General features: G+C 55.2%; 99 protein-coding genes (2 of these 99 cut by a window edge). 33 read left to right on the top strand and 66 right to left on the bottom strand.

Features of this window, described 5'->3' with window-relative positions; translation table 11 throughout:
• The 7 genes in view from trpA to VHE34_RS11640 are tightly spaced (at most 21 nt apart) and all read right to left on the bottom strand, a layout consistent with a single transcriptional unit that may run on beyond the window.
• Window positions 1-557: the 5' portion of a tryptophan synthase subunit alpha gene (gene trpA, locus VHE34_RS11670; RefSeq protein WP_325587993.1), read on the bottom strand. The gene continues 211 nt to the left of window position 1, outside the view; the window shows 557 of its 768 coding nt (coding positions 1-557); its start codon is at window positions 555-557; its stop codon lies beyond the left edge, outside the window.
• On the bottom strand, window positions 554-1,759 hold the full coding sequence (trpB, locus tag VHE34_RS11665; protein WP_325587989.1) for a tryptophan synthase subunit beta: 1,206 nt from the start codon (window positions 1,757-1,759) through the stop codon (window positions 554-556). Before trpB ends, trpA begins: the two co-directional genes overlap by 4 nt.
• A gap of 10 nt (window positions 1,760-1,769) precedes the next feature.
• On the bottom strand, window positions 1,770-2,414 hold the full coding sequence (locus VHE34_RS11660; protein WP_325587987.1) for a phosphoribosylanthranilate isomerase: 645 nt from the start codon (window positions 2,412-2,414) through the stop codon (window positions 1,770-1,772).
• Complete coding sequence (gene trpC / locus VHE34_RS11655; protein ID WP_325587985.1) at window positions 2,414-3,202, bottom strand: indole-3-glycerol phosphate synthase TrpC; 789 nt, start codon at window positions 3,200-3,202, stop codon at window positions 2,414-2,416. The genes VHE34_RS11660 and trpC overlap by 1 nt, the downstream gene beginning before the upstream one ends.
• Window positions 3,199-4,191: an anthranilate phosphoribosyltransferase gene (gene trpD, locus VHE34_RS11650; RefSeq protein ID WP_325587983.1), complete on the bottom strand. Its 993-nt coding sequence runs from the start codon at window positions 4,189-4,191 to the stop codon at window positions 3,199-3,201. The genes trpC and trpD overlap by 4 nt, the downstream gene beginning before the upstream one ends.
• On the bottom strand, window positions 4,188-4,760 hold the full coding sequence (locus VHE34_RS11645; protein WP_325587981.1) for an aminodeoxychorismate/anthranilate synthase component II: 573 nt from the start codon (window positions 4,758-4,760) through the stop codon (window positions 4,188-4,190). Before VHE34_RS11645 ends, trpD begins: the two co-directional genes overlap by 4 nt.
• A gap of 21 nt (window positions 4,761-4,781) precedes the next feature.
• Complete coding sequence (locus VHE34_RS11640; RefSeq protein ID WP_325587979.1) at window positions 4,782-6,194, bottom strand: anthranilate synthase component I family protein; 1,413 nt, start codon at window positions 6,192-6,194, stop codon at window positions 4,782-4,784.
• A 220-nt stretch (window positions 6,195-6,414) separates the two neighbouring features.
• Here VHE34_RS11640 and VHE34_RS11635 point away from each other — a divergent pair, with 220 nt between their 5' ends.
• Window positions 6,415-7,524, top strand: a complete 1,110-nt coding sequence (locus tag VHE34_RS11635; RefSeq protein ID WP_325587977.1) for a DUF5009 domain-containing protein — start codon at window positions 6,415-6,417, stop codon at window positions 7,522-7,524.
• A gap of 18 nt (window positions 7,525-7,542) precedes the next feature.
• Here VHE34_RS11635 and hisB read toward each other — a convergent pair whose 3' ends face one another.
• The 11 genes from hisB to VHE34_RS11580 all read right to left on the bottom strand — a co-directional run bounded on the left by hisB (window position 7,543) and on the right by VHE34_RS11580 (window position 18,746).
• Window positions 7,543-8,682 carry a bifunctional histidinol-phosphatase/imidazoleglycerol-phosphate dehydratase HisB gene (hisB, locus tag VHE34_RS11630; RefSeq protein WP_325587975.1) on the bottom strand — a complete coding sequence of 380 codons (1,140 nt, stop codon included), beginning with the start codon at window positions 8,680-8,682 and terminating at the stop codon, window positions 7,543-7,545.
• A 16-nt stretch (window positions 8,683-8,698) separates the two neighbouring features.
• Window positions 8,699-9,142 (bottom strand): cytochrome c, encoded by a 444-nt coding sequence (locus VHE34_RS11625; RefSeq protein ID WP_325587973.1) that lies wholly within the window; start codon window positions 9,140-9,142, stop codon window positions 8,699-8,701.
• 4 nt (window positions 9,143-9,146) lie between these two features.
• Window positions 9,147-10,421: a PQQ-dependent sugar dehydrogenase gene (locus tag VHE34_RS11620; protein ID WP_325587971.1), complete on the bottom strand. Its 1,275-nt coding sequence runs from the start codon at window positions 10,419-10,421 to the stop codon at window positions 9,147-9,149.
• A gap of 149 nt (window positions 10,422-10,570) precedes the next feature.
• The gene (hisC, locus tag VHE34_RS11615) at window positions 10,571-11,626 is read right to left on the bottom strand and encodes a histidinol-phosphate transaminase (protein WP_325587969.1); all 1,056 of its coding nucleotides are present in this window, start codon (window positions 11,624-11,626) and stop codon (window positions 10,571-10,573) included.
• 3 nt (window positions 11,627-11,629) lie between these two features.
• Complete coding sequence (gene hisD, locus VHE34_RS11610; protein ID WP_325587966.1) at window positions 11,630-12,907, bottom strand: histidinol dehydrogenase; 1,278 nt, start codon at window positions 12,905-12,907, stop codon at window positions 11,630-11,632.
• Entirely contained in the window at window positions 12,904-13,761 is an 858-nt protein-coding gene (gene hisG / locus VHE34_RS11605; protein ID WP_325587965.1) for an ATP phosphoribosyltransferase, read from the bottom strand. Before hisG ends, hisD begins: the two co-directional genes overlap by 4 nt.
• 218 nt (window positions 13,762-13,979) lie before the next feature.
• Window positions 13,980-14,402: a hypothetical protein gene (locus tag VHE34_RS11600; RefSeq protein WP_325587963.1), complete on the bottom strand. Its 423-nt coding sequence runs from the start codon at window positions 14,400-14,402 to the stop codon at window positions 13,980-13,982.
• Window positions 14,399-14,905 (bottom strand): hypothetical protein, encoded by a 507-nt coding sequence (locus VHE34_RS11595; protein ID WP_325587961.1) that lies wholly within the window; start codon window positions 14,903-14,905, stop codon window positions 14,399-14,401. Before VHE34_RS11595 ends, VHE34_RS11600 begins: the two co-directional genes overlap by 4 nt.
• A gap of 17 nt (window positions 14,906-14,922) precedes the next feature.
• Window positions 14,923-16,236, bottom strand: coding sequence for a gluconate:H+ symporter (locus VHE34_RS11590; protein WP_325587959.1), 1,314 nt, complete (start codon window positions 16,234-16,236; stop codon window positions 14,923-14,925).
• 51 nt (window positions 16,237-16,287) lie between these two features.
• Window positions 16,288-18,006, bottom strand: coding sequence for an IlvD/Edd family dehydratase (locus tag VHE34_RS11585; RefSeq protein ID WP_325587957.1), 1,719 nt, complete (start codon window positions 18,004-18,006; stop codon window positions 16,288-16,290).
• Between the two features lie 44 nt (window positions 18,007-18,050).
• Window positions 18,051-18,746 (bottom strand): hypothetical protein, encoded by a 696-nt coding sequence (locus VHE34_RS11580; RefSeq protein ID WP_325587955.1) that lies wholly within the window; start codon window positions 18,744-18,746, stop codon window positions 18,051-18,053.
• A 163-nt stretch (window positions 18,747-18,909) separates the two neighbouring features.
• Here VHE34_RS11580 and VHE34_RS11575 point away from each other — a divergent pair, with 163 nt between their 5' ends.
• Both VHE34_RS11575 and VHE34_RS11570 read left to right on the top strand, forming a co-directional pair.
• Complete coding sequence (locus VHE34_RS11575) at window positions 18,910-19,695, top strand: NIPSNAP family protein (RefSeq protein WP_325587953.1); 786 nt, start codon at window positions 18,910-18,912, stop codon at window positions 19,693-19,695.
• Between the two features lie 183 nt (window positions 19,696-19,878).
• Window positions 19,879-20,472: a hypothetical protein gene (locus VHE34_RS11570; protein ID WP_325587951.1), complete on the top strand. Its 594-nt coding sequence runs from the start codon at window positions 19,879-19,881 to the stop codon at window positions 20,470-20,472.
• Window positions 20,473-20,782: 310 nt separating this feature from the next.
• Here VHE34_RS11570 and VHE34_RS11565 read toward each other — a convergent pair whose 3' ends face one another.
• The 4 genes from VHE34_RS11565 to VHE34_RS11550 form a co-directional block, all read right to left on the bottom strand.
• Window positions 20,783-21,403, bottom strand: a complete 621-nt coding sequence (locus VHE34_RS11565) for a SprT-like domain-containing protein (protein WP_325587949.1) — start codon at window positions 21,401-21,403, stop codon at window positions 20,783-20,785.
• Entirely contained in the window at window positions 21,396-21,803 is a 408-nt protein-coding gene (locus VHE34_RS11560) for a hypothetical protein (RefSeq protein WP_325587947.1), read from the bottom strand. The genes VHE34_RS11565 and VHE34_RS11560 overlap by 8 nt, the downstream gene beginning before the upstream one ends.
• 230 nt (window positions 21,804-22,033) lie before the next feature.
• Entirely contained in the window at window positions 22,034-22,498 is a 465-nt protein-coding gene (locus tag VHE34_RS11555; protein WP_325587945.1) for a polymer-forming cytoskeletal protein, read from the bottom strand.
• An 11-nt stretch (window positions 22,499-22,509) separates the two neighbouring features.
• Window positions 22,510-22,905 carry a hypothetical protein gene (locus VHE34_RS11550; protein WP_325587943.1) on the bottom strand — a complete coding sequence of 132 codons (396 nt, stop codon included), beginning with the start codon at window positions 22,903-22,905 and terminating at the stop codon, window positions 22,510-22,512.
• Window positions 22,906-23,028: 123 nt separating this feature from the next.
• On the opposite strand from VHE34_RS11550, the gene VHE34_RS11545 reads away from it, so the two are divergent.
• Window positions 23,029-26,217 carry a tetratricopeptide repeat protein gene (locus VHE34_RS11545; RefSeq protein WP_325587941.1) on the top strand — a complete coding sequence of 1,063 codons (3,189 nt, stop codon included), beginning with the start codon at window positions 23,029-23,031 and terminating at the stop codon, window positions 26,215-26,217.
• A gap of 58 nt (window positions 26,218-26,275) precedes the next feature.
• Window positions 26,276-28,693: a penicillin-binding protein 1A gene (locus VHE34_RS11540; protein WP_325587939.1), complete on the top strand. Its 2,418-nt coding sequence runs from the start codon at window positions 26,276-26,278 to the stop codon at window positions 28,691-28,693.
• A 39-nt stretch (window positions 28,694-28,732) separates the two neighbouring features.
• On the opposite strand, the gene VHE34_RS11535 is transcribed toward VHE34_RS11540, so the two are convergent.
• Entirely contained in the window at window positions 28,733-29,215 is a 483-nt protein-coding gene (locus VHE34_RS11535; protein ID WP_325587937.1) for a DNA starvation/stationary phase protection protein, read from the bottom strand.
• Window positions 29,216-29,435: 220 nt separating this feature from the next.
• Between VHE34_RS11535 and VHE34_RS11530 the strand changes: the two genes are divergently transcribed.
• Window positions 29,436-29,933, top strand: coding sequence for a hypothetical protein (locus VHE34_RS11530; RefSeq protein WP_325587935.1), 498 nt, complete (start codon window positions 29,436-29,438; stop codon window positions 29,931-29,933).
• Between the two features lies 1 nt (window position 29,934).
• On the opposite strand, the gene VHE34_RS11525 is transcribed toward VHE34_RS11530, so the two are convergent.
• From VHE34_RS11525 to VHE34_RS11455, 15 genes are all read right to left on the bottom strand, one after another.
• The gene (locus VHE34_RS11525) at window positions 29,935-30,408 is read right to left on the bottom strand and encodes a septal ring lytic transglycosylase RlpA family protein (RefSeq protein ID WP_325587933.1); all 474 of its coding nucleotides are present in this window, start codon (window positions 30,406-30,408) and stop codon (window positions 29,935-29,937) included.
• 45 nt (window positions 30,409-30,453) lie between these two features.
• Window positions 30,454-32,136 (bottom strand): L,D-transpeptidase family protein, encoded by a 1,683-nt coding sequence (locus VHE34_RS11520; protein ID WP_325587931.1) that lies wholly within the window; start codon window positions 32,134-32,136, stop codon window positions 30,454-30,456.
• Window positions 32,137-32,184: 48 nt separating this feature from the next.
• A complete protein-coding gene (locus VHE34_RS11515; RefSeq protein ID WP_325587929.1) occupies window positions 32,185-33,204 on the bottom strand; it encodes a chorismate synthase in 1,020 nt (339 codons plus the stop codon).
• Complete coding sequence (gene aroA, locus VHE34_RS11510; protein ID WP_325587927.1) at window positions 33,201-34,484, bottom strand: 3-phosphoshikimate 1-carboxyvinyltransferase; 1,284 nt, start codon at window positions 34,482-34,484, stop codon at window positions 33,201-33,203. Before aroA ends, VHE34_RS11515 begins: the two co-directional genes overlap by 4 nt.
• Window positions 34,481-35,515 (bottom strand): 3-dehydroquinate synthase, encoded by a 1,035-nt coding sequence (gene aroB / locus VHE34_RS11505; RefSeq protein ID WP_325587926.1) that lies wholly within the window; start codon window positions 35,513-35,515, stop codon window positions 34,481-34,483. The genes aroA and aroB overlap by 4 nt, the downstream gene beginning before the upstream one ends.
• Window positions 35,512-35,922 carry a transposase gene (locus VHE34_RS11500; RefSeq protein WP_325587925.1) on the bottom strand — a complete coding sequence of 137 codons (411 nt, stop codon included), beginning with the start codon at window positions 35,920-35,922 and terminating at the stop codon, window positions 35,512-35,514. Before VHE34_RS11500 ends, aroB begins: the two co-directional genes overlap by 4 nt.
• 9 nt (window positions 35,923-35,931) lie before the next feature.
• Window positions 35,932-37,023: a chorismate mutase gene (locus tag VHE34_RS11495; protein WP_325587924.1), complete on the bottom strand. Its 1,092-nt coding sequence runs from the start codon at window positions 37,021-37,023 to the stop codon at window positions 35,932-35,934.
• 20 nt (window positions 37,024-37,043) lie between these two features.
• Window positions 37,044-38,705 (bottom strand): DEAD/DEAH box helicase, encoded by a 1,662-nt coding sequence (locus tag VHE34_RS11490; RefSeq protein WP_325587922.1) that lies wholly within the window; start codon window positions 38,703-38,705, stop codon window positions 37,044-37,046.
• A 46-nt stretch (window positions 38,706-38,751) separates the two neighbouring features.
• Window positions 38,752-39,603: a prephenate dehydrogenase gene (locus VHE34_RS11485; protein WP_325587920.1), complete on the bottom strand. Its 852-nt coding sequence runs from the start codon at window positions 39,601-39,603 to the stop codon at window positions 38,752-38,754.
• Complete coding sequence (locus VHE34_RS11480; RefSeq protein WP_325587918.1) at window positions 39,600-40,766, bottom strand: pyridoxal phosphate-dependent aminotransferase; 1,167 nt, start codon at window positions 40,764-40,766, stop codon at window positions 39,600-39,602. Before VHE34_RS11480 ends, VHE34_RS11485 begins: the two co-directional genes overlap by 4 nt.
• Window positions 40,763-41,596, bottom strand: coding sequence for a prephenate dehydratase (locus tag VHE34_RS11475; RefSeq protein WP_325587916.1), 834 nt, complete (start codon window positions 41,594-41,596; stop codon window positions 40,763-40,765). The genes VHE34_RS11480 and VHE34_RS11475 overlap by 4 nt, the downstream gene beginning before the upstream one ends.
• 221 nt (window positions 41,597-41,817) lie before the next feature.
• On the bottom strand, window positions 41,818-42,714 hold the full coding sequence (locus VHE34_RS11470) for a hypothetical protein (protein WP_325587914.1): 897 nt from the start codon (window positions 42,712-42,714) through the stop codon (window positions 41,818-41,820).
• 152 nt (window positions 42,715-42,866) lie between these two features.
• Entirely contained in the window at window positions 42,867-43,430 is a 564-nt protein-coding gene (locus tag VHE34_RS11465) for a hypothetical protein (protein ID WP_325587912.1), read from the bottom strand.
• A gap of 10 nt (window positions 43,431-43,440) precedes the next feature.
• Window positions 43,441-44,253, bottom strand: coding sequence for an N-acetylmuramic acid 6-phosphate etherase (murQ, locus tag VHE34_RS11460; protein ID WP_325587910.1), 813 nt, complete (start codon window positions 44,251-44,253; stop codon window positions 43,441-43,443).
• A 10-nt stretch (window positions 44,254-44,263) separates the two neighbouring features.
• Entirely contained in the window at window positions 44,264-45,115 is an 852-nt protein-coding gene (locus VHE34_RS11455; protein ID WP_325587908.1) for an N-acetylglucosamine kinase, read from the bottom strand.
• Between the two features lie 181 nt (window positions 45,116-45,296).
• Between VHE34_RS11455 and VHE34_RS11450 the strand changes: the two genes are divergently transcribed.
• On the top strand, window positions 45,297-46,889 hold the full coding sequence (locus VHE34_RS11450) for a S41 family peptidase (RefSeq protein ID WP_325587906.1): 1,593 nt from the start codon (window positions 45,297-45,299) through the stop codon (window positions 46,887-46,889).
• A 52-nt stretch (window positions 46,890-46,941) separates the two neighbouring features.
• Here the strand turns inward: VHE34_RS11450 and VHE34_RS11445 are convergent, their stop codons facing one another.
• Window positions 46,942-47,355: a DUF6249 domain-containing protein gene (locus VHE34_RS11445; RefSeq protein ID WP_325587904.1), complete on the bottom strand. Its 414-nt coding sequence runs from the start codon at window positions 47,353-47,355 to the stop codon at window positions 46,942-46,944.
• 153 nt (window positions 47,356-47,508) lie between these two features.
• On the opposite strand from VHE34_RS11445, the gene VHE34_RS11440 reads away from it, so the two are divergent.
• The gene (locus tag VHE34_RS11440) at window positions 47,509-48,096 is read left to right on the top strand and encodes an RNA polymerase sigma factor (protein WP_325587902.1); all 588 of its coding nucleotides are present in this window, start codon (window positions 47,509-47,511) and stop codon (window positions 48,094-48,096) included.
• Between the two features lie 37 nt (window positions 48,097-48,133).
• Window positions 48,134-48,667 carry a hypothetical protein gene (locus VHE34_RS11435; protein WP_325587900.1) on the top strand — a complete coding sequence of 178 codons (534 nt, stop codon included), beginning with the start codon at window positions 48,134-48,136 and terminating at the stop codon, window positions 48,665-48,667.
• 11 nt (window positions 48,668-48,678) lie between these two features.
• Here VHE34_RS11435 and VHE34_RS11430 read toward each other — a convergent pair whose 3' ends face one another.
• Window positions 48,679-50,925 (bottom strand): Tex family protein, encoded by a 2,247-nt coding sequence (locus VHE34_RS11430; protein ID WP_325587898.1) that lies wholly within the window; start codon window positions 50,923-50,925, stop codon window positions 48,679-48,681.
• A 51-nt stretch (window positions 50,926-50,976) separates the two neighbouring features.
• Here VHE34_RS11430 and VHE34_RS11425 point away from each other — a divergent pair, with 51 nt between their 5' ends.
• The 5 genes from VHE34_RS11425 (at window position 50,977) to VHE34_RS11405 (ending at window position 57,460) form a co-directional block, all read left to right on the top strand.
• Window positions 50,977-52,338 carry a pyridoxal-phosphate dependent enzyme gene (locus tag VHE34_RS11425; RefSeq protein WP_325587896.1) on the top strand — a complete coding sequence of 454 codons (1,362 nt, stop codon included), beginning with the start codon at window positions 50,977-50,979 and terminating at the stop codon, window positions 52,336-52,338.
• Window positions 52,339-52,793: 455 nt separating this feature from the next.
• A complete protein-coding gene (locus VHE34_RS11420) occupies window positions 52,794-53,897 on the top strand; it encodes a hypothetical protein (protein ID WP_325587894.1) in 1,104 nt (367 codons plus the stop codon).
• Window positions 53,898-53,961: 64 nt separating this feature from the next.
• The gene (gene fbaA / locus VHE34_RS11415; RefSeq protein ID WP_325587892.1) at window positions 53,962-55,029 is read left to right on the top strand and encodes a class II fructose-bisphosphate aldolase; all 1,068 of its coding nucleotides are present in this window, start codon (window positions 53,962-53,964) and stop codon (window positions 55,027-55,029) included.
• 105 nt (window positions 55,030-55,134) lie between these two features.
• The gene (locus VHE34_RS11410) at window positions 55,135-56,199 is read left to right on the top strand and encodes a class I fructose-bisphosphate aldolase (protein WP_325587890.1); all 1,065 of its coding nucleotides are present in this window, start codon (window positions 55,135-55,137) and stop codon (window positions 56,197-56,199) included.
• 157 nt (window positions 56,200-56,356) lie between these two features.
• A complete protein-coding gene (locus VHE34_RS11405) occupies window positions 56,357-57,460 on the top strand; it encodes a zinc-dependent alcohol dehydrogenase family protein (RefSeq protein ID WP_325587888.1) in 1,104 nt (367 codons plus the stop codon).
• Between the two features lie 152 nt (window positions 57,461-57,612).
• Here the strand turns inward: VHE34_RS11405 and VHE34_RS11400 are convergent, their stop codons facing one another.
• Window positions 57,613-57,783 (bottom strand): hypothetical protein, encoded by a 171-nt coding sequence (locus VHE34_RS11400; protein WP_325587885.1) that lies wholly within the window; start codon window positions 57,781-57,783, stop codon window positions 57,613-57,615.
• 42 nt (window positions 57,784-57,825) lie between these two features.
• Between VHE34_RS11400 and VHE34_RS11395 the strand changes: the two genes are divergently transcribed.
• Window positions 57,826-58,014: a hypothetical protein gene (locus VHE34_RS11395; RefSeq protein ID WP_325587881.1), complete on the top strand. Its 189-nt coding sequence runs from the start codon at window positions 57,826-57,828 to the stop codon at window positions 58,012-58,014.
• 223 nt (window positions 58,015-58,237) lie between these two features.
• On the opposite strand, the gene VHE34_RS11390 is transcribed toward VHE34_RS11395, so the two are convergent.
• Window positions 58,238-58,954 (bottom strand): DUF1080 domain-containing protein, encoded by a 717-nt coding sequence (locus VHE34_RS11390; protein WP_325587879.1) that lies wholly within the window; start codon window positions 58,952-58,954, stop codon window positions 58,238-58,240.
• Window positions 58,955-58,989: 35 nt separating this feature from the next.
• Here VHE34_RS11390 and VHE34_RS11385 point away from each other — a divergent pair, with 35 nt between their 5' ends.
• Complete coding sequence (locus VHE34_RS11385) at window positions 58,990-59,910, top strand: helix-turn-helix transcriptional regulator (protein WP_325587877.1); 921 nt, start codon at window positions 58,990-58,992, stop codon at window positions 59,908-59,910.
• Between the two features lie 79 nt (window positions 59,911-59,989).
• Entirely contained in the window at window positions 59,990-61,009 is a 1,020-nt protein-coding gene (locus VHE34_RS11380) for an aldo/keto reductase (RefSeq protein WP_325587875.1), read from the top strand.
• On the opposite strand, the gene VHE34_RS11375 is transcribed toward VHE34_RS11380, so the two are convergent.
• The gene (locus VHE34_RS11375) at window positions 61,006-62,244 is read right to left on the bottom strand and encodes a BamA/TamA family outer membrane protein (RefSeq protein WP_325587873.1); all 1,239 of its coding nucleotides are present in this window, start codon (window positions 62,242-62,244) and stop codon (window positions 61,006-61,008) included. The two genes, VHE34_RS11380 and VHE34_RS11375, sit on opposite strands and share 4 nt — an antisense overlap.
• A gap of 36 nt (window positions 62,245-62,280) precedes the next feature.
• Here VHE34_RS11375 and VHE34_RS11370 point away from each other — a divergent pair, with 36 nt between their 5' ends.
• The gene (locus VHE34_RS11370; RefSeq protein ID WP_325587871.1) at window positions 62,281-63,333 is read left to right on the top strand and encodes an oxidoreductase; all 1,053 of its coding nucleotides are present in this window, start codon (window positions 62,281-62,283) and stop codon (window positions 63,331-63,333) included.
• An 11-nt stretch (window positions 63,334-63,344) separates the two neighbouring features.
• Here the strand turns inward: VHE34_RS11370 and VHE34_RS11365 are convergent, their stop codons facing one another.
• Together VHE34_RS11365 and smc are read right to left on the bottom strand one after the other, a co-directional pair.
• Window positions 63,345-63,674, bottom strand: coding sequence for a DMT family protein (locus VHE34_RS11365; protein WP_325587869.1), 330 nt, complete (start codon window positions 63,672-63,674; stop codon window positions 63,345-63,347).
• Window positions 63,675-63,676: 2 nt separating this feature from the next.
• On the bottom strand, window positions 63,677-67,198 hold the full coding sequence (gene smc / locus VHE34_RS11360; RefSeq protein WP_325587867.1) for a chromosome segregation protein SMC: 3,522 nt from the start codon (window positions 67,196-67,198) through the stop codon (window positions 63,677-63,679).
• Between the two features lie 130 nt (window positions 67,199-67,328).
• Between smc and VHE34_RS11355 the strand changes: the two genes are divergently transcribed.
• Together VHE34_RS11355 and VHE34_RS11350 are read left to right on the top strand one after the other, a co-directional pair.
• Window positions 67,329-68,165, top strand: a complete 837-nt coding sequence (locus VHE34_RS11355) for a universal stress protein (RefSeq protein WP_325587865.1) — start codon at window positions 67,329-67,331, stop codon at window positions 68,163-68,165.
• A complete protein-coding gene (locus VHE34_RS11350; RefSeq protein ID WP_325587863.1) occupies window positions 68,158-68,793 on the top strand; it encodes a methyltransferase domain-containing protein in 636 nt (211 codons plus the stop codon). Before VHE34_RS11355 ends, VHE34_RS11350 begins: the two co-directional genes overlap by 8 nt.
• Here VHE34_RS11350 and VHE34_RS11345 read toward each other — a convergent pair.
• Together VHE34_RS11345 and VHE34_RS11340 are read right to left on the bottom strand one after the other, a co-directional pair.
• A complete protein-coding gene (locus VHE34_RS11345; protein ID WP_325587859.1) occupies window positions 68,738-69,775 on the bottom strand; it encodes an agmatine deiminase family protein in 1,038 nt (345 codons plus the stop codon). The two genes, VHE34_RS11350 and VHE34_RS11345, sit on opposite strands and share 56 nt — an antisense overlap.
• 13 nt (window positions 69,776-69,788) lie before the next feature.
• On the bottom strand, window positions 69,789-70,664 hold the full coding sequence (locus VHE34_RS11340; protein ID WP_325587857.1) for a carbon-nitrogen hydrolase: 876 nt from the start codon (window positions 70,662-70,664) through the stop codon (window positions 69,789-69,791).
• A gap of 77 nt (window positions 70,665-70,741) precedes the next feature.
• Here VHE34_RS11340 and VHE34_RS11335 point away from each other — a divergent pair, with 77 nt between their 5' ends.
• A complete protein-coding gene (locus VHE34_RS11335; RefSeq protein WP_325587855.1) occupies window positions 70,742-72,610 on the top strand; it encodes an LIC_10190 family membrane protein in 1,869 nt (622 codons plus the stop codon).
• Window positions 72,611-72,625: 15 nt separating this feature from the next.
• Here VHE34_RS11335 and VHE34_RS11330 read toward each other — a convergent pair whose 3' ends face one another.
• Entirely contained in the window at window positions 72,626-73,693 is a 1,068-nt protein-coding gene (locus tag VHE34_RS11330; RefSeq protein WP_325587853.1) for an acyl-CoA desaturase, read from the bottom strand.
• A 109-nt stretch (window positions 73,694-73,802) separates the two neighbouring features.
• Entirely contained in the window at window positions 73,803-74,552 is a 750-nt protein-coding gene (gene bshB1 / locus VHE34_RS11325; RefSeq protein ID WP_325587851.1) for a bacillithiol biosynthesis deacetylase BshB1, read from the bottom strand.
• A gap of 140 nt (window positions 74,553-74,692) precedes the next feature.
• Here bshB1 and lpdA point away from each other — a divergent pair, with 140 nt between their 5' ends.
• The 4 genes from lpdA (at window position 74,693) to VHE34_RS11305 (ending at window position 79,524) form a co-directional block, all read left to right on the top strand.
• Complete coding sequence (lpdA, locus tag VHE34_RS11320; RefSeq protein WP_325587849.1) at window positions 74,693-76,096, top strand: dihydrolipoyl dehydrogenase; 1,404 nt, start codon at window positions 74,693-74,695, stop codon at window positions 76,094-76,096.
• A gap of 103 nt (window positions 76,097-76,199) precedes the next feature.
• Complete coding sequence (locus tag VHE34_RS11315) at window positions 76,200-76,838, top strand: RNA polymerase sigma-70 factor (RefSeq protein ID WP_325587847.1); 639 nt, start codon at window positions 76,200-76,202, stop codon at window positions 76,836-76,838.
• A 10-nt stretch (window positions 76,839-76,848) separates the two neighbouring features.
• Window positions 76,849-77,823 (top strand): FecR domain-containing protein, encoded by a 975-nt coding sequence (locus VHE34_RS11310; protein ID WP_325587845.1) that lies wholly within the window; start codon window positions 76,849-76,851, stop codon window positions 77,821-77,823.
• 6 nt (window positions 77,824-77,829) lie between these two features.
• Window positions 77,830-79,524 (top strand): LA_2272 family surface repeat-containing protein, encoded by a 1,695-nt coding sequence (locus tag VHE34_RS11305; protein WP_325587843.1) that lies wholly within the window; start codon window positions 77,830-77,832, stop codon window positions 79,522-79,524.
• A 12-nt stretch (window positions 79,525-79,536) separates the two neighbouring features.
• Here VHE34_RS11305 and VHE34_RS11300 read toward each other — a convergent pair whose 3' ends face one another.
• Window positions 79,537-80,319, bottom strand: coding sequence for an arylamine N-acetyltransferase family protein (locus VHE34_RS11300; RefSeq protein ID WP_325587841.1), 783 nt, complete (start codon window positions 80,317-80,319; stop codon window positions 79,537-79,539).
• A 161-nt stretch (window positions 80,320-80,480) separates the two neighbouring features.
• Window positions 80,481-81,161, bottom strand: a complete 681-nt coding sequence (locus VHE34_RS11295) for a metal-dependent hydrolase (protein WP_325587839.1) — start codon at window positions 81,159-81,161, stop codon at window positions 80,481-80,483.
• A 71-nt stretch (window positions 81,162-81,232) separates the two neighbouring features.
• Here VHE34_RS11295 and VHE34_RS11290 point away from each other — a divergent pair, with 71 nt between their 5' ends.
• The gene (locus tag VHE34_RS11290; protein ID WP_325587837.1) at window positions 81,233-81,790 is read left to right on the top strand and encodes a DinB family protein; all 558 of its coding nucleotides are present in this window, start codon (window positions 81,233-81,235) and stop codon (window positions 81,788-81,790) included.
• 73 nt (window positions 81,791-81,863) lie between these two features.
• On the opposite strand, the gene namA is transcribed toward VHE34_RS11290, so the two are convergent.
• The gene (namA, locus tag VHE34_RS11285; RefSeq protein ID WP_325587835.1) at window positions 81,864-82,934 is read right to left on the bottom strand and encodes an NADPH dehydrogenase NamA; all 1,071 of its coding nucleotides are present in this window, start codon (window positions 82,932-82,934) and stop codon (window positions 81,864-81,866) included.
• A gap of 42 nt (window positions 82,935-82,976) precedes the next feature.
• Between namA and modA the strand changes: the two genes are divergently transcribed.
• The 3 genes from modA to VHE34_RS11270 are packed head-to-tail and all read left to right on the top strand — an operon-like array spanning window position 82,977 to window position 85,386.
• Window positions 82,977-83,750: a molybdate ABC transporter substrate-binding protein gene (gene modA / locus VHE34_RS11280; protein WP_325587833.1), complete on the top strand. Its 774-nt coding sequence runs from the start codon at window positions 82,977-82,979 to the stop codon at window positions 83,748-83,750.
• Window positions 83,747-84,439 carry a molybdate ABC transporter permease subunit gene (modB, locus tag VHE34_RS11275; RefSeq protein WP_325587831.1) on the top strand — a complete coding sequence of 231 codons (693 nt, stop codon included), beginning with the start codon at window positions 83,747-83,749 and terminating at the stop codon, window positions 84,437-84,439. The genes modA and modB overlap by 4 nt, the downstream gene beginning before the upstream one ends.
• A complete protein-coding gene (locus VHE34_RS11270) occupies window positions 84,439-85,386 on the top strand; it encodes an ATP-binding cassette domain-containing protein (protein ID WP_325587829.1) in 948 nt (315 codons plus the stop codon). Before modB ends, VHE34_RS11270 begins: the two co-directional genes overlap by 1 nt.
• Window positions 85,387-85,799: 413 nt before the next feature.
• Here the strand turns inward: VHE34_RS11270 and VHE34_RS11265 are convergent, their stop codons facing one another.
• The 3 genes from VHE34_RS11265 to VHE34_RS11255 form a co-directional block, all read right to left on the bottom strand.
• Complete coding sequence (locus VHE34_RS11265) at window positions 85,800-86,084, bottom strand: YrhB domain-containing protein (RefSeq protein WP_325587827.1); 285 nt, start codon at window positions 86,082-86,084, stop codon at window positions 85,800-85,802.
• 2 nt (window positions 86,085-86,086) lie between these two features.
• Window positions 86,087-86,563: a toxin glutamine deamidase domain-containing protein gene (locus VHE34_RS11260; protein ID WP_325587825.1), complete on the bottom strand. Its 477-nt coding sequence runs from the start codon at window positions 86,561-86,563 to the stop codon at window positions 86,087-86,089.
• A gap of 172 nt (window positions 86,564-86,735) precedes the next feature.
• Window positions 86,736-87,461 carry a hypothetical protein gene (locus VHE34_RS11255; protein ID WP_325587823.1) on the bottom strand — a complete coding sequence of 242 codons (726 nt, stop codon included), beginning with the start codon at window positions 87,459-87,461 and terminating at the stop codon, window positions 86,736-86,738.
• 567 nt (window positions 87,462-88,028) lie between these two features.
• Here VHE34_RS11255 and VHE34_RS11250 point away from each other — a divergent pair.
• On the top strand, window positions 88,029-88,871 hold the full coding sequence (locus VHE34_RS11250) for an alpha/beta hydrolase (protein WP_325587821.1): 843 nt from the start codon (window positions 88,029-88,031) through the stop codon (window positions 88,869-88,871).
• A gap of 11 nt (window positions 88,872-88,882) precedes the next feature.
• Here the strand turns inward: VHE34_RS11250 and VHE34_RS11245 are convergent, their stop codons facing one another.
• Together VHE34_RS11245 and VHE34_RS11240 are read right to left on the bottom strand one after the other, a co-directional pair.
• Window positions 88,883-89,539, bottom strand: coding sequence for a siderophore-interacting protein (locus VHE34_RS11245; protein ID WP_325587819.1), 657 nt, complete (start codon window positions 89,537-89,539; stop codon window positions 88,883-88,885).
• A 132-nt stretch (window positions 89,540-89,671) separates the two neighbouring features.
• Window positions 89,672-90,553 carry a helix-turn-helix transcriptional regulator gene (locus VHE34_RS11240; protein ID WP_325587817.1) on the bottom strand — a complete coding sequence of 294 codons (882 nt, stop codon included), beginning with the start codon at window positions 90,551-90,553 and terminating at the stop codon, window positions 89,672-89,674.
• 71 nt (window positions 90,554-90,624) lie between these two features.
• On the opposite strand from VHE34_RS11240, the gene VHE34_RS11235 reads away from it, so the two are divergent.
• Window positions 90,625-91,752 carry an FAD-dependent oxidoreductase gene (locus tag VHE34_RS11235; RefSeq protein WP_325587815.1) on the top strand — a complete coding sequence of 376 codons (1,128 nt, stop codon included), beginning with the start codon at window positions 90,625-90,627 and terminating at the stop codon, window positions 91,750-91,752.
• Window positions 91,753-91,805: 53 nt separating this feature from the next.
• On the opposite strand, the gene VHE34_RS11230 is transcribed toward VHE34_RS11235, so the two are convergent.
• The 5 genes from VHE34_RS11230 to VHE34_RS11210 form a co-directional block, all read right to left on the bottom strand.
• Window positions 91,806-100,079, bottom strand: a complete 8,274-nt coding sequence (locus VHE34_RS11230; RefSeq protein ID WP_325587813.1) for a GH92 family glycosyl hydrolase — start codon at window positions 100,077-100,079, stop codon at window positions 91,806-91,808.
• Between the two features lie 7 nt (window positions 100,080-100,086).
• Entirely contained in the window at window positions 100,087-101,682 is a 1,596-nt protein-coding gene (locus VHE34_RS11225) for a RagB/SusD family nutrient uptake outer membrane protein (protein WP_325587811.1), read from the bottom strand.
• 2 nt (window positions 101,683-101,684) lie between these two features.
• A complete protein-coding gene (locus VHE34_RS11220) occupies window positions 101,685-105,104 on the bottom strand; it encodes a TonB-dependent receptor (RefSeq protein WP_325587809.1) in 3,420 nt (1,139 codons plus the stop codon).
• A gap of 49 nt (window positions 105,105-105,153) precedes the next feature.
• A complete protein-coding gene (locus VHE34_RS11215) occupies window positions 105,154-106,335 on the bottom strand; it encodes a FecR family protein (RefSeq protein WP_325587808.1) in 1,182 nt (393 codons plus the stop codon).
• Between the two features lie 65 nt (window positions 106,336-106,400).
• Complete coding sequence (locus VHE34_RS11210; protein WP_325587806.1) at window positions 106,401-106,997, bottom strand: sigma-70 family RNA polymerase sigma factor; 597 nt, start codon at window positions 106,995-106,997, stop codon at window positions 106,401-106,403.
• Between the two features lie 42 nt (window positions 106,998-107,039).
• Between VHE34_RS11210 and VHE34_RS11205 the strand changes: the two genes are divergently transcribed.
• Window positions 107,040-110,375, top strand: coding sequence for a VCBS repeat-containing protein (locus VHE34_RS11205; protein WP_325587804.1), 3,336 nt, complete (start codon window positions 107,040-107,042; stop codon window positions 110,373-110,375).
• 1 nt (window position 110,376) lies between these two features.
• On the opposite strand, the gene VHE34_RS11200 is transcribed toward VHE34_RS11205, so the two are convergent.
• Window positions 110,377-111,657, bottom strand: coding sequence for a M43 family zinc metalloprotease (locus VHE34_RS11200; protein WP_325587802.1), 1,281 nt, complete (start codon window positions 111,655-111,657; stop codon window positions 110,377-110,379).
• A 397-nt stretch (window positions 111,658-112,054) separates the two neighbouring features.
• Here VHE34_RS11200 and VHE34_RS11195 point away from each other — a divergent pair, with 397 nt between their 5' ends.
• The gene (locus VHE34_RS11195) at window positions 112,055-112,885 is read left to right on the top strand and encodes a glutaminyl-peptide cyclotransferase (protein WP_325587800.1); all 831 of its coding nucleotides are present in this window, start codon (window positions 112,055-112,057) and stop codon (window positions 112,883-112,885) included.
• Here the strand turns inward: VHE34_RS11195 and VHE34_RS11190 are convergent.
• The 3 genes from VHE34_RS11190 to VHE34_RS11180 all read right to left on the bottom strand — a co-directional run.
• A complete protein-coding gene (locus tag VHE34_RS11190) occupies window positions 112,878-113,774 on the bottom strand; it encodes a methyltransferase domain-containing protein (protein ID WP_325587798.1) in 897 nt (298 codons plus the stop codon). The genes VHE34_RS11195 and VHE34_RS11190 overlap by 8 nt on opposite strands.
• Before the next feature lie 15 nt (window positions 113,775-113,789).
• Window positions 113,790-114,392: a hypothetical protein gene (locus VHE34_RS11185; protein ID WP_325587796.1), complete on the bottom strand. Its 603-nt coding sequence runs from the start codon at window positions 114,390-114,392 to the stop codon at window positions 113,790-113,792.
• A gap of 109 nt (window positions 114,393-114,501) precedes the next feature.
• Window positions 114,502-115,343, bottom strand: partial view of a hypothetical protein gene (locus VHE34_RS11180; RefSeq protein WP_325587794.1) — the 3' portion only. Its footprint extends 829 nt past the window's final position; 842 of the gene's 1,671 nt are visible here — the last part of the coding sequence; its start codon lies off the right edge, out of view; its stop codon occupies window positions 114,502-114,504.

The following is a 115,343-nucleotide window of genomic DNA, read 5'->3' as shown; positions in this document are numbered from 1 at the left end:
AAATCCTTGTCCTTCCCCGTCGTCGAGGAAGAAGACACCGCATATAAGAACCCGGAGCTCAACGAGTCCACCTTTCGTATCCGCTCCGATGTGGTCTCCGGCGTCACCAGGAATACAAAGTCGAGTCCGTACCGCTTCATCACCGGCCCATATTCCGTCTCGAATTCATAGATCGGCAGGTCCGGCAGGATCAACCCGTCGACACCCGCGGCAGCCGCAGCTTCACAAAACTTTTCAAACCCATATTGCAGTACCGGGTTCATATACCCCATCAACAGCACCGGTACGGTTACCGTCTGCCGCATCGTAGCCAGTTGCTCAAAAAGCCTTGCGATCGTCATTCCATTCGACAAGGCAACCGAGCTGCTGGCCTGGATCACCGGGCCATCCGCCAATGGATCACTGTAAGGCATCCCCAGCTCGATCAGGTCCGCGCCACCTTCCTGCAGCGCCCGCATGACCTCCAGCGTACTGTCCAGCCGCGGAAAACCCGCCGTGCAATAGACATTCAGCACGCGCTCACGTTTCCGCCTAAACAATTCCGTTATTCTGCTCATAATGTTCCGTTTTCCATGACGCGCATATAAGTGGCCATATCTTTATCGCCCCGCCCGCTCAGGCAAAGCACCACTGTATCCCGCTCATTGAATTGTAGTTGATCCAACGCCGCCAGCGCATGCGCCGACTCCAGCGCGGGAATGATCCCCTCCAACCGGGTCAGCTCGAAAGCCGCCCGCACCGCTTCCTCATCCGTAGCGCTTAAAAAAGTCCCCCGGCCGCTGTCAAAAAGAAACGCATGCAAAGGCCCGATGCCCGGGTAGTCCAATCCGGCTGAAATGCTGTGCGGCTCCACTACCTGCCCGTCTTCCGTTTGCATCACATAGCTCCGGCTGCCATGCAGGATACCCGGCTTACCCAACTGGGTGGTCGCCGCACTCATCCCGCTATGGATACCATGCCCCGCCGCTTCCACCGCGATCAACTCGACCTCCGGTTCCTCTAAAAAATGATAAAAGGTCCCTGCGGCGTTACTCCCCCCACCCACACAGGCAATCACATGGGTAGGCAGCTCACTCCCTGTCTTTTCCTTCAGCTGGACCCGGATCTCCTCGCTGATGACACTCTGGAACCTCGCCACCATATCCGGGTAAGGATGCGGCCCGACAACGCTCCCGATGATATAATGCGTGTCGACAGGATTGTTGATCCAGTCGCGGATGGCCTCATTGGTCGCGTCCTTCAGCGTCTTGCTGCCGCTTGTCGCCGGAATGACCTTCGCCCCAAGCATCTTCATCCGCGCCACATTCGGCGCCTGCCGCTCGATATCCTTCTCGCCCATATACACGATGCACTCGATCCCCTTCAGAGCGCAGACGGTCGCCGTAGCAACCCCATGCTGCCCCGCACCCGTCTCCGCGATGATCCGCCGCTTTCCCAACCGCTGCGCCAGCAGGATCTGCCCGATCGTATTATTGATCTTATGCGCCCCGGTATGATTAAGATCTTCCCTCTTCAGGTAAATAGGCGCGTTATACTTGGCACTCAGCCGCTCCGCCAGGTACAAAGGCGAAGGCCGGCCGACATAGTCCCGCAGCAGCCCCTGGTACTCCTTTTGGAAGGCCGCCTCATGCATGATCTCGAGATAGCGCTTCCGCAACTCCTCCACATTGGGATAAAGCATCTCCGGGATGAACGCCCCCCCGAATTTTCCGTAATATCCCCGCTCATCCGGCGACTTGCTGATTCTTTCCTTTATCATGATCAATTCATTATTTATTGGTCGTCTTCACTCCATCGAGCATCGCCCGCACCTTCTTCAGGTCCTTCACCCCGGGACTCGCCTCGAACTTACTATTGATGTCTATGGCAAACAGCTTCCTGGCCACCGGTTCCCGTTCAAAGGCCTTCAGCCGCTCCACATCCCCCTGTTCGATCCCTCCGCTCAAAAAGAAAAGCTTGTCGATATGCGCAGGCTTCAGCGTTTCCCAGTTGAACTTCTTGCCCGTTCCGCCATAACCCACCCCTTCGGTGTCGAAAAGGAACATATCGCAGGCGTCCTGGTAGGGCTTGATGATCCAATCCACCGGGTCGTCCTCGCCAAGCCGGAAGACCTTGATGACCGTGATGTAGTTGGCCAGCTGCTCGCAAAGCCTCGGCGTCTCATCCCCATGCAGCTGGATCATGTCCAGCCCGAAGCTGTCCACCTGCTTCATCACCTCGTCATAGCTGGCGTTCACAAAGACGCCCACCTTTCCCAGCCTCAGCCTGGCTTTCTTCACCTGCTCGCCGGCCAGGTGACGCAGCACATAACGGGGGGATTTGGGATAGAAGATAAAACCGGCGAAGTCGACGCCCATGGCATCCAACTGCCTGACCTGGTCTATCTCGGTCATTCCACAGACTTTTACTCTCATCAACGCATTTTGAGTTGTTGAACAAATGCGGCAAAAGCAATCCCTGGATCCTGTTCTTTCATAAAGCGCTCCCCGATAAGGAACCCGTGGAAACCTGCATCCTTCATCTGCCAGATGGTCTCCACTTTGTCGATCCCACTCTCGGCGATCAGCAATCTATTGTTCGGGATCCGGTCGATCAACCGGATACTCCGTTCGATATCCACCGTAAATGTCTTCAAGTCCCGGTTGTTCACTCCTACCACCTGCGTGGCCCCGCAGATATGCCCCAGCTCATCCTCCCCATGTATCTCCAGCAACGTCTCCAATCCCAGCGACCGGGCGAATTTCGCAAGCCGGCAAACTTCCTCCCGCGACAAACAGGCCGCGATCAACAATATAACATCCGCCCCGATAGCCTTCGCTTCTACGATCTGGTATTCGTCCACAACGAAATCCTTCCGCAATATCGGCACCGCATTCGCCCGCGCCGCCACCAGGTCCGAGGAACTGCCCCCGAAAGAAGGTCCATCCGTCAGCACTGAAAGACAGGAAGCCCCCGCCGCCGCATACGCCGACGTCACCGCCTCCACCGTCGACCGGTCATTGATCACCCCCTTCGAAGGGCTCCGCCGCTTGAACTCGGCAATGATCCCCGTCCTGCCGGGGTCCGTCAGGAAAGCCCGTAATGACAAAGGCTCCCGTTCAAACCCCACCATCCGCTCCAGCTTCGCCACCGGCATCGCCGCCTTCCGTTCCGCCACTTCAACCCGCTTATACTCGATGATCTTATCCAGGATATTCTTCATTGCAATGCTATTAACTTTTCCAAAGCCCCATAAGCTCTCCCGCTCTCCAAACTCTCCACTGCAGCCGTATACGCGTCATCATAACCCGCATACCCGCCCGCGGAATAAAGAGCCATCGCGGAATTAGCCAGCACCACCGCGGATTGCGCCCAGCTGCCCTCTCCCTTCAGAATGCGCACGAATAGCTTCGCCGCCTCCTCCACCGTGTTGCCGCCATAAATATCGGTAGCATTTACCATTCTCTTTCCTAATTCTTCGGGCGTGGCGATCCGCTCCCCCGTATTCGTGATCACCTTCGTATCCCCCGTCAGCGAGATCTCGTCATACCCGTCAAGCCCGTGAATGATCGTAAACCTCTGGCCCGCCTGCTGCAACAGGTAGTTGTAGATGCGCGCCATCTCCAGGTTATACACCCCAACCAGCTGCGTTGCAGGGAACGCCGGATTCACCATCGGCCCTAGCATATTGAAGAAAGTGCGGATACCCAACGCCTTGCGAATCGGTCCTACCGTCTTCAACGCGGGGTGGAACAGCGGCGCATGCAAAAAACAGATCCCCGCCTCGTCGATCTCCTTCCTCAGCCGGCCCGGTTCATTTTTATGCTTGTACCCCAGCTGCTCCATCACGTTCGATGCCCCGCTGATCGTCGAAGCGCCATAATTCCCATGCTTGGCCACCTTGCGCCCGGCCCCGGCCACGATAAAGCAGGAGAGGGTCGAGATATTGAAGGTATTCTTGCCATCCCCACCCGTACCGACGATATCGATGGTCTCCTGTCCCTCTAGTTCAACCCGGATACAAAGCTCGAGCAGGGCGTCCCGGAACCCCTGCAGCTCTTCGATCGTGACGCTACGCATAAGATAGACGGTAATAAAGGCAGCCAACTCGCTGTCATTGAACTCTCCCCGGGCGATACGCGTCAGCACATCTTTCGCCTGCTCCCGCGGCAGCGCCTTATGCTCAAATAAAAACTGTAATATTTTTTTCATAACGCCAACCAGTTTTTCATTAATTTTTCCCCCGCCGGCGTCAACACGCTCTCCGGATGGAATTGAACACCCTGCACATCCAGCCGCTTGTGACGCAACCCCATGATATAGTTGTTGTCATCCCTCGCCGTCACCTCCAGCTCTCCGGGAAACCCCTCATCACTCACCACCCAGCTATGATACCGCCCCACTTCCAGCACGGCATCCATCCCCTCAAAAACCCCGGACCGGTCCAACACCCTCACCGGCGTCGCCACCCCATGATAAACATTGCTCAGGTTGACCAGCTTCCCGCCAAAGGCCTCGCCGATCGCCTGGTGACCCAAACAAACCCCCAGGATCGACTTCGAAGAAGCATACTCCTTGATCAGCGGCAACAACAGCCCCGCCTCGGATGGAATGCCCGGCCCCGGCGACAGAATGATCTTATCATAATCCTTCACTTTCTCCAGCGGAATGGCGTCATTGCGCACCACATCCACCTTCTGCTGCAACAGCTTCTCGACCAAATGGACCAGGTTGTACGTAAAGGAATCGTAATTATCAAAAACAAGAATACGTGCTGCCATAGTTTTTATAGTTGCGTCGGCTCAAAGTGTCGCCGCATACCGGATAGCCGACTTCAATGCGCCAAGTTTATTATTTACCTCCTGTAACTCACTCTCTGGGTTGCTCGCCGCAACGATCCCCGCCCCCGCCTGGTAGGTCAGGGTATTGTTCCGGCTCAGCAGGCTGCGGATCATGATGGCATGCACACAGCTGCCGTCAAAACCCATGAACCCGATACATCCGCCATAATAGCTCCTCGCCGTGGGCTCATAACCGTCGATCAGTTCCATCGCCTTGAATTTCGGGGCTCCACTCAGCGTCCCCGCAGGAAAGGTCGTCGCCAGCAAAGCAAAGGGATTATACCCGTTCCTGAGTTTTCCCCTTACCTCACTCACCAGGTGGATCACATGCGAGTAATATTGAACACTCCGATACTGCTCCACATGTACGTCGTCGCAGTTCCGGCTCAGATCGTTCCGCGCAAGGTCCACAAGCATGACATGCTCGGCATTCTCCTTGGCGTCCTTCAACAACCTGTCCGCCTCCTTCCTGTCGATGGCGTCGTCCCCGCTCCGCTTAAAGGTCCCTGCAATAGGATGGACAATAGCCTCGCCATTCTGCAAGAGTATTTGCGATTCCGGTGACGAACCCATCAGTTTGTAATCGCCATAATCGAAGAAGAACAGGTACGGCGAAGGATTGATATTCCGCAAAGCCCGGTAGACATTGAACTCGTCCCCACGAAATCCCTGCTGGAACCGCCTGCTCAGCACTATCTGAAATACATCCCCCCGGTGACAGCTCTTGATCCCCTTCCGGACCATCTGCCGGTAATCCTCGTCCGTCATATTCGACACCTCTTCTCCCACCGGCTCAAAGGGATACACCGGCACGTCCTTGCTCCGGATCAGCGACTCCACCACCGCAAGCTCCGACTCGACTCCCGCAATTACATTCTCACAGATGAACAGCTCATCCTTGAAATGATTGATGGCGATCACATACTGGTAGAGCCGGTAACGCATCAGCGGGATCGCTCCCCGTTCCCCCCGGTCCCTGAATTTGACCGTATCAAACAACTGCACGGCATCGAATGTGGTATACCCAAACAACCCCTGCACCGCCCGTACCGCCTTTTCCTTTGCCGGTTCCACGTCGAATCGCTGCATAAACTCCCAGATCAACCCCGGCGTCGCCGCCAGATCACCCAGGGGCTGCCGCTCCGGCGACTGTCCCGGCAGCTTGAACTCGATACTCTTCTTGTCCGTGATCTCGATCCCGCCGATGGCGTTGATGCAAATGAAGGAATAGCTGTTGTCCGCCGCATGATAATCCGTGCTTTCCAGCAGGATCGTATCCCGGAACCGGTCCCTCAGCCGCAGGTAGATACCCACCGGCGTATAGATGTCCGAAAGCAGCTTCTTACTATGGGTCTTGATGACGATTTTTTTCATGAGTCTGATGTTTGGCCTTCGGCCGTGGGAACCCCGTTCCCAAAATGAAAAAGGCCCCGATACTCGGGGCCCAATATGATGATAAAACTATAGTAATAGCCTTACTTGCCCCTCATGAGACTCGTATGCCACCACCACTGTTGAATATTGATCGAAATTTTCATTGCACAGCAAATATGGCAGGTAAAAATGATTTCGCCAAATTTTTTTATTTTTAGACATGACCCCAACAACCGAAACACCTCGCCCCCAACGCCTGCTCTCCCTGGACTTCATGCGCGGCCTCATCATGGTCCTCTTGGCTCTTGAGGCCGCTGGCCTCTATGAACATCTGATAAAAGACACCGAAAACACCCCCTTACACGGCCTCTTCATCCAATTCACCCACCACCCCTGGCACGGCCTCCGCGCCTGGGACCTCGTACAACCCGCCTTCATGTTCATGGCCGGCGCCGCCATGGCCTTCTCACTGCACCGCCAGCAACAACAAGGATATAGTTGGAACCACACGTTCAAAAAGGCGCTGAAACGCTCCGGCTGGCTCTTCTTCTGGGGCGTCCTCGACTACGCCGTTCGCCCCGGCGGGCTCTCCTTCGAACTCTGGGACGTCCTTACCCAGCTGTCCTTCACCTCATTGATAGCCTTTCTCATCTTCCGCTGGTCCTATGCCGCCCAGCTGGCCGCGTGCGCAGGCCTGCTCCTCCTCACCGAAGCCCTGTATCGGTTCACCCATATCCCCGGCTTCGACCTTCCATTCACCGACCAGCACAACTTCGGTAACTACGTCGATCTCCTGCTGATGAACAAAACGAATGACGGCGGCTGGGTCGCCATCAACTGCATCCCGACCGCAGTCCACACCATCGCCGGCGCCCTCGCAGGCAAACTCCTCCTCGGCCCCTCCGCAAAAAAAGTACAGCCCCTTCTCGGCTGGGGCGTCGCCCTACTGATCCTCGGCTACGGTATCGACTCCCTCGGCATCACCCCGATCATCAAACGCATCGCCACCTCCAGCTTCACCATCGTTTCGCTCGGCTGGTGCCTGCTGGTCCTCGCAACCTGCTATTGGTGGATCGACATAAAAGATCACAAAAAGCGGCTGCTGTTTTTCACCGTCATCGGCATGAACTCCCTCTTCATCTATCTTTTCTTTGAAATAGTAGGCGATCGCTGGTTCACCGGCTATGTCGGCGCCGTCACCAACGGCCTGATGGGCATCATCCACATCCCCATCCCCATCGCCGCGATCATCACATCCCTATGCGTCTTCGGCCTGGAATGGGGGCTCTGTTACTTCCTGTATAAAAAGAAGATATTCTTCAAGCTATAGGGTTTTGCGCCGTGGCCCCTATAACACTCCCTTCGTACTCGGCAGGGACATCCCCAGAGGATCCCGCCGCACCGCCATCCGGATCGCCTTCGCAAAGGCCTTGAAGATGGCCTCGATCTTATGATGCTCGTTCTCACCACGGCAGGCAATATTCAGATTGCACCGCGCCGCATCCGAAAACGATTTAAAGAAATGGAAGAACATCTCCGTAGGCATCTCCCCGATCCGCTCCCGCCGGAACTCGGCATTCCACACGATCCACGGCCGGCCGCCAAAATCGATCAGCACCTGCGCCTCGGCCTCATCCATCGGCAAAGCAAACCCATACCGCTCCATCCCCCGCTTGTCGGCCAATGCCTTCGCAAATGCCTCCCCCAACGCAATACCCGTATCCTCGATCGTATGATGCTCGTCGATATGCAGGTCTCCATCGGCCCGGATCGTCAGGTCCATCTTGCCATGCCGGGCGATCTGCTCGAGCATGTGATCAAAGAATCCCATCCCCGTAAAGATAGCCGCCTTCCCACTCCCGTCGATGTTCAGATCGATCTTGATCCGCGTCTCGTTGGTATTGCGTTCATGCACGACATGCCTCAACCCAAGCTTCAAAAATTCATAGATCTTACTCCATTCCGAGGTCTCGAGTGCGATCGCGGCCGATAGGTCACCCCGCGAATCACTCACTTCCGCCCCACCGAGATCGGGATCGTTGTTCAGCCATACGGCCTTACAACCAAGATTCTTCGCCAACTGCACATCCGTGATCCGGTCGCCGAGGACAAAGGAGTTCGCGAGGTCGTATTCGGGATTCCCGATGTACTTCGTCAGCATCCCCGTCCCCGGCTTGCGCGTCGGCGCCTGCTCCAATGCAAAAGTTTTGTCGATATACACCGCGGAAAACCGGATACCCTCTCCCTCCAATGCCTTGATCACAAAATTCTGCACCGGCCAGAAGTCATCCTCCGGAAAGCTCTTCGTACCCAACCCGTCCTGGTTGGTCACCATCAATAATTCATAGTCGAATTCCCGCGCGATCCGCCCCATATATTCAAACATGCCAGGATAGAATTCCAGCTTCTCGAACGAATCGATCTGGTAGCTTGGTGGCGCCTCCTTTATCAGCGTCCCATCCCGGTCGATAAATAAGATCCTCTTCATAAATGTTGTAGATCGTTTATTGCGCCGCCGGTTTGTTCGTCGCTCTCACCGTCTTCACCTGCGCCGCCGTCACCGCACTCGCCTTATTCCCAAAGCTGTTGCGCACATAGGTCAACACATCCGCGATCTGCTGGTCCGTCAGATCGGGGTGCGGCGCCATCACACCATTGTAACTCTCATCCCCGATATCCACCCCCTGCATCCCGTTCAGCACGATCTTGATCAACGCCGCTTTATCACCCAACACCTGCTTGGTCTTGATCAAGGGTGGATTCATCCCCGACACACCACCCGCATCCACCTGGTGACAGGCTAAACATTGCTCGAGATACACCTGCTTACCCCTTGTCATCTGAGCCGCCAGCCCACCCTGGGCAGGCTTCTTGGTCTGGGACATCAAAGCCGTCGCCAGCACGAAGAGCCCTCCGCCCAGCACGAATAGAATACCGAATCTTCGCATGTTGTTATTTATTGTAAGATATTTTCCAGATCACCCCCTTCGTATCATCGGTCACATAAAGCGCCCCATCCGGACCCTGCGCAAGCCCGCAGGGACGATAATCCACCCGGCCCGAAGCGGTCTTGTCGGCTCCGCCGGAGAAATTGTCGGCAAAAACTTCCCAGTTCCCACTCGGCTTCCCGTCCTTGAAGGGCACAAAGACCACAAAGAACCCAGCCTGCGGCTCAGGCGCCCGGTTCCACGATCCATGGAAGGCGACAAAAGCGCCATTCTTATATTTCTCCGGGAATTGGTTGCCCGTGTAGAACAACAGTCCATCGGGCGCCAAATGACCGGGGAACGCTACCACCGGGTCCTGGAACTCCTTCTCCGGTCCCTTCTTCCCATCCCCGCCATATTCCGGGGCAAGCACCTGCTTATGCTGGATCTGATCATAGTAGATATAAGGCCAGCCGCAGTTGGAGCCCTTATGCAATTCATACATACACTCCGAAGGCAGCTCGGCGCTTTGCTTGGTGTTAAAGTATTGCGGCCAGTTGTCGCTCAGCTGGTCCCGCCCATGCTGCATCACAAAAAGACTATTCGTCTGGGTATTCCAGTCCAGCCCCACTACATTCCGTAACCCCGACGCATAATGCACACCTGTACCATAGGTCTGATCCGGCCTGTCGGCCTTGAACTGCCAGATTCCGCCGGCGGAATCGAGTATCGGACACGGCATCCGACCGGGTGACCCCTTGGTCCTGTCCTGCACCTGGCAGGAATTTGCATATGCACCTATGTTGACATAAATATTTCCGCTATTGTCGAGCGCGATGGATTTCGAATTATGCTGATGGCGGTCCAGCAACCCCGAAACGATCTTTTCGGGTTTATCAGGGTTGACCACATTATTCGAGCCATCCAGCTTGTAGCGGTAAACATCCGTATTCGAAGAAGCATAAAGGTAACCGTCCCTGACCGCCATCCCCGTACCGACATAATCTCCAAATCCGGTGATCTTATCGGGCTTTCCGTCGCCGTTCGTATCCTCGAGCCGGTAGATCCCCTTGCCGTCCTTCAACTTCTCCAACTTTACAAAGATCACACCGTTGGGAGTCACCGCCAGGTGACGGGTTCTGCCAAAATTCTCTATCACCGTTTCAGCCTTGAAGCCCGCCGGCAACTTCAACTGGCCGGCCGCATCCGCCGGCTTTTTCCCTTTTCCGCCATCTCCGGCAAAGACGGCAAGACCCGCAAGGCAAAACGCCGTCGCAAACGATAAAGATTTAAATTTCATAGTTGATTTGATTAACAGGCTGTAATTTAATCGAAAAAACCACCGGAGCGATCACTAATTTTTACCTTAGGCTTTCCAAGTGTTTCGCCCCTTCGGCTGCTCCGCAAAATAGCCTACGGCGCGAAACCACGTTGTCTGGCCTTCGGCCGTCAGGCCTGTGGCCTGAATGTGGTCAACGATTTTAGCAACTCCGCATTCTCCCCCTCCGTCCCCACAGTTATCCGCAGACAACCCTCGCAAAGCTCGACCTTGCTGCGATCGCGAACGACGATACCCGCCTGCAGCAAATGCGCATACGCACCCCGCGGATCATCCACCTTCACCAACAGGAAATTGGCATCGCTCGGATACACCCGCCGAACCATCGGCAACTCCGCCAGGTCATGACTCAGCTGCTCCCGCATCGTTACCAGGCTGCGGATCATATCGTTGACCTGCCCTACCTCTTCCAGCGCCTTCAGGGCCAGCTCCTGCGTAGCCTGGCTGATATTATAAGGCGGCTTCACCTTATTATAAATATCGATAATAGCTTCGGATGCAAAGGCCATACCCAATCGCAATCCTGCCAGCCCCCAGGCCTTGCTCATCGTCTGCAGCACGACGAGGTTGGGATAGTCGCTCAACTCCTGGATAAAGGACTTGTGCCGCGAGAAATTGATATACGCCTCGTCGATCACCACTAACCCCGGAAAATTATTCAGGACGATCTCGATGTCCTGCCGGTTAATGGAATTGGCCGTCGGATTGTTAGGGCTGCAGATCCAGATGATCTTCGTATGCTCATCCACCAGCGTCTCGAGATGCACCAGGTCCAACTGAAAATCGTCCAGCAACACCGCCCGCCGGACCTCCACATCGTTGATATGCGCGCTCACCTCGTACATGCCGTAGGTGGGCGGATTGATGATCACATTGTCCTTCCCCGGCACACAAAAAGCCCGGTACAACAGGTCGATACACTCGTCGCTCCCATTGCCCAAAAAGATATGCTGCGGCAGCATCCCCTTGACCTTGCTGATCGCCTCTTTGACTTTCCATTGATGCGGATCCGGATACCGGTTATACCACTTCGTCAGCGGCGACCCAAGACTGTTCTCGTTGGCGTCGATAAAGACCCTGGCCTCTCCCTTGAATTCATCCCGTGCCGAAGAATAAGGCACCAGCTGCCGGATGTTGTCGCGTAATAGTTTATCTAAATTGAACATAATCTATAGTCTTATTTTTACAGCGTTCGCATGCGCCTCCAATCCCTCGGCCGACGCCATCGACATCACCGTACTGCCGATCGCCTCCAATCCCTCGCGGCTCAGCTGCTGAAAAGTGATCTTCTTCACAAAGCTATCCAGGCTCACCCCACTAAAGGCCCGCGCCGCCCCATTCGTCGGCAGCACATGATTCGTCCCACTCGCATAATCACCCACGCTCTCCGGCGAATAGTTCCCAAGGAACACAGACCCCGCATTTACCACACTCCCGGCCAGCCGCCCGGCGTCATCGCAAGACAAGATCAAATGCTCCGGCGCATATTCATTCAGCAACTCCATCGCCTGATCGCTATCCTTCACAACAAAAGCCCGGCTGTTCGCCAACGCCTTCCGCGCCATTTCCGCCCTCGGCAACAACGCCGCCTGCCGCTCCACCTCCACCAACACCCGCTCGACAAGGGAGCCCGAAGGACTCACCAACACGACCTGGCTGTCCGCGCCATGCTCCGCCTGCGACAGCAGGTCGGCCGCGACAAAGTCAGGCGATGCCGTTTCATCCGCATATACCGCTACTTCGCTCGGCCCCGCCGGCATATCTATCGCAATTCCCTCGCGTTGCACCAGCTGCTTTGCACAGGTGACGTATTGGTTGCCCGGTCCAAAGATTTTATAAACCGCCGGAACAGATTCGGTCCCATACGCCATCGCCGCAATCGCCTGCACACCGCCCGCCCGGAACACCCGAATCCCCCCGATCAGCTCCGCGGCATACAACAGCGCGGGATGAAGCCGCCCCTCCGCATCCGGCGGCGAACAAAGGATTATCTCCCGGCAACCCGCGATCCTCGCCGGAATGGCCAGCATCAACAGCGTCGAGAACAACGGCGCCGTCCCCCCGGGAATATAAAGCCCGACCTTTTCGATCGCCACCGAACGCCGCCAGCAACGGACTCCCGGCATCGTCTCCACAACCTCTTCCACCCGCACCTGCCGCCGGTGGAATGCCTCGATATTGGCCGCCGCCATCCGGATCGCCGCCCGAAGGGTATCCCCCACACCCGCCGCTCCCGCCGCGATCTCGGCTGTACTACACTCTATCGGCTCCGGCGCCACCTTGTCGAACTGCAGCGAGAACTTCCGCACCGCCGCATCTCCTCCTGCCCGCACCTCACCCAAAATCCCCCCGACGGTCGCTTCCAGTCTCGAAACATCGATCACCGGCCGCCTCAACAACTCCCGCGCCGCGGCCACAGAACCCCTGCTTATATCCGTAATTTTCATATCACCATTTTTTCGATCGGTACGACCAGGATGCCCTGCGCACCCGCATCCTTCAATCGCTCGATAATATCCCAGAAATCATTTTCGCTGATCACGCTGTGCACGCTGCTCCAACCCTCCTCGGCCAACGGCAGCACAGTGGGACTCTTCATCCCCGGCAAAAGCCGGATGATCTCCTGAAGCCGGTCGTTAGGCGCATTCAGCAGCACATACTTATTGTTCCTCGCCTTCTTCACCGACCGGATACGGAAAAGGAACTTCTCCAGCAGCTGCTGCTGCGCCTCGCCAAGCCGCTCATTACGGATCAGCACCGCCTGGCTCTTCAGCACTGTCTCCACCTCCTTCAGCCCGTTCATGAACAGGGTGCTCCCACTGCTCACCAGGTCGACGATCGCCTCCGCCAGTCCGATCCCCGGGGCGATCTCCACCGATCCGCTGATCTCCTGGATCTCCGCCTGCACGCCATTCTTGTCAAGCCACTGTTGCACCAATACCGGATAGCTCGTCGCGATCCGCTTCCCACTCAGAAAACCCGCCCCCGAATAGTGATCGGCCTTGCCGATGGCCACCGCCAACCGGCACTTTCCAAACCCCAGCTGCTCGACGATATCGGCCCGCTTGTTCTTCTCATAGAAGACATTCTCCCCCACAATACCGACATCGGCGACCGCATCCTCCACATACTGCGGGATATCGTCATCCCGCAAAAAATAGATCTCCATCGGGAAATTGTCACACTCGGCCTTCAGCTTGTTGACCCCGTTCTTCAGGTCAATTCCGCAGTCCTTCAACAGTTTGACACTGTCGTCATAAAGCCTGCCGGACTTCTGGATCGCGATTTTCAGTTTGGTCATAGTAATAAATGTTTGGCCTTCGGCCGGCGGACACGTGTCCCGCAAAATAAAAAAGGGCCTACCATTTGGTAAGCCCCTGAATAAGTTTATGTTTGGACAAAACATCACCGGCCTACCCACCGGACTTTAGATTCGGTAAGAGAAAATGGCGGTGATGATGATGTCTGCTGTTATTCATTGCGGCCCAAAATTAATGGCCAAACCCCAATGTCCAAAATTTATTTTTGCGCCGCATGCCGGTATTGAATAAAATAATAAATGGCCAGGATCAAAAATATCTTCGCCAGCACAAAGACGACAAGGAACAAGGTACGCCAAATCCTATGCACCCGGATATATTCCGAAGTCTCCTTCGCCGCAACAAACTCGGTCCGGTCCCCACGGCCCACCCGTCGCCGGGACTCGGGAATAGCCGGCAATTCCCGCAGCCGGTCCTCGATCCGCTTGCGGACCTCCGCCGGCGGCGGCACCTCATGATCTATCGAGAACAACTCTAAATGATATTCAAAATCCCGTAACGCCTCCTTCAATTCGGGGTAATGCGGCAACAACTCCTCGAATTCGTCCACCTCCCGCTGCGTGGCCAAACCCAAGGCATAACTCTCGACAATGCCGCTCTGAAGATATAGTTCGATATTCACCCCAAGCTTTTTCTGATCATTCCGAGACACTCCCGAAGCAATTGGCTGACATAAGCCAGATCCTTACCGGACCGTTGCGCTAATTCCTCCTTGCTCCGCCCATAAAGGAACACCTCCCGGAACACCCATTGATGCTCGGGCGGCGCGTCCTCCAGCAACGAAAAATAGGAAACCGCCGTCCCGGGGCCTCTGCCAATAATAGCCCCGGTCGTCGTCTTACCGGCCACATCCCCCCTTTTTCGGAGATGCTCCAGGATCATCTTCCTGGACTCGATCTGCAACCAGCAATACACGCTGAGTGAACTGTCGAACGCCTCGTTCAACTGAGGCGTCAGCCGGACGAAGATATCCACCAGCAATGTCCCCGCTTCCGCTTCGGGCACAAACTGCAGGATATAGCTGTACAACATCCCGCTATACCGTGAATACAACATTTCACCCGCCGGCCGCCCGTCGCTATAAAGCTCGTTCCTGAGCAGGTCCTTCGTGATCGTTTTCTCCAAAAATGCCGGTTTTACTACTAAATTAAACAATTTAATAATAAAACCCCGGCCAGCCCCACCAACGCAACAATGGTCTCCATCAGCGACCAGCTTCGTATCGTATCCTTTATCGACAGGTTGAAGTATTCCTTGAACATCCAAAAACCACCGTCATTGACATGCGAGAAGAACAGGCTCCCGGCCCCGATGGACAGGACCATCAGGTTGGGATCGACATGCAACCTCGTCATCAACGGCAGGATGATCCCCGCCGCAGTCAACCCCGCCACCGTAGCCGATCCCAGGCATACCCGGATGATGGCCGCGATCAGCCACCCAAGCACCAGCGGATGTACCGGCCATGTTTGCAGGATGGTCGCGATCTCCTTGCTGACCCCGCTGGCGGAGAACACTTCCTTCAGGGCGCCCGCACCCGCAATGATGAGCAGGATCATCGCGATATCCTTCACCGCTCCCTCATAGATCCGCATTACGGCCGTCAGCTTCATCCCCCGGCGAACGCCCAGCAACCAGGTGGCCAGCCCGACAGCCATCAGCAGGATCACCGAGGCATCATTGAAAAAGCCCAACACCGCCTGCCCGCCCGCCGGCAAGTCCGTCTTTTGAGAAAGCACGGTCGTCAGCATCAGCAGGGCCACCGGCAACAAGGCGCAAAGCAGGCTATGCCCGATCCCCGGCAATTGATCCTCCGGCTTCTCGGTGGCCACCAGCCCCTCCAATGGCCGGGCCACGATATGCTTCAAGGTCCGCGAATAGAAAAGCCCCGCCACGATGATCGCCGGCACCGCAATCACCATCCCGAACATCAACGTCTTTCCCATATTGGCATGGAACATTCCCACCAACGCCGATGGCGCGGGATGCGGCGGCAAAAATCCATGCGTCACCGACAACGACGCCAGCATCGGCAACCCGATGTAAATGGCAGGAAGCTTGTACTTATACACGACCGAAAAGATCAACGGCACCATCAGCACGAACCCGACATTGTAGAACAGCGGGATGCCGATAATAAAACCCGTCACCATCAACGCCCACTGGATATATTTCTCGCCAAATGCATTCATCATCGTCGTGGCGATCCGCTGCGCCGCACCGCTCTCCGCCACCATCTTCCCCAACATGGCGCCCAGCACGATGACGATCGCCAGCTGACCCAGCGTATCCCCAATCCCCTTGTACACAGCACCCGTGATCTTATCAAAAGGAATACCCAGCAACAATCCCGTAAGAATAGAAACCACCAAAAAGCTTAAAAAAGCGTTGACCTTCCCCCACGTAATCAGCAAGACCAAAAGGAGAATACCAAAAAGAACAAGCAGTAAATGCATAAGCGAGTTTTATGATGGGCCTTCGGCCGGCGGACCCTTGGTCCGCCATGGTTAATGACTATCCCGGCTCACCTCCGAGCCCGAACCGCCGCGCAGAAAATCCAGGTCGGCCCCCTCATGGGCCTGTAAAACATGCTTGTGATAAAGTTGGACATACCCCCGCCCCGTCCCCGGCACCGCAGGCGCCACCCATCCCCGGCGCCGCCGCTCCAGCTCGTCATCAGACACATCGAGATGCAGCCGCCTGCCCTCCACATCCAGCTCGATCCAATCCCCATTCTCCACAAGCGCCAGCACCCCGCCGATAGCGGATTCCGGCGAAACATGCAACACCACGGTCCCATACGCGGTCCCGCTCATTCGCCCGTCCGATATCCGCACCATATCGGTCACGCCCTGCTCGAGCAGCTTCTTCGGCAACGCCATATTTCCCACCTCCGGCATCCCCGGATACCCCACCGGCCCCACATTCTTCAACACCATGACCGAACTGGCGTCTATCTCCAGCGCAGCATCGTCGATCCTTCGATGATAGTCCTCGATATTTTCGAACACGACGGCTCTCCCCCGGTGCTGCATCAACGCCGGCGTCGCCGCCGAAGGCTTGATCACCGCACCATTGAGGGCAAGATTCCCGCGAACCACCGCGATCCCCGCATGATCGATCAGCGGCTCGTCATACGCCGCAATCACCTCCCGGTTATAACAGGTCTCCCGACCCTTCACATTCTCCCCATGCGTCCGGCCATTCACGGTCAGGGCGCCCATATCCAACTGTTCCCGCAACTCGTTCAGGATCACCGGCAGCCCCCCCGCATAATAGAAATCCTCCATGAGGAACTTACCGGAAGGCATCAGGTTCAACAACAAAGGAATGCCGCTGCCCAGCCGGTCGAAGTCCGCCAGCTCCAGCGGCACCCCGATACGGCCCGCAATAGCCGTGAGATGGATGATCAGGTTCGTACTACCCCCCACAGCCGCATTCACCTTGATGGCATTCTCAAAAGCCGTCCGGGTCAGTATCTTGCTAAGCCGAAGATCCTCCTTTACCATCTCCACGATCCGCCGCCCCGATAAATGGGCCAGCACCTTCTTCCGGCTGTCTACGGCAGGGATCGCCGCCGCCCCCGGCAGGGTCAGCCCCAGCGACTCGACCATGCACGCCATCGTCGACGCCGTGCCCATTGTCATGCAATGGCCCGCACTGCGCGACATACAGCTCTCCGCAAAAAGATAATCGGCGTCCGAAAGCTCTCCCCGCTTCCGCTCCTCGTCGAACTTCCAGACATGGGTCCCCGACCCGATATCGGTTCCCCGGAACTTCCCGTTCAACATCGGTCCGCCCGGCACGACCAGCGTCGGCAGATCGACACTCGCAGCGCCCATCAGCGTGGACGGCGTGGTTTTATCACAACCGGTCAGCAACACAACGCCGTCGACCGGGTTACCCCGGATCGATTCTTCGGCATCCATGCTCGCGAGATTACGGAACAGCATGGCCGTCGGCTTGAGTAAAGTCTCCCCAAGCGACATAATAGGAAACTCCAATGGAAATCCCCCGGCCTCATAGACGCCGCGCTTGACCACCTCGGCAATATCCCGTAAATGCGCGTTGCACGGAGTAAGTTCTGACCAGGTATTGCAAATGCCGATCACCGGCCGGCCATCAAAAAGGTCTTCGGGAAACCCCTGGTTCTTCATCCAGCTCCGGTAGATAAAGCCCATCTTATCGGTTTTCCCAAACCAATTCCGGCTTCTGAGTTCTTTCATGTGATAAATATAGGCCAAACCCGGAACAGTCCGGTCGCCCAAAGTCAATTATCAGCTTTCATATACTGTTTGTAACTGTCGTTGATGTAAACGAGGATGTCCACATTCGCCGCCTTCCGGCAGTACTCATACGAAGGCCGATACCTCCGCATGAAATCAGCCAACGAATCACCCTTCAGCTTCGTGATCTTGGTGACGTAATCTTTATTATAACGGCTGTCGACATAATAGTCCTCCTCCTCTTTCTCCAGCCGTTTCGATAACTTGATGCGCTGCTTGGCCGCGGCGGAGCTGTTCCGGAAGATATTCAACGTTACCCCAACCCCATCGGCTCCCTGGCGGTCCCTGGCCAAATGCGGGGTATTCTCATGATCATAGACCCAGGCATATTCCTTCCGTCGATCCATCGAATCCAACTGATAATTGCTGAATTCCCCGACCCGGATGGCCCTCAGCGTTTGCGCCCGTATATCCAGGTACACCGGGTAGGCCGCCGTCAGCATCGACGCCGTGATCGTGATCGTATCCGCCTTGTATCCCACCGACGAAAAGGAAACATGATCCCCCGGCAGAACCTGGATCCGGTAGCTGCCGTCCTCTTCAGACAGATCATACCGTTGCTGGGTAATATTGTGGATACTCACCGAAACAAGATACTCGGTGCTGTTCGCCTTGTAAATTTTGCCCGTAAGGAATTGTTGCCCACTCACACGCAGAAAACCCAGTACACACAGTGCCAATAGTAACGTTATATATCGCATAGGTCAGTAAGGAGTTCGCCAAGATAGGTTTATTTCCAATATTTACCCCTCCGGCCCGCTCAAGTTTTTGTTAAAGTGCCTCCCCTATTCTACATTTATGGTCGTTAAAAGGTTGACAACTAAAATATTAAATATTTCGATAATGAAAAACCTCCTAATCATCATAGCCCTGCTGCCCTTTCTTCGGGCAACCGCAACCTCCGTGCCGGCCGCCGCCAAACAGGAATTCTATTCCATCCGCATTTATTCGTTGAAGAACGCGGAACAGGAAGCAAGGGTCGATAAATACCTGCAATCCGCCCTCCTGCCGGCCCTCCACCGCCAGGGTATCGCCGATATCGGCGTATTCAAGCCCGTCGGCAACGATACCGCAGCCGTCCGCCGCATCTATGTCCTCATCCCCCTGAAAACCCTCGAACAATATACCGGCCTCCCCGCCACGCTGAATAAAGACGCACGCTACCTCTCCGATGGCGCCGACTATGTAAATGCCCCGCACGACAACCCGCCCTATATCCGCATCGAATCCATCCTCCTGCAGGCCTTCCCCGATATGCCGCACCACGCCGCGCCCGGCTCCCTGAAAGGCGCACCCGCCAACCGCATCTATGAGCTTCGCAGCTATGAAGGCCCGACCGAGAAATATTTCGAGAACAAGGTGCAGATGTTCAATGCCGGTGGTGAGATCCCGCTCTTCGACCGCCTCGGCTTCCATGCGGTCTTTTATGCCAGCGTTCTATCGGGCGCCCACATGCCCAACCTCATGTACATGACCAGCTTCGAGGATATGCCCTCCCGCGAACAACACTGGAAGGACTTCGGCGCAGACTCCGTTTGGAAGAAATTGGTGGCCGACCCGCAATACCAACACAATGTCTCGCATATCGATATTGTCTTCCTCCACCCGGCGTCCTACTCTGATCTATAGGTCCAGTTACAGGTTAACCCTTATATTTTATTACAATTTATTCAACAGGAGGCGCGTTTAATCGCGTGTTATTTTTCCGTCATATCAAATTATGCCCATCTTCGCGCTACTTACTTATTCCACTTCCTCTTCTGGTTAAGACTTAGTCCATCTTTAAGGCCCCGATGCGTAGCCCACATCGCCATGCTGTCCATCACCTCATCTCTGATCAGGGGAGACCTTATCCTCCGGCCCGTCTGCAAAGACACGGACAGGAGCATTATTCGCGAACTCTTCCGCCACGAATTCTATGGCGCCCGCGCCCAGTTGTATCCCGATGAAGGATTATGGGAGATTTATGACAGTATGGAGACACACGAGGCCTTTGGCGCCTATCTGGTATTTTATCACGATCGCCTCCTCTTCCTGCTCGAAGTACACCCGCCCGTCCAAATGGACCTCGCCCCCGATTGCCTTTCCCAACCCGGCACCATCGGCATCTATTGCTTCTACGCCTCCCCCGACGATCACCTCAATAGCATGGCCCTGCGGACCGTCATCGCCGCCCTGCTCGGCTACCGGTCCATCCGCCGCATCATCACCCGGATCAACTACGTAACACCCGCCGACCCCAGGGCACTACTCCTGGAAAAAGCCGGCTTCCGGCGCCTGGCCAAAACCCCCGACAAAGCGGCGATCTATTACTGCCTGAAACGGACCGGAGGTCCGTTGGCCGAAGGCCAGACATTAGCGCATCCCGATGGCCTTGGGCATCGCTCGCACAATATGTTTGGATAGACACACTATTGCCCCTACCACCCGCGTTATCCCCAGAGGGCCGCAGGCCCGATTACCCTACCAGAAAAGTTTTGATCATGAAGAACGCAGACAAGCCGTTTATCGGCATCATCATCGTCACCATCGCCCTGTTCTATGGTGCCGTCGCCCTGTTGAGCTAGTATAGCAAATCCGCAAAAAGTGAACGCTCGCCAGGCATATTTGCCAGGCAAGGTTCCACCTTTAGCCACGGATGACCTGTAATTCATGGGATTGAATCAAAAACGGGCATTGACCAGGGGCTCAGGGGAAAGTTTCGAACCGCAGAATCCTAAGAGGCCGGTTTGACCTCATAGATTGGACTGAAAAGATACAATTTTCCCGTGGATAGCTCGGTGCATTGATATCTTTTTCTCAATTTTTTTCCCTTCCGGAATATGCGCTTATCCTCGAGACTGAAACAGGCCCCCTCCGGGATCTGCTCCACCAACACAAGATCACCGGGATTCTCATCATATTTCTTCAGCACCCGCATCAAATTCTCGTCGGCACAGCTGCTCGCCGGGAGATTATGCAGGCTTTTCTTAAGTGCGCTCAGAATATCGGTCGGAAAGACCGCAAGCCGGATGAACTCCTCCAGCATCTTCCGGTAGATCCCCTTCCACTCCTTCCCATGTGAATTGACCCCATTCCCCCACTCCATGAACGTCTCCAGGTGCGCCAGCTCATGGATAAGCGTGATCAGGAAAGAATAGGAATTCAGGTTCCCATTGACGCTGATCCGGTGGTTGCTCGCGCGCGTAGCATGCCGGTAATCCCCCAGCACACTCTTCCGCTCCCGGGTGATGGTCAGATGGACATTATAATGGTTCAGATACTCCAGGATCAACGGCGCGGCATCCCCGGGGATCCATCGGCGCAGGTAATCAAGCGGAGCTTCTTTCTTAGACATTTTTTGGGGATTTCTTACTCAACTGCATGAGTATCTTCACTTCAAGCCAGGTGTAGACAACATACAGGCCAAAACAGCCAAAGATCGCATTGCGGCTCACCGCCGGGCCCGCCACCCAGGCATACATCAGCGTGGCTACCAAACAGGCGAACATCTTCACCAGCAGGCTCCCATACATCATCCGGACGAACGCATGTGGGTTATTATTGCGCAAAGCTTTGGTATACAAATAAAAACTAACCGCCGTCACCCCGAAAAGGAGGATATTGCCCCCCAACAGGACCCGGTAGTCTACCCGGTTCTCCGCCAGGAACGGCCGGGCTACCACAACAAAAAGAGTGAAGACCACAAATACGACCCCGATGGGCAGAAAGGACTTGTTTCCGGCTTTATTTTCCATTTTTCTTTTTCGAGCCCGCCCTGATCAGGTTGATCAGCAGGACCACTATTACCAGCAAAGGTAATAACCAGGACAGGATTGGAAAAGTTGGCTTCAGCCATCTATCCCCCCTTACCCCCAGGTACACGGATATCCCTACCGAAGCAACAACTTCGGAGGACAATCCTGCCCAACGCAGCAATTCCCTGCGCCGGTCATCGGATCGGCGCTCGTTAGCCCCTCCACCCTCATCAGGCGGGGGCAACCTCAACGTTTTTGTAATCCCGCTTTACCTCCTGGGAAGATTTTGAGGGGGAGGTGCTCGCACTCGCAGGTGCCGAGACCATTTGACAAGCGCCATTGAAATTGGCCGTGGGCTCGATCTGCAGCTTTCCGGCCTCAAGATTGCCGTTAACCGCGCTGCCGCCCTTCAGTTGAAGCAAGTCCTTCACCTTGATCGTTCCAGTTACCTTGCCCATGATATCCGCCGTCTGACCATGGATATCCCCCTGGACATTCCCATTTGCGCCGATCACGACCTTGGCAGTACAGTGGATATTCCCCACCAGGGTCCCATCGATCCGCAGATCGCCGCTGCTGGTGATATCCCCCTTCATGGTGGTTCCCGCGCCGATCAGGCTGGCGCTCGTGCTGCCGGTGGCTTTCTCGCCGCCACCCACTTCAAAAGTTTCAGATTTGTTCTTTCCGTTAAACATAAATATGGATTTTAGTCATTTATTTTCTCAGGTTTCGGGATCTTCAACGTCGTCGTGTCCAGCTTCACCGTCGTATTCCCCTGCAACACATTGCGGATACTCTCCAGGTACTGATCCTTATACCTCACCTCCTGCTCTAACGAATCTGTCCTTATTTTTAGTTCACGCAAGTCCTTGGTATTGCTCACATCTCCATACCCGGGGATATATAGCTTCAATGGGGTAAATACGATCAGCGCGACCGTAAGCCCGGTCAACAATACAAAAATCGTGCACAGAACCGTGTATACACTGAGCCGCGATAACTTAAAGGTAACCACCTCCTCATACGTGTCGTCGTTCATAACTACCAGGCGGTAGCGGTTTTGGAGGCGCTTCAGAGTGGAATTGGCATCAAATTTAGCCATATTGGATTAATTGGTACAATCTATGCCCTACCGGACCGGCAGGTCCGATAAAGATAACAAAATAAATTTCCTTAAAAAGAGTTATTGGCATTAATTGCGGACCGGTTTCTCAATTTCATCATCTTGGCTTATCGTAAGATTTTGCTGTTAGGGGTATTGGCGTGTTGTAACCTGGCTCTCCGGGCCCAGGACGGTGTTGACTATACCCTAACCAAACCAAAGAAATTCGAAAACCGCACCCTGGCCTCCGAAACCTCCAACGACGGCAAAAAGATCAAAAAGGCCCGCCGCTTCATCCAAAACACCATCACCCACTACAACTACTACTTCAACTCCAACGAGAAGATAAAAATGATCCTCGCCCGGGCCAAAGCCTCCTTCAAGGACGATTACACCCGGCTCCTCCCCTTCTACAATTACAGCCTCGACGCCACCGCCGCCCAGAAACGGGAGCTGGATTCCATTATCTATAAATGTACCATGGGCATCCTCATCCATGATACCCGGTCCGACTGGGTCGACAATCTCTACCTCCTCATCGGCAGGACCTATTACTATAAAAAGGACTTCGACTCTGCCTTCATCACCTTCCAGTTCGTCAACTGGGCCTTCGCCCCAAAGGACAAAGAGGGTAATGATCAGCCCATCGGCAGCAACTACAACAAAGAAGAAGGAACCAGCGCCGACAAGGTCGCCACCCGGGAACATCCCAACATCGGCCAGAAGGTCTTTTCCCTTCCCCCAAGCCGCAACGACGCGCTGATCTGGAAGACCCGCACCTATATCGCCAGGGATGAATTCGCCCAGGCCGCCGGCCTCATCGAGGTGTTGCTCCATGACCCGCTGTTCCCGCCCCGCCTCGAACCCAGCCTGCAGGAACTACGGGCCCTCTGGTTCTACCGGCAGAATATTGACGACAGCGCCGCCATCTACCTCGAAAAAGCCCTGCCGGCCGCCGAAGACCGCGAAGAGACCGCCCGCTGGGAATACCTCATCGGGCAGCTGTATGAAAAGACAGGCGACAGCTATCATGCAAAAACGTTCTACGAACGCGCCGTCAAGCGCACCTATAACCCCATCCTGGAGATCTATGCCCGCCTGAACGCCATCCGCCAAACCAGGGACAGCAGTGAGAATTATATCGCGCGCAATATCGCAGCCCTCGAAAAGATGGCCCACCGCGACCGCTACGATACTTACCGCGACATCATCTGGTTCACCGCGGCGCAGATGGAGCTCGAAAGGAACAACAAACCCGGCGCCGTGGCCGACCTGCGCCAATGTATAAAATACTCGGTCGGCTCCACCAACAACCAGCGAAACAAGGCCTTCCTGCAACTGGCCAATCTCTCGTTCGAAGAAAAGGACTACCGCAGCGCAAAACGCTTTTACGACAGCCTTACCCTTACCCAGGCCGATCTGGCCACCCTGGGCGACCTCAGCTCGTTGACCGATCGCAAGGCTGCCCTGGCGACGCTCGTCCGCCAGCTGGATATCATCGATCGCCAGGACAGCCTCCAGCGCATCGCAGCCTTACCACAAGCCCAACGCGATGCCTACATCCGTAAAATGGTCCGGACACTCCGCCGACAGCAGGGACTCCGGGACGAGGCCGACAGCAACTCCTTCAATAATTCGCCGCTGACAAAGAATAACGCCGTTCCCGACCTCTTCGCCGCCGGCGGCAACGCCACCGACTGGTACTTCGATAACGCCGGACTCAAGGCAAAAGGTTATTCCGACTTCAAAACAAAATGGGGGAACCGCCCCAACGTCGATAACTGGCAGGTCGCGGCTCTCGCCAGGAACAACATCGGCGCCCGCCCCGGTAACAGGACCACCCCCGATCTGTCGGACAGCGCCGCCCGCATAGCCTCGGCCACCAATACCGTGGACTTCAAGTCCCTGCTGGCAAACCTTCCCCTGACGCCGGACAAAATGAAACGGTCGATGGACTCCATCGAGGGCGCGCTCTTCGCTCTCGGCCGCACCTACCAGGATGGGATAGCCGATTACCCTTACGCGATCAACTCCTACGACAGCCTGCTGAATAAGTTCCCCGAGACCCGCCGCGGGGAGGAGACCCTGTTCAACCTCTACTATTGCTATAAGAAACTGGGCGATGAAGAGAATGCCCGGCGCATCCTCGCGCTCCTCGACCGGCAATTCCCGAAAAGCGCCTTCACCCGCCGTCTCAACAATCCCGATTCCGTCGACAACGGCGCCAACAGCGTCAAAACAAAAGCCACCCAGCAATACGAGAAGGTCTATAATGACTTTATCGAAGGCCGCTTCGAACAGGCCATCGAAGAGAAACGGGTGGCCGACAGCCTCTATGGCGACAAATACTGGACCCCGCAGCTGCTCTATATCGAATCCGTCTATTTCATCCGTTCCCGCCAGGACGCCCAGGCCCGGACCGTGCTCACCGGCATCACGACCAAATGGCCCAGGACCCCGATGGCCGCAAAGGCGACGACCCTGCTGGATGTGCTCAACCGCCGCAGGCAGATCGAAGATTACCTCACCCGCCTGCAGGTTACCCGCGCCGTTGACGACGATACGGTCGCCGTAGCGTCCCAGGTGGACACCGCAGCCCAAAATGCGGCCAATCGCCGCCCCCGGCTGGTACGCAACGACTCCAACCTGCTGATCAAAAATATCCCAGGTAACAAACCCGCCGTTGCCGCCCCCGGCGACAAGCTCAAAGCCGACACCGCCAGCCTGAACAAGATCAATATGGACGCCGGCCGCCTGGCCAACCTCCACCACCTGCAGGATTCCCTGCACGAGGCCATGCTGAAAGCCAGCGCCGACTCCCTGCAAGCCGCCATCCTGAAACGTAAGACGGACTCCATCGCCGCCGCCGTCAGGAAATTACAGGACGACAGCATCCGGTTGGCCGCAAAATTGCATAACCTCAACTCGGCATTCACCCTCACCCCAGACCAGACCCATTCGGTCGTCATGGTCATGGATAAAGTGGACCCCGTATACGTTTCGGAAGCCGCTAATGCATTCAGCCGCTACAACACCGAAATGTTCTACAGCAAGTTCTACAAGACCGAGAATGCCTCGCTCAACGATTCGTTGAAGTTGATGATCATCAGCAAGTTTGCAGGCGCGAACGAAGCCCTGGATTACATGAAGAATATGAAAGCGCTGGCCCCAAGAGAGATCGTACCCTGGCTGCCCGCCGGAAAATACAGCTTCCTGATCATCTCCAATTCCAACCTCGGGTTGCTGCTGAACAATAAGAATATGGACGCCTACCGGAAGTTCCTGCAGGCCGCCTATCCCGGAATTTTCTAGTACCTTGCGAAGCTCGGCGCCGCAGGCGCCGGCGAGATTTATTACAACAAATTCCAATATGTCGTCCAAACTCGTCCGTATTTTCTGGAAAGTGTTCTTTTATGGATTAGGAGGGTTTATCCTCTTTTTGATCCTCATCAACCTGGGCGTTTTCGGCTCCCTGCCCTCCCTCAAAGAACTGGAGAATCCTTCCATCACCCTCGCTACCGAGGTCTTCGCGGAAGACGGCACCCCCATGGGGAAATATTATAAGGACAAAGGCAATCGCAGCAACGTAGAATTCAAGGACATCTCGCCAAACGTCGTCAACGCCCTCGTAGCCACGGAAGACGAACGCTTCTACGAACACTCCGGGATCGACGGCTTTTCCGTCATGCGCGCTGTTCTGAAGCTCGGCAGGGACGGCGGCGGCAGCACCATCACCCAACAGCTCGCAAAGAACCTCCTCGACCAGGGCTCCCGGAATTTCGTCCGCCGGTTCATCGAAAAGCTGAAGGAATGGATCATCGCCATCAAACTCGAACGCAACTTCACCAAGCAGGAACTCCTCGCCCTTTATCTCAATGAAGTCCCCTTCGGCGACAACGTCTACGGCATCCGCAACGCTTCCCGCACCTTCTTCCAGAAGGAACCCGACCGGCTTTCCGTCGACGAAGCCGCCGTTCTCATCGGGATGCTCAAAGGCAACACCCTGTACAATCCGCGCAAGAATCCCAAAATGGCCATCGAACGACGCAATACCGTCATCAACCAGATGGTCAAGAACAAATACCTGAACGAAGCCGAGGCCGCAAAGCTCAAGACAAAACCCATCGATCTCAGTAACTATAAAAAGGTGGATGAGAACAATGGGCTCTCCCCCTATTTCAGGGACGTGCTCCGCTCCGACCTCCAAAAATGGTGCAAGCTCCACAAAAATCCCGCCACCGGCGAACCCTATAACCTGTACACCGACGGACTCAAGGTCTATACCACCATCAACCCCCGCATGCAGATCTATGCCGATGAAGCGGTGGCCAAACAGTTGCCCATCCTGCAACGCAACCTCAGCGCGCAGTACGATGTCCGCAAAGGCCTGATCTGGAAAGACCACCAGAACATCCTCGAAGCCGCCATGCGCAACAGCGACCGCTGGCACAACCTCGAGGACGACGGTCTCACCGATGCGGCGATCCGCAAGACCTTCAATCAACCCGTCCCGATGAAGGTCTTCGCCTGGAACAGCAAACGCGAAAAGGATACGGTAATGACCCCGCTCGACTCGATCAAATATCACCAGTCGATGCTGCAGACGGCCTTCATGGTCATGGATCCCGTCACCGGCGCCGTAAAAGCCTGGGTCGGCGGTATCGACTTCAAGACCTACAAATTCGATCACGTCAACATCAATACCAAGCGTCAGGTAGGCAGCTCGATAAAACCCTTCCTCTACAGCCTCGGCATCGAAGACTTCAACTTCACACCCGAGACCGAATGCCAGACCAGCCAGCAGTATTTCCCCGGGTTTGGCTACGTCCCCGCCCGTCCCGACAAGCACGAAGGCGGCACCATGACAATGGCCTCCGGCCTCGCCTGGTCTATAAATGGAGTGGCCGCATACATTATGAAGACGGTGGGGCCCAAACGCTTCGCCGAATACATAAAGCAGATCGGCATCCCCACAAAGATTGACCCCTATCCTTCCATGGCCCTCGGCACCTGCGATCTCTCACTGTATGAAATGATGTGGGGATACACCATGTTCCCCAGCGGCGGCTACAGCACCAAACCTTTTTATATCTCCCGCATCGAGGACAAGAACGGGAACGTCCTCGACCGCTTCGACACCGAACGCAAGGAGGTCATCAGCCAGGGCACGGCCTATACCATGGCCCGCATGATGCAGGGCCCGGTCGACTTCGGCACAGCCGCCGGTCTCCGCACCCGCCTCGGCATCTCCGAAATGGGCGGCAAGACCGGCACCACCAACGATAACGCCGACGCCTGGTTCATGGGCTATACCCCCCAGTTGATGGCAGGTTCCTGGATCGGCTGCGACGACCGCTTCATCCATCTCGAAGGCGGCCTCGGCTACGGCGCACAGGCCGCAAGACCCATCTGGGAATACTTCTTCGCAAAAGTCCTCGCCGACCGCACCCTCGGCATCGATCGCCAGGCCAAATTCATCCAGCCCGAGAACGTCCGCAAGGAAATGATGTATGACTACATGCAGATCGAAAAGACGGCTCCCCCCGGCGCCGAAGGCGGCAACCAGGGTAACGGCAAACCCAACCAATACATCGACACCAGCCCACCCACCGTCCCCGTAGACTCCAGGCTCTCGCCCGAAGAACAGAAGATCCTCCAGGAAGCCAATCGCACCAGCAAGGAGGGCTCCGTCCGCATCACCGTCACCGACGCCGACAAAAAGCCCCAGGAGCCACCCAAAAAGAAAGGCTTCTTCAAAAGACTCTTTGGTAAAAAAGACAAGGAATAACAAAACGCCCCAGGGACCTCAGACCCGGGGCGTTCCCATTTATTTCACCTTCGTCAGATGCGCCCTTAGCATCCACGCCATCTTCTCATGCTCCTCCATTAACCCCGTGATAAAATCACTCGTCCCCGCATCCCCATAATCATTGGCGAACTTGTTGATATTCTCCCTGAGGAAAATGATGATGTTCTCATGATCCGTCAAAAGCTCCTTGATAAAACCAAGGCTGTCATTCCGTTCACCCAGCTTCTCCGTCAGATGAGTAAGCGAAAGAAAACTCTGCAGCGTAGCAGGCGCATAATGTCCCAGCTGACGGATCCGCTCCGCAACACTGTCCATCGTTTCGTCCAGCGCCTCATACTGCTGTTCGAAAAAGATATGCATGGAGTGAAAGTCCGGGCCTTCCACATTCCAATGCGCATTCCGCGTCTTGGTATAAAGAAGGAACTCGTCTGCCAGTAATTTGCTCAATTGCGCTGCAACCGCCTGAAGATTTGCCGGTGTGATGCCAATGCTTGCGTTCATAATATGTGTTTTTTAGATTTTTAATGTGCCTATGTGTTACAACCGAACAACAAACCGTCCGGAAGCGAACAGTTTCAAATGTGATAAAAACGTTAATGCCACTCACAATCAACCCCTTACACCCTGTAACATTTTTGGCATCCCGTTAGTCTTATAAAGTACAGCTAGCTACCAGGAAAGATCGAAACAGTTAAAACACCAAACAATCAAAGTCAAAGTAATGAAATCGAAGATTCGCAAACACCATAACAGGCCCATTAGCCTCGTTTGCAAACGTTTATCCATCGCCGTTATACTTTTTATAACAGTCATCGGCGCCCACGCAAATCCGCTTTCCCGCCACGAGGAACCCTCATTCAACGGCATCAACCATTTCCGCCGCCAGTTCCCCCAGGCAACCGAAGTGAATTACAAAGTTAAGGGACAATTCACAGAAGTGGATTTTATCTGGAACGGCCTGCAACTACAGGCATTCTACGACCTGCAAGGCAACCCCCTGGCCACCGCCCGGACCATAGGTAAGAACAATCTGCCCGTAAATGTTCAGCTGAATCTGGAAAAAAGTTATCCCAACGGGGTCATTACCGCCGCCATCGAATATACCGATGTGAACGACGGCCTCAGCTACTACGTCACCGTAGCCGGCCCCAAAACAGACTGGCTCCTGCATGTGTCGACTAGCGGGGACATCAGTGTTTTCAAGAAAATGAAGCATTAATTTAATCCTGCCCGGGCTGCCGGACCGCCATCTCTTCCTCGGCGTCCGGCGGCCTTTCCTTACCCAGCACATCGATCCGCACCCGCGTAAGGCCCCGGCCGGCATATCCCAACCGCGCAGCCGCCGCCCGGCTCAGATCGATAAGCCGCTTGTTCCGCGGATGCATCTTGTCGTTGATCCGAACGACCACCGTCCGGTGATTTCGAAGATTGGTCACCCGCACCCAGGTATGCATGGGAAGCGTATTACTGGCCCCGGTGAACTTCTCCTGTGAAAAGATCTCATCCGTATAGGTCTTCCGACCTTCAAACTTGTCCGCGTAAAAACTGGCAACGCCATATTGAACCGTCGAAGCAACCGGCTTGTGATGATGACTTTTTTTGGCGCCTGGAGGAATGGAGTCCCGAATAGGCCTCTCGTCGCGGGCATAGACCGCCACAGGCAATAATAGATAGGCGAGTAATCGGGTTTTCATAATTGGATTGACGGCCCGAAGGACCCATCATTAACCTAAAAATACTCAAAATATTGGCTTCGAAGCAAAGTATTTGTTCCTCGCCACCCGGTCCTCCCCATAAATGTCATCGTAAAACGCAATCTTCCCCTTCTTCCCCTCCGCCGTAAAATACCGCAGATAAATCGGCACATGCGCAAAACCCCAGACCGTATGCTTCTCCTGACGCACGATCCAGTTCTTCAACGTATCGGGATGATACCGCATCGTATCATTCCTTATCAGGAAAGCCGACAACTTCCGCCACTGCTGCACCCGCACACACCCATGGCTCACCGCACGGAACTTGTTGTCGAACATCCAGCGGACATTCGTGTCATGGAGATACACATCGTATTTATTCTTGAAGTTAAACTTCATGACCCCAAGCGAATTATCATCACCCTGCCGCTGCTTCAGCTGGTAGGGGAAATTATTCTTGCTCAACCGCTTCCAGTTGATCGTCAACGGGTCCCGCACGCTGTCGTTATCATCGACAACCATGAGGTTCTGCTTCCTCAGGTAGTCCACATTCCGCTTGATCGCCGGCAACATCTCCTTAAAAATGATACTATTGGGGACCGTCCATTGGGGATACGTCACAAAATTGGAGATCTCGCTGGTCAGCAACGGGGTCCGCGTCTTCGGCGCCCCGACGATTACCTTCGACTCCAACGCGATCGTATCGGCATCATGCACCTGCAGGTAAAAGCCCGGCAGATCGACCCAGACATAGGTCTTCGGCAGGGTATCGGGTAACAGCTTATACCGGTCCAAATTGATCGCGATCCGCTTGAATTTCTCCCAGTCGGAATTATTCATCATCGTCACCGTTTCCTGCGAAGCCCTGCCCGTGACTTTTAATTTATTGGTTTCCTGGTATCTCCGTAAGGCCGCCGCCAGCATGGCCGTATCGGCCCGGGTCACGCTGCTGTCGATATATCCGACCTCTTGCAACCGCCTGGTAAGTGCAGTATAGAACACCGTCGAATCCTTAAAGGGATAATCCAGCCAGGTCAGCTTCCGGAAATGGGCATTGGCCAGGAATTCGGGCAGATAAGCCTTCAGCGAATCGTACCCCGGGATCCGCGGCTCAAGACTGTCAAGAGCGCCCCGGACCCCGAATTGACGGGCCGTGGCCAGCGTCCGGACATAAAAACTATCCGGCAGCACACTGTCCTTCCGCAACGTAACGCTGTCATAGTCAAGCCGCCCATGCCGCAGATCTTTCACCAGCGTGAAAAAAGCATCGGTCAACAGGATATCTGCCCGGTTCCAGATCGCAGCGTTCTTTCGCGCAAGGGTGTCTTCCCGAACGATCCGCCGGAAGAAAGACAGCGGGCCAAAATGATAATCCGATGGAAAAAGCCCATAGGTTTGAGCGCCTTCGATAAACGTGAGCAGGCTGTCACCCGCCGGCAGCCATCGCTGCCTGGCACTCCAGATAGGATTGTATCCGCCGGTTTCGTAGAGGCTGTCAACCAGTTTCCGGTATCCCAGCAGGGTGGAATCATTCAGCTTATCGCCATTGGCGGCAGCATACTGGAGAAGAGACTTCAGGTCGGTTCCTGAATGTTCGTCGGCTTGAGTTGGGGTTTTCACGTTGTCCTTATCGTTTCCCGTTGTCTTACCGCCCTCGCGGCAGGCCATCAAAATGATCATCGAAAACACCGGGAAAAGGAAAAGGACGCTTCGCGTTCGATAATTCATATATCGCTCAATATAATACAACAGACGAACATTTCTAAGTGCAAACCGCTATTTTTTGATTACCACTCGGGGAGTCCGCTGTTCCAGCAACCACAGATCAGCCAAAACCAGCGCCGTAACCGCCTCCACGATCACCGGAGCGCGCAAGGCGACACAAAGATCATGACGCCCCTTGACCGAAAAGCTCTCCTGCTGACCCGTTTCCCAGTTCAGCGTCTGCTGTTCCTTGGGTGTGGACGAAGTAGGCTTTATCGCGATCCGGAAAACCAGCTCATTCCCATTGGTGATCCCCCCGACGATCCCGCCCGCATGATTCGTCCGGGTACGCCCCTGCATATCTTCAATAGCATCATTGTGCTCGCTACCAAACATCCGCGCCGCCGCAAACCCAGACCCAAATTCCACCCCCTTCACCGCCGGGATCGCAAAGACGGCATGCGCCAGCAACGATTCCACCGAATCCCAAAAAGGCTCTCCAAGCCCGATCGGCAAACCCTTCACCCGGCATTCGATGATCCCGCCGATCGAGTCCTTTGCATCGATGGCCTTCTGCAACCCCTTGTCGAGGTCGCTTTCGCCCCCGATCTCCAGGATGGTCGATTCGATCCGCAGGTCTCCGCCGGGAACGCCGGCCCGCAATATTTTCTTCGCGATAACCCCCGCCGCAACCAGCCCCACTGTCAACCGGGCAGAAAAAGGTCCGCCGCCCCGGTAATCCTCAAAACCGCCAAACTTCGTGTGCGCAACGAAATCCGCATGACCCGGCCTGGGCACCGCCCGCTGCTTCTCATAATCCCCACTCCGCGTATTCTTATTCTCGAAAAGGATCGTAATAGGCGATCCCGTGCTCGTTTCATTAAAAAGCCCGCTCCTGAAAATGGGCACATCATCCTCCTTCCGCGGCGTCGTCCCCTTCTGCATCCCCCCCTTCCGCCGCTCCAGGTCCGGCAAAAAGTCCTCCAGCGGCAAGGACAGACCCGCCGGGCAACCGTCGATATTGACCCCCACGCTTTCCCCATGCGATTCGCCGAAGATATGGACCCGGAATAGCCGGCCAAAACTGTTCATGATTGTATGTTTACGTTCGCACCTAAGGTTTGGATATCCCTGTAAAAATCCGGATACGATTTCTCGATCGCCTCGGCATCTTCAATGATCACCGGTCCATCCGCCCTCAAAGCCGCAACCGCACAGGCCATCGCGATCCGGTGATCATGCCGCGAATGAACCTTCACGCCGCGAACAACCTCCCCACCCTTCACACGCATAACATCTCCGTCCAGCTCGATCCCCACTCCCATCTTCCCAAACTCCTGCTGCAGGGTCAGCCCGCGATCGCTTTCTTTATGCGCAAGCCGGCTCACCCCTTTGATCGTCGTCACCCCCTGGCAAAAGGCGGCCAACGCCACTAGCGGAGGAAACAGATCGGGACAATCCGTCGCATCAAAAGAAAAAGCGTGCAGCCCCGTCCCAGCCGGCCCAATCACCATCTCCGTCTCCTTGATCTCCACAGTCGCCCCACAATCACACAAGGCCTGCAGAATCGCCTTATCCGCCTGCGTCGACCACTCATCCAACCCACGCACCGTGATCGGTCCCGCAACAGCCCCCGCCACAAGCAAAAAGGCGCCGCCACTCCAATCCCCTTCCACGGTATATTCCCTCTGCCCCGCCCGGCGCTCCGCCGGAAAAAGAAACTCTTCATAGTTCCTATGCTCCACATCCCAGCCAAAATGCTTCATCACCGCCAGGGTCAGATCGATATATGGCTTGCTCTTGAGGTCCCTCACCCGGATCGCGACATCTCCTTTCCCCGCACCCGCCGCCGCGTACGCAAACAACAACCCGGTAAGAAACTGCGAACTGAGCGACCCATCGATCTCTATATTCCGTGGCTGCAGCGGTCCCTGGATCACCAACGGCAGTTTCCCGCCATTCGATACCACCCGGACACCCAGTTGCGGAAAGACCTCGTCAAAAAAATCCATCGGTCGCCGGACCAGGCTGCCCTCTCCCTTCACTTTTATGGTCTTGTCGCTAAGCGCGATGATCGGTGCAAACATCCTCAAGCCGAGCCCGCTCTCCCCACAATTCACTTCCAATCCGCCCGCCGGCTCCACACCCCTGCTCCTCACCCGGAGCGACCCATCCGGCAATTCACTCACTTCAGCCCCCAGATCCCGGATGACCCCCAACGCCGCCTTATCATCATTCGAATGTCCCGGGTGACGGATCACCGTCTCACCCATCCGCAACAACGCCGCCGCACAAGCCCGCTGCATGCTGCTCTTGGACGCCGGCGCCAAAATAGTCCCCGATAACAAAGAAGGTTGAATAGTGGTGATCATCGGGCAGTTATTATTGACTGTAACAGTTTTTCCAATTCCACGAGCGGGATGGCCTTCACAACCCCTTGCCCGATCTTATTAAGCATCACATAATTCATCGTATCCCGCACCTTCTTCTTATCCATCCGCAACACATCCATCACCTCCTTCGGATCGAACTCGGCCAGCGTCGGCAGGCCATACCGCTTCAACACCTCGATCACCCGGTCCGTCTCCTTGAAGGAAGCGAACTCCTCCGAGATCATACTCGCAACCACCATCCCGATGGAAATAGCCTGCCCGTGCGACAGCTCATATACATTTTCGATCGCATGGCCCAGCGTATGGCCAAAATTCAGCAGCCTCCGCTCCCCCTGCTCAAACTCATCCGCCGCCACAACATCCGACTTGATGACCACATTCCGCCGGATCAGCTTCGCCAGCAAAGCCTTGTCCCGCTGATACGTCGTCAGCTTGTTCTTCTCCAACTCCCGGAACAGCGATGCATCCCTGATCGCCGCATGTTTGATGATCTCCGCAAACCCATTCACCCATTCCTCTTTCGGCAACGACTTCAGCAGGCTGTAATCATACAGCAAAAAAGAAGGCTGCCGGATCGTCCCGACCATATTCTTATAGACGTCCACATCGATGCCGTTCTTCCCGCCGATCGAGGCGTCCACCATCGCCAGGATCGAGGTCGGCACAAAGCCGAACGACAACCCTCGCATATAGATCGCCGCCACATACCCCGTCAGATCCGTCACCACGCCGCCACCCACACCGACCAGCACCGTCTTCCGGTCCGCACCCAGCCCGATCAGCTGCCCGATGATCGAATCCACCGTCGCCTGCACCTTGAATTGCTCCCCGGCGTTGATGACAATGGTATTCCATCCTCCAAACCGCTTTGGCTGCGCCGAAAAAAGATGTTCGTCCGTGATGATTACCGCATTCTCTTTTCCCGCCAACTTCTCCAAATAGGAAAAATCTGCGTCGAAATAGTAGGTCGTCGTCTTGCCGCCGCTAAACTTGTACTGCAATTTATTCATGAGATAGACTCTTTAAACCGGTCAAGTTCATGATCCAGCGATTTCGTCAAATGATACTCTTCCTGCTTCCCGATGAAATCCACCACCTGCCGCACCCCGCTCGGACTCACCGAATAGGCAAAATACTCCTCCTCCCACGCAAACTCCGTCGCGAGCAGCTTCGCCTCATTCAGCCAGTCCGCCGTCAATACGCGGATACTCCGGTTCACCTGCGCCAGGTTCTGCGAGGGCATCAGTTGCAATAAACAATGGATATGATCATCCGCTCCACCCGCGGCCAGCACCTTCAATCCCTTCTCCTCTCCCTCCTTTTGCAGATGCGCCAACATGACCCGTCTCACCGGCTTGCTCAGCAACGCTTCCCGCCCACGCACGGTCCAGATGACATGAACATAAAGGAGGACCATACCGCCGGCTTAGCTGTTCATGATCTTGTTCTGATGATTGATGGACTCCATATGCACAGCGTCGTAGTACTTGGTGATAAACTCCTTGCTCAGGTTCAGTTTCTCCCCCTTCGCAAAAGCCTTCTCCAGGATGGAATTCCACCGGTTGGTCTGCAGAATCGTGATGTTGTTGTCCTTTTTGTATCGGCCGATCTGGTCGGCAATCCGCATCCTCTGCCCCAACAACTGGATCAGCTCGTCGTCTATGTGGTTTATCTGCTCCCGTAGCTTGGCGAGGGCATCGATAAAGTCTTTTTCCGTGGTCGTCTCATGACGCCATTTGATGCTGTCCAGCAACTCGGCCAGCCGCTCGGGAGTAATCTGCTGCTTCGCATCACTCCACGCCTTGTCCGGATCGATATGCGTCTCGATGATCAGCCCGTCCATGTCCAGGTCGATCGCCTTCTGCGCCACGTCCAGCAGGATATCCCGCCGGCCACTGATATGCGAAGGATCATTGATCATCATCAGCCCCGGGCTCCGGCGCTTCATCTCGATAGCAAGATGCCACATGGGCGCATTACGGTATTCCGTGTTCCCATAGGAGCTGAATCCCCGATGGATCAGTCCGATCTGCCGGATGCCGGCCTTGGCCACCCGCTCGACAGCCCCCGTCCACAGCTCGATATCGGGATTGATCGGGTTCTTGATCAACACCGGCACATCCGCGCCGCGAAGCGCGTCGGCCACCTCCTGTACACTAAAGGGATTCACCGTCGTCCGCGCCCCGATCCAAAGCACGTCCACATCGAAATGCAAAGCGTCCTCCACCTGCTTGGCGGTAGCAACTTCCACAGCTACGGGCAACCCCGTGAGCTTCCTTGCCGTCTGCAACCAGGGCAACCCCTTGGTCCCGATGCCTTCAAAGCTCCCCGGCCGGGTACGCGGCTTCCAGATGCCGGCGCGCACAATATCTACCTTGCCGGTCTTGGCCAACCGGGTCACCGTTTCAACGGTCTGGGATTCCGTTTCCGCACTGCAGGGACCGGAAATGATCAGGGGGCGCTTGTTCCAGGCTGCCTGGACAATTTCCTTCGCGCTCTTTGTTTCAGTTGCTTCCATGATATATTTAACTTTTAGACTTATCGACTATTGGCATCATTCATCCTGATCCGCCGGCCTTTATAATTCTTCCCGTCTATCGCGCGGATCATCTGCTGCGCCGACCGCCTGTCCACCTCGATCCAGCTGTTCATCTCCTTCATATCGATCCGCCCCAGCACCTCCTTCCGCAGATCACTCATATCAAGAATGAATTGCAGGAAGCTGGCCTTGTAAAATCCATCCTTCGTCCCCAGGTTCACAAACAGCTTGGTATAATCGCCATTGGCGGCATATTCCCTACCCCTCGTCCCCCTCTCTACCTTGCCATATTCCTTCCGCTCTCCGCCCCGTGGCTCCCGGATCGCACTCCGCTCCCGCACATTCAGGTCTTCAGCGTTCTCATAATATTTCAAAAACCGGTCGAATTCCATCGCCGCCACCCGCTTTAGCACCTCCTCCTTGCTCACATCCGCAAACTTTTCCGCCAGCATCGGTACATAGGTCTCATAATCCCCATGGCTGATATCCGCCTGCAACAGCTTGTCCATGAACGAAAAGAACTGCTTCCGGCAAACGTCCTTCCCACTGGGGATCTCCATTTTATGAAACGGCGCCTGAACGATCCTTTCTATCTGCCGCAACTTCCCGATCTCCCGGCTGTGCACGATGGACAACGCGATCCCCGTACTCCCCGCCCGGCCCGTACGCCCGCTGCGATGCGTATATACTTCCACATCATCCGGCAATTCATAGTTGATGACATGCGTGATATCCTTTACATCGATCCCCCTCGCAGCCACATCCGTCGCGATCAGCAATTGCAAGGTCTTCTCCCGGAACTCCCCCATTACCTTGTCCCGCTGCTGCTGGGTCAGGTCGCCATGCAACGCATCGATATCGTATCCCTCCCTCGTCAGCTTCTCGGCGATCGCCTGCGCATCGGCCTTCGTTCGCGTAAAGATGATCCCGTAGATCCCGGGGTTGAAGTCGATGATCCGCTTCAACGTCTCATACCGCTGATGCGCCGAGGTCACATAGTACTGGTGGTCGATATTCTTGTTCGCCGTATTGACCTTACCCACCGTGATTTCCTTCGGCGACTCCATATATTTCTTGCTCACCCGCCGGATCTCGGGCGGCATCGTCGCACTGAACAACCAGGTCGCATCCCGCTTCGGGGTATTCTGCAGGATGAACTCGATATCGTCCTGGAAACCCATGTTCAGCATCTCATCCGCCTCGTCCAGCACCACAAAGCTGATCTGGTCCAGATTGATCGCCTTCCTTTCGATCAAATCGATCAACCGCCCCGGCGTCGCTGCCACAATCTGTACCCCACGGCGCAGATCCCTGATCTGCATCCCAATAGAGGTCCCCCCATACACCGCCATCACATGCATCCCGGGAATGAACTTCTTGAACAGCTCCAGCTCGTTCACGATCTGCATACAGAGCTCGCGGGTCGGGCACACTACCAGCGCCTGCGGATACCGCTCGGCAGCATCCACCAATTGCAACAGCGGCAGGCCAAAAGCCGCAGTCTTCCCCGTCCCCGTTTGTGCCAATCCTACCAGGTCCTTCGTTCCGCTTAATAATACAGGAATGGCCTGCTCCTGTATGGGTGTCGGTTGTTTGAACCCCAGCGCATCAGTAGCCTGAACAAGCCGCGGATCCAGACCTAACCCTTCAAATGTCGTCATACAGTCAAAATTTGCCGCAAAAATACGGTTTTTGCCCCGGAGGGCCTTATTTAATGATCCTCCGTATCTTATTGGCGTTTTCCATCAACTCCCTCAGATATTCCTCGTTCTCCTTCTCCAAACAGCTCTTGAACTTCCGCAGCTGCGCAATATGCTCGTTCAACACGTCCAGCACATGCTCCCGGTTCTGCATAAAGATCGGTAGCCACATCGACGGATTGCTCTTCGCCAGCCGCACCGTGCTCTCAAAACCACCGCCGGCCAGTTCGAATATCGCGCTCTCTTCCCTCTCCTTTTCCAACACCGTATTGGCCAACGCAAACGAGGTGATATGCGAAATATGGCTAATATATGCGGCGTGCATATCATGGCTGTCGGCGTCCATATAGACAAAATGCATCCCCATCTCCCTGTACAGCTCTTCCATCACGGCAACCGCATCCCCATCGCTCTTCTCCTTCTCGCAGATGACACAACACCGGCCCTTGAAAGCATCATGAACCGCCGCCTCCGGACCACTGTACTCCGTACCCCACATCGGGTGCATCGCTACAAACCTCCGCCTCATAGGATGGTCCGCCAAACTCGCGCACAACGCCCCTTTCGTAGAACCCGCATCGGTCACGATCTGCTTGTCCGTCACCAGGTCCATCACCTGCTTCATCACCGGGATGGTCACATCGACAGGGATCGCAACATAGATAAGATCGCTTTGCTTAACCGCTTCTTCCAGAGGCAACACCGCATCGATCAAACCCAGGTCCAACGCCTTCTGCGCGGACGCCGCCGTCCGGCTGACCCCAATGACCCGGCGGACCAGCCCCCGGTCCTTCAAGGCCAAACTAAAACTGCCGCTGATCAACCCCACCCCAACGATCGTAACCGTATCGAATCTCATATTCCTGCCGATTTTATCCGGTTTATACTTTCTTTGAATTTCTCCACGGGCGTACACAGACTAACCCGCACAAACCCCGTCCCCGCCGGACCAAAGATGCCCCCCGGCGTGATGAACACCCCCGCATCGTAAAGCACCCGGTCGCTAAGGGCGTATCCATCGGCGTACGCAGCCGGGATCTTCGCCCAAACAAACATTCCGACCTGGTCTCTGCTAAAATCGCATTTTAGCAACTCCAGCAACTCGAACACATATTCCCGCCGTTCCCCGTACACCGCATTCACGCTGTCGTACCAGTCCTTGCCAAGCGACAACGCCTTCGCAGCCGCCAACTGCACCGGCAGGAACATCCCGCTGTCCATATTACTCTTGAACCGCAACACCTCGTCGATGCGCTCCTTCGCGCCCGACAACGTACCCACCCGCCATCCGGCCATATTCTGTGACTTGCTCAACGAATTCAGCTCGATCACCACCTCCTTCGCCCCCGGAACGGCCAGCAGGCTCATCGGCAGATCATTAAGAATGAAACTATACGGGTTATCATGACAGATCAATATGCCATGTTTCCTCCCAAACGCCACCAGCCGCTCGAACAGCTCCATGGTCGGCATCTGCCCCGTCGGCATCTGCGGATAGTTCACCCACATCAACTTGATCCGGCCACCAGCCGCCAGCCGGTCCAGTTCGTCGAAGTCGGGTACCCATCCCCCTTTCTCCGTTAAAGAATAGTCGATGCATTCCCCGCCCGCCAGCTTTACCGCGCTCCGGTAGGTAGGATACCCCGGGTTCGGCACCAGCGCCCCATCTCCCTCATTGAGGTAGGTCATACAAATATGCATGATCCCCTCCTTAGACCCGATCAACGGCAGGATCTCCACGTCCGGATCGAGCGCCACGCCATACCACTTCGAATACCACTCGGCAATGGCCTTACGCAACACCGGCGACCCCTTGTATGACTGATACGCATGCACATTCGGTTTGGCGCTCTCCTCCTGCAAAACCCGGATGACATCCGGATGCGGCGGGAGATCGGGACTGCCGATCCCCAGGTTGATCACATTCTTCCCCTGCCCGTTCAATTCATCTATCTCCCGAAGCTTCTTCGAGAAATAATACTCACCGATACCATCGAGTCGTTTGGCCGTTGTAATGATCATACTGTAATGCCTTTTTTATAGGTTCCATAGATCTTCAGCTCTGCCGTAATGGGTTTAATGGCCTCGATCACCCGCTCGAACTGATCCATATCGTCAAATTCCATATCCGCATGAAAGGAATATTCCCATTCGCTGCCGGGGATCGGAAAGGACTGAAGCTTGCTGAGATTGATCCCGCCATCGGCGATCCGGGTCAGCACCCGCGCCAGGCTTCCCCGCGAATGGTCCGTATGAAAATTGACGGAAGCCTTGTTGGGATTGGAAACGACCATCGCATTCTCCTCCCGCTGTAAGATAAGGAACCGGGTGTAGTTGTTCTTCATCGTCTGGATGCTCGGCGCAAGGATATGCAACCCGAAGAGCTCCGCGGCCAGCCCGCTCGCAATAGCCGCGGTATGCCTGCTGCGATGCTGATGCAGGTGCTTCGCGCTCAGCGCGGTATCCTCCGTCTCGACAAGCTTCCACGCCGGATGCTTTTCCAGGTAATCGATACACTGTAAAAGAGCCATCGGATGCGAATGCACTTCCCGGATATCCTCCAGCGTTACCCCTGGATTCACCATCAAATGCTGCTCGATCTGCAGATAGATCTCCCCGACCACCAGCAACGGACTCTTCTGCAGCAGGTTGTAGTTGGGCAAAATGCTCCCTGCTATGGAATTCTCGATCGCCATCACCCCCCCGTCACTCTCCTTCCTGTTCGAAGCCACCCGGATCACCTCCCGGAACGTGGCGCACGTGATCACCTCTACATCCCTTCCAAAGAATTGCTGCGCAGCCACCTGGTGAAAACTGCCCTCATAACCTTGTATCGATACTCTTTTACCCATGCGTATTCTATAAAAGCAAGAATCCCGGTCGTTGACCGGGATTCTTTATGTTAATCTCTTTGTTTAGTTCTTGGTTAACAAAAGCAATCCCGGCCTACCCGTAAAGTAGAAGAAAAAAGAGTAGAAAAAATAACGGTATGCTTTCGTAGTGATCATATCAGTGCACCAAAATTAGGGACTTATCTCAATTTACCAAATTATTTTTCAAGCCCGGTCAAAATTTACATCTCAACCGCCTTCACCACCCTGCCATAATCTTCGTCCGAATGCACGGTCTTGGCAGCCTGCATATACAACGTCCGAAGACTATCCGCCTTCGGCAGCCGCCGCCCGATCTCGATCAGCACATTGCTTCGTTCGTATTCCCCACCCAACGTCGTCGTCGTCCGGATCAGCCCCGCCCAGGATCCTCCCTCCCGGATGTCTTTGCGGGCAACCTTCGTCAAAAGCTCGCTCTTCTCATAGTCTCCGCCCATCTTGCCGATCACCGTCAAAAGACTGTCAAAAGCGCCGCCTTCCTTCAACCTACCCCTTAACAAATGCTGTATGGCTTCCGACTTCTCATAGTCCCCGCCCATACTCTTGACAGCCTCCAGGTAGTCCGCACACACCGAATCATTCCTCAGGTATTGGGTATCCACCTTCTCCAGCAGCTCCTTCTTCTCGTAGTCCCCACCGACCTTACCACGCACCCGAACGACCACCGCCGCCACCGTCCGTTCCGATAGACTATCGCTACTCAGTATACGCTCGAGATATCGCTGGCGGATATAGTCCCCATCGACGCTGTCCACTGCGCTCAGCAAAGCCGCATACCCACCCCTCCGGTACAGCCGGTCCATCCGCCCGTCGATATCGAAGCCAAGCCCGATCATCCCCTTAATGACCTTCGCCTCCAGCGCCTTCCCCTCCGCCGATGCCCGATCCACCGGTTTCCCATTCTCATACAGTTCCACCTGCAGCACCCCTTTGTCGTTCATCCCCGCAAGCAGGTGGTCTTCGTTACGCCAGTATTCCAGGTAACCGCCCGGCGAGATCCGGGCTATCTCTGTCTCATCCTCATTGAATTGAATATCGCCGTCATAACGCACCTCTACCCGGTTGGTCCCATCATACATGGACATCCGGTTATGGTGCCGCCAATGATTCCGGCACGAAACCGTCAAAAAGACAATCCCTGCGAGAAAAATCCATAAAGTTTTAGCTTTCATGTAATTACATTAAGAAGTGCGTAATAAGACGCCTCTCCCGGGCGGGAGGTTACAGCAAGCTAGCCCAATCGCTGCATAATTTGCTTGTCGATCAGCGTAAAAAGATGGAACGGCTTGTAGGTCCGCCAGTTCTCGAGCTCGATCAGCTCGATCCACCGGTTCAGCTTCGCCTTCCGGAAATCATGTTGGGTTTGCTCCGGCATATTCAGGCAGGCGACCCAGCCGCCGGCATCGGTCACCTCCTCATACCACTCCTCGTAGTAATCCTTGTCCCCGCTGTGGAAATTGAGGACGTTCTCGCAGATAAGGATGAACTTGGTGATACCGAACTCGAAGAATTTGTCGGTCACCTCCCGCTTCAGGTTCATGATATCGTTCTCGATGGCGTCATTCCATTCCCCAAACAGCTCGATCACGGCATAGTGCTCATCGTAGTCGGCCAGCAGCACCTTGCAATACAAGGTCCGCGACCCGAAATCATCCCATTGCGGATGGATATAATAGTTGTAGATGGTCTGGGAGAACTCGAATTCGGAATAGATCCTTCCATAGAACGGCGATCGCTCGTCTTCCTCGCTGATGTAAATGTGCCGCCAGTTGTAAAAAGGTTCTATCTCGTGCATATCAAACTTATCAGGTCGCTGAATCCACCGCTTTCTTGACACTCCCGCTGCGAAGCAGCAGCTCCCGGGCCTTCTCATAATCCGTAAGCCCCGTTCCTTCCATCACCATCTTGGTGCCCCTATCCACCAATTTACTGTTCGTCAACTGCATATTCACCATCTTGTTGTCTTCCACCCGGCCGATCCGGATCATCACCGCCGTGGAAACCATATTCAACACCAGCTTCTGGGCCGTACCACTCTTCATTCGCGTGCTCCCCGTCACAAATTCCGGACCCACCACGACCTCCACGGGATAATCGGCCTGCTCGGCCACCGGCGAACCCGGATTACACACGATACAACCCGTGGGGATCCCGCGCTCCCGGCAAGTCGACAACGCCCCGATCACATATGGCGTGGTACCGCTCGCGGCCACCCCGATCACCAGGTCCTTATCACAAACCTCGTAAGCCTCAAGGTCGAGCCAACCCTGCCGGCTATCGTCCTCGGCATTCTCTATCGGCTTGCGGATCGCTCCCTCTCCACCCGCAATGACGCCGATGATCAGATCAAAAGGCATACCATAGGTCGGAGGTATCTCGCTGGCATCCAGCACCCCAAGCCGGCCGCTCGTACCCGCGCCGATATAGAAGAGCCGGCCGCCGGCAAGCATCTTGTCCGTTATCGCCGCCACCAGCTTCCCGATCTGCGGAATAGCCTTCTCCACCGCCGCAGGCACCGTCTTATCCTCCTGGTTAATGCTGATAAGGATTTCTTCTATACTCATTTTCTCCAGGTCGTGATACCGGCTTTCTTCTTCGGTGAACTTCTCAAATGCCATTATAAACCAACTATTTTTTTAATTGATGATATTTTATTAATCCATCCATCGGTTTCCTAAGCACATTCCCGAGCTCGAATTCATAGGTATTACAAAGCTCCCCAACCACATCCCTGAACCCATAAGCCACCCCCCCTACAAAATGGATCGGCAATTTCCAGCTTTCCCGGTACTTACACAAATGTTGGAAGAAAAAATCGTTCAGCCCGTCCTCGATGATATTCTCGATCATATAGTGCCCACGGTTCTCCACAAGGAACAGGGCGAACGAAGCCAGGTACCGGTTTGGCAATGCCTTCTTATAGACATTTTCAAGGATCTCGCTTCTGTTGGTAACGTATTTGGCGTCAAACTTATATCGCAGCTCCTCGTCAAAGGTATCATAAAGATAGTACTGCAATACCTTCTTGCCCAGGTAGGCCCCGCTCCCCTCGTCCCCCAGTACATACCCAAGTCCGGGACTGCTCTTGGCGATCTTTTTGCCGTCAAAATAGCAGGAGAAACTGCCGGTACCGAGATTACAGACCATTCCCCTGGTGTTACCGCAAGCCGCGACGGCCGCCCCCATCAGGTCATGGGTCACATGCACCCCCGCCCCCCGGAACGCCCCCCGAAGGGCCTTTGCCACGATCTTCCGATTGTCCGGATTCAGACACCCTGTCCCATAATAGTACACCTGGTCGATCTCCACATCCAGCCTCTTGAACGCCGGCATAAGCTCATTTTCAATTACCCGGCCGATCCCCGCCGAATCGAGGAAATAAGGGCTGATCCCCTGCGTATCCACCTTCTTTTTTTTACCGTCATAAAGCAGGCACCACTCGCACTTGGTCGCCCCGCTATCCGCTATAAGTATATTCATTGGCCTCGCTTAAACCGGACCACAGGTCCGGTGCCCGAAGGTCCGACATTGGCCCCGCAAGGCGCCAAAGGCGCCGGTACAGAACAGCCACTCATCAATCCCTCGGGTTTTTTGACCGCAATTTAACTTATCATTCATTAATTTGCAGCCTTCTGGAATATTTATACAACAAATCGCTCGAATGAAAAAATTGCAGGTCTGGCTACCCTTGTTGTTCGCTATCGTGATGATCATCGGCATGATCATCGGTTTTCGCCTCCGGAGCAATATCCGACCCTCCAACATCTTCATGGCCCGGAAGCCCACCCCCGTACAGGAAGTGATGGATCTCATCAATATGAACTACGTCGACTCCATCTCGACCGATACGATCGCCGACGGGGCCATCGACGGCATGCTCAGCCACCTCGACCCGCACTCCGTCTATATCCCCCCCGCCGATGCCGTGGAAATGAATGAAGACCTGCAAGGCAATTTTGAAGGCATCGGGGTCGAATTCCAGATCTTCGACGACACCGTCAACGTCATGAACGTCCTCGCCGGCGGCCCCAGCGACAAAGCCAACCTGAAGGTCGGAGACAAATTCATCAAGGTCGGCGACTCCGCCGTCGCCGGTAACGGCATCACCAACGACCGCATCCGCAAACTCCTCCGCGGCCCCGGCTCCAGCGACGTCACCATCACCCTCCTCCGCGTCGGCAACCCAACCCCGATGCAGGTACATATCACCCGCGGCACCATCCCCCTGCCCTCCGTCGACGTCGCCTATATGCTCAATAAGGAAACCGGCTATATCCGCATCAACCGCTTCTCGGAAACGACCCATGCCGAGTTCGCCCAGGCCATGATGCAATTGCAGAAACAAGGGCTCCAACGCCTGATCCTCGATCTCAGGGGCAACGGCGGCGGCATCCTGCAGGAATCCATCGAATGCGCCGACGACTTCCTGGACGGCGATAAGCTCATCGTTTATACCGTCGGCGCCCGTTCCCCCCGCGCAGACTACCGCTGCCGCCGCGATGGCCTATTCGAAAAAGGCAAACTCGTCCTCCTCACCGACGAAGGCACGGCATCGGCTAGCGAAGTGCTCACCGGCGCCCTCCAGGATTGGGATAGGGCCACCATCATCGGCCGGCGCACCTTTGGCAAAGGCCTCGTCCAGCAGCCCTTCCAGCTCAGCGACGGATCCTCCCTCCGCCTCACCATCGCCCGCTACTACACACCCACCGGCCGCAGCATCCAAAAGCCGTACAACAAAGGTCATGAAGACTATAATGAAGAAGTGATGAAAAGGTTCCATGACGGCGAAGTCCTCCATGGGGATACAACCACCCGTCACGCCGGCCCCTCCTACCGCACCCTCGGCCCCGAACACCGCACGGTATATGGCGGCGGCGGCATCACTCCCGATATATTCATCGGCTTCGATACCAGCACCTTCTCCCGCAGCACGACCACCCTCTACGTCGACGGGACCCTCAGCCGCTTTATCTACGCCTACTATATCCAACATCTCTCCACCCTGCGGAACTATAAGTCCCCCGCCGAATTCATCGCCGGCTTCCACGACGAGGACGACCTCTGGAAAGGACTCACCGCCTACGCGGCAAAAGACACGATCAGCCTGGCCTCCATTCCCTCCCGGGAAAAAGATATCCTCAAACACCGCCTGAAAGCCCTGATGGCCCGCCAGATCTGGCGCACCGAAGGCTACTTCGAGGTCAGCAACGCCTATGACCCCGTCGTCAATAAGGCCCTCGAAGTAATAAAATAGGGGCGGCTGGAAAGCCGCCCCGTCCAACTGAACCATTCGAAACTATTAACAACTACTTCTCCCGATCCTGCTTATCGAGCAACTCCCGCTTCTCGATCCTGTAAGAACTGATCAACCCCAATCCCGCGAAAATCGCGATAAAGGCGAAATAGATAGGTACATTGCCGCCATTGATCTCCCCATCGTTGCTGAACTTGTTGAAATCATGGCCGAAGCTGTACAACAGGGTATGATCCATCAGGTAGGCGACGAACAACCCCAGCCCCGCGCCGCCGATCAACAGACCCCATTTCAGGCTGCGGAAGGGTGCCGGCCGCGGCCTCTCCGGCTTCAAGTTGGGGTCAAGCCCCTTTTCTATCATTGACATATTCTCCTTATTTCGCAGGTAGCGCCATCCCAGGATGACGGCGCAGATCGCCAGGGTTGAGATAATAAACCATACGAATACTAATTGTCCGGGTTCCATCTTATTCTTGTTTTGCTTTTACAATTCTGTTTACACTACCTCAGACTACGCCCGGAATCCCCAGGTTACACCCCGCGGGTAAAAAATCCCGCAAGTATTTTTGTATCTTTCTTTTGTAACCTACGACACCAATATGTAGTCTTATACTTCGTAATGCACGTTGAACTCACTGATACAGAGATCATTAGGAAAATCCTGCAAGGAGAGCAGGCCCTGTACGCTCAGTTGGTTCAAAAATATCAGCAATACGTCTTTACGCTGGTCCTGCGTTTCACCGATATCCGGGAGGACGCCGAGGAAATAAGCCAGGACATCTTTGTCAAGGCCTACCGCTCCCTGGCCGACTTCAGGGGAGATTCGAAGTTCAGCACATGGCTGTACACCATCGTCCGGACCAGCTGCATCACATTTCTAAGAAAGAAGAAACTGGATACTACCTCGATCGATAATGAACGCACCCTTACTCAATTGGAAAACAGGGAGTCAGGGTTTAACGCAAACACCATCGAACAGAAGTCGAAACACGCCATGGTCAACTCCGCCATCCGGCTCCTCAGCCCCGATGACGCCCAACTGATCACGCTCTTCTATAAAGGAGAGCAGTCGCTCGAAGAGATCGGCCGCATCATGGGCCTCGAGCCGAATACCGTAAAGGTCAAGCTGCACCGGGCGCGACATCGACTGAAAGAGAAAATGGAAAAACATTTCAGTTATGAGGTACAGGATATACAAGGTGACTAACAATGGCTATCTTTATTTAGATCCTAAAGTCAAACGAATGAACACCGAGCAACCAATGGAAGATCGTCTCTGGGATTACATCGACGGGCATTGCAGCCCCACCGAGAAGTCGGCAATCGAAGAACTGCTGGCGACCAATCGCGAATGGCAGCAAAAACACCGCGAGCTGCTCAACATCCAGCAGCTGCTCAGCAGCTCGGAGCTGGAAGCCCCCTCCATGCGCTTTACAAAGAATGTCATGGAAGAAATCGCCCGCTACCACGTAGCACCGGCCACACGAGCCTACGTCAACAAAAATGTCATCCGCGGCATCGGCGCCTTCTTCGCCACCATGATCCTCGGCATGCTGATCTTCATGATAACCCAGTTCAGATGGACATCCTCCACCTCAGGCCCCGATAGCCTCAACCAATCGATCGATAAGATCGGCATCAACCGCCTGGACAGCCTCAATTACTCAAAATTCTTCAACAGCACCTACGTCAGCGCATTTATGCTCATCGCTATCATCTCGGGCCTCATGCTGCTGGATATGTACCTGCAACAAAGGAAAAAACAGCTCAACGCCTGACCAAAATAGGATCAATCCTTGAATTTCTTCTTCAGCGCCAGCAGCTTGGCCTGGAAAGAATCAGGCTCTTCTTTACGAGTCGCAGGCTTCGGACCTGCAACTCTTTTTTCCTTCACACCGCCACTGCTATTCCCCTTCATCGAAAGCGAAATTCGCTTTCGCGCAATATCCACCTCCAGCACCGTCACCATCACCTTCTGTTGCAGCTTCACCACCGTATTGGGATCGGAGACATACGTATTGCTCAATTGCGAGATATGCACAAGCCCATCCTGCTTCACCCCGATATCGACGAATACCCCGAACGCCGTTATATTCGTCACGATACCCGGCACCGTCATCCCTTGCTTCAGGTCCTCCATCGTCTTGATCGTCTCCTCGAACCGGAACTCTTCGATCGGACTGCGCGGGTCCCGGCCCGGCTTCTCCAGCTCCTTCAAAATATCGTCGATCGTGAACTCACCCACCGATTCGGAGATATACTTCTTCTTCACCACTTTCTTCCGCAGATCCCCCTGTTTTATCAGGTCCGCTACACTGCAATTCAGGTCCGTGGCCATCGACTCCACCACATGATAGGACTCGGGATGCACCGCACTGTTGTCAAGCGGGTTGGCGGCATTGGGGATGCGTAAGAAACCTGCACACTGCTCGAAGCTCTTGGGCCCCATCAGACTCACCTTCTTCAGCTCCTCCCTCGTGGCAAAAGCTCCATTCTTCGCCCGGTAATCCACGATATTCTTGGCCAGCGAAGCGCTGAGCCCCGACACGTAGGTCAGCAAATGCTTACTCGCCGTATTCAGATCGACTCCCACATGGTTCACACAGCTCTCCACCACACGATCCAGCTCGTCCTTCAGTTTATTCTGGTTAACATCATGCTGGTACTGCCCTACTCCGATCGACTTGGGGTCTATCTTCACCAGCTCGCTCAACGGGTCCAGCAACCGGCGGCCAATACTCACCGCCCCGCGAACCGTGACGTCCTGGTCAGGAAATTCCTCCCTCGCCACCTCGCTGGCCGAATAGATCGACGCCCCGCTCTCGTTGACCATAAAGATGCTTACATGTTTGCCAAAATCTATTCCCCTCACCAGCTGCTCCGTTTCCCGGCCCGCCGTTCCGTTACCGACACCGACGGCCTCGATATCATACCGGTCGACCAGCCGCTTCAGCTCCGCGATGGAAGCCGCCACTTCGTGCTGCGGCGGATGCGGATAGATAGTGCTGTTATGCAGGAAATTTCCCTGTGCATCCAGGCACACCACCTTACACCCCGTCCGGAATCCCGGGTCCAATGCCAGCACCCGCTTCGATCCCAGCGGAGAAGCCAGCAACAACTGCCGCAGGTTCTCGGCAAAGACCCGGATGGCCTCTTCATCCGCCTTGTTCTTGCTGATCAGGCGGAACTCATTCTCGATGGAGGATTTCAGCAGGCGGTCAAGAGAATCTTCGATCGCCTTCTTCACTTCCCCCGCCGCGGCGCTGCTGCCCTTTACAAAGATCCGGTCCAGCTCATCCACCGCAGATTGCTTGTCGATATTCAAGTCCATCAACAGGTAGCCTTCCTTCTCCCCACGCCGGATGGCCAGGATACGATGCGAAGGACAATCGGCCAGCGGCTCGTTGAACTCGAAATAATCGCGGTACTTCTGCGCTTCCTCTTCGTCTTTCTTGGCCGCGATCACCTTCGCGCTTAGCACCGCGGTCTCGGTGAACAGCTGTCGCACTTTGTTCCGGGCCTGCTCATGCTCCGCAACCCACTCGGCGATAATGTCCCGCGCCCCTTGCAGGGCTTCCTTCGTATCCTTCACCTGGTCGTTCACAAACTTGCCCGCCTCTTCGGCCGGATCACCCGCACCCTGCTCGAAAAGGAACTTCGCCAATGGCTCCAGCCCCTTCTCGATGGCCGTCGTCGCCCGCGTCTTCCGCTTGGGCTTATAGGGCAGGTAGATATCCTCCAGCTCCGTGGCGTCATAGCACCCCTCGATCCGCCCCTTCAATTCGGGCGTCAGCTTCCCAAGGCCCTCGATCGTCTTCAGCACAGTCTCCTTCCGTTTGTCCAGCTCAGAGAAATATTTGATCTGTTCCACGACATCATTGATCTGCACCTCGTCCATATTCCCCGTAGCTTCCTTCCGGTAACGCGCCATGAATGGGATCGTGGCCCCTTCGGCCTGCAGATCGAAAATGTTATTAACTTGTTTGAGGCTAAAGCTTAATTTTTCAGCGATCTTTTGTATATAAACGGCTTCCATAGTCAAAAAAATGTGGGGGGCAAATGTAAGGCAAAATCCTACCTTTATCGCATGGATATCAAAAACAATATTCTCGAAACGATTGGACATACGCCGTTGATCCGTTTGAACAAACTCACAAAAGATCTTCCCTGCACCGTACTTGCCAAAGTGGAATACTTCAACCCCGGAAATTCCGCAAAAGATCGCATGGCCCTGAAAATGGTCGAGGTCGCCGAAAAAGACGGCAGACTCAAACCCGGCGGCACCATCATCGAAGGCACCTCCGGCAACACCGGGATGGGTCTCGCACTGGCCGCCGTCGTAAAAGGGTATAAATGCATCTTCGCGACAACGGACAAACAATCCAAGGAAAAGATCGATATCCTGAAAGCACTCGGCGCCGAAGTCATCGTCTGCCCGACCAATGTCGAACCCGACGACCCACGCTCTTATTACTCCGTCTCGAAGCGTCTCGCCAAAGAAGTCCCCAATTCTTTCTACGCCAATCAATACGACAACCTCGCCAACCGCCTTGCCCACTATGAGACCACCGGTCCGGAACTCTGGGAGCAAACGGACGGCAAAATAACCCACCTCGTCGTCGCTACCGGCACGGGCGGCACCGTCACAGGCACCGCGATGTTCCTGAAAGAAAAGAACCCCGCCATCCGGGTCTGGGCCATGGACCCTTATGGTTCCCTGCTCACCAAATACTTCCGAACCGGCGTGATTGACATGAACGAGGTGCATCCCTATGTCACCGAAGGGATCGGCGAAGACTTCGTCCCCCAGAACTACGATATGAAGGTGATCGATGCCTTCGAGCAGGTCACCGATAAGGATGCCGCCATCATGGCCCGCCGTATCGCCCGCGAAGAAGGCCTCTTCTGCGGATACAGCGCAGGCACTGCAATCCAGGGTCTCATGCAGCTCAAGGATAAGCTCGGGAAAGACGACCTTGTCGTGGTCATCCTGCACGACCACGGCAGCCGCTATGTCGGTAAGATCTACAACGATCAGTGGATGATGGAACGCGGCTTCCTCGACGTAAAGAGCTTCAAGGATATCGTTTCCGGCCGCGGCGCCAAACGCCTCATCACGGTCTCACCGGAAAATACAGTGGGAGAAGCATTTGAGCTCATGCAAAAATACCATATCGAAAATCTACCCGTCCTCGAGGATGGAGAGCCCATCGGCGCCCTTAGCGAGAGCGGTCTCTTCTCCCGGGTCATGAACAACGGGGCCGATATAAAGGGAAAAACCGTCGCCGACGTAATGGAAAAGCCCTATCCCCTCGTTGCCTTCGATACCCCCCTCGAACGACTTAGTTCGTTGATCAACAGGGAGAACGGAGCGGTATTGTCAAAAGATGACAGCGGCAATTATCACATCGTCACAAAATACGATATCATCCACGCCATGGGCGCATAGACCACCCCCGGATCGTAGTTCTACGCGGACCCGGATAGCAATCTTCCTAGTTATATTATGCAATGATTACGAAACGGTTAGTAAAACCTGCGACGCCTAAATAAAGCAAAACCTCTATTGTCCCGTCAATTTTAACAATCTATTTTTGATTCAGAAGTTGATTGATAACATCAATCACCCAGTATCCAAAAAAACCAATCGTCTAAACCTGTTCCCGTTAAAAGTTATCAAGCCAATACCTAAGAAATTCCGGTGAGATCCAATATCAGTCAACTTCTATTTTAACCGATCAGTCAGCATTTCCATAATACGGGCCCTTAAAGTCTAAAACGTACTCCAAAATCCAACGTCCGAACAACAACCTGAATCGCCCCTCCTGCTAAATTTTCTGATTAGAGCACCACTATTTAGCAGGAGGCCTTCATTGAACACAATTATCCGATATTTGACGGGTAATGCAATTCAACGCTCCCCCATCAGGCGACGATCCCAACAAGCCCAGCCGGAAAAAACCCATCTTCCCGGTCACGGAAGGCCTTCGCAGCTATCTCAAACACCACGGCCGGGAGGTCAGGCTCCCTGTATCCTACCGCGACCTGTTGCTCCATATCACTTACTCCGTACCCCTGAAAGATAAACACCAGCAGGACACCCTCTGGGAAACAGCCCTCTATGATATGCGCCACTGGGACTTCATCCGCGACGGGCTCGTCCAGATGTACGCCATACTCAAGACCGAAGGCGATCTCAGCTACACAAAGCACCTCGACGTCGCACGCATCGACTTCTGCAGCTTCGCCAACTCCCACCCCTTTCGCATTCGCATCGTCAACAAATTCAACGACAATTACGATCACTACTATATCAAACAGGCCGATGCTTCCCGCATCTACGGCCTGGAGCTGGAACACCTGCTTTCGCCCAACCGCATCACCTTCTACACCCACCATAACACCCTCGTGGAAGAGCATATCCCCGGCATCCCCGGCGATCTCTTCATCCGGAACTTCCTCGACGACCCTCAGACCAACAAGATCCGGCTCGCCAAGGAATTCGTCAAGTTCAACGAACGCTGCTTCGTCCGCCTGCTGGGAGACATGCGATCGTATAACTTCGTCGTCGACATCACCCCCGATATCGAAGACTACCAATACCGTATTCGCGCCATCGACTTCGATCAGCAATCCTATGAAGGTCGCAGGAACCTCTATATCCCGCAATTCTTTAAAGAGAACAGGGCCTTCGTCGACCTTTGCCTGACCCATCTGAACAAGGAGTCGATCGAACAATACCAAACCGAAGAACGGACGATGATGGCCTTCCGCGTCGCCTCCTCCCGGTTCCGGCTGATGGAGCTGCTCAACATCATGGCCAGGGACAAACCCCTGTCCAGCCCCGAAAAATTGCTCCAGCTAAAGACCGAGCTCGGCGACTACTTTGGAAATCCTGCCTTTTCCAAATGCAGATCGATCGGCCAGCTGGTAAAAAGACAGCTAAAACAGACCCTGCAAAAGAATCTCACCCTTCTTCAAAAAAATCTCTCCAAATTCGAAGATTAGCCCGCCAGACCTTATCTTCGCGGCGCCGATATGCCAAAAAAACTCAAATCGTCGGTACGATCGAATGAGCAAATACAAAGCCGGAGTCCTGTTCGGTGAAGAATTGGAAGCCCTGTACAACGACGCAAAAGACAACAACTTTGCCTTACCCGCCGTAAACACCATCGGCACAAACACGATCAACGCCACCCTCGAGACGGCGGCAAAGGTCAATAGCCCGGTCATCATCCAGTTCTCCAACGGCGGCGCCCAGTTCATCGCCGGAAAAGGGATGCCCAACGACAAGCTGCAGGGGAATATTTCAGGCGGTATCTCCGGCGCGCTGCATATCCACAACGTCGCGAAATATTACGGCGTCCCCGTCATCCTCCATACCGACCACGCGGCCAAAAAATGGCTCCCCTGGGTTAGCGGTCTGATCGATGCGGGCGAACAATTCTATAAGGAAAAGAAACAACCGCTGTTCAGCAGCCACATGCTCGACCTCTCCGAAGAACCGATCGAAGAGAATATCCACACCTCCGTTGAATTCTTCAAACGCATGCAGCCCCTGGGCATGGCCATCGAGATCGAACTGGGCGTCACGGGCGGGGAAGAGGACGGCGTCGACAACAGCGGCGTCGAGAATGAAAAGCTCTATACCCAACCCCAGCACGTCGCATATGCCTATACCGAACTGAGCAAGGTTGGCCGCCTCTTCAGCGTGGCAGCCGCCTTCGGCAATGTCCACGGCGTTTATAGCCCCGGCAACGTCGAGCTGAGACCCGTCATCCTCAAGAACAGCCAGGATTATATCCAGAAAGAGCTCGGCACCGGCCCCAAACCCGTCTACTTCGTTTTCCACGGCGGCAGCGGCAGCCCCCAACACCAGATCCGCGAAGCCATCGGCTACGGCGCGATAAAGATGAACATCGACACCGACCTCCAATGGGCCTTCTGGGAAGGGATCCAACAATATTACAAGAAGAACGAAGGCTATCTCCAGGGCCAGCTCGGCAACCCCGAAGGCGCGGACAAGCCCAACAAAAAACACTATGATCCCCGCGTTTGGCTCCGCAAGGGCGAAGAAAGCTTCATCAAGCGGCTCGAAGTCGCCTTCGAAGACCTGAACTGCGTCAACCGCAACGCCTAGATACTATTAATTAGATATTTTATCGACAAAGATGCCCCCATAAGGGGCATTTTTGTCTTTTTGCCCCAGGAGCGGTAAATTGCGATACTATAAAATCATTTTCCAATGGCGTCCAAAAAAATTCTCGACCTCCTCGGCGATAAAGCCTCCTTTCTCCTCGATCATAAGCCCGTCATCGACAAGACAACACTCAGCGCCTTTCCCTCGCCCAACCACGTGGAAGAGATCTGGACGAACTCCGACCGGAACAACCAGGTATTGAGAAGCATCCAGGTCCTGCTGGGCCATGGTCGCCTCGCCAACACCGGCTATCTCTCCATCTTCCCCGTCGACCAGGGTGTCGAACACAGCGCAGGCGCTTCCTTCTCCGCCAATCCCATGTACTTCGATCCTGAAAATATCATCAAGCTCGCCGTCGAAGCAGGTTGCAACTCCGTAGCCTCCACTTTTGGGGTCCTCAGCATCATGAGCCGCAAATATGCGCACCGCATCCCCTTCCTCGTAAAGATCAACGGTAACGAGTTCCTCAGCCTCCCCAACCGGTACGACCAGACCCTGTTCGGCACCGTGAAAGCGGCCTGGAACATGGGCGCCGTCGCCGTCGGCGCCACAGTCTACTGGGGCAGCGCCGAAAGCGATCGCCAGCTGAAAGAGATTGCCGAAGCCTTCGAGATCGCCCACGAGCTCGGCATGGCGACGGTCCTCTGGTGCTACACCCGCAACGCAGGCTTCAAGGTAGACGGCGTCGACTACCACACCTCCGCCGACCTCACAGGCCAGGCCAACCACCTCGGCGTCACCCTCCGCGCGGACATCATCAAGCAGAAGCTTCCGACCAACAACGGCGGCTACCTCGCCACCAGGCATGGTCGCACCTCGCCGCTCGTCTATTCAAAGATGACCCACCCCGACAACCACCCCATCGATCTCACCCGTTACCAGGTGATCAACTGCTATAGCGGCCGCGTAGGTCTCATCAACAGCGGCGGCGAGAGCAAAGGCGATTCCGATTATGCAGATGCAGTCTTCACCGCCGTCGTTAACAAACGCGCAGGCGGCATGGGCATGATCATGGGACGTAAAGCCTTCCAACGCCCCTTCAAAGAAGGAGTCGAATTGATCCAGCTGGTGCAGGACGTCTACCTTGATAAAGACATCACCATCGCATAATATTCTCCCGATTCAGCAATGGACCACGGCCCGCCTCCCAGGCGGGCCTTTCTTTTTTTGACCACTATCAGTTATCGCAATGATTCCCATCATCATCAAACAACGACACCCGTCGTACCTTGACCGGCCTCTATTTATCACCTATAAATCAATTTATATGAAATCAAAGATGACAGCCCTTGTCTATGGCGGACCAGGAAACATCGAAGCAAAGGAAGTGCCGGTGCCCCAGATCAACAAACCCACCGACGCATTGATCCGGATGACCCGGACAACCATCTGCGGGACCGACCTCGGCATCATCAAAGGAAAAGTCCCCGACGTAAAACCCGGCACGACCCTCGGTCATGAAGGCGTGGGAATCGTCGAGGAAGTGGGAGCCGCTGTCCGGAATTTCCGCAAAGGCGACCATGTCCTCATCTCCTGTATCACCTCCGACGGCACCTGCGAATATTGCAAAAAAGGTTGCTATGCCCATTGTGAGGACGGCGGATGGATACTCGGACACCTCATCAATGGCACCCAGGCAGAATATGTCCGTATCCCTCATGCCGACAACAGCCTTCATCACATCCCCGCCAATGTCGATGAAGAGGCACTGGTCATGCTCAGCGATATCCTCCCTACCGGCTATGAGATCGGGGTGCTGAACGGACAGGTGAAACCGGGCGACACGATCGCGATCGTCGGCTCGGGCCCCATCGGCATGTCGGCCCTCCTCACCGCACAATTCTATTCCCCCGCCCGCATCTTTATGATCGACCTCGACGCCAATCGTCTCGCCACCGCAAAGACCTTCGGAGCAACCGATATCATCAATTCCGCCAACGAAGACCCGGTACAAAAGATCATGGCCGAAACAAAGGACGGCGTGGACGTAGCCATCGAAGCCGTTGGACTTCCCGCCACCTTCGACATCTGCCAGCGTATCGTCCGGCCCACCGGCCACGTCGCAGTCGTGGGCGTACATGGCCACAGCGTCGATCTTCAACTGGAGAAACTCTGGATCCAAAATATCACACTCACCACCGGCCTCGTCAGTACCAACACGACCCCAATGCTGATGAAGAATGTGCTCAGCGGCAAACTGCAGCCGAAAAAGCTGATCACCCACCACTTCACACTGGGAGATATCCTGCAGGCTTATAAGGTCTTCGGGAATGCAAGCCAGGAAAAAGCCATAAAGGTCATCATCAATGCCGAGGTCACCAGCCCACTGCTGGCCGCCGGCGCAAAAAAGAAAGAAGAACTTCCGGTCTGATAATAATCCCCTCTGTCGCCTCCGCCGCATCCCGGCGGAGGCTTCGCATTGCCTGCCACATTGCCAAACCCCCTCACGGGCGGGTTTGCTGTTTCCGGTGCACAAGCCGGATCCGGTTCAACGTCTCCCTCGACACCCCCAGATAGGTAGGTCTACAACAAGCCCTTGGAAACAAATATCTTATGCTGACAGACCTCCCCCTCCCGCAGCAGCAGCTGCCGTTTGCGGATTTTTCGCGGAACCGCCTTTGCAAGCGCCAGCCTGAACTCCTCATCCGAAATAGCCCCCTGGCTCCTGACATACGCTTCGAAATTCTCGAACATATTACAAAGGTAAGGTCAAATCACCGCGCAAAATTGTGTCAAATGTCCTTGGCCCAAGGCTCCCGCCAACACCAAGTAGTCGCCGCCGGCGCGGAAGTCCACCGCGGCTCCATCGAAGATCTCAACAGCCTGAAAGGCGGCGCCGCCGCATCCGACGGCGTTATCCACACCGCCTTCATCCACGACACTGGAAAAAGGCGCGCCGCAACCACACTACCACGCCGTCCATGATGAAGGAGTCCCGACAAAGCACATCGCTGAGCTCATCGGCCGGCATCTAAATCTCCCGGTTGTCTCAAAATCCCCCGAAGAGGCCGCAACACATTTTGGCTGGATGGCCCACTTCTTCGCCCTCGACGTCCCCGCCTCCAGCAAACAGACCCGCGAATGGCTCGGCTGGCGCCCAACCCACTCGTCGCTGCTCGCCGATCTCGATCAAGGCCACTATTTTAAGCTATAGCTCCTTGATCCGTATATTCTTAAAGGAAACCGCCTTGAACCAATCCTGCAAAGCAATGTGACCGCTCACATGCTTTCCAAACTCAGGATAAGTATTGAAATGCGTCTTGCCGATCGAATCGATCCAGGCAGAAGCACGGAAATCCTGTTTTGTCGTCAGCACGCCGTTCAGATAGAACTCGACCTTTCCGTCCTTCTGCACAATCCTCGACTCATTCCACTCGCCCGCCTTGGTCGCGCCGGCCGGGTTCATTTGTTTTGTCAGGTTGAAAATACACCCCGACTGCTTCAGCGGATTGGCATTGTCGGCATGTGTGACCTCCAGCATCTGGTATTCCGGCCCCGAAGCATAAGTGGCCGGAATATCAGGTCTTTCCTGCACATCGATGAACACCCCGCTGTTGCCCTCCTTATTGATCTTCCAGTCCCATCGCAGATCATAGTTGCTATACTCCTTATCCGTCACTAAGTCTCCATGCTCCAACCGCTTGTCGGGACCGCAGACAAGCTCCCCGTCCTTCACCGACCAGGTCGCGGATTTATAGTTGTTGTACAAATGCCAGCCAGCCATCGAGCGGCCGTCAAAAAGTAATACAAATCCCTCCTTCTTCTCATCCTTCGTCAATTGGTTGTCCCGCTTCCCTCCACAGGAAACAAGCACGCAGGCCGCGATCAAAAGCGCGGCGGTAGTCTTGATCAAATGGTTACGCATCGTGTTTGAATTTTGCTATTTTTGCACTGCAATATATGGAAACAAGATACAACCCGATCGAAGGCGTCGAAGATTTCTACCAACGGAAATTCAACTGGATGCCGGACGACCTGAAAAAGGAGATCGGGCATTTCAACGCCTTTCGCATAAAGGAGTTCCTGGGGCCTCAGCAGAAACCATTGCCCTACATGCCCAAGAACTATTACAAGATCAGCCTGATCATCGGCCGGAACAGGTACCACTATGCAGACAAGACCATCGAAATAGAAAAGGCCGCTTTGCTTTTTTCCAACCCCATGATCCCCTATAAATGGGAACCGCTGGATGACAACCAACAGGGGTGCTTCTGCATCTTTACCGAAGCCTTCTTTTCGCATTTCGGCAACTTCAAAGAATACCCCATTTTTCAACCCGGCGTCAGCCCGGTATATCTGTTGGATGAAGAATCATTGACCGGCTTCCGCTCCTTGTTTGAACAGTTGTTCGAGGCGATCCGGACGGAATACAAATATAAATACGACCTGATAAGGGCCCTGACCCTTGAGTTGATGCACAAGGCCATGCGGATGACGCCGATGGAGGCTACCCTTTTTAAAGAAAGCAACGCCAACACCCGCATCGCTTCCCTGTTCGTGGAGCTGCTCGAACGCCAGTTCCCGATCGAATCGGCCGGCCAATCCATGCAGCTGCGGTCCCCCGCGGATTTCGCCACTCACCTTTCCGTACACATCAACCATCTCAACAGGGCCCTGAAAGAAGTCACCGGTCAGACCACTTCCCAATCCATCGCCGACCGCATCGTTCGCGAATCCGCCACCTTGCTGAAACACACCGACTGGAATATTGCAGAGATAGGCTATTGCCTGGGCTTCGAAGAGCCATCCCATTTCATCTCCTTCTTTAAAAAGAATACCGGGCAAACGCCAAAAGCCTACCGCATGAAGGAAATTGTTTGATTTTTGCTATTTATTGTTTGATTGAGGCCATGGATCACCGGTCGGCCCACCCGAACTTTGCCCTACAAAAAATCAAACCATGAAGTACAATTATGTAGGCAACACAGGCCTGCTCGTTTCCGAACTTTGCTTCGGCACCATGACCTTTGGCGGACAGAATGCCGGCATCTGGGACAACATCGGAAAGCTGCAGCAAAAGGAAGTGAACGATATCATGAAGACCGTTCTGGACGCCGGCATCAATTTCATAGACACGGCCAACGTATATTCATACGGACAGTCCGAACAACTGCTGGGCCAATCCCTGAAAGACCTGGGCATCCAGCGCGACAATGTAGTCATCGCAACAAAAGTACTGGGTAAGATGGATGAGCGGCCCAACAGCCAGGGCCTCTCCCGTTACCATATCTTCAATTCCGTCGACCAAAGCCTGAAACGGCTCCAGTTGGATCACATCGATATCCTGTATGTACACGGCGTCGACCCAAAGACAGACCTCGAAGAGATCGTCCACTCGCTAAACGATATCGTAAACACCGGCAAGGCCCGCTATATCGCCATCTGCAACTGGCCGGCCTGGATGGTGGCAAAAGCGCAGGCGATCGCTCACTACAATCAATGGCACAAATTCATCGGCCTGCAGTACTTCTATTCCGTGGTCACCCGCGACATCGAGCATGAACTGACGCCGATGGCCGCAGATCATCACCTGGCCATTTTTCCCTGGAGCCCGCTGGCCGGTGGCTTCCTCACCGGTAAGTTCACCCGCGAAGGCGGTACCGCCGGCGCCCGGCGCGATGCGTTCGACTTTCCGCCGATCGACAAAGAGAAAGCCTACAATGCAGTGGATGTAATGAAAGAGATAGGGAAGCAACACAATGCCAGTCCCGCACAGGTGGCGTTGGCCTGGGTAAGACAACAACCCGGCATCACCAGCACCATCATCGGCGCAAAGACCATTCAGCAGGTACAGGACAACATCCGGTCCACGGATCTCGTCCTCACGGCAGACGATCTTCAAAAGATAGACACCGTCAGCCCCCTTCCGGCTCAATATCCCGGTTGGATGGTGAAATGGCAGGCCGCAAACAGGGGCTAAAACGCCTCGCCCAACGCAAAATAAAGCGACCAGTAACCCTTGCTCGCCGCAAAATCCATACAGAAATTCGTACCCGAATGCTTGTTGAACTTGATCCGGAGTCCGGCGCCCGCCGCCGCATGCAGATAGGCAAACTGACTGGTGCCGGGCTCCGTGACCGAGTTCATATTCCCGAATACCACAAATCCCAGCAACTGATCCCTCGTAATACTCCGGCGATACTCCGTCTCGAAGTCCCAGAGCGTCCGTCCCGTATACCGGCTGGGATAGAACCCACGGCCGCTACGCTGGTTCGCATCCCAGGTGATCGCCGGCAGATCGAGATAAGGCGCGTTCGACCCCATCGTCGTCCACAGGTACGACCAGAAGGCCAGCACGTTCCAGCTATCCGGATCAAAGCTGAGATATTTCCGCGCATCGAAATACAACGAATACCAGTTCGTCTGGCTCCCCAGGATCTTGGGATTCACCCGCAGGACTGCATTGTAGAACCATCCCGGCAACGGGTTCAGGGGGTTGTTCCGGCTGTCGTAGAGCAGGTTGAAGGTAATACCGGAAGAAAAGGAATTGGTATGGTTACCCGTTCCATATTTGTACCCCGTGAATTTCGTGATATCGATGGAATCGTTCTTCGGCCGGATATGGATGTGATAATCCAGGTCATAGCCAATGCCCGCAAAAAGGTACGGCTTGTTGGCGATCCGCCGCAGGAAGTTTTGATAGAAGCGGATATAGGTATACCGCACAAGTATCTTATCGCTCGGCGCCGTATTTCCCCCCAACCCCCAGGTAAACTGCGGATAGAACGTCAGCCGGTAATCGCCGCTATAATTCCATCGGTTGCCCGGCGACCAGATATTCGACCGGAAAGGGATATTCCATTCCCCTCGCAGGTTCGTACTGGGGCTGAAGGTCACATTGGAAAGAAAGGTATTCTTAGGGTCACCTAACATAAATGCGGCATTGGTCGAGGTGATCAGCGCCTCGCCGCCCCCCGGGATCGAACTGCCCAGCGGAATGACCGAATAATACACCCGCTGGCCACGCACCTTTGGCGTCTTCTTGATATGGATATGGGTGACCTTCAGGGCGATGCCGATGATATCCCGCTGCCCCGTCGTATCATCCACCAGCTTGTCCGGCGGGACGAGCGTCCCGGTAGGGTTCTGGGCCCTCAGGCCAAAAGACCGGCAGCAAAGGATCAGGACGGCGATAACAGCGAAAATTCTCGGCATAGGTACAAGAATACCAATATTGTGCTATTTTCAGGCATGAAGAATTCTGCCATATTTGGCCTCACCCCCCTGCTATTGTGTTGCTTTTTCGCTACACTTCCCCCAGCGCTCAATGGCCAAACGCCCAATCCTCCCCATATCGAACTCCTCGCCAGTGGGACCAAAACCTCCCTCCGGGGTTTAAGCGTCGTGAGCGATAAAGTCGTCTGGGTCAGCGGCAGCGGCGGCGCCGTCGCTAAATCCACCGATGGCGGCAAGACCTTCAACTGGATGACCGTCCCAGGCTATGAAAAAAGGGATTTTAGGGACATCGAAGCCTTCGATTCTTCCACCGCCATCGTCATGGCCATCGCCGAACCCGCCGATATCCTCAAAACCACCGACGGCGGCAAGACCTGGAAACTGGTCTATGAGAATACCACAAAAGGAATGTTCCTCGATGCCATGGAATTTTGGAACAGCGAAAGCGGCATCATCGTCGGCGATCCGATCGACGGCCGCTTCTTCGTCACCCGCAGCTTCGACGGCGGCAACAGCTGGCACGACATCCCCTACCCCGAACGGCCCAAAGCCGACAGCGGCGAAGGCTGTTTCGCCAGCAGCGGCACCAACGTCCGCAACCTCGACAAGGACGAGGCCTGCTTCGTCTCCGGCGGCCCCACCTCCCACCTTTTCATCCGCGACAAGATCATCGATATGCCCATCCTCCAGGGCAAAACCACCACCGGCGCCAACTCCGTCGCCGTAAAAGATCATGGAAATCTGCACGGCGGCCACCACCTCATCGTCGTCGGCGGCGACTTCGCAAAAGATACGCTGCAGGAAAAGAATTGCCTGCTCACCAACGACGGCGGCAAGACCTGGACCCACCCCAACACCCCACCGCATGGCTACCGCAGTTGCGTGGAATTCATCGGCGGCTCCAACGTCCTCTGCTGTGGCACCTCCGGCGTCGACCTCTCCACCGACGACGGCCTCAACTGGACCCTCCTCTCGACCACCGGCTTCCACGCCTGCCGCGTCGCCAAAAAAGGCAAAACCGTCTTCCTCGCCGGCGGCAACGGCCGCATCGCGAAATTGGTTTGGTAAAGATTAAACGCCTATTTTTTGAAAACGACCCACACCGCCGCCAACAACAGGAAGAACGCCACCAGGTACTTCCAATGAAAAGGTTCCTTTAGATATAGCACCGCAAAAAAAGAGAAGACGACAAGCGTGATCACCTCCTGGGTGATCTTCAGCTGAAAAGCACTCATTCCCCCGATAGATCCCAGGCGATTCGCCGGAACCGTAAGACAATATTCAAAAAAAGCGATCCCCCAACTGATGAGGATCGCTTTCCACAAAGGCATCTCTTTATGATTCAGGTGCCAGTACCAGGCCACCGTCATAAAACAATTCGAAGCAAAAAGAAGTAAGATCGTCCGCATAGTTAATTCAGCCCTCTGAAATCCACCGGAACCAGTTTGCTCACCCCGGGTTCCTGCATCGTAACCCCATAGATCACATCCACCGTACTCATCGTCATCTTATTATGCGTAACGATGATGAACTGGGAGTTCTCGCTGAACTGCCGGATCATATTGGTGAACTTACCGACATTGGCGTCATCCAGCGGCGCATCCACCTCATCGAGGATACAGAACGGCGCCGGCTTGATCAGGTAGATCGAGAACAACAGCGCGGTAGCCGTCAGCGTCTTCTCTCCCCCACTGAGCTGGCTGATCGAGGACGGCCGCTTCCCCTTCGGCTTGGCGACGATATCGATCCCCGTCTCCGCCAGGTTCTCAGGATTCTCGAGGATCATATCCGCCGTATCTTCCTCCGTAAAAAGCGATTTGAACACCCGCTGGAAATTCTCCCGCACTTTATTGAACGTATCCAGGAACTGCTGGTTGGCCGTCGCCTCCACCTCCTGGATCGTTTGTAACAGGCTATCCTTGGCGCTCACCAGGTCATTCTTCTGCTCCAGGATAAACTCATACCGTTTCTTCATCTCCTGGAACGCCTCGATCGCCGTCGGATTCACCTCCCCAAGATTCTCCAGCCGCTTCTTCATCTTGTCGGCCTTCTCCTGCAGATCCTCCACCGGCACATCCCCCGTCCGCGGCTGATCGATGATATCATCGAGATTGATCCGGAATTCCACGTTCAACCGCTCCTTCATCCCCGCCAACTGAAGTTTCAATTCATTCAGCCGGTCCTTGATATCGCCCAGCAGATGCTCCAGTTGCTCCCGCTCCTTATTCTTATGACGCACCTCGCTTTCCTTTTCGCCAAGAACGTTACGGAGATTGTAATATGCCTGGTCGGCCTCATTCAACACCCGCTCCTCCTCTTCTTTCCGGCGCAACAGCTCGAGCAGCGCCGTCTCCGACCCGCCCAGCAGGTCCTCGCTTTCGGCAATATTCTCCAGCGTCTGTTTCAATTGCGATGCATTTACCTCTATCTGGTTCCGCAGATCGACCAGCTGCTTGCTCTTAAAATCCATCTCCTGCTTCAGCGCATTGATCTTGCTGTGCTGCCGGGTAACCTGCAGGTTAAATTCGTTATATCCCGTCGAAGCGGAATTATACGCCAGCTCCGCCGACCGGTACTCATCCTCCGCCGCCTGCGCCCTCTCCTTCAGCTCTCCGACGACCCGGACCAGCTCGGCCCAGGCATTCCGCGTGTCTTCGATCCCGGCGATGGTCTCCTCCAGGTTCAGCTGCAGTTCTTCCAGCCTGCCCGTAGACGTCTCCTGTTGGGCATGCAGGTTCTCGATCTTATTCTCCAGCGAGAACACAAAGTTCGTCAGTCGGTTGATATCGTCCTGCGTCTGGCGGATCGCCTGCTCCTTCAGCTGCTCGTTATATCCGATCACTTCGTTGTGCTTCTCCTGGATATCTTTCTTCAGCCCGTCGACGACCGTCTGCAGCCGCTTCACCTCCCCTTGCAACTTCTCGAGGTTCTTCGCCCGGCCGATCTTCTTGCCCTCAAAAAGCCCGACGCTGCCCCCGGTCAGCGAATATTTTCCCTTTACATATTTCCCGCTCTTTTCCAGCACGACGGCGCCGTTGCTGTTGGCCATCGCTTCCTCATTCTCGGCGATGTACACATTTCCCAGCAGGTGCTCGGCCAGGGGACGATAACGCTCGTCCACCTCGATGACATTCATCGCCGGGATCATCCCCTCATACGAATGCCCGTTCGCCGCCACGCCTCCGCCGATCTTGTCCAACAGGAAGAAGTTCGCCTTCCCCTTCTTCTTCTCATCCAACAGATGCACCGCCTGCATCCCCTCCGTCAGGTTCTTTACGACATAATAATTCAGGAACGGCTCCAGCACATTCTCAACAGCCGCCCTGAATTCCTCCTTCACGTAAATGATATCGGAAAGGATCGGCGCATCAGGCACCCATAAAGGATTCTTATGCAGGAATTTGATACTCTCCGGATAACCTTCCATCGAATCGATCAGGCTCTTCAGCAGGTCGTGCTCATTCTTCTTCGCGTCCAGCGTCCGGCTCTCATCGGCCAGCCGCTGACGCAGCACTTCGAGCTGCCCTTGCGCCTGTAGGATATTCTCCTTCATCCGTTCGTGGTGCTCCTGCAGCTGCTTCAAACTGCCCTGCTTCGCTTCCAGCTCCTGCTCCTTGATCACCCGCTCCTCCTCCAGCTGCTTGAGCTGACTGTCCCGCACCGTCCGCTCCTCTTCCAGCTGGCGGATGCTCCGCTGCAGGTTTTGGATCGAAGTGTCCGCCACGGCGACCTTCTTTTCCGCATCGAACTGATCGCGCTGCAGCCGGGCATTCTCCCGCCGCAGTTCGTCGATCGTCACCCGGCGCTCGTCGAACACCTTCCGCGTCTCGTCGACTGAGTCCTTCAGGGACTCCAGCTGCTCCTGCAGCCCGGATAACTTATTCTCTTCCTCACCCACCTGCTGGCGGGTAAAAACGATGCTTTCTTCCAATCCTTTGAGCTGTCCCTCGCCCTTCAACAGGAACTCCTGCAGGCTGCCCTCCTTTTCCTTGAGGAAGTTCAGCCGCTGGGTCGCCAGGTTCTTTTCGTTCTCCTTCGTCCGCAGCGCCTGCAACGTATCGTTGAACCTATGCTGCATGGACTGAAGCGCCCGCTCCTTCTCGATAAACCCGACCTTCTCCTGCTCCAGGGCCGCCTCCTCCTGCGCGATCACCGCTTCCAGCCGGACCTTCCGGTCCGTTTCCGTCTCGGCCTGCTCATTCAGCTCCCGGTAGGTCAGGTTGAACCCTTCAAGCGCCGCCTTTGCCAGCTCGATGCTCAGCTCCCGGTACTCCTTCTTGATCTCGTAGTATTTCTCCGCCTTCCTGGCCTGGTTCTCAAGGCTCTTCAACTGGTTGTTGATCTCGAACAACAGATCCTCGATCCGCGCCAGGTCCTGCTCCGTGGCATCCAGCTTCTGCCGGGCCTCTTTCTTCCGGGTCTTATAGATCGTAACCCCGGCGGCCTGCTCCAGCATCCTTCTTCGGCTGTTATCCTTATCTTTAATAATATCGTCCACCATCCCCAGTTCGATAATGGCATAGCTATCAGTACTGACTCCAGTATCCATAAATAGATTCTGGATGTCCTTTAGCCGGCAGGACACGTCGTTTAACCGGTACTCGCTCTCCCCACTCTTATAGAACTTTCGGGTAACGGTCACCGTGCTGAACTCCGTAGGCAGCAGGTTCTTCGTATTCTCGAAGGTGAGACTCACCTCGGCCAGGCCGGAGGCGCTTCTCGTCTTGCTCCCATTGAAAACAAGGCTCTCCAGGTTCTCCGACCGCAGATGACTGATCTTCTGCTCCCCGATCACCCACCGAATGCTATCGATGATATTGCTCTTCCCACAGCCATTAGGGCCGATAATGCCCGTAATGCCCTCGTCGAAGCTGATATGGGTCTTATCAGCAAAACTCTTGAATCCTTTAATTTCGAGGCTCTTTAATCGCACAGTACATTCGTTTAGTAGTCGACAAACCTACATTAAAATAGAGAAATCAGGTCGAAAATCGATCCACGCGATATTCACTTGTTGAAAACTCGTGAATAATATTTATATTGGCTGTCCAAACGTTCGAATTATGAATAATTTTATTGTTCCCATCGATTTTTCAGAAACATCCAAGAACGCAGCCCGCTATGCTGCGCACATCTCCACCCTCGTCCCTGACGCCCATCTGATCCTTTACAACGTCTTCGATGCCCTGGAATACGGCTCCGACAGCAGCCCCCTGGGTACCGAAGGAGAGGAGGACGCCAGCCGGAAGAAAATTGTCGAGCTGGCGCTGGAAAGCGTCCGTATCGATATCTCCGGTATCACCAGCGCCCGGATCTCGGTCGTCGCCGAAGAAAGCAACCATTTCCTGGACACCCTCGAAGCATATGTAAAAAAGAATAATATCCAGCTGATCATCATGGGCCTCACCGGCGCCACCCGCCTCGGCCAGGTCTTTATGGGCAGCAACGCACTGAACATCGTCAAAAGAGCCATCGCCCCCGTCATTATCACCCCCGAGAATACCCATTCCACCTCGGCGAAGAACGTCCTGCTGCTCACCGACTTCCAGGATGTGGATAACACCATCCCCATCGATACCGTAAAGTCCGTCCTCAACCTCTTCAAGCCCCGCCTCTTTATCGTCAACGTCGACGACGAGCATTACGTGCAGGTCACTGAAGAGTATAAGGCCGAACGGCTGAAACTCGAAGAAAAGCTCAAGGCCTTCAACCCCGAATTCTTCTTCATCCGCCTCTTCGACTTCGTAGAAGCGACCAACCAGTTCGTCGCCGATAACCATATCGATCTCATCCTCACCTTCCCCCGGAAGCACTCCTGGCTGTCCAACGTATTCAAAACGACGAGCACTTCGAAGCTCGCCTACCACAGCCACGTGCCTATCGCAGCGATCAATGCCTGAGGACGAAAGCTCATACTGGGATCAACGCTGGCGCGAGGGAGATACCGGCTGGGATATCGGCGGTGTCTCCCCGCCCCTGCAACACTACTTCGAACAACTCCCCGATAAGACGATATCCATCCTCATCCCCGGCTGCGGCAACGCCTGGGAAGCCGCCTGGCTCCTCGACAACGGCTTCACCGACATCACCCTCCTCGACATCGCACCCCGGGCAACCCAACGCCTCCGCGAAAAATTTGCCGCCACCCCGCTAAAGATCCTCACCGGCGATTTCTTCCAACACACCGGCCAATACGGTCTCATTATCGAACAAACCTTCTTCTGCGCCCTCGACCCTAACCAACGCTCCGCGTATGTGGAAAAAGCACATACCCTCCTGCGCCCCGGCGGCAAACTCGCCGGCCTCCTCTTCGACCGCGATTTCCCCGGCGGCCCACCATACGGCGGCCACAAAGCCGAATACCAACAATTACTGGAAAAAAAGTTTACGCTAAAGACCCTCGCACCCTGCTACAACTCCCTAAAACCCCGCGCCGGAACCGAACTCTTCTTCATCGCATGCCGAAGACCCGTCATACAAACGGCTCCTGCTGACTCAAACAATGAAAACTCCCCAACCCCCAGATGATCTCCGTCGAATCGATCCCCACAACCCTCCTCGCCGGAAAACAATCTTGCAATATGCGCAACGCCTTCTCATCTTTATCACACCGGTACGTCGGCACGATCACCGACTCATTGGCAATATAAAAATTCGCATAAGAAGCCGGCAGCCGCTGATCCTCATAGACCACCGCATCCGGCATCGGCAGCTCGACGATATTGAGTTGTTTCCCATTCAGTAACCTCATGCGCGACAGATCCTCAAGATTCTCCTGCAACAGCTCGTAATTCTCATCCCCCTTATTCTCCTCGACCACCGTAACCACCGTATCCTCATCCACAAACCGAACCGTATCATCGATATGCCCATCGGTATCATCCCCGACGATCCCCTCCTTCACCCACAGCACCTGCTCCACCCCATAATAGTCCCGCAGATATCCCTCGATCTCGTCCCGCCCCAGCGCCGGGTTACGATTAGGATTCAACAGGCAGCAGGTAGAGGTCAACACCGTCCCCTTCCCGTTGAACTCCACCGATCCCCCCTCCATGATGATCCCCGGGTAATACACCGGCAACCCCAACGCCCTGCCGATGTGCGTCGGGATATCGTCATCCAGGTCATAAGGCGGATACTTATTCCCCCAGGCATTATAATTCCAGTCCACGATCACCTTCTTCTGCGCAGCCGCAGGATTGACAAGAAAGGCCGGACCATGGTCCCGGCACCACGCATCGTTGGTCGGATGAAGAAAGAAACGCACCATCTCCAGGTCGACACCGGCAGCCTGCAAATGCCCAAGCGCAAACGCCTTCATCGCCTCATCGGCCACATTGATGCACACCTCCTCCCCCTTCGCAAGCTCCATGACGAACTGCGCATAATAAGGATAGATGCTCTCGATCTTTCCCGGCCAGGAAGCTTCCTTATGCGGCCAGCTAAGCCAAGTGGCGCTGTGCCGCGCAAATTCTGCCGGGAAATAGTAGCCTGCTTGTCTGGGGGTCATACCGCCGATAAGTTTAGTCTTCGTCAATAAACCGTTTGGTAATAGGTTGATACGAATCGATCCTCCTGTCCCGCATAAAGGGCCAGTGCGTCCGGTAACGGTCCGTCGCCTGCGTGTCGATCTCCACCACCGCCGTCTCCTCGGCATCATGCGAGGCCTTATAAAGCAAGGTCCCGAAAGGATTCGCCACAAAGCTGCCGCCCCAGAATTTCATCGCCCCGCCCTGCTCGAATCCCACCCGGTTGACACTCACCACATGCACCCCGTTGGCGACGGAATGACTCCGCTGGATCGTCTGCCAGGCATTGTACTGCTCCACGTTCGTCGCCTCATCCTGCGAGGTCGCCCACCCGATAGCGGTCGGGTAGAACAATATCTCCGCTCCCATCAGGGAAGTGATCCGGGCCGCCTCAGGATACCATTGATCCCAGCAGATCAAGACCCCAATGGTCGCAAACTTCGTCTTGAACACCTTATAGCCCAGGTCGCCGGGCGTAAAATAGAATTTCTCGTAGTAGGCCGGATCGTCGGGAATATGCATCTTCCGGTACTTGCCGAGGTAGCTTCCATCGGCATCCAGCACCGCGGTCGTATTGTGATACAACCCCTGCGCCCGCTTCTCGAACAACGAGGCAATAACGACCACCCCAAGCTCTCCCGCCAACTTCCCAAGCACCTCCGTAGAAGGACCAGGGATCGCCTCGGCCAGCGAGAAATTGGCGTAGTCTTCCTCATCGCAAAAATACAGGGAGGTGAACAGCTCCTGCAGACAAACCACCTGCGCCCCCTTGGCCGCCGCTTCCCTGATCTTGTCCATGGCCTTCTGAAGGTTGGCCGCCTTATCGGCCGTGCAGCTCATCTGCACAAGTCCCACCTTGACTTTGCTCATATTGATTCGGACTGCTACGCGTCCAGCGTTTTTTTTGAGGACGCAAATTTACGTCATATTTTCATAACTTCCCGGCCATGTTACTACTTCTCGGCGACTCTCTCCTTCTCATCTTTATTACGCTTTCCCTGGGTCTTTTCACCCGCAAGATCCTGGCCCGCCTCTTCCGGACGCCACTACATACCGATCTGCTGGAACTGCTTCTCCTGGGTCTGCTGGCATCCTCCCTTTATTTCAATTTGCTTTCCTTCTTTTTACCCGTCAATCAATGGACCCTGGTCCCCCCCGCCATCCTGGCTCTTTTCGTCAACGTTCAATACCGGGATCAAACTCACGCTATTATGCAGTCCATCCGCCGCAACCTCCGGTTCTTCTTCGCCCCGCGACATTGGCCATTCACCACCCTTATCGGCATCGTCTGCCTCATCTATTGGATACTGCCCAATCCCAGCCAGGATTCCACAATCTACCATATCGAGTCGATCCTCTGGTACGAAAAATTCAAGGTCGTACCGGGACTCGCCAACCTCAATGGGCGATTGGGCTTCAATCCGGCCTGCTTCCTTATCGAGTCTGCCTACTCCTTTAGCGCCCTGACAGGTGAAGCGCTCTACCCGCTGAACGGAGTGGCCGCACTTTTCTTTTACGCCTGGCTGCTGGTGCGGATGCTGCGCGCCGGAAGGACCGTCCGCGGCCTGTTATACTGCGGGTTCATCATCCTCGTCTACCGCATCACCCTCATTTACATTCCTTCCACCTCTCCCGGAGTGATGCAACAGGTATGCATGTGCTATATCCTCATCAAGTTGGCGGAGAATAATCTTGCCGGCAGCATGCGTGCGCCGGACGGACTGGAGGAAAAAATGGGCCGATCGGCGCACACCGCTGATGTCTGCCCTCCCTGGCAAACCGCCAAAGGCGGTTCCAGTCTCGCGGACAACGCGGTTCCAGCCATTATCATCCTTTATGCCATTATTGTCAAGCCCGCCGCCTTCGCCCTCCTGCCTGCCCTGCTCTACCAGTTCTTTAACTTACCGCGAACCCAACGAACACCGGCCCTGATAGGGCGAACCGCCCTCGTCGGTCTGCTGATCTTCCTGCCATGGATGGGGAGGAACTATATCCTCAGCGGATATCTCGCCTTCCCCTTCTCCGCCACCGGCTGGTTTCACCCGGATTGGAAGGTCCCCGCAGACGTAGTAAAAATGGAGATCAATTATATCAACCAGATCCCAAAAACCGAAGGGGACTTTTCACCCATCGCGATCGCCCGCTCAAAAACGCTGTTTGGTTGGTTCCCCGAGTGGGTAAGAAAATCCCTTTCCCTGCGCCCGATGGATATGGTTTTCCTTTTCATGGCCCTTCTTTCCCCCTTCTACTGGGGGATTCGCATCTTCCTCCGCAAGACCCGGGCACCCCTGCTGGCGCCCTGGGTCATTGTCGCCATCGCCACCCTGGCATGGCTCCAGGCCTCCCCGGTATTCCGCTTTGGCTCCACCTATGTTTATCTCTGCTTCATGCTTCCGATGTTCGATGCGGCCGATACCTTTTTCCACCCTTCCCCTCAAAAACAGGCCGCGGTTGCAGGCCCTGCCCGGTGGTTTCCCGCATTGGCGCTCGTCGCTCTGACATTGACGGGCGTCTTCTATATCCGCTCCGGGTTTACACGGGGTTCCACATACCCATTCACACTCGCCGACTGCTGGCTAAAACCGCTCCGGTCGATCGACTACAATGCCAAAGAAAAAATGGATTTCCCGTTTCGGGTTCTGAGCAACGGGACAAAGATGTACCTGTCTGATGATAACCATCATTGCATCAATGCCTGCCTCCCCTGTATGGAATTCAACTACGGAACGGTTGAAATGCGCGGTTCGCGTCTGGACGAGGGATTCCGCACCACCATCGACGAGGTGAAGCTGCATTATCCGCAGTTCCTGAAATAAGAAGGAAAAAGGGGACTATTTCCTCCCCATCTGCCGCAGAAAGGCCACATGCGAAGCAACCGCATACCGGACACGGGGATATTCGATATACACCAGCCCATATTCCTGGCAGGCCTGCCGGATGATCTTGCTGATCGCCGGGTAGTGTACATGCGAGATCTTGGGGAAAAGATGATGCTCGATCTGGAAGTTCAGCCCGCCGACAAGCCACGAAACGACGGGATTGCTCGTCGCAAAATTGGCCGTGGTCTTGATCTGGTGGATGGCCCACTCGTCGTCCAGTTTCCCGGTCTCCTCGTTGGCCACCGGAAACTGCGTGTGTTCGACGGTATGCGCCAGTTGGAATACCATGCTCAATACGAACCCCGCTACAAGGGTGAAGATGACAAAACTGATCATCCAGTCATACCAGCCCAGCCGGTAGATCGGCAAGCCGACAAAGAGAAAAGCGTGGAACACCTTGAAGCCCCAGAACACGAAATGATCGCTTACGCTCATCTTCTTCAACGGCACCGCGCCCACCTTGCTCTTGAAGTACTTCTGATAGTCCAGCACGAAGATCCAAAAGATATAAAGAACGGAATAAAGCGCCCAAAAGTACAAATGCTGATAGCGATGCATCCGGTACCGCTTCTGCGTCTCGCTCATCCGCATCCAGGGCTGGATATCGATATCGTCGTCGATGCCGTCTACGTTCGTATAAGCGTGATGGACCACATTGTGCTTCATGTTCCACATAAAGCTGTTCCCGCCAAGGATATTCAGGGAAAATGCCGCAAGGCTGTTCACCCACCGGTATTTCGAAAAGCTGCCATGCGCCCCGTCATGCATCACATTGAACCCGATCGCCGCGACCACGCCTCCCAACAGAACACTCTCCAGGATGGCCCACACCGCCCCCGGCGTAAAGAACACCAGGTGAATATAGATTAAGACAAAGGTTACCATCAGGATCACCGCCTTGAGGAACAGGTTGTAGTTACCCGTCTGCGATGTTCCAACCTCCTCAAAATAAGCGCTGATCCGCTTCTTCAGTTCCGTATGGAAAGACTGGGTAGCTTGCGAGAACTTTGGCAATGACATGACTTGAACGAATTTTTAACAATTGAGGAACAAAGGTAAACCATTCGGCACGGATTCAGGCGGTTTCAATGTTAAAAACCACCCAATATAATAACGTAATTACAATTTTTTAAGTATCCATCTGTACAAACGCCTCAAAATTCCTCACCCCGATCATCTTTTCGGTGATAAACCCTTCGGCATAGGGCACTCCGATCATCTTCCCGAACATCTGGTGCCTGCCGATCACCGCATTCAGGAACTCCGGCGTCGAAATATAGGTTTGCGGCTCGCTCTCACCGTACTCGGCCGAAAAGAACTGCGAGGAATAAGCCCTGATCGACGCCAGTTTCTTCTCGAACACCGGCGAGATATCGTAGACGAAGCTGGGCGCATAGTACCGGTCCTGGATATAGTGAAAGACATGCTTGGGCCGCCAGTGCTCCTGCAGACGCCCCGCGGCGTCCGTAGTCTCGATCTTCCGCAGCCCGCTCAGGAAACAGGCATCGCTGATCAGGTGCCCGGCCCGGCCATGGTCCGGATGGCGATCCTCCAGCGAATTGCCCAGCACTATCTCCGGCCGGTACTTCCGGATCGCCCGGATCAGCCGCCGTTGATGCTCCTCGTCATTGCGGAAAAAACCATCCGCCATCCCCAGGTTTTCGCGCGCGTCCAGCCCAAGGATCTCCGCCGACCGCGCCGCCTCCTGCGCCCGCAGCTCAACCGTCCCCCTCGTCCCCAATTCACCGCGCGTCAGATCGACGACGCCGATCTTCTTCCCGTTCATTTTCTCCATCAGCAAAGTCCCCGCACATCCCAGCTCTACATCGTCGGGATGCACGGCAATAGCAAGTATGTCTAACTTCAGATCTGACTTCATGGCCGCAAATATACCCGCTTTTTGGATTGAGGGTCGGTTTTTGGCTATTTCCCCCTGATGCAGTAGCTTCGCGGGTCGCTTGACGCCCGGCAGGGGCGTCCACGCTTATTTAATAGTAAACCAGAAAATTAGCAATAGACATGGCATACGATCTAGTCGTGCTCGGCAGCGGTACCGGCGGTTATCCCGCCGCCATCCGGGCTTCACAGTTAGGCCTTAAAGTAGCGATCATCGAAAAAGAGAACCTCGGCGGCGTATGCCTCAACTGGGGTTGCATCCCTACGAAAGCATTGCTGAAAAGTGCACAGGTATACCAGGACATCCTCCACTCCAGGGACTACGGTATCGAAGCCAGCGGCACTCCCGATTTCCCCGCAGTCATCAAGCGCAGCCGCGGCGTCGCCGATAAAATGAGCAAAGGCGTTCAATTCCTCATGCGCAAGAACAAGATCGACGTCATCATGGGCGTCGGCAAGCTGAAGGCCAAAGGCCAGATCGAAGTCACCGCCGCAGACGGCAAGAACCAGATCGTTGAAGGCAAACACATCATTGTGGCCACCGGAGCCCGTAGCCGCGAACTGCCCAACCTGAAACAGGATGGCAAAAAGGTCATCGGCTATCGCGAAGCCATGACCCTGCCCACAAAACCCAATAGCATCATCGTCGTCGGCAGCGGCGCAATCGGCGTCGAATTCGCCTACTTCTACTGGTCCATGGGCACCAAGGTCACGATCGTGGAGTTCCTCCCCCGCATTGTCCCCGTTGAAGACGAGGATATCTCCAAAGAGCTTGAAAAGAACTACAAGAAATACGGCATCGAGATCCTCACCAGCAGCGAAGTCACCAGCCTCGATACCAGCGGTAACGGCGTGAAGGCCAAGGTAAAGACCCCCACCGGGGAAATTACCCTCGAAGCCGATATCGTCCTCAGCGCGGTCGGCATCGCCGCCAATATCGAGAACATCGGTCTCGAGACCCTCGGCGTAAAGACCGACAAGGGTAAGATCGTCGTTGACAAATTCTACCAGACCAGCGTCCCCGGCATCTACGCCGTCGGTGACTGCGTACCCGGCCAGGCCCTCGCCCACGTTTCCACAAAAGAGGCCATCATCTGCGTAGAGAACATCGCCTACAACGAAAAGAAATACAACCACCAGCCGGAAAGCCTCGACTACAACAATATCCCGGGCTGTACCTATTGCACCCCGGAGATCGCATCCGCCGGTCTCACCGAAAAGCAGGCCCGCGATGCAGGCTACGAAGTAAAAGTCGGGAAATTCCCCCTCAGCGCCTCCGGTAAGGCAACCGGCGTCGGTCACACCGAAGGATTCGTAAAGGTCATCTTCGACGCCAAATACGGCGAATGGCTCGGCACCCACATGATCGGCTACAACGTCACCGAGATCATCTCCGAAACGGTCCTCGGCCGCAAGCTCGAGACCACTTACCACGAGGTCCTCGACGCCGTCCACCCGCACCCGACCATCAGCGAAGCAGTAAAAGACGCCGTGGAAGCCGCCTATGGCGAAGCCATCCATCTATAATAGATTCCAAACATATAAATAGGGCCCCCAAAGGGCCCTATTTTTTTATTTATGCACGGCATAGGGGTATCTTTCCCCTCGGTTGTTATCGAATAAAGAGGATTTGATCACCAACGCCATCTATAAAAAGGCTATTACACAACCGCTAACCATGGAATGGGACGATGCCGAAACCATCCGGCTGCTGAAAAGCCGGGACGAAGAAGTATTCGGGCAACTGTTCAAAGCCCATTTTAAGCCCCTCCGCCAATACGCCTTCACCTTCGTACAGGAACAGCAGGTCGCCGAAGATATCGTCCAGACCATCTTCTTCAAGCTCTGGGAACGCATCGAGGTCCTCAACTTCTCCGACTCCGTCCCCGCCTATCTGTACCGGGCCGTTTATAACGAAAGCCTCAACGCCCTGAAACATAATAAGGTGAGACGCCTCTATCAATCCTGGCTCCATCGCACTATGAACCATCAAACGGATTCCGCCCACAGAAAGCTGCACCAGGACGAGCTGGAAAAAAGACTGCACAAAGCCATCGCCGGCCTCCCTCAGCAATGCCGCACCATCTTCCAGATGAGCCGCTTCGAAGGACTGCGCTACCAGGAGATCGGTACCCGTCTCGGTATCTCCCCAAAGACCGTCGAGAACCAGATGAGCAAGGCCCTCCGCATCCTCCGGGCGAGGCTGATCGAATTCCTGCCCGGGATCGCCCTCTTCCTCACAAGCCTCATAAGCCACTCAAACCACTAAAACGACCCAATTGAACCAACAATACCATACACCGATCGATGACCTGCTGGTCAAATACCTGCTCCGGGAGGCAACCCCCGAAGAAAAGCAGGTCGTCGAGACCTGGCTGAACGCGTCGCCGGACAACCGCCACTACTATGAGCAGCTCCAGCTCATCTGGGACAAAAGCATCCACCTTACTCCTTCCCCCCTGATCGAGAGCGAAGGCGAGGAAGAAAAAGCCTGGCAGACCCTCCGCAAAAAGCTTAACAAACCCGCCCGTCCCAGACCGGTCATCCCCCTTCCCTGGGCCATGGCTGCAGCCGCCGCCATCTTGTTACCCATTCTCTTTTTCACCTTCTTCGGCTGGCCTGGCGGCAACCAACCGCTGCAAACCCTCAGCTCCAACAACAGGATCGTCAGGGACACCCTGCCCGATGGGACCCTCGTGACCCTGAACATACACTCGACCCTCACCCATCCAAAAAAATTCAACCACCGCAACGTTCAACTCCAGGGCGAAGCCTTCTTCCAGGTCGCGGCCGATAAAGCACACCCTTTCCAACTGGCCGCCAACGGCGTCACCGTTACCGTCCTCGGCACGGCTTTCAATGTCCTCACCGATTCCATGACCACTCAGATCTCCGTCGAGAGCGGCCGCGTAAGAGTGGCCAACAGCAACGGCGCCATCGAGATCGGCGCCGGCGAAAGCATCACGCTCGGATCCACCGACCGGCAGCTGCAAAAACATGCAAGCCCCATTCTCATTCATCACTACTATCAACCCCGCGTCTTCGTCTGTAACGAAACTCCCTTGGGCCAGTTGACCGAAGCCCTGCAGAACGCATACGGCGTCCCCATCGTCATCGAAGACGGCGCGCTAAGCAAACAACCTGTCAGCGTTACCTTCCGCGACGAACGCCTCGATCGCATCCTCTCCATTTTGACCCAAACGCTGAAGATCACCAGCACAAAAAGAGGCGACTCTATCCTCTTGAAAAAATAACTGCCCATGAGACATTACCTCCTCCTCATACTCCTTCACCTGGCCGTTGTCTCACGGGCCCAGTCCATCCTCGACCAGTCCATCCATATCAAAATAACACAACAGCCCCTCGGCCGGGCCCTGGAAATCATCGGCGCCGCCGGTAAATTCACATTCAGCTACAACAGCACGATTCTTAACAAGGACAGCGTCATCACCCTGCCCGAACAAACAAACACAGTCCGCGGAATACTCGACAAGTTATTCAATGGCCGCCTCGAATACCACGAGGACGGCCGCTACCTGATCCTCCTACCCGCCGCGCCACCAAAAGCACTCCCCCCGCCGGAACCCAAACACTACCTCATCACCGGTGTCATTCTCGACGAGGTCACCCGCGAGAAAGTGCCCGACGCCAGTGTCTACGACCCCAATCGAATGATTGCCACCCTCAGTAAAGAGGATGGCAGTTTCGTTATAAAGCTCCGGTCCTCCGCCGAACCCGGATCACTCACCATCAGCAAGGAATTCTATCTCGACACCACCATCCATCTCCCTGGTGACGCCGGCCGGCTGACCATCCTGCTCAGCCCCGCCTTCTCGACCTCGCCGGTTACCCTGTCGCCGCAAACAACCGCGCCGGACACGATCAATATCGTCCTCCAGGCCGACTCGGCACAGATAAAGACGATCCTGAAAAACGATCTCGTACGGGTGGAAATGACGGGCTTTGGCAGGCTCCTGCTCTCCTCCCGGCTGAAGATGCAATCCCTCAACCTGAAGAAGCTGTTCATCCAACGCCCCGTACAGGTTTCCCTGCTTCCCCGCCTGAGCACCAACGGGGCGCTCAACTCCCAGGTCACCAATAAATTCTCGGTCAACATCGTCGGTGGTTACTCCGGCGGTTTGGAAGGCGTCGAGCTCGGCGGAGTCTTTAACATCGATAGGAGAAAGGTGATGGGCGTACAGGCCGCCGGCGCAGTCAACATCGCCGGCGATACCGTTGCCGGCGTACAAATGGCCGGGGTATATAACCGCGCCATCGACTCGATGAAAGGCGTACAGGCCGCCGGAGCCGTCAACGTCGCCCGAAACCTCAACGGCGTCCAACTCTCGGGCGCCGTCAACCTTGCCAATCACGCAAATGGCGCCCAACTGGGCGTCATCAATATTACACGCCACCTCAAAGGCTTCCAGCTTGGCGTCATCAATATTGCCGATACTTCCGACGGCGCCAGTCTCGGCCTCTTCAACTTCGTCAGGCACGGCGGCATGCACGAGATCTCGCTATTCGCCGACGAGTTCGCACCCCTGAACATCGCCTATAAGTCAGGCAACAAAGCCCTTTATACCATCCTTCTTTTTGGAATGAATCCCACCGAAGACAGAAAGTCCTGGTACACCGGCTTCGGCATCGGTCACCGCTTCCCGATCAATAATAGCCTCGCCATCGATCTCGAAGCCAGCTCGCTCCACGTCGCCCCGGTTGAATGGAAGAACTACTCCCATAACACCTGGATTCAACGCCTCAATCTCAACCTCCGCTGGCAGGCCGGCAAATGGCTCTCCTTCTCGGCCGGCCCCTCCGTCGCGCTGTATAACCCCGACAGGGTCTACACCATCGCCGGACACGAATACCAGCCCGTTCCCTATTCCACCTTCACGGTTTCAGGTAATAATATAGGTTGGATCGGCTGGCATGCCGCCATCAGTTTCCTGTAAGTGCAAAAAAATTTAGAGGAGATACACCATATCCATATGGAAGTACTTTTCCAGGATCTCATCCCGCTGATCATCGCTCTGGATGATCCGCACCTGCCGCTTGCCATTCTCCGTCCGGATCAGTTTGTTATTGATCATACTGATCCGCCCGTCCTTTGTCGGCAGCGTACAGATGACGCTCCGCCGGAAATGGGAGTCGGGTGAGGTCTGGTGATATTCATTCATCGAATAAAAATCCTCCAACACACGCGGAGTAAGGGTAAAGACGTAGTCGAGCTTGAAGTCCTGTTTGGAAGCATTCCATTTGGCGACCCCAAGATACGACCGGCCGTCCACAACAACCGGATCGATCACCTGGTAGAAATTGCGGCCGTCGCTTTGGATCTCGCCGGGCATGATCGCCAGCGGCATCAGCGAGAAGTCGCCATATCCCACATCCACAAGCCATTGACGGCCCTTCAGTTCTACTATCAACGCCATATGCTCGAATTCCCGGCCAAACTTCCCGTTGCCGTGATGCAACCGGCCCCCGATCATCCGGACGTCAAAGCCGCAGTGGGTCAATAAATTATGAAATAGGACGTTCAGTTCGTAGCAATAACCGCCCCGGTTGTCATGGATGACCTTTTGATACAAAAAATTGATTTGTAACAGAATAGGAACCTGGTTGTGGATGTCCAGGGTCTCGAAGGGGATGGAAAATACATGATTGTATTGTAGTTCCCTCAAACTGGCCAGGTCTCTGTAAACAATCCCATTGTAATTGATCCTTCTTAAATAACCGCTTATGTCCATGCTTTTAGTTTAGTTTATCAAATCCAGTGCGTATAGGTCTCATCAGGAGCTTCGTCTGATTCTTTGATCCTTCCGGTTCGTTCGGGTTTAAAAAATATCAATTCCCCTGCCAGATAGGGACAATTGACAGGGGTTTTCCGCTGCAAAACGGCTAAGGATTCTTACAGCGTGATGGTTTCTCCGGGTTTGGGCAAGAGTAATTCCTTACCCGCCGCCTTAAAATCTGCCTTTGCCTTATCCGTATCGATCGCAATGATCGGCCAGGTATTATAATGAACCCCGACGATCCGGTTGCATTTTATAAAGTCCGACGCATGGATGGCATCCCCAGGGTCCATCGTATAATTCCCGCCAATCGGCAGAACGGCAAACTCCAGCTTGGCCCACAGCGGGATCAGCTGCATATCCATCGTCAGGGCCGTATCCCCGGCCGCATAGAAATTTCCACCGGGCGTAGTAAAGACAAACCCTAAGGGATTCCCGGCATAGCTCCCGTCACTAAAGGAAGAAGAGTGTACCGCATTGACCGCGCGCACCTTCCCAAAATCAAACCCCTTCGGCCCGCCGTGATTCAGCGGATGTACCCGCTCCACTCCATTCTTGCTTAGCCAACCGGCAATCTCTGCCGAGGCCACACATTGCGCCCCCGTCTTCTTCGCCACCCTCAGCAGGTCGCCAGTATGATCCCCATGTCCATGGGTGATGAAGAGGTAATCCGCCTTAATTGAATCAATATCAACGTTCTTTACCGATGGATTGCCCGTAAAAAAAGGATCGAATAAGAAAGTCTTCCCATTTACTTCGACCGAATAAGTTGCATGACCGTAAAATGTTAACTTCATTCCCTGTTGTTATTAAAGTTCTGTTAAAACAAGCGACCCAAACAAAAGTTCACTGCAAAACCAACAAAACCATGCACTGGAAAATTGCCAAAACGCTAGCCTTCCTTTTCTTGTTCACCGGCGCCGCCGCCACCGCCTCCGCCCAGGCCCTCACAGGCGAAGAGATCAAAACCACCTTCGTCAATGAATGGGAAAGAGCAAAAGCCTACACACAGGAATATCTCAACGCCATGCCCGCGGACAAGTATTCAGCAAAAGCCGTCGACAGCATCCGGAGTTTTGCGCAGCAAATGTTGCACCTCGCTTCGGCCAACGTCGGCCTGATCGGTGCCGCCACCGGCGAAAAGCCAGTTGGCTTTCCCGGCAGAGGACTCGAGAACAGTCCCACGGCTCAAACAAAAGACTCCGTAGAGTATTACGTGAATGCAAGCTATGATTTCGCCATCCAAAGTATCAAAAAGGTCGACTTAAACAAGCTGGGCGAGACAATACACATGGGGAATCTTCCACCAGTCACCCGTTATGCCATGCTCCTGAAGGCCTTCGAGCACCAAACACATCATCGCGGACAAGCGACGATCTATATTCGTTTGCAAGGCATCCGGCCGCCGCAGGAAAAGCTGTTCTAGCGCAACCGCTCCGGCCGCTCGCAGCGGGTGCGATATCGCCCAATCGCTGCCGGTGCCGCCCCACCGGCCATTGCTACCGCAGCCGCGCCCTTTCGTACTGCAAAGGCCAATGAATATCCTTATGACGCAATTCGTCGGCCGCATGCAACGGAAAATAAGGGTCCCTCAGCATTTGACGGGCCAGGAGGACCAGGTCAGCCTGGCCCGTTGTAATAATGGTTTCCGCCTGTACAGCGTCGGTAATGATACCCACCGCACCCGTAAGGATGCCCGAAACCTCCCGGATCCGCTGGGAAAAAGGCACCTGGTATCCCGGTCCCGCCGGTATTTTTTGATGCGGTACAAGCCCGCCCGATGAACAATCGATCAGGTCCACCCCTCGCGCCTTCAACACACCCGCAAGCCGGACCGCCTCATCGATGTCCCAACCACCATCCGCCCAATCCGTAGCCGAGATCCGGACGAACAGCGGATATCCCGGAGGCCAGTCCGCCCGTACGGCATCGACCACTTCCGTCAGCAGCCGGATGCGGTTCTCGAATGAGCCCCCATATTCGTCCTTCCGTTGGTTACTCAGCGGCGACAGGAACTCGTGCAGCAGGTACCCATGCGCCGCGTGGATCTCCAGCACCTTGAAGCCCGCCAGCATCGCCCGCCGCGCCGCCGCCTTGAAGTCATCGATCACCTTTTGAATGCCCCCGGCAGTCAGTTCCACCGGTTGCGCATACCCCTCGCTGAAAGGCATGGCACTCGGCGCCACCGCGGTCCATCCACCCGCCTGTTCGGGCACCAGTTTGTTTCCATTCCATGGTTCCCGCACACTCGCCTTCCTCCCGGCATGCGCCAGCTGTATCCCGATCTCGCTCCCCTGCGCCCGCACGAACTTTACGATCCGCCGTAATCCGTCGATATGCTCGTCCTTCCAGATCCCCAGGTCCTGCGGCGAGATCCGGCCCTCCGGCGACACCGCCGTAGCCTCCGTGAACACCAATCCCGCACCGCCCACGGCCCGGCTGCCAAGATGAACAAGATGCCAGTCCCCCGCCATTCCATCATGCGCCGAATATTGGCACATCGGGGACACGACAATACGGTTTCCAAGAATGATATCTCTGATAGTAAGTGGACTGAATAGTTGGCTCATATTCCGGCGAAGGTCCTAAATTTATGGACAATTTTCACCGCCATGAGCAATACCCGCCGAAACCTTATGTTTTTGGCCTTCTTCTTTTCCGCCGCGGCCTTCGGCCCCCGCGCCGCGGCCCAAAAAGAAGTGGTGGTAGCCGCAGCCGCGGACCTTAAATACGCGATGGACTCCATCGTCGCCGTCTTCAGCGCGAACAACCCGTCGATCCTCATCAAACCGGTCTACGGCTCCTCCGGCAGCTTCTTCGAACAGATCAACAACGGCGCGCCCTTCGACCTCTACTTCTCCGCCGACATCGATTACCCCAAAAAGTTAAAGGAAGCCGGCAAAACGCTATCCGACGTGAAGCAATATACCACAGGCCACCTCGTCCTCTGGAGCAAAACCCTCGACCCCGCCCGCGAGCAGATCAACACTCTGATCAACCCCGCCGTCGGCAAAATCGCCATCGCCAATCCCGCCCACGCCCCCTACGGCAAACGCGCCGAAGAAACCCTGCACTACTATAAACTCTACGATAAGGTGAAAGACAAGCTCGTCATCGGCGAGAACATTTCCCAAACGGCGCAATACGCCCAAACAGGCGCCGCAGATGTCGGTATCATCGCCCTTTCCCTGGCCCTGTCCCCCACCATGAAACAGGCCGGCGGAAAATATTGGCCCATACCCGAAGCCGCCCATCAACCGCTGCAGCAAGCCTTTGTCCTGTTGACCCACGCAAAGGACAATGCCGCCGCCGCTCAATTCGCCAATTTCATCGGCACACCCACTGTCGCCGCCATCTTAAAAAGCTTCGGATTCGCGCAACCATGAACGATCACCTGACAATAGACTGGCAACCCCTCTGGCTCAGCCTCAAACTGGCCTCCGTCACCATGCTCATCCTGCTGGTGATCGGGATCCCCCTCGCCTGGTGGCTGGCGTATAGCCGCCGGCGTTGGAAATTCGCCGTGGAAGCCGTCATTAGCTTACCCATGGTCCTCCCCCCTTCCGTCCTCGGATTTTATCTGTTGCTGGCCTTCAGCCCGGGCAACAACTTCGGCCGCTTCCTGGATCATTACCTCGATCTCCGCCTGGTATTTACCTTCCCCGGTCTCGTCCTCGCATCGTTGATCTACAGTCTTCCGTTCATGGTCAACCCCGTGCTGGCAGGCTTCCGCGCTCTCCCGGCCGATTGGAAGGAGGCCTCCCACACCCTGGGCAAGTCCGAGCTCGTAACCCTGTTTCGCATCTTACTTCCCAATATCCGCGCCTCGCTGATCACCGGCGCGGTCCTCAGCTTCGCCCACACTATCGGCGAGTTCGGCGTCGTGATGATGATCGGCGGCAGCATCCCCGGCCAGACCAAGGTTGCCAGCGTAGCGATCTACGACGAAGTACTTTCGACCAATTATCCCCTCGCCAACCGCTACGCCATCGTCCTGTTAGTTCTATCCTTCGTCATCCTCCTGCTCGTATACGGGATCAATCACTATTACAACAAGTACAAAACCCTGCCCTGATGGAGCCAACCCCCTTCCTCGAATTCCACGCAAAAAAGTTGCTCCACACCGCCCAGGGCAAGCAATGGCTCGACATCCGCTTTAGCCTCGAAAAAGGCCAGACCCTCGCCATCTATGGCCCCTCCGGCGCCGGCAAAACCACGCTCCTCCGCATTCTCGCCGGCCTCACCGAAGTGCACTCCGGCCATATCCGCCTCGGCGACCAAACCTGGCTCGACACCGCACGGGGCAAATGCCGGCCCACCCGCCATCGCGCCATCGGATTCGTCTTCCAGGACTTCGCCCTCTTCCCCAACCTCACCGTCCGCCGGCAGCTCGAATACGCGTTGCCGCGCCCCGCGAAAGCCACCAGCGCAACCACCACATCTCCCGCAGCCGCCGCGCCGCCACCCTCCATCGACGAGCTCCTCTCCCTCATGGAACTCGAAGCCCTCCAGCATCACCGCCCCGCCCTCCTCTCCGGTGGCCAGCAGCAACGCGTAGCCCTCGCCCGCGCCATCGCCCGGAGGCCCAGCCTCCTGCTGCTCGACGAGCCTCTCTCCGCCCTCGACGACGAGATGCGCAATAAATTACAGGAATATATAGGAAAAATTCAGCAACGCTATCATCTCACCACCATCCTCGTCAGCCACCACCTCCCGGAGATCCTCCGCCTCGCCGACACCGCCATCACCCTCAAACACGGCCGCATCGAAAAGCAAGGCCCACCCGCCACCCTCTTCGCCGCCAACGCGCCGGCCGTCCCGTCAAGCTCAGCACAGCCAATCTCCCTTCCCGCAACCATCCTCGCCATCCAACCCGCCGGCGAACACCATGTCCTCACGGTCCGCTGCGCCGAGTCCTCCCTCGATATCCCCATCGCGCCGGAACAAGCCTCCCACCTCGCCATCGGCCAGATCACAACCATCACCTTCAACGCCACCAATCCCACTATCGTGTCAGAGTAACAGTCATACCTGCTTAAGCGCAGGCTTTTATTGGACTTCTATCCATGGCAATTCGTAAGCGTCCGATAAACCCCAATTGTTCCACTTCACTGCGATTTACCGCTTCGAATAGGATTGTAAGAATTCTGCTATCTGACCAGGTTTCGAGTTCACCGATACCCTCGATGCTTATTTCAACAAGATCAGCCGCTTGCCCACCGCTTCGGCCATTCGCTTCGAGAATGTCCGCGTGAAGCCCATCGATACCTTCCCCACACCATCCATTTTACCATCGAAGACGATGGCTCCGTCATCATCCTCCGCATCTTTAATACCAATCAGGATCCCTTCTGGTAATCATCCGCCTTCTTACATCCAAAGAAAAAAGGGCTCCCGAAGAAGCGCTGTGATTCGCAATGCACCTCATTGTGAATCTATTCCTTTTGAGCTTTCAAATAGTCATCAATATACCTTTGCACTGGATATGCGGTTCCAGTAACAGTTATACTGCCGTTAAATTTGTTGACAATAATTGGAGCATTTCCAGTTAACCTGTCCCTATAGTCTCCGGATTCAATGTATTTAAGCGATTGATAAAAAAACACCCATCCCAATTCAAATTCTATAGTTTTGTCCGTTAAAAGTACCAACTCATATTTGACAGATTTCTCCTTTACATAATTCGAAGCAATGTCAATGGCATTTTCTTTCGATAACATGTTTACGTTGTCTTGGTAGTATTTAAGAAATAAAGTTGTTTAAACCCTCCTTCTTGCATAATAGTTGAGGGATTCATAAACCTATATCCGACTGGCTGTTGAAAATCGATAAACTGAACTACACCACTTTGTTTGGCAACATTAAAGAAGTGTCCATCCACACCGGGCCCTCTGTCTCCAAAGATCACACCAGTCGCGCCTTCATTCAAATTACCCATGAAATTTGCTATAGCCTGTGGGCTTTTATATATGCTCATTTGTGTTGCTCCAAATTCCTTCATAAAATCACTTACATAGGTCACTCCGTGATTTATAGCCGATGCGGGATGCCCCTTTAACGACGCGTCTCCAGCAATTGTGCAGCCAGCACAATTATCCTGACCTCGCAGAGGATTTACATCCCTACTACCTCCTCTCAACGAAACTTCAGCATTCACACCAGGGACCTCTCTTCCTTTCAACAATGGCAACGAATACATTACCGCGTCGGCCCAAGCAGCGCCATTGCTCGGATCCGTGGAGAACCCCCGAAAGAAAAAACCACCGCGATTATACCATATGAATTATAAGGATGTATAGCGCGAAATATCATGGCAAAATCGATAAAACACCTTCCTTTTCCTAACCGAGACAGCATCAATGCTGAAACTCCTAATGGGACAAAATATCTAATACCTTTTTTTGAGTTGAATCGGGAAGATCTTTCAAGCTTCTTTGTACAGATTCCAGGTCTCCGTTGCGTCCCCAAGGGCCGGCTTTTGTAAATTCATTGTCCAGGTCAGGTTTTGTTTCTGAATCCATCGAATTGATTAGAGCACTATCTCCCCAAACTGTCACTTTAGCAAAAAGCGCCTTGCTATCTTTAAGATATGTGAAGTATACAAAATAAATTGTATCAGGCGCCGAGTTTATCACGGTGTCCTTCCACCGACAAGAATATTTTTCCAGACGGAAGCCATTGGGATCATTAAGACCAGATTCTAATTTAAGAAAGGCCGTTCTATGATAATCCAGCCGATAAGGTTCATAGCTTGATTTATTAAGATTGACAAATGAGTGGTTGTCGTTGACGTTCTCCAGATCACGCTGATGCACTCGGTAAATGTATGTTTTTATTCCAGCAAGTAAAACTATAGTTAGTATGACTGTAAAATGGCCGGCCAAAAACAAAAATGGTTCGGCAGATGGTTTTTTTACAGCAGCGCTTAACCCCAAACCAACTAATATCCCAATACCCCAGGCCATAAATATAAAAAAGAACAAAAATGATAGGAGGTCCCAATCGAAATCATGCTTAACAATAAACTTGCAGAGAAAAAACACCGGAAGAAGGACAAAGAAGCATAGGGAATACAGGTTTACTTTTTGAACTGTCATGTCCTCAAAATTAGTAGGTCTGTCAGGATGAAACAACCATAGAGCAAAAAAATGTCGGCCGAAAAGTACCGCACTGATTATCAATTGTTTGCCAATCTTAAACTAAAATAACTTCGGCTTGGTCCAATGGAGAACGGAAATACCCTTTTTTGTCCTTAACTAAACGATATGGGTGAAAAGACGGGTACGTTTTTCGCATCTCCGCAACTTTCAACTGCGTTTTTTCGCATCTACCCGCGCCAGCTGCAATCAAAAATCCTCCGGCCCCGCCCGGTTGCTTCCCGCTTTTCCTTCACTTTTAAGACTATCCCACAGAAGCCTTGTTTTTTCGACGGCGATTGCGTAAACTCGTATCACAAGTAAATTGACATGTCGGCCTTTATTTTCAAGTTTAGACCGCTAATCCTTGGGCTTTCCCTCTCGAATGCCCTTTTTGCACAGGAGTCCAACGCCAAAATTGATTATTCAGCCTACCTCCCGCAACTGCATGAATTCAATCGACAGTTGGCATCTTCCCATCCCGCCGCTTCCCTCTTAACGAAATCCGGGCTTGAAACCCAAAGAAAAATGTTCTCGCCCGATACCCGGTTCAAACCATCGGTAACACCCTTTGAAAAGACCGTCAGCATAGGCACGAATAAGATCACGCTCAGGATCTTTAAACCGGACACAGTGAAGGCGGTGATCTTGCAAATTTACGGCGGAGGATGGTGCCTGGGAACCGCGGCCTTCGACGATCCCTTGAATCATCTGAAGGCCCGCACCTGCCAGGTAGCCGTGGTCGGCGTCAACTACCGACTGGCGCCCGAGTTTCCCTTTCCAGCCTGCGTCGAAGATTGCAGGCTGGCAGCAAAATGGTTAATAGCCAACGCACAGGCAGAATTCGGCACAACCAATATTTTTATCTCCGGCTATTCGGCAGGCGCCCACCTTGCCGCCCTGACGACGCTGTATATCCGTGATTCCCTTCATGCCATCGGCAACGTAAAGGGCGTCACACTTGAATACGGCTGTTTCGACCTTTCAGGTACCCCGTCTTTCAGGCAGGCAAGTGACAGCACCCTGGTACTGACAAGAAAAGATCTGGACGAAGACATGCAGTTGGTGTTCCCGGGATGGAGCCCGGAGCAATTGCGAAACCCGCAGTTCTCACCCTTGTATGCCAACCTCAGCAACCTCCCCCCTGCATTGTTTACCGTAGGAACCGCGGATTTTCTTCTCGATGACACCTATTTCATGGAGGCCCGTTGGCGGAATGCCGGCAACCGGACCTTTCTTGCCGTATACCCCGACTGTCCACACGGCTTCACCTTAATGCCAACTCTCATGGCCGAGTGTGCAAATCGAACCATCCGCGAGTGGATAATCTCCAACATAGAAAGGATGAGCTCCACTAACACATTCAAATGATCTCATTCACCCTAATCCCAAAAACCCTCCGCCATCACCCTCCCCCTCTCAACCCCCTTCCGCCGCAACAACTTCCGCAACCGCACAACCGAAGGAATATACCCCGCCAGGTAGAACACCGCATCCGGATGCTCCCGCGGCTCCCACTGCTCCACCCAATGGTCCAACTCCTGGTAATCCCCCGCCGCCTTGCGCAACGTCTCCAACTCCCAACCCGGGTAATACGCCTGGAATTCCTCCCGGTGATGCGGCTCGGAAAGCAACACCGCACCGCTGATCCGCGCATCCGATCCCGCCAGCTGCCGCAACGCCAGAAAATGCCCGATCGCCGTCTCATCGCCCAAAAAAACAAGCGACCGCCCCGCGGGCTGATGATGCGACGACCGGACCCCCCGATAAGCCACCGCATCCCCAACGACAAGCCGACGCGCCCAACGGCTGCCAATCCCTTCATGCCCGGTATGAATAAGTAAGGTACACGTAGAAGTCTCCGCATCCCAGCCAAGCGGCGTATAATCCCGGTAGGTAAGGCTACCTACCTTGCATTGGATATGTTGTGCGCTCGTCCATCCGCTCATATCGCAATCCGGCAGGTGCAGATCGATCTCCCGGATCGACCCCGGCTCCCATGTCCTGACGGCCAGCACTGTTGCCATTTTCTTTTTCATGGTACAAAAAAACGCCAATACGCCCCGCCTGACAATGGCAAATCACCGGAAATGATTGGACTATTCCCGGTAAAGGCCGCGGAGATTCGCGGCCGCGGGACTGAGTAAATGTACCCGCGAGCCGCGAAACCGCTAATGTCTGGGCTTCGCCGGTCCGAACTCCGTTCGGAACTCAAGTGGCGTCCGGCCGACCGCCTTCTTAAAAAATCGGGAAAAATAAGTATGATCCTCATACCCCAGCTGATGCGCCACCTCCTTCACATTACTCTGGCTGTAATACAGCAGCCGCTTGGCCTCCAGCACGATCTGCTGCTGGATCCAATAGCTGACATTGAACCCCGTCGTCTCCTTCACGGCCTCGTTCAGATACGATGGCGAGAGATGCAACGCAGCCGCATACTCGCCCGGACTCTTCAACCGCTTGTACTCCACCTGCAACAGTTTCTTGAATTCCAGCATGATGCTTTGCGTTCGCGTGACCTTGTCGGTCAGGGTGCACTGCTGGCTCGAATACATATCGGCAAACAACGCCGACAAAGACGCCAGCAGATGATAAACGGCCTGCCGTGAATAGCTCGAAGCCGCCTGCGCCTGCAACCCATGCATCAGCTCGAGGCACTGCAAAAGCAGTGCAAGCCGCTCCTCGCCCAACTCCAATGGCCGGATCGACAACAGCGGATTCTCCAGCACGGCCCGGTACCCATCCGGGACCAACCCGGGATCCAAGGCTACAAACCAACCTGTAGTGCCGATATCGGCCGCCTCATAGCTATGCACCTGGCCCGGCAGGATGTAGAAGGCCACGTTATCCCGAAGAACAAAAGTCTCGAAATCAACCATCCCTTTGCTCATCCCCGACAGTTGTACGAAAAACAGATAATGATCGTCGCGGTGTGACCCCAACGCCATCGTCTTGTCCATATCTCCCTCCCAATACACCCTCTCCAGCTGAAAACCCTGGTCCGTCGACTCCTGCAGCCGGTGCATGGGAATAGTGTTTTGCTTTACCGCCATCCGTCAAAAATTGATCAACCCCAAAAATAAATTATTCCGCCCAAACCCGCCGGGATTCCGATATTTGGCAAATGACGCAACTATCCGTCTGGGAAAAGGAGAGTTTTTTTGCACCCGCCGATATCATCATCGCCGGTAGCGGTCTCGTTGGTCTATGGAGCGCATACTATCTCAAAAAATTGGCGCCAAAGCTCACCATTACGATCCTCGACCGCGGACTGATCCCCACCGGCGCCAGCACCCGCAACGCGGGCTTCGCCTGCTTCGGCAGCCTCACCGAACTGATAGCCAACCGCGAAGAGATGGGCGAAGACCAACTCCTGCAACTCGTCGAATGGCGGTTCAAAGGAATAAAAAGGATCCGCAAGACATTCGACGCAAAGGTCATCGATTACGAACGCAATGGCGGCTACGAACTGCTCGCCAAGGCAGACCCCAACGAGCTTCGCTCCCACATCGATACCTTCAACCGGTTGCTCAAGGGCGTGACCGGCCAGCAGAAGACGTTCAGGCTGCAAAACGGCATCATCGAAAAGTTCGGCTTCGCCGGCATCCGGCACCTCGTCGAAAGCAGCGCCGAAGGGCAGCTCCATTCGGGGAAGCTCTGCCAGGCCCTCCTCCGCCTTGTGCAATCGATGGGCGTCACGGTACTGAATAACATCGGGATCACCGGCTATGAAAAAGTACATGGCCAGATCCTACTCCACACCCAACACGACTTCCCGTTCCTCTGCTCCCAGCTGCTCGTTGCAACCAACGCCTTCGCCCGCCGGCTTCTTCCGCAGATCGATATCACCCCAGCCCGCGGCCAGGTGCTCGTTACCTCCCCTATCGACGGACTGCCCTTCAAAGGCACCTTCCACTTCGATGAAGGATTCTATTATTTCAGGGACCTCGGCAGCCGCGTCCTGCTCGGCGGCGCCCGCAACAAAGCGATAGAAGAAGAAACTACAACGGAAATGGAGATCACCGACAAGATCCAGCACGAGCTCGAACGCTTTCTCAGCGAGACGATTCTGCCCGGCCGGCATTATACCATCGAACATCGTTGGAGCGGAATCATGGGCATGGGCGGAGAAAAGATGCCCATCCTCAAAGCGGTCAATGACCACGTATTCTGCGCCGTCCGCATGAGCGGCATGGGCGTGGCCCTCGCGCCCGTCATCGGGGAAAAGGTTGCCATCATGATGACCAGCTAGCGCGCGCCGCAACAAAGACATCCCAGCTAACGCACCGCAGCAAACCCACCCGGCTAACGCGCCGCAGCCAGCGCACTGATAGCAGCCCCGCTCAGCGGCTCGGCCCACACCTGCACTTTATCCAGCAAACCTTTAAATCTCCGCTGACCCGGAAACTCCTCGTTCCTTCCCAACACCCATCGGTTCGTCCCCGACAGATTTACCCGCTCGTCCAACTTGGTCGATCCCTTCAATTTCCCGTCGATATACAGCTTCAATCCATCCCCCGTACAGACCCCGGCGATATGATGCCAATGCCCGAACCAGTCCGCCGGCAGATCCACCGTACAGTCACCCCGGCCCCAACCGCCCGCAAAGAACGAAAGCTGTTGATTATTCTTCACCTGCAACACATGATGATCCCCCTTTGTAAAAATATCGACAAGCCCTTCCCCCTTTTCCGATGGATAAACCCAGGCCGCCATCGTAAGCGTCTCGCCCATCTCGTCGAGCGAAGGCGAATTCGCTACCTCCACAAACGAATCACCCGAAACGCCAACCCTCGAAACCGAATTGCCGAGACCCGATCGGTCCACCAGCAGGCTGTCGCTCAACGAAAGCGAAAGCAACAAGGACCCAATGGCTTCATCAAACACCTTGAAAACAGACCGGTCCGTTCCCACCTCCACCGTTCTCACCCCCGCCCCCGATGGGACCCAATCCACGGTCACCCGCTTTTTCTCACCCGGTTGCAACAGCAGAGTGTCCGTCCGGATCAACCGCCCATCGATCACCGCGACAGGATACTCCCGCGCCACCCCCCCGATATTCCGGACAGAATAACTCAGGGTCTGTAATTGACCCCTCCACAGAAGATGTTTCAACTCAAGCTCGGAGATCTCAGCCTGCCCCACCCCGGCACCGGCGACCTCCACCTCCATGGAAACCCCACCGATCGTTAATAGATGTTTCCCCAACGGGTAAAGCCGGCAGTCCATCGAATCCACCACGACGCCTCCGGCCGGCACGAGGCAATTCTTTCGCGCATATTCCTTACCATCCACATCCAGCACCACCACCGCCGTCCCCAATTCACCCGGATTCTTAACAGTAAAGTGTATCCGAAACAATTCATGAGGTTCAACTCTGGCCTTTGACACGCCGGCATCCGAAAAAACAAACCGGTCCGGCTTGCCGGTCCCACCCGGCACCCCCAACACCAGTTCACCACCGGCACGGACCAGCGAATCCATCAGCACAGATCCCTTCACCATCCTTCCATTCATCCTCACCCCTTCTACCTCCTCTCCCCTTATCACCAGCGTTCTTCCCCCATCCAGCTTCACCCGCATCCGCTCAAACAACGGCGTTCCGATAACATACTCCGGCCTTCCCGGACACATCGGGAAAAAACCCATCGCCGAAAAAACATACCAACTGGAGAAAGCGCCCAGGTCATCATTGCCCGGAAGGCCTCCCGGCCCTGCCGAAAATCGCCCATCTCTGAACGCCCGTATCCATTCCCGCGTCTTGCCGGGCGCCCCCGCAAGGGCAAAAAGATAAGGAACGTGAAAGACCGTCTCATTGTCAAATACGATATCCCCCTTCGTCAGCGCCCCGTCCAATCGCCGCACAAATTCCCGGTCCCCACCCAGCAGCCGGATCAGTTCCTCCGGCCATTGTGGAGCGAAATAGGTATACACCCACGCATCTCCTTCTTTATATCCGCTGGTCCCCGGTCGGGCTAAAAATTTGTCCCCCTCCCTTGGCAGAAGAAAGAGCGACCCTGGATCCAACAGATTCCTAAAACTATGGCTCCGCTGGAACAAACGGTCGGCTTCCACGTCGCGATGCATCACCCGCTTGGCAAATACAGCCAAAGCCCAGTCATCATAAGCATACTCCACCGTACGCGTCACCGACTCCGGATAGCTGAGCGGCAAATACCCGAGCCGGCCATAAGCTGCCCGGTCCTCAGGCCGGTAAGGAGCATCAAGAACTCCCTTACAAAGCGCAGCATAAGTCTCTGCAGCACCCGTCGCCCGTACCCCCTTTAACCACGCATCGGCAACCATCGGAATACTATGGTTCCCGGTCATCGGCTCAGCGGGAAGCGCTCCCGTCTGCCGGTAAACATCCATCATGGATGCGAGAATATCCCGTTCCCGCTGTGGAAACAGCAGGGTCAGCAACGGCTGCTGACTCCGGAAGCTGTCCCAGGGCGAAAACCCACCATACTCCGCCATTCCCGCAGTCCGATGAACAAGTCCATCGCTGCCCCGGTATCGCCCATCCGCATCCGAAATGATCCAGGGCAACAGCAGCGAGTGATAAAGCGCGGTATAAAAAATGGTTTTATCCTCTCCCCGGCCCTCCTGGGGGACATCGATCACTGACAAGGCCTGCAGCCATTTCTCACGGGTCTGCCGCTCCACCTCATCAAAACGTAGCCCACCTGCCCGGTAATTTTGTTCCGCACTCGCAACGCTCACCCCGCTGATACCGATCGCGATCTCCACAACTGTCGCGCGATCCATGTCCGAAGCAAAAGTCAATATCCTTCCATCGCCCACCCTCTCGTCTCCAATCACCCGGTCGCTAAAATGCAACGCGCCAATCCCATCCAATCCCGCCACCCAAAGTCTGGGAACCACTCCACGCGGAAACGTACATCGCATCCAACCGACCCTCTCCGACGCAGTGACCTCCACCAGGGTCCCGTTATCCCGGAAAAGGACCCCGTAATACCCCGGCCTCGCAATCTCGTCGGCGTGAAGAAATTCCCTCGGCGCAGGCACACCGGAACCCACCAATGACGCAGGCACACCGGAACCCACCAATGACGCAGGCACGCCGGAACCTGCCACCGGCATGATCCTTCCCCTCCCGGCCGAACCTCCGGGATAACCGCTCAGATGGCCAAAACAACTGAACCAGCCGATCGCTCCATCGCCGTAATCATAACCGCCCCCGGTCTTCGTCTCAGGCGTCATCTGCACAAACCCCCAGGGCGCCACCGCCCCCGGATAGGCGCCACCCTCATTTCCCCATTTGGTCACCACATCACTCCTTCCGGTCCCGATCATCGGGTCGACGTAGTCGACAGCCCGTTTTCCGGCCGAATACACCACCAGCGACCGGCCCGCATCTCGCTCCTGCCTCACCGACACACTGTCGGGCCGGCGTCCATCCTCGTCAAATACGACCAGCTCGTTCGCCCCATCCCTCAACCAGCACTCGGGGATATAAAGCCCCGGAGCGGGAGTCTTCTCGGGATATCGGCCAAGATGATGTCCATTCACCCAAACCGACCCATGCCCAAGCCCATCGACATGCACACGCCAGATAGGATGCTCGCCACGGTCCGCATAACGCCCCACCCGGAACTCCGAACGATAGAAACAGGGTGCGCCGGCCGCCCCAGGACCACCAAGCACTCCACTTCCCCCACTCGCCGCGCCTGAAGCCGGCCCGCTCCCCCCAATCCCCGCCAATCCCTTCCAATCTTCTATCGAGTCCGGGTCACTAACCCCACCACGCATACTCCACCCCGTTATCTCCCGCGAACCCGAGAAATAATGCACCTCTACCGGCCGGTCGATCCCACCCTCATTGGAATAATTTTCGATAAAGACGGTCAGAACAAGCGGCCGCGCCATCGTATCCAGCCCGCCGATATTAACGGCAAACGGCAAATTCCATCCCTCATGCCGTAACAGCCGCCGCCTATTCAAAAACACAACCGCATTCTCATCCGTACTTCGAAAATCCAGCACCCCATGGACAGCGCCCATCGGCGGCTCAGGCAGCTCCACCCGAAACCAGCCAAAGCCCTCTTTGCCCCCAAACGCATCATCGCCGATCCTATAGTCGCGCCAACCCTCTCCAGTCCCCGCCAAAGAACCCACCCCTGTCATCGGCAAAACCTTCACCGTATCCTCCAACGGCCCCATCGCCCGCAGAAAACGCCAACCCGCCAGTCGATACGGCACAGTCGCCCCGCGTTCCAACCTCACGTCACCATAAAGCCCCTTCGGATCGGCCGCATCCATCGACCCCATAAAACCCGCCAGCTTGTCTCTTCCGTCATGCGCCGCAAACAACGCCAGCAAATGATCACCCGCGTCCAACGACAACGGAAAATTCCCCTCGTGTAAGCTGCCCGCCGCCGCAAACTTCCCGTCAACAAACACACTCACCCGGTCCCCACCCCTCGCCTGCAAAGTATACTCGCCCCCGGTATCGATCCGCACCCTCGCCCGATACCAGGCATCCGCCGTACGGTCCCCATCGGCGCCCATTTGCAACGGCCGCTCACTCGCCAGCCAGCAGCGATCACGGTCATGAAAATCCGGCCGTGCCTCGCCGGCCGCAGAATGCACCCGCCAGACACTCAACGCCGCCACACTATCCGCAGCTACCGGCAAACCTCTTCTCGTCTCAGCCCGCAATACCCTTCCCTTACCCCCTGGCCCAAACACCCAAATCGAATCTGCAGCCATTCCCCGCACCTCCGCCACCACCGAAACAACCCCCTCCCTCATCCGCACCTCGCCAATATATCCCTCGCCACAAACGATGTTCCCTTTATCAACGATCCAGGTCCTATCCGCCATCCGCCGATCCACCGCCAACACCCGCAACACCTCCCCACCAGCCCGTAAGAAAAACTCCTGCGGCGCAGCCGCAAATCTCGCCCGCAACTCCCTCGGCTTCCCAGCAATAATAAATTCCAAACGCGCCTCACTCCCCTCCTCTCCCTCGACAACCATCGTCTTGATCACCCCCCCACCCGTCAACTCCGCTCCCACGATCCCCATAACCCGCACCGGCGCCCACTCCAATATCATCGAAGGCCCCAAAATAAAATGATGCACCACCGGGAAGATCTCCCCCGGAGCCAGCACGACAGGCGCCCCGCGAACCTCCGTCCTCACAGTCGTCGATCCTGGATTATCGAGAAACACAAGATCCCCCAACAAAGCATGCCTCGCCGTCACCCGCACCGCCGTATCCCGCACAAACCTCTTCCAACGCGCCGTCCCATCCACCGCATCCGCTAGCACCGCCTCAAAGCTCCGCGCAAACCAGGCCGCCCGCTTGAATGCAAAGTACACCGGTCGCAAATCCCCCGCCTGTCCCACCGCCGCCCCATAGTCATAGGACGCCGCATCCTCATCATTATTCGTAAAACCAAAATTACTCCCCCCATGCGCCATGTAATAGTTGTATCCGCCACCACCATGCGCGATGATCTTCCAGGTCCGCCGCGCATACACCGCCGAATCCCGCGCCCCCGACCCATAACCATTGTACCACACACTCCAAAATTCCGTCGAGAACCACGGATTCGGCCGCCCCGGATCATCCAGGCTCGCCGCATCGCTAGCCAGCCGCGCATCACCAAGGCCCGCCGCAACCCGCCCATCCCCCGCCGGATCACTCGAATGATGCAGCCCACTAAAAAAATAAGGGACCTCGAGTCCCTTCGACAACGCCTTCTCGCGCAAATGCCGGAAATACCCATCCGGCATCGCCGTCCCCCATCCCAGGTTATGCTCATTCTCCAACTGCACAAGGATCACCGGCCCCCCAAACCGCACCTGCTGCCTGCAAACGATCGGCAATAACCGGTCGAAGAACCGGTCCACACACCCAAGGAACTCCGGGTTATCCTCGCGAACTCTCACGCCGGGTTTGAATCGTAACCATAATGGATATCCGCCGTTGTCCCATTCGGCGCAATAGTAAGGTCCCACCCGGACGATCGCATACATCCCCATCTCACCCACCAACCGCAAAAAAGCCTCCAGGTCATGATCCCCGCTAAAATCGAACTTCCCTTCCTCCGGCTCATGAAAATTCCAGAACGTATAAGTCTCGATACAATTAAAACCCGCCCGCTGCAACCACTGAAGCCGGTCCCGCCAAAGCTCATGCGGCACCCGCGCATACTCCATCCCCGCCGACACGAGAAAAGTTCGCTTCCCCTTCACCAAAAATCCTTTCCCGTCAAAATCGATATACGGCTTCGCCACCGCCGCCGCAGGAAAGATATGATCATTCGAGCCTCCCGCCGAAGAAGCCGCCCCATCGCCAACGGAAGCCGCTCCACCACCCGCCAGCACCTTATACTTTCGATACAACTCCAGCGCCACCGCCACCGCATCCCCCTTCGCCTCAGACGAATAGCTCTCATGTCCATTCACCCAACTCCACTCCCAGTCCTTCACTTCCTTCTCAAAAACAGCCCAATCGATCTTTCCCTTATCCAGCTGCGCAAACAACATCTCCCACCTGTGCTTATAAAAACCCCGGATCAACCCCGACCACTGCCGGTTCGAATATTCCCTTAATCCACTCTCCTTATCCCCCCAAAGCGTAATAAGATCCCGCGCATTCTTCTCATACAGACCCCTCTCAGCAACAGTAACCCCACAATCCCGCGCAGCCCGTATCCACCGTCCCAGCAAAAATTCGGGCCGCGTCGCCAGCAACCGGTCCATATCATCCATCAACGACAAAAACTCCCGGCTGTGTCGCCGGTAACCGGCCGTGTCCCCCCGCTTCCAGGCCTCCACCCACTCCTGCTGCAAAGGATTGGCATAATTGGCCAGCATCTGCCGCGTCATATCCACAAGATCATACCGATACCCCTCGCTCTTCCCAAGCACCGGCGCAGCCCGCCCAAACAACCCAACCGCCCGAACAAGCACCGCCGGATCATAATCCAATCCCGTCAATACCCGGTCGATCTTTTTCTCAAAGGTCGGCCTCGCCTGGAAGATCGACTCCGGCCCACCCTCACCCAGACCACCGCGATAAACGCTCCGTTCCAACAACGCCCACGCAGAATCGACGTCAGCCCAAACCCGGCCATTCGCCGCCAGGCCCTCCCCTCCGCAATCTCCATATCGTTCGGCCGCATACTCCCTCAACCAGGAAGGAACATCGATAACCCCATCCCCCCACACATTCTCCAACATCAAATGATACAACGCCGGATTCTGCTCGATCCCCTCCGGCGTCAGCCCAATCCCCACCATCCTCCCCGAAGCCGGATCGTGCAACGCCGCCGAAGGATCTTCCGCCGCATGACTCATCCGCCCCCAAAGCGCGTTATTCCCCCCGAAATTGTGCAGCATATTCCAAATCCACGGTTTCCCATAGTAAGCGTCAGTCCGATTCCAAACGGGATGACTCTCACTATAAAGATCCAGCAAGATCATCCGGTCATCCGGCACCGCCTTCAACAAAGCCTGTATCTGCACCGGCTTCCAATAAGCCGCATTATAATGGAACATCCACCCCTGCATCACCCACACCGCCGCCGGATCGGCCGCCGCCATCGACGCATACACCTTCTTGCTCATCGCATCTAAGTAAGCCGAATCCGAAGTAGGCGGCACATTCTCATTAAAAGTATCCGCAGAATAAAAATGATCCGTCCCAAACTCGCGCGTCTGCACAGCAAGAAACCTCCGCCCGATCTCCACAAAAAGCGGATCCGCCGGATCAAGGATATACACATCCGGAAACCCCGCATCCCAATTCGTCCGCTTCACCTTCGCCCCCGGAAACCGCCGGACAAAAGCCGGCGGCACATGCCCCGTAAACGCCGGCAACACCGGCTTCATCCCAAACGCCCGTTCCGCCGCCAATATCTTCTTCTGAAGCAGCCGGTGGCTCTCCTTCCAATGTCCCGGCAAAGGCCCGCCCCAGGCATCGATGTTCCCCATCCACAACCAGGAAAAATACGCCGGCCCGGTAAAGAATGCATCCAACTCACCATCCGTAAAACCCATTTCCCGATACACCTCCTGCCAGATCGCCTCCTCCCCCGTCAACGCCAACGGCATATTGATCCCATTCATCGCCATCCAGTCGATCTCCCGCTGCCAGCGCGCCCAATCCCACCAGGCCATCGAATAATTGAAAGTGCAATAATTGAGATAGTAACGATAGGAATAAGGAGTCTGCCGCCGCACCCGCCCGGTCACCACCGGCAACTTCGCCGGCAAAGACAAAGGCGACGACGAAGTATTCCAGCTGACCAGCACATGACAATAATGCCGCAAATAATAATTCAAGGCCGACGCCACACTCACGCCGTTACTCCCCCTCAACACGATCTTCCTGTCAGCACGGCCGTAAACCTCGAACACATCCTTGCCCCCCACCGGCGCAAGATATTCCACAACAAAGGCCCCAGCCCTATCCCTCACCACCCGGTGCAGGAAAGCATCCAGCGCCCCCCGGTCAAGCCCCGAAGTCGCAGAAGCATCCAATTGCGAAAAAGCGGCCTGGCACACCAGTGCCAGCGCCGCCGTAAAAACCATTTTTCTCATCAATAAACTAATAATTCGGATTTTGCTTGATCACCCCCTTGCTCTCATCGATGATCTCCTGGGGGATCGGCATAAAATAGTCTTTTGGCCGTGTAAAAGTACGCGAAGGAATGACAACCGCCCCATTATACGGCGGCAACGGCGACGCCGCCTTCGCCCGCCCAACAATGGTATCCAGGTTGACGATCTTATCCTTATCCCAACGCAACAGATCCTGCCACCGGATATTCTCCCCACCCAGCTCGACCCGCCGCTCGTGGATCAGCTGCTGCATCCCCGCACCCGACACCGGGGCAAGACCCGCCCTGGCACGAACCAGGTTGATCTCCGCATCGCCCGCGCCCGGTCCACTCATCCGGATCTTCGCCTCGGCAACGAGCAGGTAGACATCCGAACTCCGCAACAGCGGCTGCTTCAGATCATAATCGACCCCGCCGTCACCCGTCGTAGCCGGCGGAGCCGGAGGCATGAATGCCGTATATTTCTTGATACAGTAACCCGTTGTGGACATGCTGGGCAACATCCGGCCCGTAGAAGCACCCGACATCCCGGCGAACATCTGGTACGCATCCCCATCGCCAATAGTGACAATATTCGTCTGGTTGGGTATCGTATCCCCCACCGAGATCAACGTGGCCGCCTTCCGGACCGTATCGGCCGCCTCGAACTCATCGGCAAAATTCTGCGTGGGGTGATGGAAACCCCAGCCCTGCCAGGCCCTCGGCGTAAAATACGTGCTGATCGCGGAAGCTGGGACATTCGCGATCTCCTGGTTCTTGTTCCACACCGCAAAAAGGATCTCCGTATTGCTCTCCTGGTTACCAAGCGTGAAATTATAGGTATAGTTGGGCGCCAGCGCATAGTTGGCATCCTTGATGACATTCGTCCCCATCGCGATCGCATCCGCAAACCGGTCCTCGAACATATACAGCTTACACAACAACCCCCAGGCCGCACCCCGGCTGACCCGGCCCTTGTCGGCATCGCCATAGATCACATCCGGCAACAGGCTGACGGCTTTCAAAAGATCCGACTCCACCTGCGCCCGCACGGAATCCAACGGCGACTTCGGCACATTATAGCTCTCCTGCTGCACATTCTTCTCGAGGACCAACGGGATATCCCCATAGATCTGGCTAAGCACGAAATACGCATGGGCCCGCAGGAAATACGCTTCCCCAAGAGACCGGTTACGGATATCGGCATCCATCACGGGCACCTTCGGAATATAGATGATCGCATTGTTCGCCCGCGCGATCTGCTCATAGGCAAAAGGCCAGGTGATATAGATCAGCTGTAACGTCGGATCGATATTGAATCGTTCGATCGCCTTGAAATCCGGATGATCGCCATCCACGGAAATATCGTCGCTCTGATCGTCATACGCATACAGATCATGCCCGACCCAGTCCTCGGTATACAAAATATTATAGATGCCCAGGACGCCGGCAATGACATCGTTCTGGTTACGCCAGTAGTTCGCCGTAGTATACTCCCCGCTGGGATTCTGATCCAGCGGATGCTTCACGCAACCACTCCCCTGCCCCCCCGACAACACGAGGACCAAACAAATGAATATGTAAGATTTATGATTGAATTTCATGACTAAAAATTTATGGTTCCTCCAAACGTAAAGCTCCGGGTCGCAGGATACTGCGCCAGGTCGACACCCCGTTGCAATCCCGGTGTCGAGGACGAGGGATTGGTATACCCCAGCTCCGGCGTATACCCCGGGTACCTGGTCAGCATGAAGACATTGTAGCTGCTGATGTAAAAGCGAATCTCCGGGATGGTATATTCGCCGATCGTGAACTTCGGAAGCGTATACCCCAGCGTCAGGCTCTTTAAGGAAAGATAGTTGCCATTGAAGACCCACAGGTTCGAACTCCGGTAATTATTGTTCAGGTTCGCGATGCTCAGCCGGGGAATACTGTTGCTCGTGCCTGCCCCATGCCATCGGTTCTTCTGATCGCCATACCAATTGTACACCTGTGTGGCATCCAATCCGGAAAGCCGGTCGGCGTCATACAATTGAAAACCCGTTGCACCCACAAAGTTGAACCCCAGGTCGAAATGCCCATAGCCAAGCGTCCCATGGAAACCGAAGACAAAGCGAGGGTTAGGATCGCCCAGCCGCACCCGGTCGCTATCCGTTATCTGGCCGTCTCCATTGATGTCCACGAACCGTACGTCGCCGGGTTTGATGTTGGGCCTGTTGGCGTCATTGGCTACATTCGGATCCTTGTCGATATCGCTTTGCGATTGGTACAGTCCGTTGGCCCGGAACCCATAGAACGAGGCGACGGGCTGCCCTTCGTAGGTCCGGGCAATATCCGTATTCTCCCGTCCGTAGGGCGTGGACTGCAGATAAGTGGTGCTTCCATACAGCCGCGTCACCTTATTGCTCAGGAACGATGCATTCGCCCCAAGCGAATATGACACCTTACCCACCCTGTTCTGGTAGTTGACTTCTATCTCCACCCCTCTGTTATTGATCTTCCCCAGGTTATAGTCGGGCAGCGTTATATTCCCCCGGTCATCCGGCAAATTGGTCTGCGCCCCGAAGGTCTCGACCAACTGCAACGGGATCAGCATGTTCGAAGTGTTCTTGTTGAAATAGGTGACCGTCGCCGTGAGGTGATTGTTCAACGCAGCCAATTCCGCGGCTACCGTGGTAGTAACCGCCTTTTCCCAGGTGATATTCGGATTCGCCAGGGAAATGATATAGGCTCCGTTGTTGTACACCGTGTTGGTGCCCAGGCTATATCCGTAGCCGCCGCCGCCCGTGCCGCCACCGCCGCCATATCCGATAATGCTCAGGTATTGGAAGTCGCCGACATTCTGATTCCCCAATTGCCCCCAGCCACCGGTCAGCTTGAGGGAGTTGATGATGTTCTTCATGCCCTCTCCATACCACTTCTCATCCGATACCCGCCAGCCTGCCGAGAAAGCCGGGAAATAACCCCAGCGCTTACCCGCCGCGAACTTGCTCGATCCATCCGCGCGGAAAGTGGCGGTAAACAGGTATTTGTTCAGGAAGGAATAATTGCCGCGGACAAAATACGATTGCAAGCCCCAGGGATTATAGCTATAACCACTATTGGAGGCGGTGCTGCTGGCGCCCAGGTTAAGCACCCGCTGATTCACACTCGTATCGCTAAACCCGCCACGCGAAGCATTGAAATAATTGCCCTTGAAGGTCTGGGCGGAATAGCCACCCGTAAAGGTCAGCGCATGCGCCCCGAAGCTGTGGTTATAGGTAAGATAATATTCTTCCAGCAGGGTCGTACCCTTGAAATACGCCTGCGTCAGCGAGGCGATCGACGGTCCCCGCGTCTGGTCCGGCATCGCATTGTCATACTCGTAGTATTCGTCGGTATTGTGATCGTACCCGAAATTGGCCCGCACTTTCAGCCCCTTCAGCACCTCCAGCTCGGCGTATCCATTGGCCAGCACCCGGTCCACCAGGTTGTACTTCTGTTGCTCCGTAGCCGTCGCCACCGGGTTGTTGATATCCCCCAATTGGTTATCGGCCTGCGATGACCCCCAGCTTCCATCGGGGTTCACCACGGGAATGGCCGGGTTGAAGCGGATCGCGCTCCACACAAGGCCCGTTTGAGAGCTATGGGTATTGGGTGACGCATCTCCCGCGCCGGTATAGAACGTCCCATCCGTATGCGAATACACCGCGTTCTCGCCTATCCTAAGCCGGCTCCCGATCTTGTGCTCGCTGTTCATCCGGAAGCTGTACCGCTTGAAATACGAGTTGACGATCATCCCCTTTTCATCATAATAGTTGCCGGAAAGACTGTAATTCGAATGGGTGTTGCCGCCGCGCAATGCGACATCGGCATTCGCCACCGTACCGGTACCCATCAGGGCCCGCTGCCAGTCGGTGCGCTGCGTCGTATAGTAAGAATTGCTCCATACCGACGGCACCGAAAGACCGTCGTTGGTATAAGCCTCCGTCTTCAGGGCGACAAGATCGGGCGCCTGCAGCATCGGCAGGAATTTCACCGGGTTCTTGTTGCCTCCGTAAATATTCACCGAGGTCTTGAGCTGCTCGCCATAATTGCCTTTCTTCGTCGTGACCAGCACGACGCCATTGGCGGCCCGGCTTCCATAGATCGCCGATGCCGAAGCGTCCTTCAGGATCTCGATCGACGCGACATCATTGGGGTTCACGTCATTGAGCCCGCCCGACGGCACCCCATCGATAACAACCAGCGGATCGCTGTTATTGATCGTCCCCGTCCCCAGCACCCGGATGCTTGGGATATTGCCCGGCGACCCATCGTCCCGGACGATATCGACACCCGTCGCCCGGCCCTGGATGGCGTCCGCCGCATTGCTCACCGGTTGATTGTGAATATCCTCTCCTTTCACGCTGCTGATGCTGCCCGTAACATCGCGCCGCCGCTGCGAACCGTAACCCACGACGACCGTTTCGGTCAATCCGGTCGCCGCCGGTTGCAAGGCTAACGACAGGATTACCGCCTGCTCGCCACCCACCGTAATGGTTCGGGTCTCCGTTTTATATCCCACATGCGAGATCTCCACCTGGTAGGTGCCCGCGGGAATGGTCAATTCGAACTTCCCTTCCTTATCGGTCACCGTACCGGTCAAACCCTTGACCGTGATGGCCGCGCCTTCGAGCCCCACGTTGTTCTCATCCTTGATCACCCCCCTCACGGGACCCGGCGCCCGCGCGTTCGCGGCATCCCGCGCCTCGTCCTTCGCCTTCACGACGATCGTCTTGTCCTGCACGACATAAGTGAACGGCTGGTCCTTGAAACACAACGCCAACACCTGGTCCACCGTGGCGTTACGCACCCGGATCGTCACCTTCTTCGCCTTCGCCAGTAAATGACTGTTGAAAATAAAATTATACCCCGTCTGCTGCTGAAGGCTCTCAAACACCTGCTCGAGCGTAGCATTCTTCTTGGAAACGGTAACGGTCTGCGACAGACCCGCCGCGGAGACCTGGAGAGCAGCTGCAAGCAATGCAATGGCAGTCAGTTTCATAACTGCAGTTAATTTCATACTGTTGATATGTTTGGTTCGAGAATACGCGTCAGGGCAAGACAATGATTTTCCTTCCTTCGATCCGGAAATGCACCGAATTCGTCATCTCCAGCGTATGCAACAATTCCCCGATACTCTTGCTCCGGGATACGATCCCGGAAAAATCCTGGTCCGTTCCATCCGTCCGGTACACCACCTCGACATTATACCATCGCTCCACCTGCCGCATCAGTTCCCGGATCCCCGTCTCATGAAACCGGAATAACCCATTCTTCCAGGCAATGGCCTGGTCGACATTGGCCTCCGAAACGGTCAGCCCATGCTTCTCATGATCCAGCACCGCTTGCCTACCCGGCTCCACCTCCGCGGCCGCTCCTCCCTGCGCCGTCACCCTCACCTTCCCGCTCACCAGCGTCGTACGGCTCTCTTCCTCATTCTCATACGCCATGATATTGAAGCTCGTCCCAAGCACCTGCACATCCTCCCCCGATCCGGCATGCACCACAAACGGCTTCTGCGCATCCCCGGCGATCTCGAAATATCCCTCGCCCGTCAATTCCACTCTCCGCTCCGCACCGGTGAACACCGTTGGGAAGCGAAGCGATGACGCCGCATTCAGCCATACCTTACTGCCATCCGGCAACACCACCTGGTACTGTCCCCCATACGGCGTGGCGATCGTATTAAACATCACCCCATCGTCCTTCTTATTCCTGGCGTCATAGGCGAGCACCCCGGCATCGACCTTGACGACCTTTGAGCTTCCCTGCTGCGCGAGGATCCCATCCTTCACGCTGTCCAGTGAAATGGTCGATCCGTCGCCCAGTGTCAGTACGGCCTTATTCCCGCCTGGCACGATAGGGGCTGAAGACCGAACCGTCGTCACCCGCCGGTCTCCGCCATGATCACGCCCACTCAAAAACCAATAAGCGACACCTGTCCCCAAACAAAAAACAAGGATTGCCGCCGCCCGCATCCTCCCGATGACAAACAGCTTTGCCCGCTTGGGTTTTTCCGTCGCCGTCCGGATCTCCGTCCACATCCTCGCCCAATCAGCATCCGCCTCGATCCCCTCATCGTCTCCTTTCAGCCAATCCTCCGCCATCAGCTCCTTCATCGCAGCCTGACCGGCTGAACCCTTCATCAGCCGGAATAGCTCCCGTACCTCCTCGTCCGAAGCCAGATTGTCCCTGTATCGTTTCAATAGTAGATAAATCCTTTCCGTTCCCATGCGCATAATAGTACCCCTATAGAGTCAGCAGATCGAAAAAAGGATGAGCCGGCGTGAAAGTTTTTTTATTTTTTTCCGGCAAGCAGGAAGGCCAATAACCAAAGGATAGATAAGATATTATCCTTCATATAGTTCCGAATGTATTTCAACGTGTGCAGAAGATGGCTCTTTACCGTATGCGGCGACACCCGCAGGACAGCGGCGATCTCGTCATTGCTCTTTCCCTCCCTGCGGCTCAGCTGGTAGATCAGCCTTTTCCGGGGAGATACCCCCTCCAGCGCTTTATTGACAAACCGCTCTCCATCATTGGCATACACCGTCTCCTCCGTCTGGTTGCAACTCCGGTTGGCAGCCCAGGCCGAAAGCCGCAGGATCCTCGCTGCATTGGCTTCCCGGCGAAGATACCGGTTGATCTTGTTGTAGATGATGGTATAAAAATAGGTGTTGGCGTCCTTCACCGCGGCAAGGTTCTTCCTCCCCGTCCAAACACTGATAAAAACATCCTGCGTGATCTCCTCGGCGGCAAAACCGGACTTGGTCCATTTTAACGCCAGGTTGTAAACCCTGGACCGCCACGTCACAAAGAACGATTCAAACACAACCTCATCCCCCACCGCAATGGCGTCGAAAAGCGTCCTCATATCAGCAGCGGGGATTCTCATAAAGCAGAATAAAGTTATAAAAATTTATTATACTTTTATTTTATGAACAGGTTAAGATTTCTTCCTGCGACACTTTTCATTTTAGCATCTTGTAGCAACCCGCCCGAAACCCATACCCTGTTCACAGAGGTCCCACCCGAAACTTCGCATATTGATTTCCGTAATGAAATAAAGGAGAACGAAGACTACAATATCCTCACTTATGAATACCTCTACAACGGCGGCGGCATTGCCGTCGGCGACATCAACGGCGACGGCCTTCCCGACATCTTCTTCACCGGTAACATGACGCCCTGCCGCCTCTATCTCAACAAAGGGAATTTCGAATTCCAGGATATCACGCAGCAGGCCGGGGTGCAGGGCCGCCTCAAATGGAAGACAGGCGCCGTCATGGCCGACGTCAACGGTGACGGCCTGCTGGACATCTATCTCTGCTACTCCGGCCCCGGCAGCGACGAAGACAGACGCAATGAGCTTTATATCAACCAGGGATCGGTCAACGGCGTTCCCACTTTCAAGGAATCCGCAAAAGAATATGGCCTCGACGCCCCGGGGACCTACACCACCACCGTCGCCTTCTTCGATATGGACAACGACGGGGACCTCGATATGTTCATGGTCAACCACGCCGACATGTTCTACAATCCCTTCTTCAACACGGAGAAGCTAAGAGCCACGCGTCACCCCAAATTCGGCAACCGCCTTTACCGCAACGACAAAGGCCATTTCACCGATATCAGCGAACAGGCCCATATCGATGGCAGCGGCCTCAACTTCGGGCTTAGCGTCGCCATCAGCGACCTCAATGGCGACGGCTGGCCCGATATCTATGTCACCAATGACTATGACGAACGCGATTTCCTGTATCTCAACAAACACGACGGAACCTTTAAGGAAGTACTGACAAAAGCCACCGGCCACATCTCCGAATTCGCCATGGGCTCAGACATCGCCGACTACAACAACGACGGCATGCCCGACATCGCCGTGCTCGATATGCTGCCCGAAGACAACCACCGCCAAAAATTGCTTCGTGGCCCCGACAACTACGACAAGTATACCATGCGCGCCGGCCACGGCTTCGGTCACCAGCAAATGCGCAATACCCTCCAGCTCAACAATGGGATCAACAGCGAAGGCGTCCCCCTGTTCAGCGAGGTCGGCCAGCTGGCCGGAATGTCCAACACGGACTGGAGCTGGACCCCGCTCTTTGCCGACTTTGACAACGACGGCTGGAAGGACCTCTTCATCTCCGATGGCATCTTCCGCGACATGACCAATCTCGATTTCGTAAAATATACCTCGGGCTACTCCGTCGGCCAGGCGGAAAAGCTCGGCGACAAGCTCGAGATGTGGCGGCTGGTGAAGCAGATGCCCTCGACAAAGCTGAGCAATTATGTCTTTCATAACAACGGCGACCTCAGCTTCGACAACAAGACGGCCGAATGGGGATTCACCCGCAAAGCCATCAGCAACGGCGGCGCCTATGCCGATCTCGATAACGATGGCGACCTCGACCTAATCATCAACACGATCGATGACGCCCCCATCCTCTACCGCAACAACGCCTCCGAACAACACAAAGGGCACTACTTACGCATCCGGTTAAAAGGAGACGGCCTCAATACCCAGGGCATCGGGGCGAAAGCTACAATTACCACCAAACATGGGTCTCAATACGCAGAACAATACCTCACCCGCGGATTCCAGTCTTCTATCGACCCGATCCTCCATTTCGGTTGCGGCGGCGATTCCCTCATCACGTCCATTCAGATTCGATGGCCCGGCGGAAGACTATCCACCCTCGGCCCATGCAAAACAGACAGCCTGCTCACCATCTCCGAAAAAGACGCCGCCGCCCCGCCGTCAAACCTCGCAAGTCAAACACCCGTCACCACCACACCCCTCTTCACAGACATCACCCACACCTCCGGCATCCAATACACCCACCAACCCTCCGGCTTCGTCGACTTCAAAATAGCCCCCCTCCTTCCCTATCAGGTCTCCCATCTCGCCCCCTGCCTCGCCAAAGGCGATGTCAATGGCGACGGGCTCGACGATATTTTCATCGGCGCCACATCCGGCCAGGATAGCCGGCTCTATCTCCAAACCCCCGACGGCCGATTCGTCCCATCGACAAGCCAACCCTGGAACATGGATAAAGACCACACCAACACCGCCGCCCTCTTCTTCGACGCCGACGGCGACGGCGACCCCGACCTCTACCTCGTAAGCGGAGGCGCCGACTATCCCCTCAACAGCCGGCAATACCAGGACAGGCTCTTCGAAAACGACGGCAAAGGGAATTTCCGCCTCGTACCCGACGCCCTCCCCGCCGAAACCATCAGCGGCGGCTGCGCCCGCTCAGCCGACTACGACAAGGACGGCCTTCCCGATCTCTTCGTCGGCGGCAAGCTCGTCCCCGGCTTCTTCCCCAGCTGCCCCGAAAGCCTGATCCTCAAAAACAGCAGCAAACCCGGGCATATCCACTTCGAAAAAGACACCCGCCAGGATACCCTCCTCAACCGTCCCGGCATGGTCGCCGACGCCTGTTGGATCGATCTGAATAAGGACGGTTGGCCGGACCTAATCCTCGCCGGCCCCTTTATGCCCATCACCATCTTCGACAACGAACACGGCCGCCTCACCAACCGGACCAACGCCAACGGTCTCGGCCACACGCAGGGCTGGTGGACCACCATCCTTCCCATCGATATCGACCAGGACGGCAATACCGACCTGGTCATCGGTAACCTCGGCACAAACACCGCGTTCAAAGCCTCCGAAAACCAACCGTTACAGGTCTACTACGGCGACTTCAGCGGTAACGGCACCTTCGACCCCATCCTCACGTACTTCACGCAGGGCAAAAGCTATCCCTATGCCTCCCGCGACGAATTATTACGCGAGCTTCCCGCCATGCAAAAGAAATTCAGCCGCTATGCCGACTATGCCGACGCACAGATAGAAGATATTCTCAGTCCCGACCAGTTGGCAAAAGCCGGCACAAGCCGCATCACCCAGCTCTCGTCGGTGTACCTCCATAACGACGGCAACCGCCATTGGACAAGCCACAAGCTGCCCAATTACGCACAGATAAGCATGATCAATGGGATAGTACCGGAAGACATCGACGGCCATCGCTGCCTCGTGCTGGCGGGCAATCTCTACCCGCTGCGGGCGCAGATGGGCCCGCTCGACGCGGGAATGGGCATGGTCCTGGCCATCGACAGTGGCCGGCTGAACGCAGCCCCCTACCGCCTGACCGGTCTGAACATCCCGGGCGATACCCGTTGCCTCATCGGATTGAAAGGGAAAAAATACCAATTCCTGGTGGCCGCCGGCTACGGCGACTCCGTACAGGTGTTGAGAAGGTGAATTACATTTTCACCAACTTATACCCGGCCGCGGCTTTGCCATCATTGATGCGGATAAAATAGATGCCGCTGGATAAACGCGAAACATCCAGCCCAAAGGAAAGATCGGTCACCCGCGAGCTCATCACCCGCTGCCCCGTCTGATCATACACCTCCAGCACCGACCCCAGGCACCCCCCGTCGCTTATCTTCACCGACACCCGGCTGACCGCCGGGTTCGGATAAATACTCAACATCGGCGTCCGCCCCGTAGTCTCTATCTCCGTGGGCTGATCCGTCGACAGCGCAGCCACCGACGCTGCATTCGACGACAACAACGCATAACGGAAACCACCGGGCGCAAACACCGTGCGCATCCGGTCCCGCTGCCCATAGGTGAACATATGCATCCCCAGATCATCGGTAAAATCCATATAGTTCATATACATATTGCCGTAAGGCATATTCCCGCAGGAAATAACGATCCCCGTCGGATCACCATAAGTGGCCTGCGATTGCGGCGGCGTATCGGCGACCTCGTCGTCCCCGCAATCCGCATCGCCCCAGACATGGATCATGTTCAGCCAGTGCCCGATCTCATGCGTCGCCGTCCGGCCAAGATTATACGGCGCGGTCGCAGTGCCCATAGTACCGAACGCCGTATAGCTCACTACGATCCCATCCGTCTCCTTCGGCCCGCCGATAAGGCTGGAATATCCCAGCGTGGCGCCCTGCAGGTTACAGACCCAGATGTTCAGATACCGGTCCCGGTCCCAGGCATTGTCCCCGCCCGTGGCCGAAGATTTCATATCGTCCTCCATCGAAAATGCCGTGATGTTCGTATGCTTGCGAACGATACCCGTAGTGGGCCGGTCGTTGGTGTCAAGCCCCGCAAGTACGAATTGGAAACCGCAGTTGGCGGCAAAAGAGCTATAATAGGCAGGAATATTTGAGGTGTCGGGATTCAGCTTCTGGTAGTCGCGGTTAAGTTCGTCTATCTGCGAACGGATCTGCGCATCGCTGATATTCTGCCGGGAATTGCTGTAAATGACATGAACGACCACCGGGATCGTCACCAGCTGAGGCGAAACGATGGCCCCCTTGGTAGGAGCAGCTCCGGTGACTTCTTTCGATTCGATCTCCAACTGGCGCCGCGTAAATTGCTCATTGGCCTGCACAGCAGAGCCCAGAGCGGGATGAAGGCTCAACTGCCGCTGACGATAGTCAAAGGACCCACAGCTTCGCTGGCTCAACCCGGGTAATGCGATCAACAAGCACCCGTAAAGGGGTAAAAAGTACTTCATGATACGATTCTTTTGAATCGGCAGATCACAAGTATTGGCAGCTGATCATAAGTATTGGAGTATAGGCGGCAAATTTGCACCCGGTATCACCGGTGCAGGATTGATGAGTAGAATAGTGGTGTTATCAGCAACGGCATTACACTACAGCCGGCTTTAACGCTGGACTTCACAATGTCCAGGTATTGGATTAGCTTTCAGGAAGGATATTACACTGCATCGAACCGCTCGCGGCAGTTCCGCAAAAACGCCTGAAACAGACGCATTGGCCGACAGAACCCATGTAGAAGTGAAATTGTGGTGTGTGGTGCAGGGGGCCCTGTTCAAAAGACAATTCCCTGTAAAGCAATACATTTTTTTTGAAAAATGCAAGTTTTTTAACCCTTATTTTTGCCGACATATGAACAAGCTGAGCCTTTGCCTCCTCGCCGGAACGCTGATCGTAGCCTGTAATAACCCCTCCCAAAACGACGCCCCCGCGACCAATACGGGCAACGTCGCCGACAACACCCCGCCAACCCTGGACTTTACAGTCGTAAAAGCCTACCCCCACGACACCAGCGCCTATACAGAGGGGTTCCTCTTTCATGATGGGAAGTTGTATGAAGCCACCGGGACCGAACCCGATATGCCCGCCGGCCGGCGCTCCCTATTCGGCACCGTCGACCTGGCCACCGGCAAGATCACCCCAAAAGCGGAACTCGATCGCAACAAATATTTCGGTGAAGGAATCGCCTTCCTCAACGGCAAAGTCTACCAGCTCACCTATAAGACGAAAGTGGGTTTCATCTACGACGCCACCACCTTTAAAAAGCTCGGCGAATTCACCTTCCCCAGCGCCGAAGGCTGGGGCATGACCACCGATGGCGCCTACCTCATCATGAGCGACGGCACCAGCAACATCAGCTACCTCGACCCCAACACCTTCCGCCTCGCCAAAGTCCTCGGCGTGACCGACAACAACGGCCCCGTCAGCAACATCAATGAATTGGAACTCATAAAAGGCTATCTCTACGCCAACCAATGGCAAACGAACTATATCCTGAAGATAGACCCAGCCAGCGGAAAGGTAGTCGCCAGGCTGAATCTCGATAACCTCGTCAGCCAGGCGCGCAATCAATACCCCGACGCCGAAGTCCTCAACGGCATCGCCTATGACTCCACCTCCGGAAAGGTCTACGTCACCGGCAAACTCTGGCCCAGTATATACGAGATAAAATTTCCTATTTAGCTACTACGTAAATTAAGCTGGAGCATTTCGACTTGTCGACAAATGCCCGGAAATTGGAAGAAAAGCCGTTAAGAACGCCGCGCAAAGTACTGCCGCCGCCCTTCCCGCGGTACTTCTCGCTTAACATACTGATATACACCGCGTCATACCACATCGGCTGTGAATACTGCAACTGCAGCTTATGCTCGTCCAGCAACGCCTCCATCGCGTCGGGGGAGAAATGATAAAGATGACGCGGCACGTCATAGGCCGCCCAGGCCGCACCATACACCTGCGCATCATACGAAGTATAGTTGGGGACGGCGATAAAGATCCGTCCATTGCGCCGAACCAGGGTCTTCAGCTGTTCGACGTAAGGATGCAAATCATGTACATGTTCCATCACATGCCATAAAGTGATCGCATCAAAACTATCCGGCGGCAACTGGAACAGCTGATCCATCCCCAGCAGCTGCACCCGGTGATCCGTCCGCGCATGGTCTCTCGCCGTCTCATCCGGCTCCAATCCCGTCACCTCCCAACCCTCCTGCTGCATATAACTGACAAATGCCCCCGTCCCAGCCCCGATATCCAGCAGCTTGCCCAGCTTCTTGCGCGTAGCCGAAGCGATCAACCGGTACTTGTCCGATAGGGTCTGCTTGCGCACCAGGTGATACAACCGGTTGACAAGACCTTTATTCGTATTGCTATGGGAGATATAGTCCTCGCTGCGGTAATAAGGCCCGATGGACGCCGCATCCGGCACATCCTGCGTAAATCGCAGGGTGCATTTCCGGCATTGCCAGATCGCAAAAGACTCGTGGGAAACAGTGTGGTCCACCGCCTGAAGCGCCGGCTCGAGCTCAGTCGATTGGCAGACGGGGCATGTGGTATAGTGAATCAGGGGCATAGACGCTGAAAAGAGCTAGAATTTGGTTTGATTGCCCGTCGACAACCCATGAGAATAGAAATACCAGCCGAGAAAGGCCAGACCGGCCACGGCGATGACCAATGCAATGACCCACCAGGCCACCCGCCGGCGCCGCCGCGCATCGTCATGCAGCATTTCGGCCATCTCATCGCTGGTCCGCTCCCGGTCCCCCACCACCAGCGTATGCTGGGCATTCTGACGACTGACCCGCATCGCCGGCGTTGGCTGCAGAAACACGAATGGCGCAGGAGCCGGCTCAAAAAGCACATTCCCCGAACCATCCTTCTTCAACACCCCCACCCCGTCCCAGGTCACGACATCCCCATTATTAATGCGCCTCCGAAGCTCGAACGAGAACTCGTTATACCATTTAATAGCCTCATAATCAAGGACATTACGCTGGGTCGCGATATAGGAGAAGAATTCCTTGTCGGGAGCGTCGAAGTATTTGTCAAATCGGAAATGATACACCGGCGGCAGCATCGTCCGGTCGGCCACGTCAACGGCAGCAGGCAGGGTCTCCAGGTAGATCGTCCCCAACCCCGGGATACTGATGCTTCGATGTTGATATAAATAGGCGTTAAGGACGTCGAACATGGCTGCGAATGTAAACATTTTGCATCATCCGGGAAACGCAAAACTTCCCTCCTGGTGCAAAATGCGTTTAACGATTGGCCTTCGGCCGATGGGCCCCTGGCCCATCCTGTTACTTTTTATCCCCAAAAGAAAATATTATCCCGCCCAGCACATTAAATCCATATACGGGGTACTGGTGCCACCGCTCATATTTATTATTGAAGAGGTTATTCATCTGGAACCACAGGTTCAACATCCGAGTGATGCGGAACTCCACGCCCGCATTCATATCCGCCCCATTATCCCCCTTGAACGGCACCCCATCGGTAGGGGAACGGTACTGCGCGGCCGTAAAAGCATAAAAGTCCAGCTTCGCATAGAAATCCTTAAAGGCCTGCCACTTCAAATGCGCATTCACCTCCGTCGGCAAAAGCCCCCAGGGCTTAAGTTCCGTCTTCAGATCCTTGTATTGATAGATATTCACTCCCGCCGTGACCGTAAAATCCTCGCCCTGCAGGTAGCTCAGCTCCCCATGCAGCTGCAACGCTTTCATCGACGACTCGTAGCGTATCAGGAAATCTTTCCCGCCGCCCACGCTGTCGTTGACAAACAACGGCATATTCTTATACGTGAGGAAACCGATCTTCGCGGAGTATGTAAAGTGGTTGCTGATCGATCCCTTGAAGCCTCCATACGCCTCCTGCATCCGCGTATTCCGCAAACTGTCCATCGGCTGGGCCAGCCAGGGATTGATCGATTCGAACCGCTGATACGATCCCTTATCATAATACCCCACAAATCCGGCCTGGATGCTAAACCGTTTGTCGTCCGTCGCGATATCCGCCAGGAAATTCGGCAGCAGGTAGAAGTTGGTATTGTCCCACGACGGCGTTACCGCCGCCTGCAGGAAGAAATTGGACGTCTTCACCAAAAAAGCCGGATTGACATAATAAATGTTGTTGTTCTGCGGGA

Origin of the sequence: Puia sp. (genome assembly GCF_035546395.1) — a bacterium.
GTDB lineage: Bacteria > Bacteroidota > Bacteroidia > Chitinophagales > Chitinophagaceae > Puia.
This window is presented reverse-complemented; position numbering and strand designations above follow the sequence as displayed.

Excerpts from the sequence above, each read along its gene's own strand:
- trpB (WP_325587989.1), bottom strand. The coding sequence starts at position 1,759 with ATGATAAAGGAAAGAATCAGCAAGTCGCCGGATGAGCGGGGATATTAC.
- VHE34_RS11660 (WP_325587987.1), bottom strand. The coding sequence starts at position 2,414 with ATGAGAGTAAAAGTCTGTGGAATGACCGAGATAGACCAGGTCAGGCAG.
- trpC (WP_325587985.1), bottom strand. The coding sequence starts at position 3,202 with ATGAAGAATATCCTGGATAAGATCATCGAGTATAAGCGGGTTGAAGTG.
- trpD (WP_325587983.1), bottom strand. The coding sequence starts at position 4,191 with ATGAAAAAAATATTACAGTTTTTATTTGAGCATAAGGCGCTGCCGCGG.
- VHE34_RS11645 (WP_325587981.1), bottom strand. The coding sequence starts at position 4,760 with ATGGCAGCACGTATTCTTGTTTTTGATAATTACGATTCCTTTACGTAC.
- VHE34_RS11640 (WP_325587979.1), bottom strand. The coding sequence starts at position 6,194 with ATGAAAAAAATCGTCATCAAGACCCATAGTAAGAAGCTGCTTTCGGAC.
- VHE34_RS11635 (WP_325587977.1), top strand. The coding sequence starts at position 6,415 with ATGACCCCAACAACCGAAACACCTCGCCCCCAACGCCTGCTCTCCCTG.
- hisB (WP_325587975.1), bottom strand. The coding sequence starts at position 8,682 with ATGAAGAGGATCTTATTTATCGACCGGGATGGGACGCTGATAAAGGAG.
- VHE34_RS11625 (WP_325587973.1), bottom strand. The coding sequence starts at position 9,142 with ATGCGAAGATTCGGTATTCTATTCGTGCTGGGCGGAGGGCTCTTCGTG.
- VHE34_RS11620 (WP_325587971.1), bottom strand. The coding sequence starts at position 10,421 with ATGAAATTTAAATCTTTATCGTTTGCGACGGCGTTTTGCCTTGCGGGT.
- hisC (WP_325587969.1), bottom strand. The coding sequence starts at position 11,626 with ATGTTCAATTTAGATAAACTATTACGCGACAACATCCGGCAGCTGGTG.
- hisD (WP_325587966.1), bottom strand. The coding sequence starts at position 12,907 with ATGAAAATTACGGATATAAGCAGGGGTTCTGTGGCCGCGGCGCGGGAG.
- hisG (WP_325587965.1), bottom strand. The coding sequence starts at position 13,761 with ATGACCAAACTGAAAATCGCGATCCAGAAGTCCGGCAGGCTTTATGAC.
- VHE34_RS11590 (WP_325587959.1), bottom strand. The coding sequence starts at position 16,236 with ATGCATTTACTGCTTGTTCTTTTTGGTATTCTCCTTTTGGTCTTGCTG.
- VHE34_RS11585 (WP_325587957.1), bottom strand. The coding sequence starts at position 18,006 with ATGAAAGAACTCAGAAGCCGGAATTGGTTTGGGAAAACCGATAAGATG.
- VHE34_RS11575 (WP_325587953.1), top strand. The coding sequence starts at position 18,910 with ATGAAAAACCTCCTAATCATCATAGCCCTGCTGCCCTTTCTTCGGGCA.
- VHE34_RS11570 (WP_325587951.1), top strand. The coding sequence starts at position 19,879 with ATGCTGTCCATCACCTCATCTCTGATCAGGGGAGACCTTATCCTCCGG.
- VHE34_RS11565 (WP_325587949.1), bottom strand. The coding sequence starts at position 21,403 with ATGTCTAAGAAAGAAGCTCCGCTTGATTACCTGCGCCGATGGATCCCC.
- VHE34_RS11560 (WP_325587947.1), bottom strand. The coding sequence starts at position 21,803 with ATGGAAAATAAAGCCGGAAACAAGTCCTTTCTGCCCATCGGGGTCGTA.
- VHE34_RS11555 (WP_325587945.1), bottom strand. The coding sequence starts at position 22,498 with ATGTTTAACGGAAAGAACAAATCTGAAACTTTTGAAGTGGGTGGCGGC.
- VHE34_RS11550 (WP_325587943.1), bottom strand. The coding sequence starts at position 22,905 with ATGGCTAAATTTGATGCCAATTCCACTCTGAAGCGCCTCCAAAACCGC.
- VHE34_RS11540 (WP_325587939.1), top strand. The coding sequence starts at position 26,276 with ATGTCGTCCAAACTCGTCCGTATTTTCTGGAAAGTGTTCTTTTATGGA.
- VHE34_RS11535 (WP_325587937.1), bottom strand. The coding sequence starts at position 29,215 with ATGAACGCAAGCATTGGCATCACACCGGCAAATCTTCAGGCGGTTGCA.
- VHE34_RS11530 (WP_325587935.1), top strand. The coding sequence starts at position 29,436 with ATGAAATCGAAGATTCGCAAACACCATAACAGGCCCATTAGCCTCGTT.
- VHE34_RS11525 (WP_325587933.1), bottom strand. The coding sequence starts at position 30,408 with ATGAAAACCCGATTACTCGCCTATCTATTATTGCCTGTGGCGGTCTAT.
- VHE34_RS11520 (WP_325587931.1), bottom strand. The coding sequence starts at position 32,136 with ATGAATTATCGAACGCGAAGCGTCCTTTTCCTTTTCCCGGTGTTTTCG.
- VHE34_RS11515 (WP_325587929.1), bottom strand. The coding sequence starts at position 33,204 with ATGAACAGTTTTGGCCGGCTATTCCGGGTCCATATCTTCGGCGAATCG.
- aroA (WP_325587927.1), bottom strand. The coding sequence starts at position 34,484 with ATGATCACCACTATTCAACCTTCTTTGTTATCGGGGACTATTTTGGCG.
- aroB (WP_325587926.1), bottom strand. The coding sequence starts at position 35,515 with ATGAATAAATTGCAGTACAAGTTTAGCGGCGGCAAGACGACGACCTAC.
- VHE34_RS11500 (WP_325587925.1), bottom strand. The coding sequence starts at position 35,922 with ATGGTCCTCCTTTATGTTCATGTCATCTGGACCGTGCGTGGGCGGGAA.
- VHE34_RS11495 (WP_325587924.1), bottom strand. The coding sequence starts at position 37,023 with ATGGAAGCAACTGAAACAAAGAGCGCGAAGGAAATTGTCCAGGCAGCC.
- VHE34_RS11490 (WP_325587922.1), bottom strand. The coding sequence starts at position 38,705 with ATGACGACATTTGAAGGGTTAGGTCTGGATCCGCGGCTTGTTCAGGCT.
- VHE34_RS11485 (WP_325587920.1), bottom strand. The coding sequence starts at position 39,603 with ATGAGATTCGATACGGTTACGATCGTTGGGGTGGGGTTGATCAGCGGC.
- VHE34_RS11480 (WP_325587918.1), bottom strand. The coding sequence starts at position 40,766 with ATGATCATTACAACGGCCAAACGACTCGATGGTATCGGTGAGTATTAT.
- VHE34_RS11475 (WP_325587916.1), bottom strand. The coding sequence starts at position 41,596 with ATGGGTAAAAGAGTATCGATACAAGGTTATGAGGGCAGTTTTCACCAG.
- VHE34_RS11470 (WP_325587914.1), bottom strand. The coding sequence starts at position 42,714 with ATGTATGATGGGACCAACCGGGTAGAGGTGCGTTATGACGGCGATATT.
- VHE34_RS11465 (WP_325587912.1), bottom strand. The coding sequence starts at position 43,430 with ATGCACGAGATAGAACCTTTTTACAACTGGCGGCACATTTACATCAGC.
- murQ (WP_325587910.1), bottom strand. The coding sequence starts at position 44,253 with ATGGCATTTGAGAAGTTCACCGAAGAAGAAAGCCGGTATCACGACCTG.
- VHE34_RS11455 (WP_325587908.1), bottom strand. The coding sequence starts at position 45,115 with ATGAATATACTTATAGCGGATAGCGGGGCGACCAAGTGCGAGTGGTGC.
- VHE34_RS11450 (WP_325587906.1), top strand. The coding sequence starts at position 45,297 with ATGAAAAAATTGCAGGTCTGGCTACCCTTGTTGTTCGCTATCGTGATG.
- VHE34_RS11445 (WP_325587904.1), bottom strand. The coding sequence starts at position 47,355 with ATGGAACCCGGACAATTAGTATTCGTATGGTTTATTATCTCAACCCTG.
- VHE34_RS11440 (WP_325587902.1), top strand. The coding sequence starts at position 47,509 with ATGCACGTTGAACTCACTGATACAGAGATCATTAGGAAAATCCTGCAA.
- VHE34_RS11435 (WP_325587900.1), top strand. The coding sequence starts at position 48,134 with ATGAACACCGAGCAACCAATGGAAGATCGTCTCTGGGATTACATCGAC.
- VHE34_RS11430 (WP_325587898.1), bottom strand. The coding sequence starts at position 50,925 with ATGGAAGCCGTTTATATACAAAAGATCGCTGAAAAATTAAGCTTTAGC.
- VHE34_RS11425 (WP_325587896.1), top strand. The coding sequence starts at position 50,977 with ATGGATATCAAAAACAATATTCTCGAAACGATTGGACATACGCCGTTG.
- VHE34_RS11420 (WP_325587894.1), top strand. The coding sequence starts at position 52,794 with ATGCAATTCAACGCTCCCCCATCAGGCGACGATCCCAACAAGCCCAGC.
- fbaA (WP_325587892.1), top strand. The coding sequence starts at position 53,962 with ATGAGCAAATACAAAGCCGGAGTCCTGTTCGGTGAAGAATTGGAAGCC.
- VHE34_RS11410 (WP_325587890.1), top strand. The coding sequence starts at position 55,135 with ATGGCGTCCAAAAAAATTCTCGACCTCCTCGGCGATAAAGCCTCCTTT.
- VHE34_RS11405 (WP_325587888.1), top strand. The coding sequence starts at position 56,357 with ATGAAATCAAAGATGACAGCCCTTGTCTATGGCGGACCAGGAAACATC.
- VHE34_RS11400 (WP_325587885.1), bottom strand. The coding sequence starts at position 57,783 with ATGTTCGAGAATTTCGAAGCGTATGTCAGGAGCCAGGGGGCTATTTCG.
- VHE34_RS11395 (WP_325587881.1), top strand. The coding sequence starts at position 57,826 with ATGTCCTTGGCCCAAGGCTCCCGCCAACACCAAGTAGTCGCCGCCGGC.
- VHE34_RS11390 (WP_325587879.1), bottom strand. The coding sequence starts at position 58,954 with ATGCGTAACCATTTGATCAAGACTACCGCCGCGCTTTTGATCGCGGCC.
- VHE34_RS11385 (WP_325587877.1), top strand. The coding sequence starts at position 58,990 with ATGGAAACAAGATACAACCCGATCGAAGGCGTCGAAGATTTCTACCAA.
- VHE34_RS11380 (WP_325587875.1), top strand. The coding sequence starts at position 59,990 with ATGAAGTACAATTATGTAGGCAACACAGGCCTGCTCGTTTCCGAACTT.
- VHE34_RS11375 (WP_325587873.1), bottom strand. The coding sequence starts at position 62,244 with ATGCCGAGAATTTTCGCTGTTATCGCCGTCCTGATCCTTTGCTGCCGG.
- VHE34_RS11370 (WP_325587871.1), top strand. The coding sequence starts at position 62,281 with ATGAAGAATTCTGCCATATTTGGCCTCACCCCCCTGCTATTGTGTTGC.
- VHE34_RS11365 (WP_325587869.1), bottom strand. The coding sequence starts at position 63,674 with ATGCGGACGATCTTACTTCTTTTTGCTTCGAATTGTTTTATGACGGTG.
- VHE34_RS11355 (WP_325587865.1), top strand. The coding sequence starts at position 67,329 with ATGAATAATTTTATTGTTCCCATCGATTTTTCAGAAACATCCAAGAAC.
- VHE34_RS11350 (WP_325587863.1), top strand. The coding sequence starts at position 68,158 with ATGCCTGAGGACGAAAGCTCATACTGGGATCAACGCTGGCGCGAGGGA.
- VHE34_RS11345 (WP_325587859.1), bottom strand. The coding sequence starts at position 69,775 with ATGACCCCCAGACAAGCAGGCTACTATTTCCCGGCAGAATTTGCGCGG.
- VHE34_RS11340 (WP_325587857.1), bottom strand. The coding sequence starts at position 70,664 with ATGAGCAAAGTCAAGGTGGGACTTGTGCAGATGAGCTGCACGGCCGAT.
- VHE34_RS11335 (WP_325587855.1), top strand. The coding sequence starts at position 70,742 with ATGTTACTACTTCTCGGCGACTCTCTCCTTCTCATCTTTATTACGCTT.
- VHE34_RS11330 (WP_325587853.1), bottom strand. The coding sequence starts at position 73,693 with ATGTCATTGCCAAAGTTCTCGCAAGCTACCCAGTCTTTCCATACGGAA.
- bshB1 (WP_325587851.1), bottom strand. The coding sequence starts at position 74,552 with ATGAAGTCAGATCTGAAGTTAGACATACTTGCTATTGCCGTGCATCCC.
- lpdA (WP_325587849.1), top strand. The coding sequence starts at position 74,693 with ATGGCATACGATCTAGTCGTGCTCGGCAGCGGTACCGGCGGTTATCCC.
- VHE34_RS11305 (WP_325587843.1), top strand. The coding sequence starts at position 77,830 with ATGAGACATTACCTCCTCCTCATACTCCTTCACCTGGCCGTTGTCTCA.
- VHE34_RS11300 (WP_325587841.1), bottom strand. The coding sequence starts at position 80,319 with ATGGACATAAGCGGTTATTTAAGAAGGATCAATTACAATGGGATTGTT.
- VHE34_RS11295 (WP_325587839.1), bottom strand. The coding sequence starts at position 81,161 with ATGAAGTTAACATTTTACGGTCATGCAACTTATTCGGTCGAAGTAAAT.
- VHE34_RS11290 (WP_325587837.1), top strand. The coding sequence starts at position 81,233 with ATGCACTGGAAAATTGCCAAAACGCTAGCCTTCCTTTTCTTGTTCACC.
- namA (WP_325587835.1), bottom strand. The coding sequence starts at position 82,934 with ATGAGCCAACTATTCAGTCCACTTACTATCAGAGATATCATTCTTGGA.
- modA (WP_325587833.1), top strand. The coding sequence starts at position 82,977 with ATGAGCAATACCCGCCGAAACCTTATGTTTTTGGCCTTCTTCTTTTCC.
- modB (WP_325587831.1), top strand. The coding sequence starts at position 83,747 with ATGAACGATCACCTGACAATAGACTGGCAACCCCTCTGGCTCAGCCTC.
- VHE34_RS11270 (WP_325587829.1), top strand. The coding sequence starts at position 84,439 with ATGGAGCCAACCCCCTTCCTCGAATTCCACGCAAAAAAGTTGCTCCAC.
- VHE34_RS11265 (WP_325587827.1), bottom strand. The coding sequence starts at position 86,084 with ATGTTATCGAAAGAAAATGCCATTGACATTGCTTCGAATTATGTAAAG.
- VHE34_RS11260 (WP_325587825.1), bottom strand. The coding sequence starts at position 86,563 with ATGTATTCGTTGCCATTGTTGAAAGGAAGAGAGGTCCCTGGTGTGAAT.
- VHE34_RS11255 (WP_325587823.1), bottom strand. The coding sequence starts at position 87,461 with ATGACAGTTCAAAAAGTAAACCTGTATTCCCTATGCTTCTTTGTCCTT.
- VHE34_RS11250 (WP_325587821.1), top strand. The coding sequence starts at position 88,029 with ATGTTCTCGCCCGATACCCGGTTCAAACCATCGGTAACACCCTTTGAA.
- VHE34_RS11245 (WP_325587819.1), bottom strand. The coding sequence starts at position 89,539 with ATGAAAAAGAAAATGGCAACAGTGCTGGCCGTCAGGACATGGGAGCCG.
- VHE34_RS11240 (WP_325587817.1), bottom strand. The coding sequence starts at position 90,553 with ATGGCGGTAAAGCAAAACACTATTCCCATGCACCGGCTGCAGGAGTCG.
- VHE34_RS11235 (WP_325587815.1), top strand. The coding sequence starts at position 90,625 with ATGACGCAACTATCCGTCTGGGAAAAGGAGAGTTTTTTTGCACCCGCC.
- VHE34_RS11230 (WP_325587813.1), bottom strand. The coding sequence starts at position 100,079 with ATGAGAAAAATGGTTTTTACGGCGGCGCTGGCACTGGTGTGCCAGGCC.
- VHE34_RS11225 (WP_325587811.1), bottom strand. The coding sequence starts at position 101,682 with ATGAAATTCAATCATAAATCTTACATATTCATTTGTTTGGTCCTCGTG.
- VHE34_RS11220 (WP_325587809.1), bottom strand. The coding sequence starts at position 105,104 with ATGAAACTGACTGCCATTGCATTGCTTGCAGCTGCTCTCCAGGTCTCC.
- VHE34_RS11215 (WP_325587808.1), bottom strand. The coding sequence starts at position 106,335 with ATGGGAACGGAAAGGATTTATCTACTATTGAAACGATACAGGGACAAT.
- VHE34_RS11210 (WP_325587806.1), bottom strand. The coding sequence starts at position 106,997 with ATGAGAATCCCCGCTGCTGATATGAGGACGCTTTTCGACGCCATTGCG.
- VHE34_RS11205 (WP_325587804.1), top strand. The coding sequence starts at position 107,040 with ATGAACAGGTTAAGATTTCTTCCTGCGACACTTTTCATTTTAGCATCT.
- VHE34_RS11200 (WP_325587802.1), bottom strand. The coding sequence starts at position 111,657 with ATGAAGTACTTTTTACCCCTTTACGGGTGCTTGTTGATCGCATTACCC.
- VHE34_RS11195 (WP_325587800.1), top strand. The coding sequence starts at position 112,055 with ATGAACAAGCTGAGCCTTTGCCTCCTCGCCGGAACGCTGATCGTAGCC.
- VHE34_RS11190 (WP_325587798.1), bottom strand. The coding sequence starts at position 113,774 with ATGCCCCTGATTCACTATACCACATGCCCCGTCTGCCAATCGACTGAG.
- VHE34_RS11185 (WP_325587796.1), bottom strand. The coding sequence starts at position 114,392 with ATGTTCGACGTCCTTAACGCCTATTTATATCAACATCGAAGCATCAGT.